A 114,578-nucleotide genomic window follows, 5' to 3' on the forward strand; every position below is an offset into this window, starting at 1 on the left:
GACGTTGCGCGGGAGAACCGTCATCGCAGAGAATCGCCAGGCTGACCGGCTGGCCGATGAGTTTTTCAGGATCGTATTCGGTGTCCTGCACCACCGCGTCGAGGGTGTAGCGAGGAACGCGCCCGATGCGCTCGACCCCATGCATGCGCAGGGCCTGAAGCTGATGCTCGCCCAGCGGCGTGGTGAGTTGCAGCAGGCGTCCGCTCTGGCTGAGGGCGGTACCGAATGTCAGATCCATGGTGTAACTCCTTTACCGCTTGAATCGGTTTGCGACGTATCTTTGGTTTAACCCGCTTCTACGGGAGGTTTGGCATCTTTATAGTTTTCATCGATCTTTATGCCCATTTTTTTCAGTTGCGCCTCTGTCTTCTGCCGCTCTTTCCCCATTCGGGTTAATTCGGCAGGCAGAAGTTCTCTCCAGCGTGCGCGATCTTCGCCTCTCACGAATTCGGCGTAGAACTCACTTTCTGATTTGAACGTCCATGTAAACAAGTAAGATCCACGGTTCTGCGGGTCGTCTTTGCTGTTCTCGCGCTGTACCATCAGATCAAGATACTCGTGACCGCTGTAGAACATCCACGTGTTGATCATAGGCAATGAGACCCATACCTGCTTCGTAAGCTTGAGATTTGGGTCCATCCAGGGACCTGTACCAACATTTTTACCTAGCACTTCATTTAAGTTGGTAAATTTGTCGGCTTCTGTACCGGGTATTCTCGCTTCATTAGGGAAAATGTAACGCTGCCATCCCGCAGCGTCTAGATTCTGTACTTGTTGATAAAAGTACGCCATTGCGTCTTCATGTTTCGCATGGGTTGATACTCCTGCTACATACACGTCTATATCTGTAATAAGCCCTAGGGGATTGGTGACGATAGTGGTTGAGCTAACGTTCTCAATCGCTAATATGGTGGATGCTGAGCGTACCTTTACAGTGATCAGTTCAGAGGATTTTGACGGCACTATAAATTGGTAGAGACACATCGTATCATCGCAGTCTTTTCGCAGTTTTACAGATGTTGAAGCCAAGACAGTATCAATTGATACTCCAAGAGAGAGTTCGATCTCACGATTTTTTGTATTCATATCCGAATCCTCACAACCGGTCAGCAGTATGAAAGCCGCTATCATATATTTAAGTAGTGCGTTCATTCCACGTCCCTATCGTCATAATTGCCTTTTCCATCTCAACATTTTTTCTTTGCATTCTCCGATGATACGTAGAGGCAATTGTTGTAATAAAAATCATTCTGTCCTCGGCGTCGTACAGCTCGCCATCGGACATGATGACATCCTGCTCCGGGTCGCCTGTATCGCATTCAACACTCAGGGACGCCAGTCGGCGCGGAACATCTCCGTACCCCTCAACCCACGTTTGCATGTACAACAGTGCCCTGAAGCTTTTATCCTCGTATATCAACGGTTGCAATATCATCAGTTGTTCATGTTTGGCAATTGCCAGGAGGGACTGAAATTTGTATTTTTCACGCAGTGTACCTGCCGGCTCCTTCTCTACAGCCGATATCAACTTGAAGCCGCTTACCAGATAATCAGTTACCTTCAGGTTGTTTATTTTGGGCAGTGCATCATCAATCCATGGCAGTTGCGCAAAGCTTTGCTTGAATCGTGGGTCATACGTACTAAAGTCCCGAGTCTTTATGCACTCATTGAACTGCTGTGGATAATTAATATAAAACCAGTGCCAGACGAAGATGTCCTGGAATAACCAGAAGTTTCCCTTGCCCAAAAATATCTTGGTAATCTCCAAGGGCGGTACGGCGGGTGGCAAATAGCGCATCTTTGTGTTACTGGAATAATCCAATGCACACATGACCTGTTTGCTTGCAAACGCCGCTAACCCTGTCCAGTAAAACCGTCCTTTTTGTTCGGGCTGGCCGTTGTGCTCTTGCTCCAGGTAAATACGTGCGTAATTGCCTGCGATACGCGCAGCCCGCGTACTGAAGTCCTTGAGCAGTTCATACCTGGCCGGTTGCTTGTATTCGGCGCGGGTCTTCACGCACAAGCGCCTGATAGCCACTTGCTGGCCAAGTGTCCACATTTCGACACAGCCCGGATTCAGATCATTGATCGAGCAGGATTTTGGATTGAAATCAAAATTTTCCTTCATGAGTCTTTGCTCTGTCCGTCGTGTTCAAGCCCGCGGTGTTCGGCTACCTCATCGCCAGCTTGCGCAGTCGTCTTGCCGGTACTCAGCAACCAGGCTTGAGTCTGAGTAGAGGCGTGTCTATCAAATATCAGCACCGATCCCTGCCTCGCCCTGCCTGCGTGAAAAGCAAGTGCGAGTGACGTTAGTTGAGTCGCGCTCCTTCCTCGCTCGCCTGCCAGTAATGCCTGCCCAGCGACATGCTCCGCTACCACCAGGTTTGGCAGTTGGGTACTTGCGTAATGAGAGAGCTGCTCTAGACGTCTGTCATGAAGATGACCGTCGATGACGAGTGCCTGGATGTCGTTCGGTTGAATACCCCTCTGCTCGCAAAGGGCCTCTGCCAGCTGTTGCAGATCGGCGCTGCTTTGCCTTGGCTGCGATGCACGCGGAGAGTGTTCGCGGGTCATGGCTGGATAGAGTTGCCAGGTATTTTCCTCGTCGGGGTTGGCGTGGTCTACACGCCGCAGGTGCACGATCGAGATGCTTTCACCGACCATGGCGTCGCTGGGCAGAGCGCCAGCCCGGTCTTTTGTTGCCCAGGTGTCTATACTGACGCACAGCAGGCAAGACGCTTCCGTATCGTTTTGAAGCGCCCAGCGCAACCATTCATCAAAGTTCAGCGAAGGAGTGTCGAAGCCCTCGCCGGGGAGGTAATCAAACGGCCAGATCGGCAAAGCATGATTCTCCCATGCTGATGGGGCGATGCCCGACGGCGCAAACAGTACTACCTTCGTGTTTTCCCAATCGACGCTGGCTGCGAAATCAGCCCATTGTGCGAGCATGGCCTCAAGCAGTTGAAGCGTACGTGGCAACGTATCGATTTCCGGTTTGTGCTGGGGCAGGCGAATGCGACGCAGGTTATAACGGTGGCCCGATGGACTGACCAATCTTGGATCGTGTTCAAAATCTCCGTTAACGGCTCCAAGCCATGTCCCTGACGCAGCTTGAGCAGGTTCGAGGTTCGGCAGCCACAGCCAGGCGTTGTCAATTTTGACGCGTGTGAGGTCATAGTCTGCTGGCTGACGTGCCGGAGTAGCCTGACGTTGTTCCTGTTCGCGTCGCTCACCAATGACATCCCATAAAGAGCGATGACCTTGGCCATAGGGCTTCAACATGCTGTCGTCCTTAAAATATGCCACAGTCACTGTTGGTGGCGATGAGACTGGAGCCACACGCAGTCTTGTCGCCATGGCGGGCAACCGGCCGGCCATCTACCAACGTTGACGTGTCACCTGTCGCGATTGCACAGACCCCATGCGGGCACATGACTTTATCGCCGACTCTGGCCACCAGTCGACCATTGACCAGAGTGGTCGGAGATCCTTCGACAACAACCCCGGCCCTGTCGGTCGGATCGTTCAGCAAAATGATCGGGCGCATGTTGATACTCCTTGTGGTTGGCTGTCAGAGCTTTTAATCGCGCTGCGGCAGAGTGCCCAGCAGATCGCGAATGCCATCGACGACGCTACCGTCCTTGATCACGTCGCTCAGCCAGCTTTCCAGCGGCATATTGCCCCATTTGATGGCGCGCTCTACCAGATAGGGCACCGGACTATGGGGTTCGGTCTGCTTGAAAAATTGTGCTACGCCTTGCAGCAGGGCAAACGCTTCGTCCCGGGTCAGTGGCACGGTGCGCATGGGCGCGCTGGCTGCCGGGTTGTCGACTCGAGTTACAGGCCGCTCGCTGACTGGTTCGACTTCAGCTTCATCTTTTGGTTGGTTAGCGGGTGCTGCCACCTCGACACCCCGGTCCTTGAGCAATCGCTCAACCAACTGCCGGGCGTGGGTAAGTACGTCATTGAGTGCGAGGAAGCTGGGTACGTCGCGCTCAAAGACGCTGTCGATGGTCGACTGCAATTGTTTGCAGGCAACCAGGCACTCACTCATCTCCGCGTATTTACGGTTCAGGTGATCGGTATCGGTAAGCACGACCGAGCGCTGGAACAATTCAGCGTTGATCTTGCCTTCTTCGAGAGCCTGGTTCATTGCCGACGAGTTCTGTCGAGCCAGGTTTTCAACTTGTCGAGATTCATCATATTTGAACAGGCTGTAGCCCTGTCCCTGGGTAATCGGTAGCGTACGGACCACTTCGGCCAAGGTTGTATTCAACCACCCCAAGCGAGCAGAACGCTCTTCGGTGCCGTCTTCCAGAGAAGGGAACAGGGTGTCCCAGAAATCTTCCAGCATGGCTTGAGCCACTGCCAGCGCGAAACGGATACCGCGGAAATGATATTTGTGCGCCAGACCTTCACCTAGCCATGCGACCAGCATCAAGTCTTTACTCTGTTCTGCAATCCCGGCGCTGGCCAGTTGCACAACCTGCTCCCAGTCGGCCTGTTTCAGATCGGTTTGCCAGTCGCCCTGAGTCAGATAGTCGACATCGGCGCGGCGTGCCTCCTTGATCTGATCGAACAGGCTGGAAAAACTCAGGTCTTCGCCCGCGCCACCCTGAATGGGAGTACGCAATGTGGCCAGCGAAAGGTCTTCGAGGATGTCAGACATGGACGGCTCTGCATTCAAAGGTGAAAAGAGAAGGCCTCCGCGCCCATACAGGCGCGGGACCCTCGGTTGAGCGGCCGAACAACGTCAGTCGCCCTAGGCCTTACTCAGGAGTAGACCTTGTTCAACGAGCGGTCCCAGCCGCCTGCAACCTTACCGCCGCCTGCGCCATCAGAACGCTTCTGCTGGGTATAGGCGATTTTGATGCGAGAGAAGTTGAACTTGATCTCTTCCAATGGCAGATCGCTCTCCGCCTTGGTTTCGCCAGCCACAGGCATGTTGCCCAGGAAGGTGACAGAAGAGATGACCACTTCTTCCAGCGTGATGGTCATGTAGGTCAGCTTGTCGCCGCCGGCACGGTTAAGGTTGAGGACAACTTCCTTGATGTGCTGGCCTTTGCAGCATGACTCGAAGGCTTTGGGAGAAGCCTTGTCGACATACTTGATAACCGTGAAGTCGCTCAGGTTAACGCGCTCGGAAGAAGCGCCTCCAGACGAACTGGCAGTCGCCGAAGTCGCCTGTGTAGCGCCGTGCGTGTAGCTCAGGATTTCGATCCAGTCCTTGAACTTGTCGTCCAGACTTTCACCCGGGATGCCGTCAATTTTGAGGAATGCGTCAAATGCCATTTTTCATTTCTCCTTAAAAGGGCTTTCATTGATCCACAAGTTGGATCGCCCTGTGTTTGACCCTGCCACCTAATGGCTGGGCCGTTCTAAAGCCATGCATGCCGAAGCAGGCACACACATGGCGATCGTTTTACCTCGGGGGCGGCTCAGTTAAGCGCACGCACCTCGATTTCGACTCGTCTGTTGGGCTCGAGGCAGTGGATGAGCTCGGCGCGCGGCATCTGCATGTCGCAATGCACCAGTGGTTTATTGCTGCCTTCACCGACCGCGTCGACCAGTTCGCTCGGCAAGCCTTTACCTACCAGGTAGGTTTTGATGGTTTGCGCGCGCTGTCTGGATACCTGCAGGTTGCTCTGCGCATCGCCAATCTGGTCTGCGTGGCCAGTGATCACGATCTTGCCCACGTTCGGTGTGTTCAGCAGTTTCCCGGCGATGGCGCTCAACTGGCGTTGCCCGGCAAGCTCAAGGCTTTGAAAGTCCGCGCGGCCAAACGCAAACAGGGTGTCGGACTCCAGCGTGATGGTTTCGATAGCGCGCAACGACTGTGAGAGCAGGCTATTTATGTAATTGCGCGAGCTGGAGATCAAGAATGCATTGTTGAGAATGCGTGGCACGTCAAGTTCACGGATCTGATCGCTATAGAATGCTATCTGACGCCCGGCAAACTGATAGTCATCGACCTCGCCAGCAGCTTGAGCTGACACGTTTGTATCGCGTTGAACCTGCTTGTAGATCGCCGGATACCAATAATCAGGAATGCGAGCCTTTAATACCGCAGGATCGGCTTGCTCACGTTGCGCCTTAGACAGCATCAAGTAGGTGTCCAGCGTGGTCTTGCCAAAGGTCGCAACTGACTGCGCGCGGTTATCCACAGGGAGCGCGCGCGGCTCGACGCTGTCGATTCCTGTCACGGTTGTAAGCGTCGGCGCGTTGCGCTGGTATATCTTGATACTGCTCAACAGGTACAACGAGCGGGTCAGGTTATCGGCAGTCGGTTTGAGCATTACGCTTTCAAGACGTGCGAAATAGCGCTGACGTACATAGGGCTCCACGTCATAACCCTTGTACAACCCCAGACGCATGCTCAGCGGTACGCCGCCACCGTGGTGACGAGTATAAAGATCTGCTGAAGTCTGCCGCAGTTGATCCAGAGTCTGCCATTGGGTGTATTGGCCGCTGGTGTGTTCGTCTTTTTGCTGTGCTACGGCCAGCCCGCCGGAAATTGCCTGGATGGCTGCTTTGTTATTGCTGTACGAAACGCCCCAGCCTACACAAAGCAGCAAGCCTGCCAATGCGGCTGTGCCGATCCATATACCTTTGCGCCGGGTTTCGCTGCGATTGCTGGTGTACAGCGCCACAAGATGTTGATCAGGGATAATGACCTTCTGAAAAAGGCTATTGATAAACATCGGCTGCGTCTGCCCGGTAACCGGCAGTTCGGCTGACGAGTCAGCCAGCGCAAAGCGCTCGGTGACATGCTGTGCATACAATCCCTGCGTAGCTTTATCAGCGTCGAGTGCACTGGTGAAATAGAAGCCGCGGAGCAGCTCGGCACTCTGATACGGGTTCGCTCTGAGCAAGTCGGTAACAAAACTCTCAAGCAATGGTTTGAGCGCTGTCAGTTCCAGAGGGAAGCGATACGCCGCCGGGTCCTGTCTGGTCAGCTGAATGTCCTGTTGCACCAATTGCTGATCGGCAATTTGCTGCCAATGGTCTACCAATTCGCCCATTGCCGCGGTGAAGCGCTTGCCCCAATCGGACTGCCTGAAACCTTCGTGAGCAAATGTCTTGCCCATTACTTCGCCACGAGTCTGGTTATCGAGCTGGCGATAGAAGTGAGTGAAGCCTGGTATCAGGTCGCATTTGGTGAACACCAGATAGATAGGCAGGCGCAGCTCAAGCAGATCATGCGCTTCCTGAATGCGTTCGCGCAGGCGCTTGGCAAGACGCTCGAGGCTGTCGGGCGTTGACTTCAGAACATCCTCTACACTCACTGCGACGATCAGGCCGTTAAGCGGGCGCCGTTGCCTGTGTTGTCGAAGCAGACTTAAAAACGCACGCCATTTGCCAGCCTCTTCCTGGTTATCCATATAGCGGCCGGCAGTGTCCAGTAACACTGCTTCAGAACTGAAAAACCAGTCACAGTTGCGGGTGCCGCCAAGTCCTGCGACGCGTGCGCCTTCTCGCTCCGCATAGGGAAAATTCAATCCGGACTGATACAGCATGGTGCTTTTGCCGGACGCGGGCTGGCCGATTACCAAGTACCAAGGCAACGCATAGAGTGCGTCTTTACTGGATGCTTTCTTCCCTGAATTGCCCTGCAGGCGCTCGATGCTTTGCAGCAGGCGCTCGCGTAGCAGGCTGACTTCCTCGCGATCCTGCGGGCTGGAATTCAACACGGCCTGATCGGCGTCATCACGTAGAAGCGCTTCAAGGTCGTGGCGCGGTGCGTGGCTTCGTCCCATGAAAAGGACATAACCAGCCGATAGCAACAGAAACACTCCTATCCCGGCCAGCAGGCTGTGAAGGGAGGAAAACCCCATCGCTACACCGAGCGACCACACCAGGAAGATGGCCAGGAAGAACGCAATCCCCAGAACATATGGCTGGTACTTGAGAAAGTAATATTTGAGCCTGTTCATCAATACTGTTCATCCCGAGCGTCTATAAAACGCTCAATAAAGTCGTTCAATGCAAGGTGATCGGCAGGCAACACGAGCGAGGCGGCAGACGCGGGCTCCGGTAAAGGATCCAGCAGGTTGTAGCGGTCCTCGGGTGCAGCGATACCGGTCAACATCCGATACATTTCACTGTTTCCACGCGACGGAAAGCACAGCAGTCCCGGTCGCATAAAGCTGTCTACCAGCACGCTGACATCCGGCATGCCCGTTTTGCCGCGCAGACGTGACAGCAATGTGCACCATAAGTCAGCCATGGGGCGCTTCAGGCCGCTTTCTGCTGGCAGAGGCAGGCTTATTGCGGGCGGCTCATTGTTCCTCATGGCCTTGCGCAATTTGTAAAGGCTGGCCAGCCCCGACTGGGTACCGAACTCCGGATAGCTGTGTCGCAGTGGCCGCGACACATCACGCAGGTTAAAGTCCATAAGAAACTTGTCATGCACACGTCGATAGAGATCCAGATCCTTGGCGGTCCACAAACGCATGGTTCTGAGTCGAGCAAAAATCTGTTCTATGTCCGTTCCCTGCGCGGCCTGCATGAGAAGCGGTTTTATCTGCCCGGCGAACAACTCGCACAACGTGTGCGGATTGATGAACGGGTCGCTGGGATCCACCTTTATGCTTTGAAATACCATAAATGGATAACGTCTGCCGCTGGCGTCCCGCGAGCTTATGAATCCACCCAGCAGCCACTGTCCATTGCGACTGCGGTATGAGAAAAAACACACGGGCAACTCATCAAACAATTCCCGCCAATCCTCACGCGTCTGCAGGCGTCCCAGACTGTTTTGTAGCCACAGATCGAACTCACATACCTCAGGCATGGCTCCGTTCAAACTGACGAAGTCGGCACTCGCGGGCACTTTGCCAAAACATCCGATCATCAGCCTGTGCCCCCTCTGTGATGGCTTGCCATAATCAGTTTTTCTGCCCAGGGTCGTTAAGCACGCTCAATGATTTGACCTGTGCCAGGTCAGTCATTTTGACGCCGCCATAGTTACGAACGACCAGGCTTACCGGCCCGGCGGCCGACTGCCAGCTGAAACGTTGCTGAACCGTGTCCAGATCGGTGACGCGAGCACTGTCGTTCATCTTCAGCAAGCCCCAACGGCCCGGGTAGTCGAAAACAGTGATGCGTTGGCCTTCCAGAGTCACTACATCCAGACGTGCCCCCGGTGCGTTGGAGGTACCCGGCCAGGAGAACCGGTTCCAACTGGTACGACCGTTTCGATAATGCTGTTCCTGTCCGTCGAGCGTGAAAATGATGTCCGTGTAACGAGCCGATGGCTCCAGCATGATTTCGAAGCCGTTTTCACGATCAGACAAACTGGCGATGACCTGTCCTACCGAGCTGGCCTTGTCGATGCTGTCAATCATGCGTGTATTGACCAGAGGCGCGGCGTTGCCGCCTGTACCCATGCCCAATCCTTCGCCGCCGGCGAGGTTGCCGATTTCGTTGCGTTTGAACGCGGGCAGCAAACCTGTTTCAGGATCGACGAAACGCTGCAAATCCTTGACTGATGCCTCGTTTTCACTGCCAGCCACAATGGGGTACCGGTAAGCCATGACCTGTTTCCAGGGGCGGGCGACATCCTGCGACCATGCTTTTGCGATCTGTTGGCCAGCCGGGTCGCGAAGTGTTTCCCAGGCAAACTGCAGTGGCGAGTTGAACAGGCGTTGCAAGGAGTTCGACAGGCCTCCTTCGCTGGTATCGACGCTGGTCTCGATGTAGTTGCGTACCTGTGTAACTTCGGACGGCTGTCCTTCCAGTGTTTCGCTGATCAATAGCTTGCTGTTCTTGCCGACATCCTGCGATCGCTGAATATTGGTCAAACGCACTTTGAGCTTGCGTAACGCTGCCAGATATCGATCCATCACCGTGCTGTCCGCGCCCTCTGCATTTTGCGTTGCGAACAGGCGTGCGACGGGTTCGAAGCGTTTTGCCAGACTTCCATCGTCAACACGTGGCAATGTCACTACCAGGCTTTCGGCTTGCTCGCTCTGGGTACTGAAGGTGCCTTTGATGCCGCTCCAGAACCCGTCGTCCGCTTTATTCGGAGACGCCGCAGAGTTGACTTTGGGCAAGTCCCACGACGTGTTCTGGTTCACGGCGTGCAACAGACTCTTGACGGGAGAGTTCTGCACGTCGCTAAGCACTGACAAACGCTCGGTGGCATTGGCCATGTCGGTGAAATGACGCACACCTACGCCTCTGAGCATCCTGAACCAGGCATCTGCGTAGTCGGCTTTGTAGCGAGCCATCAGCTCACGCACGAAGTTGGCTTTCTGAACCATGCCATTGCTGCCTTCGCTATCGAGTACCCAGTCACTGTCGTTGCGCAGGTTGCCTGACAGCAACTTGATCAGTTCGGGCTGCAGAAACTCTTCCCAACCTTGTCGGGTGTAAATGGCAGGTACTGCTTCCGCCGAAAATAACTGATCACGTCCGGCTGCGGGCACCATGTCCGATAGCGTAAGCGACGGGAACTGACGGCTCGACTCCAGCTGAAGGCGCAGATACTCACGATCAACCAGAGAACTGGCGATCATGAAGGAACGCAGGCTCTGCCGTGTGTCGTTGACCAGTTGCTCATTACGTCGCAGCGCTGGCGCGGTACCTTGTTGCAGGTAGCGCACGTACATCGCGGTATTGGCTTCAATCAGTGCTGGACTGATCTCTTGGCCCTCGGCCTGCGCCGCCAGTGCCCAGGCTTGAGGAAGTTCATCAGCAACGAATTCGGCATCGCGGTGTTCATCCGGGCGCGACAGAATCAAGTAAAGCTTAAGTGCGCTGTAAGCCTTGATCACTGAAGACACTTGTTGCTCTGTCAGCCGGCTGAGGCTGTCTTCCGACAGTGACAACCCGGCAGTCAGTGCGGTGTCTTCGGCAAGATCCGTAGTTGATTCGGACTTGGCGTTATCGCGAAGAGCATCCAGCGTTCTGCGACGCCCGGCTTCACCTGCCTCGTTGACGCCCGAGCGTAGCTGTCCGGTCAGATCTGCGCTGTTACGCGGAAGGCTGACAGTCGCTTTCAACGCACTGATGCTCGGTGTTTTTGCCGATTTTTTTAACGGGGGTTTGGCAGAGCGACGTTTATCGGTAGGCGCCAGTGGGCTCCGATCCACCGTCTGAGCAAACTGGTTAAGCTCGCGCAGTTGCACCTGCAAGTACTTGCCGATGGGCTCCAGCGCTTGGGTACGTAGCTGCTGCAGGTACGCCTCACGCAGCGGGATCAGCAGATCATCGCCGCTGTACAGGCCTGCGCCCAACGCGAAGGGTACGCCGTGATTGCCGTATCCTTCGAACTCGCTAAGGTAAACACGCAATGTTTCCATCGCCTGCCCCGAGCGCAGCCGATCTGACCGATCGGGTGCAGTCTCAAGCTGTGTCAGTTCGCTTGCGATGCCCGCCAGCATTTCACGGTTTTTGTTATAGGAAACCGCCTCCCACGCGATCAAGCCTATACCTGCCAAAGCCGCTATCGCGATCAATGCAGGGGTCAAGGATCGTGTGCGGCCCAGGCGTGAGTAGTAAAGGCTCAGGTTGCGATCCGGGAACACCACCTGACGAAATGTCTCAGTAATGAAGTAGCTCTTGTCGCCTATCTTTCTACGTATATCGCTGTGTATCGGATGCTCTTTGGGCTCAAGCGCGTAGTAATCTCCAAGAGCATCCTCATAGACAGGTGGCAACTGCTCATCTGTCTGCAGGGCGCTGGTGAAATAGACGCCTCGCACGATAGGAGGCGTATGCCCTTGCGCTGAGCGTTCAAACTGGTCAAGAAAACCAGAGATAACGGTCGACAGTTCGGCAAAGTAATTGGGAAATTGCAGCAGCTCGGCGCTGGCGGTTTTGCCCCCGATAATCAGCTGGGTATCCACGTGGTGTCGCACGCTCTCCAGCAGATGGGCAAACTTGGTTTCCATGACGGCGCGCAGGCCTTTGGCGCGCACATCCGACAAGGCGAACGTCATGCCCAGAGGCTGCTGGCGTTGTGCAGTGTCCATACCGTCGAAGGCCTGGTTGAAGCCTGGCAGCAGATCTGTCTTGCTGAGCATCAGATAAAGCGGAGGGTTAACACCAAGGCACTCGCTGTATTCATCAATACGAGAAACCAGACGGGCAGCCAGGGCTTCGCGTTCGGCCAAGGTAGCAGAGACAATCTCTGGCAGGCTCACCACCAGAATCAACCCGTTAACGGCGGGTTTGGCGCGTTGCTTGCGCAGTAGCTTTAGGAACGAGGCGAACTCGCTGGCTGACTGGTCATCGCGCAAGTAGCGGCCCGCAGTATCAATCAAGACTGCGTCAGGACTGAAATACCAGTCGCAGTGCTGAGTCCCGCTGTCCATGCCGCTCGCCTGAGCTCCGGCAATGGTCGCTGACAGACCTGAGCGTGTCAGTAGCGAGGTCTTGCCCGATGCTGACATGCCGACGACCAGATACCATGGCAGATCAGAAAGCGCAGATGCTCCGCCGCCGCCCGCAGAGCGCGATGAGCGCAGCATCGATATAGCGTGTTTGAGGCGCTCGCGCAGTACGTGTTGGTCACGAAACTCGCCCTCGGCCCCTAACGACCTGTCTACCTCCAGTTGCACCAGGCTTTCGATGTTCTGTTCTGCGCGAATTCTGCGGTACTGACGCAGCACAATAAGCAGCAGGCAGAAGGCACTGATCAGGGCCATGGCCACGTAAATGTTTTCCCGCGTGAAATTCCAGCGCGGGAGTGCCAGCCAACAAGCGAGCAAGCCGACGGTCCACAGGAGTGCCAGTGCAAACCAGAAATTTTTCAAACAACGCAATAATGCTTTCATGTCTTCCTGACCGGATCCGTAACTGAATTAAACGCCGAACAGCTGACGGACCTGTTCGGCCAGTGCTGCCACCTCTTTGCCCAGAAGCCAGTCCAGGGTCAGGTAAACGGCACCGCATATCAGTGCGATGAGTACCAGGTAGAGCCACAAGGGGACTTCATAACGGAACATCTGAGACACTTGATCGGGCAGTGCCCAATCTGGGGAAAGCGCCTTGCGCGGGGTTCGGTAACGAGCGATGTCCTGACCCAGGGTATTGGCGATGTAACGAAGTTGATCTTTCTTCTCAAGGCTGTATTTGCCTTCAAAGCCCAGTGCCAGGCACAGGTGATAAACCTCAAGGACATCAAGGTTGCGTTTCACGTCAGTGCGCAATGCTTCGAGTTTCTCGAAGAAACCCTGACCAGCCAAATGCACGCCAAAGTACTGAAATTGCAGCGGATTAACTTCAATCTGATTGCGTATTTCACTCTGCCCGGCATTCAAGACGCTTTCATCCAGAAACGCACATAGCGCGTATTGCGCATCCCTGACTTGTTCGACGCTGTAGTTGGCACGACGCGCATCCCGCTCAAGCGCGGGAAAGAATTCGTCGACGCTGGCACGCAGCCTTGAGACGTCGCGCACCTTGCTTCCGCGACGAATCATCAGCGCCATGGTCATGAAGTCCTTGACCATATCCTTGAGTGTCAGTGTTTGCGCTGGGGCAGTAACGCCGCCTTGCATCACGGCATCATTCATTTGAGCACCGCCATCAGTTCAAGCTTGAGATTTTTAAATGCGCTGGGTACATAGAACGCGATGGCGTTAGCTTTCATCATGCGTTCGTAGACCCGGCCATGGGGTTCGATCGAGAAGTATTGGTTGTCCAGACGAACGGGAATGGCATTTGGGGTTCGCACACAGTGACTGAGCGCCGCCCCCGGCATTGCCGTATTGACCACTACCTCAATGTCTTCCGGCGAGCCGACCTTGAAGGCACGTGGTACCAGTTCAAGAACCTGAGCACCTGGCATGTCTGCATGAACCGCAATGTAAAAGTCAGCCTCACTCAAGCGTGGATCGTTCAGGCGGCCCACAAAATAGGACGTACGAGTCTGTTCCAGGCTGATCGGAATATATTGGTTGGGCACAACACTGTTGAGCAGTTCGCGAACCAGCCTGTCGAGCTTTATCATCGAAGTGGCGGGATCATGATGATCGTAGGCAGGGATATCATTGAGCTGTGCGCTCAGGGAAAAAGTCAGCAGACTGCCCGCCAGCTCAGCCAGAAAGCGATACAACTGCTCTGGGTGCAGCCTCGGATGCTGAAGCAGGTGAGCAAGACCTGGATACGCGCGATTGACGGTATAAAGCAGCCAGAACAGGCTGACATCGCTAGACCCGAATTCAGCGATCTGGTCAGCTCTTTCCCGGCGGCGGCCAGACAGTGTTTCGCTCTTGCTCTGCAGAAGTGCGAGCAGGCGCTGGGCAATTTTCAGCAACGTTTCATGCGACCCGATGTGCAGGGCAGGATGAATGAACTGAGTGTCCAGGCTAAATCCGTTAATGTTGTTGCGCTGAAGCAGGGTCAGCGGGCAATAGCTGTAGCCATCGAGTGAATCACCATCGATCAGCAGCACCACATTAAGTCGCAGGCTGGTAATTTCGTTTTCCAGCTCGCCTTCATTGATATCAGGCAACATATCAAATGCTTTACGGTAGCGACGTGCGCCTTTGCGCTCTTCACCTTCGTCCAGGTAATTGGCACTGTACGGTTCAGCCAATTTCAACGCCGCATACACTTTCAGCTCCGAACCGTGCTGCACATCTTTCAAATCGCGCGCAGCAGGCAGCGGGTCGTGCTGCGGTGCGTCAAAGAGCGAGCCGTCCGGGAAAACCATCTGTAGCCGCTTGAGTTGCAGCACGCCGTTGACCAAGGCTTGCTCATCCACTTCCAGAAGCTGCACGCCCCAATGAAATGGTGACGAGCGCAGCGTCGCCTGAGCCAGCTGGTTCTGGTGGAACTCGTCCTGATACTGGAAGTGCTGTGGCAGAAGGAACATGCCCTCTGACCACATCACACGGCTCTTTTTACTCATTTAGCACCTTCCAGAGCTGAATCAAATGTATTGCTCAGCGACTTCTTAATAGAATTGTTGGCAGCGTCTTCGGCAGATTCGGCGGCCTTTGACTGCATGCGCTCCATAAGCCCAGGCTCCGTATGCTCTGGCTGGGCTGGCTGTAATGGCGCGATGATTTGTTCTTCGGGCATCTGCAGCACATCTTGCCCTCGCTCGGCACTGATGCGGTTCACGTCCAGAAGCACGCGGCCGCCCTCGGATGAAAACAGAATTCCGTCCTTGCGAAACGCGTCGGCATTGAATGCCATTTTCCAGCGGCCGCCGCTGTCATCACGAAAGAAGGCCGCTACTGCGATGTACCGTGCTTCCTTGGCGAGTGGCCAGGTCTGGACCTGACCCATCCCGGGCAAAACCACGAGTTCGCGGGTATCGAGCACGGTGTTGCCGAGCACCTGTTCGGGGTGGTCCAGCAGCGTGTTTGAGTCCGCGCTGTTGAACTTGTCCAGTGAGGTCAACTGATAAACCCTGGTCACGACGGACAAAGGCATGCCGGAGGTATTGGGGTTCAACTGGTTGCCGCCGTCCACGGTCAAAACGATCTTTTCATCGCTGCTGAACAGCATGTCGCCTGCCCATGTGTCATCGACTCGCTTGCCTACACGGTCAGTGATGCCGCAGGCGGTCAGCCCTAGCAACATAATCACAACACCCAAATACCTGCCCATTCTGCTGCTCCTGAAACACTTCCTATCGACGCCCGGCAATTCGGGCGACGCTGAATCTCATCCGAATTCCGGTTGTCGTCTACGCCACGGTGTACGAAAAGCCTCCGGCCTCATCAAGGCCGATGCTCATGCTATTGACGGGTTTGTCTTCTGCCATACGTGCCAACACGTGCTCTGCCAATTCAGGCATCAATGTGCCGGACAGGATGTTGTCGATGTTCCGGGCTCCGCTGTCGACTTCCGTGCAGCGTGCGGCAATCGTGGGCACCAGCTCCGGGCTGAACTCTAGAGAGGCCTGATGATTTCGTTCGAAACGCTCACGGATACGCGCTAGCTTCAGACCGACAATGCGCTCGAGCACGGCGTCCTGTACCGGGTAATACGGAACAATACTCAAGCGCCCAAGAAATGCAGGTTTGAAAACGTTGTTGAGCTGGTCGCGCAGGTCTTCGACGATCTGGGCGGGGGCGGGTAGCTCGCTGACTCCGAGACACGTCTGCATGATGTGCTCGGTGCCGACATTGGACGTGAGGATAATCACCGTGTTACGGAAGTTGATTTCGCGTCCTTCGCCGTCATCCAGTACGCCTTTGTCGAATACCTGGAAAAACAGTTCGAGCACGTCCGGATGGGCCTTTTCGACTTCATCCAGTAATACGACGCTGTAGGGTTTGCGACGCACAGCTTCAGTCAGTACGCCGCCTTCGCCGTATCCGACGTAGCCCGGCGGTGAGCCCTTGAGACTGGAGACAGTGTGGGCTTCCTGATACTCGGACATATTGATCGTGATGACATTGCGTTCACCGCCGTACAGCGTATCGGCCAATGCCAGCGCGGTTTCCGTTTTGCCAACACCGCTTGGGCCAAGCAATAGAAATACGCCGATTGGCTTATTGGGGTCTTCCATGCGCGCACGGGAAATCTTGATGCGTTTGCCTATTTCATGCAGAGCATGGTCCTGACCAAGAACGCGTTCGGCCAGCAGTGCAGGTAAGCGCTGGACGGTATCAATCTCGTCGCGCAGCATTTTGCCCAGTGGGATACCTGTCCAGCCGGAGATCACTTCACCAATGGTGGCCCCGTCTACCAGCGCATGCACCAATGGCTGCTCACCCTGAACTTTTGCAAGCTCGGCCCGTAGGTCGGCAAGCTCGGTGCGGTGGTCCTGCCCTGTGGTCTGTTCGCTAAGTTCGTGCAACTGTTTGACCAGTTCCAATTCGCGTTGCCACTGTGTGACCAGTTCCTGTTCGCGTTTCTCGGCGTCGGTCAGTTCTGCACTGAGTTGAGCAAGTCGGCGCTGATGGTCGCTGCCTTTGATCTGTTCCTTTTCCAGCAGAGATATTTCGGTGCGCAGGTTGTCAATCATGCGCCGGCAATCTTCGAGCATGCCGGGCTGTGATGTCTGGCCTAGCGCGACACGCGCGCAGGCGGTATCCAGTACGCTGACGGCCTTGTCCGGCAATTGCCTGCCTGTGATGTAGCGATTGGACAGGCGGACAGCCATGACGAGCGCTTCGTCCATGACCGCTACCCGATGGTGCTCCTGCATTTTTTCCAAGAGGCCACGCAACATGTAGATTGCCTGATCTTCTTCCGGCTCCTCTACTTTTACTACCTGAAAGCGGCGGGCGAGGGCAGCATCCTTCTCGAAGTATTTTTTGTACTCGGCCCACGTAGTGGCGGCAATAGTCCGCAGTTCGCCGCGCGCCAAGGCTGGTTTGAGGAGGTTGGCCGCATCGTTCTGTCCTGCCTGGCCACCTGAGCCAATCAGCGTATGGGCTTCATCGATAAAAAGAATGATTGGATGCACGCTGCGCTTTGTTTCTTCAATCACCGATTTGAGACGGTTCTCGAATTCGCCCTTGATCCCGGCTCCTGCCTGCAGCAGGCCCAGATCGAGTGTATGAATAGCGACATCCTTGAGTGGCGTTGGCACATCGCCCAGAGCAATACGCAATGCCAGGCCCTCAACTACTGCGGTTTTACCGACACCTGCTTCTCCCGTCAAAATCGGATTGTTCTGCCGCCGACGGGTGAGGATATCGACCATCTGGCGCACTTCGAATTCGCGTCCCAGTACCGGATCAATACGTCCTTCCCGCGCGCTGCGGGTAAGGTCCACAGTATATTGATCCAAGGCAGGAGTCTTGCCGTTGCCCTTGGTTGCCGGTCGTTGAGTATCGTTTCCGGCTGGCAAAGAAGCGCTTTGCTGTGACTCGCTGCTGGCTGAAATGAAGTCCTCGAGATTGGCTTTCAAATCGTCAACATTGATCTTTTCCAGTTCAGGAGCTGACGCGGCTATGACCCGACGCAGTTCTTTATCGTCGAGCAAGGCCTGTAGCAAAAAGCCGCTTCGGATAAGGCTTTGGCCATATTCGATCGAAGCCAATACCCAGGCCCGCTCGATCAGTTGGGTTATGTGCGGGGACAGAGCGGGGGTGCGAGTATTCCCTGTCTTGAAGTCACTCATGGCACTCGCCAACTGCGACTGCAGACGCTCTATCACTACGTCGTAATGACGCAAGATTGGCAGAAGATCGTTATCGTCGCCTTCAAGAAGCTGCAGCAATACATGCTCGATATCGACTTCGTAGTGACGTTCCGCGAGGCACAGCGCAGCGGCGCTTTCGGTTGCGTTGCGGCAGGTATCATTGAGCTTGGCAAAGAGTGACTTAAGGTTCACAGGGCGACCCCATCAAAAGGAATACGGAAAACAGCGCAACGTGACGGATTTACTTTTTCGCCAGGCCGTTTCAGCCAGCCAAGCCAGCCCAGCGCTGTGTTTGTGTTGCGGCCTAGACGCGCCAGAGGGATCGCCTCGGGTTTGAGCTGCGGAGCAAGTTCAAAGTCAAGGGTGGGACCAAGGTAGAAACGCACCACATCGACCAGCTTTCTGTAGTCGTCATTACCTGGTTGAAAACGCTGATATTCAGCGAGGTCCAAGGGACCAATGTCGATACGCACGCAGGATTGATAGTCCCATACGCGATTGCCAGCCACCGCGCTTTCACCGAGAGTTGCATTGGTACGTCCCAGTTGTGAGCACTGCTCCGGTTCAAGTTTCAACCAGCGTCCGGCAAAGGGCCGCAGTGAAAAGGGTTGTCCGAAGTAGAAGCTCAACATCACTTCCAGATTGTGCGGATTACGAGGCCGCTGCGTGAACAAGCCCGAGAAGTAGGTGAATAACTCCTGTCGAACAGGTGAGCCGCCCGCGCCAAATTTTCGCTTCTGGCTTTGCTTGCCAAAACCCACCAGATTGAGCATATAGCGCTCGAAATCCGATGAACCCTTGCGCTCATGTTCGATGTGAAACTTGTATTTCTGCCATGACTGATAGAAGAGAGCGATCATGCGATGGGAGAACACATCCAGAAACGCATGGGCACCATCGTCCCTCTGCTGAATATGCCGGTTCATGAGCATTTCAGTGTAAGGACGGGGCAGTACTCCTGAGGGCCCTATCAACCCCATGAATGTTACCTGAACTTCGGTCAATGCCTGTTCAGCAGCAGTCGAATCCTCGAAGCGCTCGAATTTGAGATCGCTGACTTCGCTCACGGGAAAGTTCAGCGACAGCTGCGTACGAAAGCGCAGCGGGTCCTCATGCGGGCGCGCTTCGGGATCAATACGTCCTGCTCTGCTGTAATGCAGACGCAGCAGCCTGACCAGTTGGAAAAACTCAAACCGGTAAGGCTCTGCGCGTGCCTGATCGATCAGACCAGAGGTTGATCGCCCGTTCTGGGTGGCCATTGCACAATTCTCTTTTCCCGCTGGCGGGTACGAAGGGTAAGTTGGGTAAAACTGTTGACGGTGCAGTACTGTCCGAAAAAGTGATCAAGAACCTTGCCGAACAGGAATACGCCGCTGCCGATGTATTGGCTTTCGTCTAGCTCCAGGGTGATGCCTACCCCACGCACGAAGTTGGGACGGGGGTGGCCGATACGCACGACAACAGCCTCACTCTTGATCGACAGGATTCCGCTGATCTGCTTTCTAACTGCCAGTCCGCGTCGATAGTTGTAGAGGCTCAGCATTTCCTGAAGCACCTCCTTACCCTGTGACACCAGCGACATGTGATTCAGGGACAAGTGAGAAATCAGCCGCCAGATCAAACCGTCGCCCAGAGGCACGCGCGCTGTCATTGTAGGTTTGCGCAATAGCCGGATACCGTCGACCACACCATCATTTTCAAATATGAAGTCGCTCTGGCTGCCTCCGTAACTGAGCAGCTGCGGTAAGTCCCGGTTACTGCAAGTCAGCGATATGCTCAACGAATCACTACCTGCGTCGATCAGATCGAGTTCGCGATCCACGACTCGTATAACCATTTCCGTGCCGCCCTGCTTGCCGTGTCTGGAGGGGCGCCGCCGGCCGATCCAATAGCAGGCGTCTGGCCCCAGGTCACCTCTAGGCTCGAAAAACGGGTTGCACTCGCTGACGGTGTCAGTACCGGCTATTTTTTTGACCCGCTGTACGCGGTCGATGGAGACTACTTCTGCATGCCCCTGCAGCCTGACATCGGGGGTAACGGCGTATTCGTGCCGTGTATGAGTGAGCTTGACCGGCTCGGCCTGATGTTTGAACAGGTTGATGATCGGAGTGCATCCAAGTTTGAAATTATTACGCCCTAGATTTTGTGCAAGCCGCGCAAGCCGATCGCCCATTTCGTAATGAGCAAAATAGAAGTTGATCTCGATATCCTTGAGGTCTCGATCAGCCAGGCTTCTCTTGAGTCCTCCAATATCGACGAACATGAATTTGTCCGGAAACGTAAAGTAGTCGTGCAGCAGTCTGTACCCGAGGAACGAGCGTTCCGAGTAATCCACCAGACCTTCATCGCGCTCAAAACCAACCGCTTTCAACGCACCCTGTGGCAGACCGATTTCCCGACGTTTTCCCTGCTCTGTAAAACTGACAGTGGCCTTAGCCAAATTGTTGAATAGCAGCTCGTACAATTGCAGCATCAGCGTGCTTTCGCCGTCGAGGAAAAAGCGCAGGGTCTCGATGTCTAGTTGGCCGAAGTGGAGATGGGTGGTGGCGGTCAGGCCAATTTTCAGGCAGGCCACCAGATCCGCACTGTGCCCATTAAAAGCTGAGCGCTCCAGTTCGACAAACGATGCATCGCGCACCGCGATAGGCCACAGGTCGACGGGGTAGCAGGTTCTGAACTTGCAAGCCACGCCCTCTACGGTCTTGGAACTTATCTCCGTATGCCGCTCGATGGTGTAGCAGGCAGTCAGCGTAGAGGTTGTCCCGCTACTGAATTCCGCGATGGATAATGCGGGCGTCGGGCGTAGGTAGTGTGGGTACAGTACTTCAAGAAAGGCTTCGACAATTTCGGGAAACTCGTCGTCAAGCTTCTTGTGTATGCGAGCTGCCAGAAATGAGAAGCCCTCAATCAAGCGCTCGGCATGCGGATCCTCGCAGTTGTCACCTTCGATGAGTAACCGGGACGCAATTTTTGGGTACTCACGCGCGAACTCCTGCCCGAGAAAGCGCAGGTGCGAGAGCTCCTTTTCGTAATAAGGCAGCAGATCGTCGAGAATCAATTGAGGTTCTGCACTTTGTATTCCTGGGTATTGACTTGCAACACCGCGTCGAAGGAAACCTGACGCGTTGCATCCTGAAGATGCAGCACGGCGTCAACCCGAAAAGTAAGCATGCGGTGACCAATCTGTTGGTTAAGCAGTTGTACTTTTACAGCGCGAAAACGTGGGTCGCCGACTGTGATAGCCCGCTCCAGTTGAGCCTGTATGAGGCGTCGGTCTTCAGGGTTGAGCACGCCTTTGCTGGTAAAGTCGGGCATGCCATATTCGAGAATCGTTCCCGCCAACTCTGGATAGTCATCGAGTTTCGATGCGACAAGGCACTGACGTGTATTGACCAGTGTCTCGAGATCTCGGATCAGGCTGGCCTTGTATTCGCCCAACGAGCAGAGGCGTTTGGAAACCGCCTCGCTCGCTTGATGAGGAGCATCATCAAGCAGGCGATCAAGTAGCGTAGGTACTAATTGAGGAGAACGACTCATTCAACTATGCCTCCCTGGCTGATGAAGTAGGTCAGCTGCGCGTCGACTGTGGCAGTTCTGCCACGAGGCGTAGGGATGCTGTCAGTTCATCCAGCTGATAGTGCGGGCGCAGAAACGCAACGGCTTTATAAGCGCCTGGTTTACCTGGCACTTCAACGACCTCTACGCTTGCCTCACGAAGGGGAAACTTGGCTTTGGCTTCCTGGCTCGCGGTGTCATCAAGCAGGACATAGTCGGACAGCCATTCGTTGAGGAACGACTCGACATCCTTGCGCGATGCAAAACTGCCGATCTTGTCGCGCATGATCGCTTTCATGTAGTGAGCGATACGCGAGGTCGCGAAGATGTATTGCAGTTGCGCCGACAGACGCGCGTTGGCGTTGGCAATGTCGGTGTTGTACTGCTTCTGCTTCTGGGTCGACTGGGTGCCGAAGAACGCGGCGTAGTCGGTACCTTTGCAGTGCACCAGCGGAATGAAGCCGAGGTCCGACAGCTCCTTTTCGCGACGGTCGGTGATGGCGATTTCAGTCGGGCATTTGAGCGCGATTTCACCGTCATCGGTCTTGAAGGTGTGCGTCGGCAAGCCTTCGACCAGACCACCGCCCTCCACACCACGGATCGCTACGCACCAGCCGTAGCGGGAGAATGCGTCGGTCACACGAGTGCCCAGCGCATAGGCAGCGTTCATCCACAGATATTTATTGTGGTCACGGCCATCGACGCTTTCGACGAAATTGAATTCTTCGACGGGCGTGGTATCCGGGCCATACGGCAGGCGACCCAGCACGTGCGGCAGGGTCAGGCCGACATAGCGGGAGTCTTCAGAGGCGCGGAACGACTTCCACTTGGCGTATTCGACCGTGTCGAAGATCTTCGCCAGGTCGCGAGGGCCGGCCATGTCGGTGAACGAGTCCCAACCGAACAGCTCAGGCGATGCAGCCGAGATGAACGGTGCGTGAGCGGCGGCTGCCACGTGGGAGATCTCTTCCAGCAGGTACATGTCTTCCGGGTTGCGGTTGAACTCGTAGTCACCCAGCAACATGCCGAACGGCGCACCACCGAAGGTGCCGTACTCTTCTTCGTAGATCTTCTTGAACAGTGCGCTCTGGTCGAATTCGGACGACGCCTTGAGGTCTCGCACGAGGTCTTTTTTCGACGCGTTGAGCAGGTGAATCTTCAGCGTGGTGCTGGTCTCGGTCTGGTCAACCTGATACTTCAGGCCGCGCCAGGACGCTTCCAGTTGCTGAAACTCACTGGCGTGCATGATTTCGTTCATTTGCTCGGAGAGCATCGAATCGATCTCGGCGATGCGCGCGTCGAGCACGGCAATCAGGTCCTTGCTTGGCGTCATTTCGCCTTCAAGTACCTGGGCCACCAGTTCGCCGATCAGATCGCGGGTACGGGTGCGCTCGGTTTCGGAGCGTGCAACGCGGCTTTCGGAAATGATGCTGTCGAGCAGGGAAGATTGCGGGGCGAAGTTTTCAACTTCAACCAGAGCGCTGTCCTGCTGAGTCACGGGTTGCTTATCGGTCATCGTCAGGCTCCTCCTTACTCTTTGCTGTCGGTGGCAGGAACGGCGGCTTCACGGCCGAACTCCTTGCCCAGGGTTTTCAGCTTTTCAGTGTTCTGCAACACGTCCATCAGCAGTTCTTCAAGCTTGTCGTTGCCACCCATCTTGTTACGCAGGTCAGCCAGCTTGTTGCGCACTTCCAGCAGCTTGCGCAGCGGCTCGACCTGACGCACGACGTTCTGCGGCTCGAAGTCTTCCAGCGCATTGAAGTTCAGCTCGACACCGAGTTGGGTGCCGTCTTTTGCCAGGGTGTTGTCGACGCGATACGCCAGGCGCGGCTTGATGCCTTTCAGGACGCCATTGAAATTGTCGCGGTCGATGAAGATGAACTTGCGATCCTTGAGCTTGGGCAGCGGCTCCAGCGGGTTGCCGGAGAAATCGCCCATAACGCCCACAACGAATGGCAGCTCTTTCTTTTCCTGAGCATCGCCAATCTCCACGTCGTAAGTGATGTGGACCCGAGGCGCGCGAACGCGGTCAAGTTTGTGCTGGGTACTTTCCTTCTTCGCCATCGTCATCTCCTGTGCGAGCAACTCGCTGCAAGTCGTTTGCGTACCGGGCCTGTGGCAGGCCGGGCGCGATTAGAGTCCTTCAATCGTCAGCAGCAGACGCTGACGGATTTCATCGTTCATTTCCAGAATGTTTTCGTGTCCGACCAATTCTTCGAAACTGGTATTGCCTGCGATCTGCGTGCTGTTGCGAATCACCGATTCATCCGGCAATTCTGAGCGCACCGGTGAGCTGATCACGCAGAACGGCAGGTCGCCGAAGTCTTTCAATCGCTCGAAACTGACCGGGAAGCGCAGCCCTTCGAACAGCCTGCTCATGCCCGGCGACTTGCTCAGGCAGTAGAACAGCACCAGATAATGCACAACGTAGCGATACAGCTCGGCGCTGCTGCGATTCGGGTCTTTGATGACCTTGCGAAACTGCGCCAGATCGAACGAGTTGAAGCCCACCACCCAACGCACCGGACTGGTGATGCGAATGGTCTGCCCGCTTTGTGACAACACCATGTCGTATTCGAGCGGGAACAGCTCGGGCGTCGTGCTGATCAGGTTCAGGGGCACTTCCAGTTCATTGACCAGCTTGAACGGCTCTGCCGAAGCAATGCGGTCATAGAGCTCCTTGAGCTCTTTGAAATGGTGCTGAGTCTCGCGGCCGCTGCTGCGCTGCGCACCCTGCAGGTATTCACCGAAGAATGTCTGCGGGCGTATCAACAGCGCGAGGGTCGACAGATAGTCGGACGCCTGCACCTTGAGCGCGTCGGAGATAGCGCGCGTCTGCTTGCGCAGCTTTATCAATGCTTCTATATCGAACGTCTGAGTCATCGGTACATCGTCCTTGAACCCTTCACGACCGTTTCCCGGATCAGACCGGGGACGGGGAAAAGTTGCGAATTTCTCGACTGCACACCTGCTCATGAAGTGGTTTTGCCATGTGTGTCACTGCGAGACACACCGCCACAATGAGGGAGGAGTTCGTGCTGGCATATAGATGTCGTCTAGCCAGCAGTGTGGTCTATGGCACTATTTTTAGTAGGAAAGTTCCTACAGACGGTGGATATTTTCTCGGTTTCGTTACAGTAAGCAATGATGACTATGAGCCATCATTGTATTGAATTTCACCCATAATGTAACTGTAAGTGTTGATTTCAAAGGGCTTTGGGGTGGTATTTGGATCCGATCAGGGGGGTAAATTAAGCTTAGAAGGATGAACTTATTTGCAGGTTTTCCAAGCTCTGAAGAGGGTAAATGTACGGACTCGCCTTACAGGCGTTTTTTTCTGGATGGGGAATGATGGCACTGCGAGCGCTGAGGCGCACGAATCCAGGTGGGTCGACACAGGTCAGGCGGGTAGCTTTGTTACATCATTTTGCAAATCAGGGTATAACGCCGCCAGCGCCCTCACGCTTGTACTCGAGCAACGGCAGGGCGCATGCACGCAGACGCCAAAGGCGTTTTGCCTGACGGACCTAGTGCGCGCTAAGGACAGCCAGCGGCGACGCACCTCTATGAGCCTTGCCTCATGAAAATCTACAAGCTCATTGCTGTACTCATCCTGCTCCCTCTGGGCCTGAACCTCATCGGTGTCTGGCAGTTGCAGCGCAGTGTCGAAAACACCGAGCGCCTGACCGAGATCCAGGCCGACCTTGCGCATGCCCGTCCCTATTTCGAAAGGCTTGCCAGGTCGCCCGACGCCCTCACGCGAACGATGGATATGGACGGAGAAAACATCACCCTCAAGGAGGCTCTGTCGCGTCTCCATGAGGCAGAGCAGGGCCTCGATTTCGTAGTGGTGCTGGGCAGTGTCACTATTTGGCTGGCACGCGCCGTCATCGCGCTGTGCCTGCTGGCGGCTCTGGTCGGCGGCATTGGGCTGGCAGGGCTCAACTGGGCCGGCGCACGCGCACGTCAATCCCGCGAGCGATTGCTGCACACCTTCAGCAGGGTCAGGCGGATTCTGCCGTTCGTCCTGGTGGGGCACATTGTTGCCATGGGCGCGGCGGTGTCTGCAATCCTCTGTTTCGAAGCCCTGGGCCTGTGGCATGTGGGGCGCATGTCCGCGGGCGAACTCAAGCTGATCATCGTCGTGCTGATGCTGGTCGCTGCGTGCCTGTATTCGATCTGGCGGATGGGCAAGCAGTTGGGCGTCATGCTGCACATGTTCGAGCCCACCGCGATGCAGGTTCTGGGGCAGCAGGTCACGCCTGAAGAGGCACCGGTGCTCTGGGCCTATGTTCGCGATCTGGCCGAACGGCTTGGCGCGCTGTCACCTGATCACATCGTGCTGGGCATGACCGAAGGCTTCTACGTCACCTCGAGCGATGTTTCCCTTCTGCCGTCCGACGCCGTGCTCAAGGGGCGAACTCTGCATGTGCCGATCCTGTACCTTGGGCTGATCGATGCCGCTGAAACGAGTGCAGTGATTGGTCACGAACTGGCGCATTTCGCTGGTGAAGACACCGAGTACAGCCTGCGCTTTCTGCCGATCTACGACGGCATCGGTCGCAGCCTGGGGGTGATCGCTGAAAACATGATGGTCAGCGGGTGGCTACAGCGCACCATTCTGCGTCCGGCGTTCATGCTGGGCATGTATTTCATGGAAAGCTTCGATCACGCGGTCAATCACTGGAGCCGCGTGCGTGAGCTGGCCGCCGATGCCGCGGGGGCGAGTCTGGCAGGCAATACGTCGGCTGCCTCGGCGCTGGTGCGCATTTCGGCCATCGACCCGCTTTTGCAGGAGCGGATCTACACGCATATCACGCGGGCCACCAACCCAAGGCGCGGAGAGGTGTTTACCAAGGATCTGCCGAACAGCGTGCTGCACGAGCTGGCCGGCAAGACATTCACGCTGCCTGACGAAGAAATGGCCGTCCAGCTGCTGCATCCCTCGGATACGCACCCGTCAAACGGCGAACGTATCGCCGCGCTGCAGGTTGCTGCCGACGAGGCGATCCGCAGCGGCACCCGGCCGGTAGTGGCGGCCCAGGCGCGCGCCGCGATGGACCATTACTTCGTTAATCCCCAGGCACTGCGCACCCGTCTTACCAAGGACTTCATCAAGCATCACGTGACAAATGATGCTGAGGTGGTGACCGAACTGCGTGCCCGCGCGAAAACGGTAAGCGGTGATGTCGTTCTGCATGAGGGCGCTCGCCTGCGGGGGCTGTTGCTAACACTATTCCTCGCCCCTCTGCTGGGGCTGGGTATTTATCTGATAGCCGAAGCGCTGTCATTTCCCCAGGGGCTGACCGAGAAGCGCAACTCTATGCTGATAGCGGGCGGCATCTTGGCGGCGTTCATGCTGACGCTGCTGCCATTTGCGCTGCGCATGTGTCTGCGTGCTGACAAGACCGCTCTGCTGCTCACGCCCGATCACTTTGTCTTCGCAAACCTGAAGTCCCCCGTCCCGATCCAGCACATCGCTGATTTTGAGCTGAATGTGGCCTATGGCACGTTTCTGACCCTGCATCTGCAAGACGATGCGCCTTTACCCGAGCGAGTCTCACGTTCGTTTTCTGCGCCGAATGCAAAAGTGTTCAGGAAAAAACGCCGGGTACTTCTGGCGCTGGCGCGGTTCAGCCGGGACGGCAAAAAGCTCAAGCCAGACGAGCTTGGTGAGTTGATTGCGGATTACGTCAATGCGGGTACTGCACGACACTTGCTGCAAGAGCGCTTCGAGCAGGTTAAGCGTTAAGCGGTTGGCTGTGAGCGGGGCGGCGTACGGCGCAAAGCTTTTCTGCAGGCAACAAAAAACCCGCCGAAGCGGGTTTTTCCAAGACCATCCCGACTTCCTGTCGGACGCCTCCGAGGCGATGGTCGATCATCCTTGATCCGGGTGAACTCCTGTTCACCCCTTGATGGATCCAATACTACGGAGCGCGAGCCGGGTCGGAAATAGCCAAGTTCCTCCAGCGCGTGTAAGCCTTTCGCTATACCTCATGGGTTCAGCTTCGGACGGGCCTTTGAAGACCAGGAAATCTGGCGTCAGGAAAATCTTGAGGTGGTTTGACCGCTGGAGGCAAAAATCGCAGGCAATAAAAAACCCGCCGAAGCGGGTTTGTACCAAGACCATTCCAACTCCCTGTCGGCTGCCTTCCCGGCGATGGTCGATCGTCCCTGATCCTGGCGAACTCCTTGTTCGCCAGTTGTTGGATCCAATCTTACGGCTCTGACTGCAGCTGCAAAATAGCCATTCACTTCATTGCGTGTAAGCCTTTGGCTATACATGTGTCCGTTTTTGCGGATTCTCAGAGGCTCGGCCATGCAGCGGGAAAGTAGAAAACACCGTTGAAACTGCTGTGCCAGAAGCGCGCAGCCCTGTTTTCAAGGTGAGAAATTTGTGGTCACCTCACAATAGCGCTGCTGGGCGTTTTTACTGTCCTCGTCGCGGTTTTTTGCCGCGCGTTTGGTCCACTCTTGGCACTGTTCTCTGAAGTTGACCGCTGCGGCCTTGCGACACTCGCGCCGTTCGAATGAACGAATAGCGAAGTTTTCGCAGACGCTGTCGCCATCGATCGTGTTGCCGTAAATCCGCCACTGCGCGCGGTAGCGGTTTCTGCCGTCCGCTTCGCGTATGGAGGCTGTCGCGACGCTGTAAGGCTTGGAAGAACGAGCAGAATTGCGTGAAGCATTGGCCTTGAAATCGGCCATGTAGTCGGCAGACACCATGCCTGTTGCCGATTCTGCCTGAGCGGGGCGAGGAACCTGGCCGAATCGACAGTTCGCCACCGCTTCATCGATGACGTTGCCGTTTTTCATGCAGTCATCCAAGGGCTGCACGGGGGCGGGCGGCGCCACAGTGGCCGCGATCGGCACAAGCTCTGCGGTTTTTCGAATCTGCGCGGGCGCAGGATCGGCTGCGGCTACGGATTGCGCCTCGGCCTCGACTGTCTCGGGTTCAGGTACGGACTGCACAACAGGCGGTACTGCCAGCGCTTTGGGAACTCTCGCATGTGAGGTGATCAGTCCGGCGACGCAGGCTGCAGCAATAAGGCACGCCAGCCACAGGCCATAAGGGCGTGAGCGGCGAGGCGTATCGACGCGCTTGCGGCGTGGATGCGAGCCCAGCACCACATCGACCTGACCGGGCACGAGGCGCTGAATGCGGATGATCCCGTCGTCCTCGGGTTGCTGTAGGGAATCCATTCCTGCTCCTGATCAAGCGATGTTCGGTGGTGATATTACAATGATATCGGCCGGTGGGTAGAGTTTCTGCAACGCTTTGGTGCTAGGTGCATCAGGCCTGGAGCGTTAAGGTTGAGGCCGTTTTTTGACTGATGGATGGAACGCGAATGCACCAGCGTCTCGAACAGGTATTCGGCTACACACAGTTCCGGCCGGGGCAGGAGGCTGCCATCAGTGCGGTACTGGCCGGACGCTCGGCTGCGGCGATCTTTCCGACAGGTTCGGGCAAGTCGCTATGTTACCAATTGCCTGCCCTGATGTTGCCGCATTTGACGCTGGTGGTGTCGCCGTTGCTGGCGCTGATTCAGGATCAGCTTGCCTTCCTGCACCGCCACGGTATCTCGGCGGCGAGCATTGATTCGGCGCAGAGCCGCGACGAGATCGCTGATGTGATGGCGCGCGCACGCTCCGGCGAGCTGAAGATTCTGATGATCTCGGTCGAGCGCCTCAAGAACGAGCGTTTCCGCAGTTTCATCGCTCAAGTACCGATTTCCTTGCTGGTGGTCGACGAAGCGCACTGCATCTCGGAGTGGGGGCATAACTTCCGCCCCGACTACCTGAAACTGCCGGACTACCAGCGCGAATTCAACATCCCTCAGACATTGCTGCTGACCGCCACGGCGACCCCGCAAGTCATCATCGACATGCAGGACAAATTCGCCATCGCCCCCGAGGATGTCATCACCACCGGTTTCTACCGCGCCAACCTGCACCTGTGGGTCAAGCCGGTCAGTGGCCGTGACAAAAGACGCCTGCTGGTGGAGTGGCTCAACGAGCGTCGCGGGCAGCCGACCATCGTTTACGTGACCCTGCAAAAGACAGCCGAACACATCGCCGCTCACCTGGAACAGCATGGCCTGCCCGCCAGCGCCTACCATGCCGGGCTGCCCAATGATCAGCGCGAGTCGATCCAGAAGCAGTTCATGGGCGGCCATCTGAACTGCATCGTGGCGACCATCGCGTTCGGGATGGGCATCGACAAGAGCGACATTCGCAACGTGGTGCATTTCGACCTGCCCAAATCCATCGAGAACTACAGCCAGGAAATCGGTCGGGCCGGGCGTGATGGTGCTGCTTCGGATTGTCTGGTGCTGGCCAACCGCGACAGTCTCAACGTGCTGGAGAACTTCGTGTACGGCGATACGCCGGAGCGCGAGGGGATTGCTCGTGTGCTGGAGGATCTGCTTGGGGCGCGTCATGACGGGCAGTGGGAATTTCTGCTCGGGCCGCTCGCCGACCTCAGCAACATTCGTCAATTACCGTTGAAGACCCTGCTGGTGCAACTGGAACTGCGCGGGATCATTGCGCCGCGCTACGCGTATTTTGCCGAGTACCGCTTCAAGTTTCTGCTTCAGCCGCAAGACCTGATGGCGCGTTTCGAGGGGGAGCGACGTGACTTCGTTCAAGCCCTGATCGACACTTCACACCGCGCAAGGACCTGGGCCACCGTCGATTTCGAGGCGATGTACCAGCAATACGGCGCCGAGCGCGGGCGGGTGGTCAAGGCGCTGGATTACTTTCAGGAAAAAGGCTGGATCGAGCTTGAAAGCAAACAGATGACCGAGGTTTACAGCCTGTTGCGCAGCGACTTTGATGCACAGGCCTTGAGCATCGAATTGCACGATTATTTCGCTCATCACGAAGCCACTGAAGTTGCGCGCATTCACACCATGCTGGACGTGTTCGCCAGTGACCAGTGCCTGACCCATCGGCTGGCGCGGTACTTCGGTGATCACAATGCGCCGGAGCGCTGCGGGCATTGCTCGGTCTGCCTTGGCGAAGTCGCCCACCTGCCCGAACCACCCGCGTTGGAGCCCCTGGCGAATCGGGACTTTCAGCACCTGTGCAGCGAGTTTATCCACAAGCACCAGGACTATACCGGCCAGCGGCCCAGCCCTGACTGCCTGACGCGTTTTTTGTGTGGCATCAGCGTGCCGCTGTTCACCAAGCTCAAAGCCCGCGCCACCACCGGGTTTGCGGTGCTGGAGGACTATCCGTACGCACAGGTCAGGACGTGGGTGCAGGCCATGGCTGGCAACTGACTACACGTACAAAGTGATCTGACCAAGGGGACGATGCTCTGCATCCAGTCCTGAACCTGCATTGCGACAGACAAATGAAAACCGGCCGCTAAAGAGCGGCCGGTTTTTTGTGCTTCAGCAACTGACGGTGGTATCAGTCACGATGACGGCGATGGCCGTGGTGCTTCGGGCGATGGCCATGATCACGGCCACCACGATAACGACGATCATCGCTGCGGCTTTCGTTGCCCATGTAGTTGCCAAGCGCAGCACCGCCGCCGCCACCTACCGCCGAGCCGACCAGGCTGCCGGTGTTGCCGCCGACGCTGCGACCCAGCACGTTACCGCCCGCAGCGCCCAGACCGCCGCCAATGGCTGCTTCTGTGCGGTTGCGACGGTCTGCGCCTACAGCGCCACCGGCTGCGCCGCCGACACCCGCGCCAATTGCTGAACCAGTGCTGCCGCCGATCTGCTGACCGACGACCGAACCGAGTACCCCACCCAATGCTCCGCCTACGCCTGACTCAAGGTTGCCTGCAGACGCCGCACCGCTGATCAAGGTAAGAGACAACAACAGTATCGAGGAATACTTCATGTATGGAATCTCATAGGGATGACGGCGCGATCTTGGTGTCAAGTGAAGAATGTAGCAATGCAATTCCGACGAGTAACACGATTGCCACACAAACTGCTAAGTTATTGTTTTGGCTAAGGAACTTAAGTCGGAAATGAGAGTCTGAGGTTACTTGCGAAAGGCCCGTTTCCAGAGAAACGGGCCTTTTTTGTGGGCGTCTTTCAGGGACGTTAGAGGATGCGTGCCGACTCTGCAGAGCGCTCGAGGCGGATGGCAACGAACTTCGAGGTCGGCGTGCTGCTGCCATCGCCCACGCTTTCCAGCGGCACCAGCGGGTTGACCTCTGGGTAGTAGGCGGCAGCCTGACCGGCCGGAATATCGAATGGCAGCAACGTGAAGCCTTTGACGCGGCGCTCGCGGTTATCGCTCCAGATCGAAATCAGGTCCGCCTTCTGCCCCGGCTGGAAGCCCAGACGGATGATGTCGGCTTCGTTGACGAACAGCACGTCACGCTGACCTTTGACGCCGCGATAGCGGTCGTCCAGGCCATAGATGGTGGTGTTGTACTGATCGTGCGAGCGCATCGATTGCATGATCAGGTCCGGGATCTGCCCGGTTGAACTGACGTGTTCATTGATCAGAGTCAGCGGCAGCGCATTGGACTTGAAGTTGGCGCGGGTCGACGCAGTGTTCCAGCGACGTGCGCCAGCAGCGTTACCCAGGTAGAAGCCGCCCGGGTGCTTGACGCGCTCGTTGAAATCCTTGAAGCCGGGGATGGTGTCGGCGATCAGGTCGCGAATACGGTTGTAGTCCTCGACCAGCCACAACCAGTCCACAGGCGCCTTGCCCAGCGTAGCGTTGGCGATACCGGCGATGATCGCAGGCTCGGAACGCATTTGCTTCGAGGACGGCTTCAACTGGCCGTTGGAAGCGTGAACCATGCTGAACGAATCTTCCACGGTGACGGCTTGTGGGCCGTTGGCCTGGATGTCGATGTCGGTACGGCCGAAGCACGGCAGGATCAGCGCGTCCTTGCCGTGGAACAGGTGACTGCGGTTCAGCTTGGTGCTGATCTGTACGGTCAGGTCGCAATTGCTGAGGGCTTCGGCAGTGCGATGGCTGTCCGGGGTGGCCTGAGCGAAGTTGCCGCCCAGCGCGATGAACACCTTGGCACGACCTTCGGCCATGGCGTGAATGGCTTCGACGACGTTGTGACCATTTTCGCGGGGTACTTTGAACTGGAAGCGTTTTTCCAGGGCATCGAGCAGGAACACCGGTGGGCGCTCGTTGATGCCCATGGTGCGGTCACCCTGCACGTTACTGTGACCGCGCACCGGGCACAGGCCGGCACCCGGACGGCCGATGTTGCCGCGCAGCAGCATCAGGTTGGCGATTTCCTGGATGGTCGGCACCGAGTGACGGTGCTGGGTAATCCCCATCGCCCAGCACATGATTACGTTCTTGCCCTTGGCGTACATGCGTGCCGATTGCTCGATGTCGCTCAGCGGCAGGCCGGATTGCTCGACGATCGAGTCCCAGGACGTGTCATCGATGGCAGCTAGGTATTCGAGCACGCCTTCGGTGTGTTCGTTGAGGAACGCGTGGTCGAACACCGAAGGTGCGTTGTTGGCCTGCGCCTCGCGCTCCCATTGCAGCAGGAACTTGGCCATGCCGCGCAACAGCGCCATGTCGCCACCCAGGGCAGGGCGGAAGTAAGCGGTGTTGGTCGGGCGGTCGCCGTTGGTGAGCATTTCGACCGGGTGTTGCGGATGCTGGAAACGCTCCAGGCCACGCTCTTTGAGCGGGTTGACGCACACCACCTGGGCGCCGCGCTGTACCGCTTCACGCAATGGTTCGAGCATGCGCGGGTGGTTGGTGCCGGGGTTCTGACCGAGGACGAAGATGGCATCGGCGTGTTCGAAATCCTCGAAGGTCACGGTGCCCTTGCCGACGCCGACGCTTTGCGACAGCGCTACGCCACTGGCCTCGTGGCACATGTTCGAGCAGTCAGGGAAGTTGTTGGTGCCATAAGCGCGCACGAACAGCTGATACAGGTAGGCCGCTTCGTTGCTGGCGCGGCCGGAGGTGTAGAACTCGGCCATGTTCGGGCTGGGCAGGTTCTTCAGGTGCTTGGCGATCAGCGCAAACGCGTTGTCCCAGCTGATCGGCTTGTAACGGTCGGTTTCCGCGTCATAGCTCATCGGCTCGGTCAGGCGGCCCTGATACTCGAGCCAGTAATCGCTCTGCTCCATCAACGAGCTGACGCTGTAGCGGGCGAAGAAGGCCGGGTCGACACGACGCTTGGTCGCTTCCCAGTTCACCGCCTTGGCGCCATTCTCGCAGAACTTGACCATGCCGCTTTCCGGCGAATCACCCCACGCACAGCCCGGGCAGTCGAAACCGCCGTTCTGGTTGGTCTTGAGCATCATGCGCAGGTTCTTCAGCGCGTTGTCACTGCCCAGCCAGTGTTGCGTCACGCTGATCAGTGCGCCCCAGCCGCCTGCCGCACCTTTGTACGGCTTGTAGCGGGGGGTTGGTGTCTTGTCGGCTTGATGATGAGTGCTCACGCTTGAATCTCCATCGCAGGGCTATAGACCCGCGGCGCACTTTTCTGCGGCAGGTGAATTAGATTGAGGTTGTGACGGCGGGCCCATTGCAGGGCCAGGCCGGTGGGCGAAGACAGGCTGACCAGGGTCTGGATGCCGGCGCGCAATACTTTCTGAATCAGTTCCAGGCTGCAGCGGCTGGTCACGATGGCGACGCCGCCTGCCAAGGGGATGTCCTGACGGATCAATGCGCCGATCAGCTTGTCCAGCGCGTTGTGGCGGCCGATGTCTTCACGTCCCAGCAACAGCTGGCCGTTACCGTCCATGAACACCGCCGCATGTACGGCGCCGCAATGGCGGCCGAGCGGCTGGAACTCGCCGATGCGCTGACGCAGGCCTTCCAGCCATTCGATCGGGGGCAGGGGCGCGCCGGGCAGCGCCTTCAGGTCAGGCAGAGCCTGCTCGACGGCTTCAACGCCACACAGTCCGCAACCGCTGGTGCCAGCCAGTTGCCGACGCTGCTGCTTGAGTTCCCAGAACGCGCGGCTGGCGATCTCGACCTCGGCCTGCATCGCCGAGCCGCAACCGCTGATGTTGAAGTCGTAGATTTCGTCATGCGAGGCAATGATGCCGCTGCCCAGGCTGAAGCCGACGATAAAATCTTCCAGATCAGTAGGGCTGACCAGCATGACCGCCTGGCTGATGCCGTTGTAGGCAATCGCCAGCGCCACTTCTTCAGCAAGTTCGTTACGTGCAGAGTCCGTGCCCTCGAGATTCGAGTAGCTGTAAGACTGGCTTGCTTCGGGGGCTGGCGTAGCAAAGGACGCCGAGCTGACCTTGCGCGTAACGGGCATGGGCTGAAATACCGGCAGAATGACATCTGCAAGACTAGGCCCGTTATTGGAAATCGTCTAATCGCTAGTGCTGATGTCCCGATAGATGACGTCGATCAACGCTCTAGCGCGGTATTTCTGCTACCAGTGCAAAGCAGGCTTCAGCCAGTGCCGAACGTGGCGCACTGCGGCGCATGATCAACCCCAGCCGGGCCAAAGTCCGGGAGTCGGCAATCGGATGCAGGCGCAAATGTTCGGTGAGCGTTTCCAGACCGCCATCCAGCGGCATGATCGCGCAGCAAAAACCGCCATGTACGGCTTGCAGCAACTGATGAACGGCATCGGTTTGTATCAGCGGATTGGGTTGCAGGCCGCGGCTATGGAAGTTGTGATCGATCGACTGCCGAAAATGCATGCCGCTGGTCAGCATGCCCAGTGGCAGCTCGACCAGATCGGCCCAGCTCAAGGGATCGTCGCCAAACGTGAAGTGCCGACGGTCGTACAGCAGGCCCATGCGCGTGTCGTCCAGGGTCAGCGAATCGAAACGCTCATTGTCCAGACGTTCCAGGTACGAGACGCCCAGATCGATACGATTGCTTGCCAGTTGTTCCAGCACTTGCTCGGAGCTGAGTGACGACAGCTCGAAGCGCAGATTGGGGTGCAGCTGGTGCAGCCGGTGCAGCAATGGCAGCGGATCGAAGCTCGACAGCGGCACCACGCCCAGGCGCAACGTCCCGACCAGATGACCGCGGCAGGCGGCCGCTTCAGCCTGCAGACCGTCGTAGGCAGCCAGTACCGTGCGTGCCCAGGCCAATACGCGTTCGCCTGGTGCGGTAAAGCCTTCGAAGCGTTGGCCGCGATTGACCAGTGGCAAGCCAAGCTCTTCTTCCAGATTGCGCAGGCGCATCGACAGCGTCGGCTGGGTGATGTTGCAGCGCGCAGCCGCCTGGCCGAAGTGCCTCGTCTCGTCGAGGGCGATCAGAAATTTAAGTTGCTTGATGTCCATGTTCACTCCGATGAGCCGTCCAGACAGCCGATTCTACGCGCTCAGGCTGAATGATCGAGCACGCCCTTGATCAACTCCCGATAGTCGTCCACTGCGGCGAACTCTTCGGTATCTTTCGGGCCTTTTTGGCTGTTGGGTTGGCTGACGGCCAGCAAATGGGCTACACCGAAGTGTCGAGCGCTGCGCAGGATCGGCAGGGTGTCGTCGATAAACAGACTGCGTGCCGGGTCGAAGGCTGTTTCGGCCTTCAGAGCGTCCCAGAAATGCTGGCTTTCCTTGGGAAAGCCGTAATCGTGAGAGCTGATCAGGCGTTCGAAATAAGGCGCCAGCTCGATTCGCTCCATCTTCAGCGACAACGAATCACGGTGCGCATTGGTGATCATGATCACTCGCTTGCCGGCCTTTTGCAGGGCCGCGAGAAAGGTCTCGGCGTCTGGGCGCAGCGCAATCATGTGGGCGATTTCGCGTTTCAGGTCGCGGACCGACAGGTTAAGCTCGGCGCTCCAGAAATCCAGGCAGTACCAGTTGAGCGTGCCCGCGTTGTTTTCGAACAGCGGTTTCAATTCCAGCCAGGCCATGGCGAAACTGACGCCGTGCAGTTCGGCGTAGCGCTGCGGCAGGTGCTGCATCCAGAAGTGTTCGTCGTAATGCAGGTCGAGCAACGTGCCGTCCATATCCAGCAGGACGGTATCGATTTCGCTCCAGGGCATGGAAAGCATTCTGGCCTCGTCAGGGGGTTGATAGCGGGTAAGCATATCCGACACAGACATCGGGAAAAGCTCGGTATAGTACCTCGTTCATGTAAAGGAGCCTGTCATGCGTCAGAAACCTACCGTACTTGCCCGCGCAATCGTCGCCAGTAGTCGTCTGTTCCGCGTTGAAGAGCTGCAATTGCGCTTTGCCAATGGCGTCGAGCGGACCTATGAGCGTCTGGCCAGCAAAGGCACGGGCCCCGGGGCGGTGATGATCGTGGCCATGCTCGATGCCGATCACGCTGTGCTGATCGAAGAATATTGCGGCGGCACCGATGCCTACGAGCTGTCCCTGCCCAAGGGCCTGATCGAGCCGGGCGAAGACGTGCTGGCGGCTGCCAACCGTGAACTCAAGGAGGAGGCCGGTTTCGGTGCGCGTGAGCTGGAACTGTTGACCGAGCTGTCGCTGTCCCCCGGCTACATGAGTCAGAAAATTCAGGTGGTGCTGGCCACCGACCTGTACGAAGAGCGGCTGGAGGGCGACGAGCCCGAGCCGATCCGGGTTGACCGGATCAACCTGCGCGAGCTATCGAGCCTTGCCCAGAATGCCCAGTTCAGCGAAGGCCGGGCGCTGGCCGCGCTGTACCTCACACGTGACCTGCTGACCCAGCGTGGATTATTTCAGCCATGACCGATTCGTTGCACAACCTGCCACATCCGCTGCTCGCGCCGGTGATCGAACTGACGCGACTGGCGGGCGAAGTGATCCTGCCGTTCTGGCGCGCCAACGTCACCGTGACCACCAAGACCGACGATTCGCCGGTGACCGCCGCTGACCTGGCCGCCCATCAGGTGTTGGTCGAGGGTCTGCAGGCGCTTGATCCGGATATTCACGTGCTCTCCGAAGAGGACGCAGACATCCCCCTCAGCGAGCGGGCAAGCTGGGAGCGCTGGTGGCTGGTCGATCCGCTGGACGGCACCAAGGAGTTCATCTCCGGCAGTGAAGAGTTCACCGTCAATGTCGCGCTGATCGAGCGTGGCCGCGTGGTATTCGGCGTGGTCTCGATGCCCACCAATAACCGCTGCTACTTCGGCGGTGCCGGGCTGGGTGCCTGGCGCAGCGATGGCGTCGGTCACATCCAGCCGATCGCAGTGCGCACACAGCCTGGCGAAGGGCAGACCTTTACCGTGGTCGCCAGCCGCCGCCACTCCAGCCCGGAGCAGGAGCATTTGCTCGCCGGCCTGTCGAACGGGCTGGGCCATTTGCAACTGACCAACATCGGCAGCTCATTGAAATTCTGCCTGCTGGCCGAAGGCGCCGCCGACTGCTACCCACGCCTGGCTCCGACCTCGCAATGGGACACCGCTGCGGCGCAGGGCGTGCTTGAAGGTGCAGGAGGCGAAGTGTTGCAACTGGACGGCCAGCCATTCAGCTACCCGGCGCGTGAATCGCTGCTCAACCCATTCTTCCTGGCCCTGCCCGCCAACGCCGAATGGCGCGACAAACTGCTGGTGCTGGCCCAGTCCTGAGGCCAGCTTCAAGGCCTCTGCCCGGCGGGCGTGGGAGCGAGCCGGGCGACGCTTCGCTTGCTCGCGAAGGCGATTGTTCAGACGATGAATTTTCATAGATTGCACTGGCCTCTTCGCGAGCAAGCTCGCTCCCACAGGTCTGCATATGGGGCTGAGACAGTTTCACCAGTGCATCAACTGCGCGCAGCCTCACTCACCGGTGCAACACAAACTGCCCGACAAAGCACACGGCCTGTTCTTCGCTTGATACAGGTATGCAGGGGCGAGCGCGCTCTTGTGGGAGCGAGCCGGGCGACGCTTCGCGTGCTCGCGAAGGCGATTGTTCAGGCGATGAATTTTCGCAGATTGCACTGGCCTCTTCGCGAGCAAGCTCGCTCCCACAGGTCTGCGTACAGTGCATCCAATGCGTGCAGCTTCACTGGCGCAACACGAACTGCCCGACAAAGCGCACGGCCTTTTCTTCGCTTGATACAGGTATGCAGGGTCAAGCGCGTTTTTGTGGGAGCGAGCCGGGCGACGCTTCGCTTGCTCGCGAAGGCGATTGTTCAAGCGATGAGTTTTTGCGGATTGCACCGGCCTCTTCGCGAGCAAGCTCGCTCCCACAGGTCTGCGTACAGTGCATCCAATGCGTGCAGCCTCACCGGTGCAACACAAACTGCCCGACAAAACGAACAGCCTGTTCTTCGCTTGATACAGGTATGCAGGGGCGAGCGCGCTCTTGTGGGAGCGAGCCGGGCGACGCTTCGCTTGCTCGCGAAGGTGATGGTTCAGACGATGAGTTTTCGCAGATTGCACCGGCCTCTTCGCGAGCAAGCTCGCTCCCACAGGTCTGCATATGGGGCTGAGACAGTTTCACCAGTGCATCAACTGCGCGCAGCCTCACTCACCGGTGCAACACAAACTGCCCGACAAAACGAACAGCCTGTTCTTTGCTGTTCTGCTCGCTGATGCCGGTGTGCAGGGTCAGGCGGGCGCGGCCTCGGCGTTGGTAGGTGGCGATGAATTTGTCCCACTGCGCCAGCTCTGGCGCGTCGCAGCGTACGATGGCGTCGCTGCGTACCGGCAGTGGATAACTGATCTGCCCGTCCTGAATCACGATATGCCCATCGGTGATCCCGGCCTCGCGCAGTCGCAGGTGCAGCCAGCCCCAGCCCGCCAGTACTGCGCCGCAATACAGACTGCCGCCGAACAGCGTGCTCTTGTGATTGACGTTGGGTGCCAGCGGCAGGTGCAGGCGCAGTGTCTGGTTGTGCCAGTCGATCACGCGCATGCCCATCTCGCGGGTCAGCGGAATATCGTGGTGCAGCACCTGCTCCAGTGCGTGGGCTGCGTCATGTTCAGGCTCAATCGGTGTCATCGGAAGCTCCGCTGCTGTCGCCAAACGTCAGGCCATGCTTGCGCAGTTTGTCGTGCAGGGTCTTGCGCGGCACACCCAGCGCCTCCGCCAGGCTGCGCACCGAGCTGTGCGGGCGCGCCAGTTCGGCGGCGATCAACGCGCGCTCGAAGCTTTCCACCTGATCACTCAAACCCCCGCCCGGTGGCGGTGCCTGTTCTGTATCAGCGCCTTCCAGTTCCAGTTCCAGACCCAGCGCAAAGCGCTCGGCGGCGTTCTGCAGTTCCCGGACGTTGCCCGGCCAGTTATGCCGCAACAGCAGCGCGCGCTGGCCCGGTTTGAGTTCGTGCTTGGGGATGCCGTGGCGCATGCTCGCGGCATCGGCATAATGCTCGAACAGCATCAGCGCATCCTCACCCCGTTCGCGCAACGGCGGGATGCGCAGCGAGGCCACGTTCAGGCGGTAATACAAGTCCGCCCGGAAGCGGCCCTGATCGGCCGCGTGACGCAAGTCTTCCTTGGTCGCGGCGATGATGCGGATGTCCAGCGGGATCTGCTGATTGCTGCCCATTCGCTCGACCACGCGCTCCTGCAGCAGGCGCAGCAGCTTGACCTGCACGTCCAGGCTCATGCTTTCGATTTCATCGAGGAACAGCGTGCCGCCGTTGGCAAACTCGAACTTGCCGATACGCCGCTTCTGCGCGCCGGTGAAGGCCCCGGGCTCGTGACCGAACAGCTCGCTTTCCACCACCGATTCAGCCAGCGCCCCGGCGTTGATCGCCACGAACGGGCCGCTGCGGCGGCTGGACAGGTCGTGCAGCGCGCGGGCGACCACTTCTTTGCCTGCGCCGGTTTCACCGAGGATCAGCACGTCGGCTCGCGTCCCGGCCAGTGCGCCGATTTGTTCGCGCAGACGCAGGATCGGCGGCGACTGACCGATCAGGCGTGTGCTCAGTTGTTGGCGATCACTCAGGGCCAGGCGCAGGCTGCGGTTATCCAGCACCAGACGGCGCAGCGCCAGGGCACGGCGCACGCTGTCGAGCATGGCGTCGCTGGCGAAGGGCTTTTCCAGAAAGTCGTAGGCCCCGGCGCGCATGGCTTTCACCGCCAACGGTACATCGCCATGCCCGGTGATCAGCAGCACCGGCAGGTCGGGGTCCTGCGCGTGAAGCTGGTCCAGCAGCTCCAGGCCATCCATGCCCTGCATGCGAATATCGCTGACCACCACGCCCGGCCAGTCGCGGCCAATGCGTTCGGCCAGCCCGGTTGCCTCGGGCAGCGACAGAACGTTCAGGCCAGCCAGGTCCAGCGTCTGACGCAGTGCCTGACGCAGGTGCGAATCGTCGTCGATCAGCACCACCTGAATCTGGCTGTCGATGGCTGTGTCCGAACTCATGCAGAAAGGTCCTCTGGCGGTTGAAGATTGGCTCCGGAAGCACCGGCCCGCAGGCGCAGGGTCAGCAGCGCACCGCCGCTGGGATGGTTGGCGAACAGCAATTCGCCGCCCAGCGCGCGCATCAGCGTATCGCAGATGGCCAGACCAAGGCCAAGCCCCTGGGTACGGGTCTTGGTCGTGAAGAAGGGCTCGCGAGCCCGTGCCAACGCTTCCTGGGAAAACCCGGGGCCGTTGTCACGAATGTACAGGTTAACGCCCTCGGCGGTTTGCTCGACACTTATCCACAGCCTGCGCGGCGGGCCTTTCTCGGTGAGGGCGTCCAGCGCGTTGGCGAGCAGATTGCCGAGCACCTGACGCAGGCGGGTTTCACCGGCCTGCACCCAGATTGTGGCGTCCGGCAGGTCACGGATCAGTTCGACTTCCATGGCGCGCCGCCGCTTGGCCAACAGCGCCAGCGCATCTTCCAGCGCCGGTTGCAGTGCCACGCTTTCAGGGGCGTGGCGGTCGCGACGGGCGAAGGCGCGCAAGTGCGCGATGATTGAGGCCATGCGCCCGGTCAGTTCGCTGATCAGCTTGAGGTTGCCGCGTGCGTCCTCGGTGCGCTGATGATCAAGCAGCACTTCGGCGTTTTCGGCGTAACTGCGGATGGCGGCCAACGGCTGATTCAGCTCATGGCTGATACTCGCCGACATGGTGCCCAGCGCCGTCAGTTTGCTGGTCTGCACCAGTTCGTCCTGAGCCTGCACCAATTCCTGCTGCGCCTGCTCGCGTTCCAGCACTTCCTGGCGCAGACGGCTGTTGAGCCCCTCCAGATCGCTGGTCCGTTCTATAACCCGCATCTCCAGCTCGCGGCGCGCCTTGGCCTCGAAAGCGATGCGATCCAGATAATGACGGCGACGCTGCATCATCAGGCCCAGCAACAACATCAGCACCAGCAGCGCTGCGCCGCCAATCGCCACCACCGTGCGCACCTGACGGTCGACAAGGGCGCGAGGCGCGAGAATGTTGACGTTCCAGCCGGTTTCTTCGATGGCCTGGGTCTGGGTCAGCCAGGCGTGTTCATCGATCCTTAACGGGCGCGGATCACGGGTCGGGTAGGACTGGATCGCGACGATGGCTTTTTTCTCGTCATCGGTCAGGTCGCGGGTTGCCCGGAAGCGCCATTCGGGGTTGGACGTCAGAATCACCACACCGTTCTGGTCGGTCAGCAGCAGTTGCTCGGGCGTCTTGCCCCACAGGGTTTCGGTGTGGTCCAGATCAACCTTGACCACCAGTACGCCGATGATCCGCTCACCATCACGCACCGGGCCGGCGAAAAAGTAACCACGTTTGGCAGAGGTCGTGCCGAGGCCGAAGAACCGCCCGGTTCTGCCCGCCCGTGCATCAATGAAGTAGGGCCTGAACGAGAAGTTTCGGCCAATGAAGCTGTCCTTCTGCTCCGAGTTCGAGGCCGCCAGGGTCAGGCCGTTTGCGTCCATCAGGTACATGACATCGGCACCGGTCTGACGCGTGATTTCGCTGAGCAGACGGTTGGCGTTCGCCAGGGTGGGTGTGTCGCCCGGCGCCGCGAGTGCGGCGCGCAAGGCAGGCAGGTCGCCGAGGATCTGCGGCAGGGTTTCGTAACGGTGCAGGGTGCCGAGCAGGTTGGCGACGTACAGGTCCAGGGTCTGGCGATTCTGATTGGCCAGCACGTTGCGGTAATAACGTTCGGCCAGATGTTCCAGCGGCCACAGCAACGGCGCCAGGCAGAGTGCCAGAAGGGCGAGGCTGCGCCAGCGAGGGCGGCGCGGCAGTGCGGGAGTCATGGTCATCGATTGGCCGTCGCCGAAGGGTTGACGATGCCTGCTGGCGGTCACGCCGTGGCAGGCAACAGATACACCCGGTCGATCCTGACGTGGGCATCAGGCGCGTATTATGCCCGCCGCTGGCTTGTCAGGCATCCGGACATTACGCCGGGCTGCCTTGGGGCGCGGGCTCAGGCAAACAGATCGGCTTCTTTCAGACGCTTGCCTTGCTGATCCTTGGCCGACAGGCTGGGTTGGCCGTCGAACTGCCAGTCGATGGCCAGATCCGCATCGTTCCAGGCGATGCAGCGTTCGGCCGAAGGTGTGTAGTAGTCGGTAGTCTTGTACAGGAACTCGGCGTGTTCGCTGAGTACCACGAAGCCATGTGCAAAGCCTTCCGGAACCCACAACTGACGGGCATTCTCAGCAGACAGCTCGACGCCGACCCACTGGCCGAAGTTCGGCGAACTGCGACGAATGTCCACGGCGACATCCAGCACCTTGCCGACGGTGACGCGCACCAGTTTGCCCTGGGCATTTTCGATCTGATAGTGCAGCCCGCGCAGGACGCCGCGCTGCGAGCGGGAGTGGTTGTCCTGCACGAATTCGCGGGTAAGGCCGGTGGCAGCCTGAAAAGCCTTGGCGTTGAAACTTTCATAGAAAAAGCCTCGTTCATCACCGAATACCTTGGGTTCGAGAATCAGGACGTCCGGCAATTTTGTCGCGACTACGTTCACGTGGCTTCCCCTGCAATCTTCATTAAGTGGTGGCGACTCGACAGTCTGCCCTGAGGCGCGCCTGCCGAGAAGGGTGCTGATCAGGCAATCAGGTCTTTAGGCTCGCTAAAACCCAGTCGTTCGCCCTGATAACTGCCGTCCTGAACCCTGCGGCACCAGTCCAGGTTATTCAGGTACCACTGCACGGTCTTGCGCAGCCCGGACTCGAAGGTTTCTTCGGGCGTCCAGTCCAGCTCCTTGTCGATCTTGCTGGCGTCGATGGCATAACGCTGATCGTGGCCCGGACGGTCGACCACGTAGGTGATCAGGTCGCTGTACTGCGCGACGCCTGCCGGGTGCTGCGGCGCGAGCTCATCGAGCAGCGCGCAGATACCGCGCACGACGTCGATGTTTTTCTGCTCGTTGTGGCCACCGATGTTGTAGGTCTCGCCGACTTCACCTTCGGTCACGACCTTGAGCAGTGCCCGTGCGTGATCCTCGACGTACAGCCAGTCGCGCACCTGCAGGCCATTGCCGTACACCGGCAGGGGCTTGCCCGCCAGGGCGTTGAGAATCACCAGCGGGATGAGCTTTTCCGGGAAGTGGAACGGCCCGTAGTTGTTGGAGCAGTTGGTCACCACCACCGGCAGGCCATAGGTGCGGTGCCAGGCGCGCACCAGGTGGTCGGACGCAGCCTTGCTCGCCGAGTAAGGTGAGCTGGGCGCATACGGCGTGGTTTCGGTGAACAGATCATCGACACCGTGCAGGTCGCCATACACCTCATCAGTGGAAATATGGTGGAAGCGGAACGCCTGGCGCTGCGCTTCCGGCAATTTCAGCCACCAGGCGCGCGTGGCTTCCAGCAAGCTATAGGTGCCGACGATGTTGGTCTGGATGAACTCGGCCGGGCCATCGATGGAGCGGTCGACGTGGGACTCAGCCGCCAGGTGCATGATCGCCTGCGGCGCAAAGCGCTCGAGCACCGCACTGACGCGGGCCTGATCGCAGATATCCGCCTGCACGAACTCATAGCGCGTGTCGGTCGCAATGGACTGCAACGATTCAAGGTTGCCCGCGTAGGTCAATTTGTCGAAGTTCAGCACTTCGTGTTCGGTGTTGTTTATCAGGTGGCGGATCAGTGCAGAGCCGATGAAACCTGCGCCCCCGGTAACGAGTATTCGCATGAACTGACCTTCTTGTGTGTTCTGGAGTAATGCAGCATAGCGCTTGAGCGCGTATGACAGGATCGGATCATTAAACCCGAGCAGCAGGTCGAATAAAACTCCGGCTGTTTCCCGACCTGGGGTGCAGGTGCGGATTGGTCGCGCAGCGCAATCCCCTTATAGTCAATCCCCTGTAGTTGTGCGACTGCCCATCACGCCTGGCTCAACGAGTCTGGCCTGACAACAATAACGAGGTTTTCCATGCCGCTTGCCACGCTCATCCGCCGATCCAGTCTGCCTTGCCCCGAGGTCAGCGTGGACCAGGCGCTGCAATTGCTCTCCGAGCACTACGGGCTGAGCGGCACCCTGAAAGCGTTGGGCAGCCAGCAGGATCGCAACTTTTTACTGGATACCGGCACGCGGCGTTATGTGCTGAAGATCTGCCACGGGGCTTATTCGACCACCGAGCTGAACGCCCAGCACGCGGCGCTGCATCATCTGGCCGGCCACAGTGCATTCAATGTGCCGGGTGTGATCCGCGCCAACGACACCGAGCGGTTACTGTCGGTCGACATCGACGGCCAGGCAGTGCATGTGCGCCTGCTCGAATTCATCGACGGGCAATCGCTGGGGCATGTCGAGCATCTGGGCCGTGACATCGTGGTTGAGCTGGGCGAGCTGTGTGCCCATGTGGATATCGCGCTGGCCGATTTCGACCACCCCGGTCTGCAGCGCATCCTGCAGTGGGACCCGCGCCACGCCCATGCGTTGATCAAGCACCTGCTGCCGGTGATCAAGGATGCCGACGCCCGCGCCTGTCTGATCGAAGCCGCCGAGCAGGCTCATCGCCGTCTGTTGCCATTGATTGCGGCACTGCCGATCCAGGCGGTGCATCTGGACATCTCCGAGCACAACGCGGTCTGGCGGCGCGAGGCGGGGCATCCGTGGCAATTGCAGGGGCTGATTGATTTCGGCGATCTGCTCAGTACCTGGCGAGTGGCTGATCTGTCGGTGACCTGTGCGGCGCTGCTGCACCATGCCGAGGGCGATCCGCTGTACATCCTCCCGGCCATTGCCGCCTATCACGCCCTCAATCCGCTGAAGATCGAGGAATTGCAGGCGCTCTGGCCGCTGATCGTCGCTCGATCCGCAGTGCTTGTGCTCAGCAGCGAACAGCAGGCCAGCGTCGAGCCCGGCAATGCGTATATCCAGGCCAACCTTGCCGGGGAATGGAACATTTTCGAGGTCGCCACTTCGGTGCCGATGGCGCTGATGGAAGCTGCCATTCTGCGCGCGGTGGGTCTGGACCTGCTGCCTGTCGAACAGCCTGCCTATTCGCCGTTGCTGCCCAGCCTGGCGGGGCTTCAGCCGGTGCTGGTGGATCTGGGCGTGCTCAGTGAACACTTCGTGGCAGGCAACTGGGAACAGAGCGGCATCGATGAATATCTGCTGTCGCAAGCGGCCGGGGACGGTGGTCTGGCAGCCAGTCGGTTCGGTGAATACCGTCTGTCACGCACCTTGCCTGACTGCGCCCGCGAGCCGGAGACCTTTGCGCTGCACGTCGAGTTGCACGTGCCCGCCGCAACGCCGCTGCATGCGCCGTTCGGTGGCACCTTAAAACTGACGGCCGATGCTGCGGTGCTGTTGGTCGGCGAGCGCATCAGTTTGAAGTTGTGGGGTGTGTTGCCGGAGGCTTCGCTAGCGGGTCAGGTGGCGGCGGGCTCGCTGATCGGGCAGGGCGGTGGCTCGCTGTTGCTGCAATTGTGCACGGCGCCAGACCTCAGCCCGCCGCTGTTCACTACACCGGCCTGGGCAGATGCCTGGCGCGCAATCTGTCCGTCGCCGTCAGCCCTGCTGGGTTTTGATTGTGACGCGCCAGCCTTGCAGGATGCCGCGCAATTGCTGGCGCGCCGCGATGCCAGCTTTGCCCGCTCGCAAAAGCACTACTACCAGGCCCCGCCGCAGATCGAGCGGGGCTGGCGCAATCACCTGATCGACATGCAGGGCCGCTCCTATCTGGACATGCTCAATAACGTCGCGGTTCTCGGCCACGGCCACCCGCGCATGGCCCACGAGGCGGCGCGGCAGTGGTCGCTGCTCAACACCAACTCGCGCTTTCACTATGCAGCGATCGCCGAGTTTTCCGAGCGCCTGCTCAAGCTGGCACCCGAGGGCATGGACCGCGTGTTTCTGGTCAACAGCGGCACTGAGGCCAACGACCTCGCGATCAGGCTGGCGTGGGCTTACAGCGGTGGCCGCGAGATGCTCAGTGTGCTGGAGGCGTATCACGGCTGGTCGGTGGCGACCGATGCCATTTCAACCTCGATCGCCGATAACCCTCAGGCACTCAGCACCCGCCCCGACTGGGTGCATCCGGTCACCGCGCCCAATACCTATCGCGGGCCATTCAGGGGCGCGGACAGTGCGCCGGAGTACGTGCGCAGTGTCGATCAGGCCCTTGCCACGCTGGCTGAGCAGCAACGGCAGGTGGCGGGCTTCATCTGCGAGCCGGTGTATGGCAATGCCGGCGGGATTTCCCTGCCGCCGGGCTATTTACAACAGGTGTATCAGAAGGTCCGCGCTGTGGGTGGCGTGTGCATTGCCGATGAGGTGCAGGTGGGTTATGGCCGGCTGGGTCATCACTTCTGGGGTTTCGAAGAGCAGGGCGTGGTGCCGGACATCATCAGCATGGCCAAAGGCATGGGCAACGGCCATCCGCTGGGCGCGGTGATCACCCGCCGTGAGATCGCCGAGGCGCTGGAGGCCGAGGGCTATTTCTTCTCGTCATCCGGTGGCAGTCCGGTCAGTTGCCGAATCGGCATGGCGGTGCTGGATGTCATGGAGGAGGAGAAACTCTGGGACAACGCGCGAATCGTGGGCGACCACTTCAAGGCGCGGCTGCAGGCCCTGGCCGACAAACATCCGCTGGTGGGCGCGGTGCATGGCATGGGGTTTTATCTGGGCATGGAACTGGTCCGCGACCGTTACACCCTGGAACCCGCCACAGAAGAAACCGCCCGCCTGTGCGAGCGCCTGCGTGAACTGGGCATCTTCATGCAGCCGACCGGCGACTACCTGAACATCCTGAAAATCAAACCCCCGATGTGCACCACCCGCCAAAGCGTGGACTTTTTTGTCGACAACGTATCGAAGGTGCTCCACGAACTGGAATAGAGGACGCAGAGCGTCCAGAACGGCATACCCACGCGGAGCATGGGCACGATAGGTGGTGCCTGACACCCATCGTTCCTCACGCTCCAGCGTGGGAATGCCGTTCGTGACGCTCCGCGCTGATATGCAGGATAGGACGCAGAGCGTCCAGAGCGGCATACCCACGCGGAGCATGGGTACGATAGGTGGCGCCTGACACCCATCGTTCCTCACGCTCCAGCGTGGGAGTGCCGTTCGTGACGCTCCGCGCTGATATGCAGGATAGGACGCAGAGCGTCCAGAACGGCATACCCACGCGGAGCATGGGTACGGTAGGTAGTGCCCGACACCCATCGTTCCTCACGCTCCAGCGTGGGAATGCCGTTCGTGACGCTCCGCGTCACACCCAGCTCGTAGAAATGAGCGCCGTCATGAGCCTTAAGCAGATTAATATCGGCAAAATTCAAAAATTAATAAGAAAAAGACATTTATTTAGCTTTTAATACCGATTTATATCCGTTATAAAGGCGTTCATAATCGTCATCGCCCGTCTGCTATGGTGATAAGTCCTTTGCAACCGCCCCTGGAGATATTTTCATGAGCCGTATCGTTTCTGTCGCTGCTACCCAGATGGCCTGCTCCTGGGATCTGGAGGCCAACATCGAGACCGCTGAAAAGCTGGTACGTGAAGCTGCCGCCAAGGGCGCCCAGATCATCCTGATTCAGGAACTGTTCGAAACCCCGTACTTCTGCCAGAAGCCGAACCCGGACTATTTGCAGTTGGCGACTACCCTCGAATCCAACGTCGCGATCAAGCACTTCCAGAAAATCGCCAAAGAACTGCGGGTCGTATTGCCGATCAGCTTCTTCGAGCTGGCAGGGCGCGCACGTTTCAACAGCATCGCGATCATCGACGCAGACGGCAGCAACCTGGGCATCTACCGCAAGAGCCACATCCCGGACGGCCCCGGCTACCACGAAAAGTACTACTTCAACCCGGGCGACACCGGCTTCAAGGTCTGGCAGACCCGTTACGCGAAAATCGGCGTCGGTATCTGCTGGGATCAGTGGTTCCCGGAGTGCGCGCGCAGCATGGCGTTGCAGGGCGCGGAAATTCTGTTCTACCCGACTGCCATCGGCAGCGAGCCGCATGACAAGACCATCAGCTCGCGCGACCATTGGCAGCGCGTGCAGCAAGGTCACGCCGGCGCGAACCTGATGCCGCTGATCGCCAGCAACCGCATCGGCAACGAAGAGCAGGACGGTTACGACATCACCTTCTACGGCTCGTCGTTCATCGCCAACCAGTTCGGTGAAAAAGTCGAGGAGCTCAACGAAACCGAGGAAGGCGTGCTGGTCCACAGCTTCGACCTGGACGAGCTGGAGCATATCCGCAGTGCCTGGGGCACGTTCCGTGATCGCCGCCCTAACCTGTACGGCGCGGTGAAGACCCTCGACGGTTCGCTGGAGTCCTGATCGCCATGACCACGCTCAATAGCACGCCACGCGCCGACGGTTTCCACATGCCGGCCGAATGGGCACCGCAAACCCAGGTCTGGATGGTCTGGCCCGAGCGCCCGGACAACTGGCGCCTGGGTGGCAAGCCCGCCCAGGCTGCCCATGTCGCCATCGCCAAGGCCATCGCCCGCTTTGAGCCGGTCACGGTGGCGGTGTCCGCTGCACAATACGACAACGCCCGTGCGCGGCTGGACATGCCCAACATCCGCGTTGTGGAAATGAGCAGCAACGACGCCTGGGTGCGCGACAGCGGGCCGACGTTCGTCATCAACGACCGTGGCGAAGTACGTGGCGTGAACTGGGAATTCAATGCCTGGGGCGGTTTCGATGGCGGCCTGTATGCGCCGTGGAACCTCGATTCGCAGCTGGGCAGCAAGGTACTCGAAATCGAGCGCTGCCCGCGTTACGTCACCGAAGGCTTCGTGCTAGAAGGCGGCTCGATCCACGTGGATGGCGAAGGCACGCTGATCACCACCGAAGAGTGCCTGCTCAATCGCAACCGCAACCCGCACCTGACCCGTGAACAGATCGAAACGATCCTCGGCGATTACCTGGCTGTGGATAAAGTCATCTGGCTGCCGGATGGCCTGTTCAACGATGAAACCGACGGGCATGTGGATAACTTCTGCTGCTACATCCGTCCGGGCGAGGTGTTACTGGCCTGGACCGATGATCCCGAAGACCCCAACTACTCACGCTGCCACGCAGCATTGAGTATTTTGGAAAACACCCTTGATGCCAAAGGTCGTGCGTTTATCGTGCATAAAATGCCGATTCCAGGCCCATTGTTCGCAACAGAAGAAGAATGCGCAGGCGTCGATCAGGTGCATGGCAGCCAGGAACGCAACCCTTCGGTGCGTCTGGCAGGGTCTTATGTGAATTTTCTGATCGTCAACGGCGGCATCATTGCGCCCAGCTTCGACGATCCGATGGACGGAAAGGCCCGCGAGATCCTGCAAAAGCTGTTTCCAGAGCATGAGGTGGTGATGGCGCCAGGCCGCGAGTTACTGCTGGGCGGGGGCAATATCCACTGCCTGACACAGCAACAGCCAGCCCCCCACAAGAACTAGCGCTTAGTAACTAGTTGTATCTAACAGCAACTAGTTGGTCTCGTTTTTGCTGTATTAAGCCCGTCATCTGATGGGCTTTTTTATGCGTTACCTTATAACTAAATTGGGTTCGTTTATCCGAATAACCCTAAATCAGACTGGCGAAAACCCGTTTTCTTAGCTTGACTGTCACATGGCATCAGTAGATTTAGCCCCTCATGAATCAAGAGGTTTTCGTTATGAATGCAGGTATGAGCCAACAGCGAGTCCGTGGTTTTTCTGCTTCGCTCAGTAACGAGGCACGCCAGCGAGTGGCGGATTGGTTAAGGACAACCAGGCCCGTGAACGCCAGGCCGGACGTACGTGCCATGCTGCTGCAGCGCTATCCGGCAGGCCTGTTCAACGATGCCGAATTCGAAGCGTTGGCGCGCGTGCTGACAGATTAAGTAATACACCACGCCCCAACCCGTCCATCTACACGTTTGACACCCCCAGGCACCCGAACTAGGATTCGCGCCCCCACTGCCTGTGGCTCCACCCCTGTACGTGCTTCGTAGTCCACTGCGATGACCTCGTGCGGCGCTCCACCGCCTGATCAGAGGCTGGAAGCCAGACGGCCATTGGCCGCCGCCACAGCGCATGTCATTTGCAGAACAAGGAAGACAAGATGCTTAACACACGTATGGGCATGCTCGCTTTGGGCATCATCAGCGCCAGTCAGGCCATGGCGCAGGGCCAGGCGGATTCGAAGGGCTTCGTTGAAGACAGCAGCCTGAACATCAACCTGCGTAACGCCTACATCAATCGCGACTACAAAAACGACCGTGAAGACAAATCCGAATGGGGCCAGGCCTTCATGGGCACCTTCGCGTCCGGTTTCACTCAGGGCACGGTTGGCGTGGGCGTCGACGCCTTTGCGCTGTACGGTATTCGCCTCGATGGCGGAAAGGGCCGCAGTGGCAATGGCGGCATCGACTTCTTCAAGCAGGGCGACAGCGGCGCGGCTGCCGATGACCTGTCCCGTGCAGGTGCTGCGGTAAAAGCGCGCTTCTCGAATACCGTCATCAAGTACGGCGATCAGATGCCGCAATTGCCGGTGCTGAGCTACGACAACTCCCGCCTGCTGCCGGAAAGCTACACCGGCACGCTGATCACCTCCAAAGAGATCGATGGGCTGGAAGTGGTCGCCGGGCGTTTCACCCAGGAAGCGCGCAAGAGCGCTGAAGGTCGCGACAGTGGTGACCTGAAAAGCATCAACGTCTACGGCGCCAGCTACAAGTTCACCGATGAGTTCAGCGCCGCTTTCTATGCTTCGGACAACGAAGACGTGTTCAAGAAGCAGTACCTGAACCTGAACTACGTCTTCGCCCTGCCGCAAGACCAGTCGCTGACCTTCGACTTCAATGGCTACAAGACCCGACTGGACAAAGACTTCACGGCCAGCGACGCACGTGACAACAAGATCTGGAGCCTGGCCGCGACCTGGGCCGTGGGCATCCACTCCTTCACCCTGGCGCATCAGCGCAGCACCGGTGACATGGGTTACGCCTACGGCGGCTATCGCAACGACGGCGGTTACGGTGATGGCGGTAACACCATCTACCTCGCCAACTCCTACTGGTCCGACTTCAACGGCAAGGACGAACGCTCGTGGCAGGCGGCGTATGGCATCGACCTGTCCGGACTGGTGCTGCCCGGCCTGAGCTACAAGGCTGCCTACGTACGCGGCGATAATATCGACGATGGCACCGCAGGCAGCGGCGACGGCACTGAACGCGAAATCTTCAGCCAGCTGACCTACGTGGTTCAGAGCGGCCCGGCCAAAGACCTCTCGATCCGCCTGCGCAACTCGTTCCTGCGGGTCTCAGACGATGCACAGGCCTACAACAGCGAAGGCAACGAGACACGCATCTTCGTTGACTACCCGATCAACGTTTTCTGATCCGAGGGCGGCGGCCTGGCAAAGGCCGTCGCCTGTCTCAGTCCGCGACCAACTGAACAAACACTGCGAAACTGCCGAGGAATATCCAGAAAAAGCTGAACAGCCAAGGACTGCGCTTGGAGAACAGCAAGGACTTTTTCGGCCCGGTTTCGCTGGACTCCCAATCGCTGAACAACGGCGAATCGTCATAGGTCAGCCCGATTACCGGTTCGCTGAGCAACAGTTGCGCCTGCTTGTGATGCCAGTGCTGGATGATGTCGCACGCCGCCCGAATACCCGGCCAGGCGAACAGCGTACTGAGCAGCCCCAACAGTGCCAGCATCGGCGGCACCACCAGCGTGAACATCGCGCCCCAGGCCGTGTTCATGTTGGCCATCGACGATGCGTAAGCAATCACCAGAAATGACTGCGCCGACAAATAGGCGTTGGTGCGGTTGGAGAGGTTGGTGGTTTCGTAATGAATTTCGCGTCGATAAAAATCCAGCCGTTCCTTGGGCGAGCCAAACAATTTGACCTGCTGCTCATCCACCACTTTCGCGGGTGTTTCATCCGTTATGATTCTGGGCACTGGTGTTACCGATGTATAAAAGGTGCTGGATAGACCCCCACCTGCAGCCAGCAGTTCGACTTAAATCCCCGGCATACGGGACCGTTCATCCAGTGAGCACGTTTCGACGAACAGAGACATCGTCATGACCATCACCCCCACGCTACACACCGACCGCCTGCTGCTGACGCCACTGCAGCTTGAGGATGCGCCTGCGGTTCAGCAACGCTTTCCGCTCTGGGACATCGTGCGCTACCTGAACAACCGCGTCCCCTGGCCTTATCCACAGGACGGTGCGCTGCGCTACATCCAGGACGTCGCACTGCCCGCCATAGCAAACGGCACCGAATGGCACTGGATGATCCGCCTGCAGAGCGCGCCCCGCGACATCATCGGCAGCATCACCCTGATGACCCATCCCGGCAACAACCGAGGCTTCTGGCTGCACCCGGACTGGCAAGGCCACGGCTACATGAAAGAGGCCTGCCGCGCGATCGATCGACAGTGGTTCGACGTGATGGGCATGCCCCTGATGCAAGTGCCCAAAGCCGCCCCCAATGAAGCCTCGCGGCGCATCTCGATCAGCGAAGGCATGCGCAAAGTGAGCACCCAGGACGGGGAGTTTGTTGGCGGACGGTTCGAGGTAGAAGTCTGGGAGATGACGCGGGAGGAGTGGTTGGCGCGAGCGCTGCAAGCAGGCACTTCGAACGTCTGACGTAGAGGCCGACCCGGCATTAACCTGTTGCCCATCACCACCAGCCCAAGTGATATTGCTCAATAAACAGGGAGCGACCCGAATGCCGTTGACCCGCAAGATCGAACCCGATATCACCCTGGTAACGGTCCAGCCCGAAGACTTCGAAACATTGGTGGCCATCCGTATCGAAGCCATGCGCGAAAGCCTCGAGCGCGTTGGCCGGTTCGATCCGGTGCGCGCCCGAGAGCGTTTTCGTGAAGGATTTTCTGCGTCATGCACGCACTACATCCAGGTCGCCGGCAGCAAGGTCGGCTTTGTAGTCGTCAAACCGAGCAGCGACGGCCTGCTGCTGGATCACCTGTACGTCAAGCCGGCTGTTCAAGGGCAGGGCATTGGTGCTGCCGTGCTTCGGCAAGTGTTCGCGCAAGCGGACGCAACCGCATCCACAGTACGAGTGGGCGCCCTGAAAGAAAGCGACTCCAACCGCTTCTACGTCCGCCATGGGTTTCAGCTTGTTGAGAGCGGCGAGTTCGACAACTACTACCTCCGCCCGCCACGTTTGCCGATGTGCTGACGGGTTGGGATCAGCCCGCCGAGGCAGCTTTCTCCGCCGCACGTGCAGCGAGCATGGCCGCCTCCGATTCGTGGGTGTGCAGCTCACCTTTGTACGCCAGTTGATTGAAGAACATGCCGTCGATCTGATCTTTCGATGGCGTCGACGTCTTGGGAATAAACAACGCGCCCAGATCCAGAGAGTTGGCGAAGTTCTCTTTGTTCAGGTTGTAGCGACCCAGATAACTGCCGCTCCAGGGCGAATCGGCGTCGACCAGATCAATGGCCGTCTCCCGATAGGTAGCCGCAGCGGCTTTCAGCCCGCTGGACGCATTCAACAATGTATTGAGTTGCTTGGTATCCGCCTCGCTCAACTCACCAGAACTGTTGATCGCCTTCAGATTACCGTCCGCCTCGATCGTGAAGCCGAACTTCTTGCTGGCCAGATCCGGATACACCGACGCCAGCGTCGACGTGAACGCTTCATATGACGTTTTCAGCGCTTCCGTCGAGTTACTGTGCTGCGCCGCCATCTCTGGGAAATCAGGCGACTGCGAGCGACCTATCCAGGTATCAACCGCTTCCATCGGCTCGGTAGTCGCAGGTACTTCGGTACTCGGGTGATAAACGACAGCGGGTGTACTGGCAGCAGCGTTCTTAAACGCTTCTTTCTGCGCATCGGTGAGCGGCTTTGGAGTGAGCGTGATGCCGGAATTGGGCAGGGTGATGGTGGGAGACGTGTTGTTGCCGGGGGTTAGTGAGATAACCATTTCATCGATCCATGATTGCGGGGTTGTATGGAGGGTATCGACGAAGGAGGGGGGAGCTTGAGGGAGGTCGGGGGCCGGGAAATATTACGGCGTACTTGCAAGGCGCGCATTGCCACGCGCGCGCTTGACGTTATTAATACTTCTTCAGGACTCTGCGTAGCTCAATACGGTGTCCTTGAGAGCATCGGCAAAACCGTAAATATCATCCAGAGAAGCGATCGGGTGGCGGGTCTCGCCCTTGTCCTTTTCAAAAATACCGATGTATTTCTGAGCACGATTGAAATGCAGGCGAGTGATGGGTTTACGGTTGTTGTCATCCAGAAGAATGCCGAAATAGCTTTGTGTATCACGATGAGCAATACGTTTTGCTTCAACCACAGTGCGGATGATCGACTTGACGATATGGAAGCCTTCCATTTCCTCCACAGTCGTCACGATCCGGTCGTCTAACGGCTCTTCCTTTTCAGGCTGAGTGTTATTTTCGATGATGGTTTCGGCCACCGTGGGCGCCTGAACTCCGCTCATTGCCAGCTTCAACCGGTCGTTGACCTGATCGTTCAGAAATTGCGAGGTGGCCTTTTTGGTCAGAATCGTGAACTGCTCACGTACCTTCTGAGTGATCGCGCCCTCATAAATGCGTGACGCGAAGTAACGGACGAAATCGTCGTCCGGCTGACTGAACTGGGTCGCAATCACACGCTTGATCTGACCTACGTACTTCAACTCGCCAGCGGCATTGAGAATTGACTCAACGTCGAAGGACGACTTGGTCAGCTTCTGTAATTCCGGAATGGCATGGTCATCAATCGCCAACAGGTCCAGTTCAAGAAATGGTTTTTCATCCATCTTGTTAGGCGCGTCCAGGTCTGTAAAAAACTTGTAGACCCGGCCATTGGTGAGGATCGAAATCCTTGCAGTGGTCACATGGAAATAACGGAACAGCTGGCTGGCATGATTGATGTTCAGCGGCTCGCCGATTTTCTTGGTCTCGATGAGGATCTGAATATTGCCCTCTTTAACGATGGCATAGTCGATCTTCTCACCTTTCTTGGTGCCTACATCGCACGTGTATTCCGGCACAACCTCAGAAGGATCGAATACATCGTAGCCCAGCACAGTATGGATAAACGGCATGACCAGAGCCGTTTTGGTAGCCTCTTCGGTGCGGATGGACGCAGCTTGCTGGCGGACTTTTGCTGAAAGGGAATTGAGTGCTTCAAGAAAATCCATTTTTATTGCTCCGTGCCGGGCTCATGAGCCCTCAGTCCTATCGATAGTCGGTAGAGGCGCAACGCTACTACGATGGGCTGCGAAATAGCTATAGGATTTTGAGGCGTGAGCGGAGATATCTGAGGAAATCGGAAACGTCTTACGCGTGGCGAGGCATAGCGGGGAGGGCTGTCTGTTTTGTTTGTGCGTAATGAAGATCTACATGTGCGTTGCTAAATCTGATGCGAAAAAAGGGCCTGTATTGCTGAAAGTACTTATTTTGTATGGTGCCAGCCTCATTAGTCGAGCTTCTCGAATTGGTCCAGTTGTTGGTGCTGCTATTGGTCGACACCTGCTTTCATACCCAATGCCGCAGCTGCCTTATGAGCTCTGCCTCGGGAGCTTGGTAGGTCGCGGCCTGCTCAAGGCCACGCGCACAGGAAACCTCCGTCACGCTGAAAGGGGGTTTGAATTACGTGGATTGCTGCGACCTGACGTCATCACCGAGCGCATTCACTTTTCGTAAGGCGCTTGGGGTATAACATGCATACCAAGCGGATCACGTAGGCAAGATCAACGGCTCTTTATCTTGTAGCCATCAATCGGAATATCTTCTGTGCGCTCATACAGTGGAGCATCGCTGAATGTGGCTTGTTCAAATGCGTGCGTATCCCAACGTCTTGCTTTCAAGGCTGAATACAACATGCCCACCCTCAATGGAATGTTTCCGCGTCTGTCTTTGGCGCGCCTGAAGGAAAAGAAGTTGAAACCTTCTTCCAAAAAGTACCGATAAGGGTCGTAATCGTTAAGATCGATAGAGAACCTTTCGAAAAACTCGACCATAAGATCATTTGCATCGTCGCCATCGATGCCCAGGTCCCTTGCGACATCGGTCGCCAAGCTGAAGCTTTCAAACGCCCTTCTTCCAAAGCCTACGGTATCCTGGATGCAGACGACAATGCTATCCACTATTTTGTAATCAAGGGGTTCGTTCATGACTAGAAAACCTGATCTTCGGTGCTCACAATGGAGTTATAAGTTACAACTGTTTTGTAGCCTATCAGTCCTAGCTCCGCCGCAGTATAAGCCCAGCCTGCGACGGGAATCGCGCGTGCTATGAAAGCACCAACGCTCGGTGTTCTGCGAATGTGCGGGGGACGCCAACCTACTATTGATGGCGCCCTATAGCCTCCAGGGAATCGCCGTTTCTTAAGTGCACGTCTTAATAGTAAAGACAGAATAGACGTGTTTTTGGTTGCCCCCCCGGGTTTTGCGCGCGTGGGAATTATGTTAGCCCCGGTCACGATGCCGAAGGCAGCCGCAACATCATCGAGTCCGAGTTCATCCATCGCAGTTTCAGATGCAATTATCCATAGCAACTGATTTGCAGTAAGTCCACAATCTCCGTCATAACAATATATTCTAGCCACTTATACTATCCTTATGCGTAAGTGTTATTACGTATCTGATCCCATCCTGCAGAAACTTTTCCGATCAACAGTCCTGATTCCCTGCTTTGCTGCGAATAGGTCATTTTTACTTTGGCATAGTCAAAGCGAATAACCTCTTCAGGGAATGGAGAGGGCGTTCTATCGAAAAGGTTTCCTGACTCAACGCCGCTGATGATGACTTCTTCAAATATGACTTCCATGTATTTTTGTTTTTCACCGCCTGCACGGTACAGGCTCAAAATTACCTTCTTCAGATGTTGGCCAGCGCAGCAGGCTTGGAAGATTTTTGGTGTCGATGAGTCAACCAGCTTCACGACACTGAAATCACTGAGGTAGACCCGGCCGACGGTTGCGCCGCCCGAAGAGCTGGCAGTTCTAGAGACATCTTGCGTCGCCGCTAGATTGAAGGCAGTGGCCTCAATCCAGTCCTGGTGGGCCGAGTCCTTAGATTCTCCGGCGATGCCGTCAATCCAGATAAATGCGTCAAATGCCATTCCTGCTCCTTGGAAATGAATTTTACAGTTGGGGCGGAGGAGCCTCCTTCATCAAGGTTAACGTAACGAACTTCTATTTGCACCCCCTTCAGGCGTGTCATGTGTCACATCTTTGTCTGCGTCTATGGATGTACTCAGGTTTACGGTACTACATAGTCTGTTTAGAACCCAAGGCCGCAAAGTGAAACTTTCCTACATGGCTAGGAGGGGGTTACAAATACCTAACTCATACGAAGCGTGGTATTTGATGGATTTATTGGCTATGACCTGTCGTATGAGTTCTGCGGCCATAAAGATTTATGACGAGGAAATCTTGGTCAGAGTTTTAGCCGACGTCCGTAGGACCGCTTCAACTTTTTAGGTTGTCTGAGTTAATAAGATTGGACAACAATCCTTGTGATGCATCTCCGATTGTCACCTCAATTGGACTCACTGAGCGCTCACTGTACATCGACGAGGGATACCCATGCAGTTGACCAATGAAACCATGGCCAAACACACCTTCCCGAAAGGCATTTATCAGGACGAGTATTTCCCTGATGCCGTTGTGAAAATGTGCGAAGACGTGCTGGTCAACCTGTGTCGCGAAATCGAGCAGCAAAAGCCTTCTGACCTCGACGCGCTGTATGCCCTGACTCACAAAGCGACAGAGCAAATCAACGAGCTGGAGGAGGTGTTCGAAGAGAACGGCAGTGAGATCGAAACCGTCGCCCGCGAAACCATTGCTGAGGATTTCGTACGGATAGCAGACGCTTATGGTTTCACTGACGCGGACATTGAGGAGCTGATTGCGCCGCGTGAGTGGTAATCAACCGCCTGTATGCCCCCTGATGCTGACGGGTTTTGCCAGAAGGGGGCGTATGCTTGAATGCGCTCAGCCTCTGCCTCTTACGCGAGTCTCTGATTAATGAAGCAGGTCAGACTAATTCGTCACGGACAAAGCGCCGCCAACGCAGGCGAAGCCAGCGTGGATCACGCGACTATCCCTCTCACGTTGAAGGGGGTAGAGCAAGCGCAGTCAGTGGCCCGATCATTCACTCATGCGCCGGATTTGATTGTCGCCTCGCCGTTTTCTCGAGCGCAAGCAACCGCGATGGCGACCGTAGCGACCTATCCTGACACCCCGTTTGAAACCTGGCCTATTCAGGAATTCACCTACCTCGAACCCGCGCGGTGTGCCAACACGACCGTTGCCCAGAGAAAGGATTGGGTCGACGCCTATTGGGTCAGGTCAGACCCGGCGTTTACGGATGGCGCAGGCGCTGAGTCTTTTTCAGAATTTATAACCAGAGCAAAGACTTTCCTGGCCCGACTCGCAGAGCACCCCGCCCAGAACATCGCAGTGTTTTCGCATGGGCAATTCATCAATGCCGTCGCCTGGTTGATTGAGTGCTGGCCGCAGGACATTTGTGGGTGGACTATGGCTGATTGGCGTGAGTATGAAATCGCGAACCATGTGCTTAATGGTTGTGGATATGTGCTCTCCAGGCGCGCAGGCGATGCTGGATGGGGGTTAGGCTGATATCGCTGACACAGTCCTCGAGGCTTTTCAGAAGCAAAGTGTTATGACCTCGATGTTCGCATCGGATGAAGCACTTCATTGGTAATCTTGCGATGAGCTCCTCAGGAATCATAGCAAGGGCGCGCGGATGTGCTTTCACAAAACCGGTGCCGTTTGCAGCCCGTAGGGATAGGCAGCAATCGGCTCTCATCCCCAATAAATGCCTTCATCGGCATACTCCGCGCGTTCCGATTCAACCTTGAGGGTCTACGATCCTGAGCCATGGCCAGCGAGCTTGATAACTTTTCGCCTTCTGATAGAACAGATCTGGCTTGGGATTCTTTGGATTGATACGAAGTAGCCCTTGCTCGGTGTCGGCCAAGCCATTGGGAGCATAGACTTCGCCAGTTTCAACATCCCAACCTATGCAGGTACCGGCAATCAGGTAGCGATCAATCCCTTCTTTGGCCGACTGAAGCTGGGGGTAACTCCCGCCAAACCGCTGGCTGTACCACAGATGAACGCGAGCCTGATTTTTGATCTCAATGTTAACTTCTAGATCCTGAAAGAGACGTTGAACAGAGCCGATGACCTCATTCTCTGCCTCCCAAGACAGATCATTGTCGAAGTAAAAAACGTCGTAATCCTTTACCCCCCAGGCTGACGGCAAGTGAGACTGATGATTCCAGACGGCTTGGAACAGGCAGCCAGCAGTGAGCATGCATTGATTTAAGCCTAGTGAAGGTAAGCGTGAGATGAGTTCAGCGTTTAATGGATTGGCCATTGCTATCCTGGCCAGCCCTCCGACATTCAACGTCATTTTCGTCCCTCTGGAATCGATCTAGCCCTAGCGACCGACAATACACCATAGCCTTGTAAAGCTCTGCCAGTCGGGCCTAGCGGTCAGGGTGTCAAAGGTGACTTCAGAGGATCTACTGACTTAGAGATCTACCCTGTTTTCTAGCCGCCAGTATGAAGGATAGGGCTGTCGGGGTTTGCTGCCCATACCCGATACTTTTCCCAGCTCATGCCGAGGACTCGTGCAGTTCGATGCCCCCATCGTCGCGGCCTTCGTGCCAGTCTTCCACGAACCGGTGGATATCTTCTTCCACCGCATCGCCCTTTAGGTAGAGCTCAAGAAATCTCATTTCAGCCTCTTGGCTCGACGTCGCAGACAGTGTCTCAATCTGGATTTTCCAGACCAAAACGAAAAAACCCGCCAAAAGGCGGGTTTTTCGGAGATTTCAAAGGCTGTGAAAGCCACCTTTGAAACCTTGTATGGTGCGGCACCAGACGAACGGTAGCTAGGGGCGGAGCTAGGTTTTCTGCAGGACTGGAATTCGATGGAAAATTTGGCATACCCCAATCCGTAACCATAAATGAATCAGCTAGTTATGGACTTAAGCGGAATCGAACTCGGGAGATCCTTTTTGTGATTGGAGTCCTTGACTCCTATCTCGAACGAAGATTCACAAGCTCAGGGTATGCGCATGTTGTTGGGCCGGGTTGAACCCTTACGGTAGACAGGTGTAATGGCATAATGATAACTTTCAGCGCTACCGGTGAGCTAATCAGTAGGCGGTGCTTTGTGGCTGGAGCCGAAGAAGGTGCAGCTCATCTAGTAAAAGTTTCAGCTACTGGTCAGTATTATTGTTCGCATATCGGAGTCAACAAAAGATATGTAACTGGCCGATGGAATGTGCTAGCTAAAATTGAGAAAGATATTTCAGCTGAGAAGGGACTCGTAGATACTTCATGAATAGTACTGAAGATTTTTACTCAACAAAGCCCCGCGAACAAGTAGGTAGAGATACCTTCTTAAGGTATAGGGCTCAGATACGAGCTGCCGCGCTAGCCGCCTTAGAGATTTTGGAAGGCGGCGAAGTTGATAGAGTTTTTTGCGATTACCATGACGATTTCGTGATTGGAAAGAAGGTCTCTGGTAAGCAGCAATACGAGTTTTTTCAAGTTAAAACTCGCGCTAAAACCAGTAAGAATTGGACGCTTAACGAGGTATTTGGACTTAAAACCCAAAAAAATGCGAGCCACTCCGCAGAAAATGTGAAGGTTAGCTTCGCCGGAAAGTTATTGCAGCATACGGTAACTTTTCCGGACGTGTGTGCAAAAATTGTATTTATGACTAATGCTCACCTGGATGAAACTGTCGAGGCAATGTCTGTAAGCCTAGAGCGTAATGATGTTGCCAATAAATATTTGAGATTTATTGTCGATAATTTTAACGACTGCTTCGTGTTGACCGAGCCCAAACTTTCAGAGACCCAAATACTTGAAAAACTTTCTAAGCTTAGATTTGAGTCTGACGTTTCGTTTATAAAAGATAAAAACAATAGCTTCGAGTCCGATGCTCGGACTAAGATATACCAATTTAGTGAAATCGATCTGGAGTTTAATGAGGCAAGGCAGATACTAGTGAATCTGTTGGAGTTGATGTCGAAAAAAACTTCAGGGGTGATTTCTGTCTTTGATGAGGCTACTATTAATATTAAGGCAAGTGTTGATATAAATGACTTGCTTGATTTGTTAAGTATATCTAGAGAGGCGTATCATTCTCTGATTCAAGGAGGTGATGCTAGAGCAATTAAATCGGCGTCAGTAATCCAGCGTACGATGTTTGCTTCTGGAGCTAGCAACGAGGAGATTGAATATTCGTCGAGATGTAAAACTGAGTGGGATGTTTGGCTTCGAGATAATAGAAATAAGCTTTCCGATTTTGATCTCCTTTCTATAGCTTCGAAGGTTGACACGTTACTTGCCGATACACTTGATGGCACCAAATCTTTTAGGTTAGGTGCGCTGCATCCAAAACTGAAGCAATTGATGGTGGATCTGGATTGTCTGGGGTTGGCATACGACTTAACACCACCACTTTTGTTCGGTGGATTTATTTCTGCCCTGGTTAGGTGTAAATCATGAACTATGACGAATTCTTTGAGAGTGTAACCAGGCGCGAAATTTCAATTGTGGTTTTAGAAAAAGATGTTCAAAAAAACTACCAGTTAAGTAATGAGGCATTATTTCAGTTGCCTCTCATCTCAATGATCGTACTTCTATTGGCTAAGGACCGGCGTAAGCCAATTGTGACTGAAATTGGGCAGATGGTGGGAGAGTCCATCGAAGCCTCATTAGTCGGGTTCAAAGGGTCTTCCAATCATTTAGGTTGGTCTGCAATCTTAAGGATACGGACGGTAAAAGCCATTAGCTTTCTAGAACGATCCGGCATGATTGAAATCCGAAAAAGCGATAATAGAATGCTCGCTACAACCCTAGGACAAAAGGTCATTGATAGAGCTTTGTCTAATGATGATGATTTATCCTATAACCTTTCGTTGATTCAACGATCTTATAGAAATATCTGTGTGAATAAGCAGATGGACCTGGAGCTTGTATGAGGCTTATCAGACTTCAAATTTTCCCGAAGGGCGATAATGGATGGAGTTCAGAGTCGTTGGTATTTGGCCAAGATATCACTCAACTCTTCGGTCCTAATGGCTGTGGTAAATCACCGCTAATCAAGTCTATAGTTTTTTGTCTCGGCTATCCAAGTAAATTTCGAGATGACATTCTCGAGAACTGCCTGTGTGCTGAGTTGGAATTTGAAGTCAATAATGTTAATTATGTTGCTCGTCGTTATTTTAAACCGGGACTAGATGTTGTTCTAACCGATTTTGCAGGAGTTAAGCACGAGTTTTTAAATGAGCTCGACTACTCGAGATATCTTTTTGAGTTGTTAGGGTTTGATATACCTACATTGGTCTCTAGCGATGAAAAAAAGGCGGCGCAGGCGTACTTTTCTGCTTTGCTCCCTATCTATTATTTAGATCAAGAGGAAGGGTATCGTAAGTATTATAGCCCTAGCACTTCCTTTATAAAGGATCAGCTTTCGGAGTCGATTCGGATTGTTTTGGGCGTGGCGCCGAAGAACGCATTTGATGCGAAAAAGAAACTGATTGACGCTAAACGTGAACTCGAACAGCGCGATAAGCAAGTATATGCACTAAAAAAAGAATATGAATCAGCCAAAGATGTCTACGGATCTATAGATTCAGTAGGAATAGATGTGGAACTAAAGTCTTTGTACCAGAGACTTGAAGAGCTGAAAAGTGGTACGGCAGATAAAACTGCCTCCACAGACGCTATTGATGAACTCATTGGATCGAATAACGAAACTATCCGATCTTTAGATCGGGAGCTAGGGGATATCTCAAAGCGCGACCGTAGCTTTCAAAGAATTCATGCAGAGATTCAAACCGAAATCAATACATTGAGCCTGAATGAAGAAGCGAAAAGAGTTTTTTCTTCTTTTGAGGAAATATGCAACTCTCCAGGCTGTCAATTGTTTTCATTCAGCTCTGACTCCTATGGTAAGAATTTACTTTATTTAAAGGACCAGTTAAAGGATCTGGAGCGCAATGTTGAGATTGGGCGTGGGAGGGGTGAACAATTAAGTCTTCGTCGGGGTGAGTTGGTAGCTCAAACTCAAAGCCTTACTGAACGACGAAATTCCTTGGTTAATACTTCAGATATTAAAGCTCTGGTTGAAGCGATTACCCAAATTACATCAAGGATATTTGGTCTAGAGCAGGATAAAAAGTCTTTAGATTCGATCGAAGATATTTCGGATCGCTATGTTAAAGCTTTGTCCGCTCAAGATGAAGCTATTAATCGAAGGGAAGAACTAGAAAAAACTGGGCAAGGTAATCCTCTCATCATTAGATTTAGAAGTGTGCTGAGAGAGAATATGCTTAAGTGGATGGATATACTCGATACAAATAATGTTTCTAGCGATATAAAGTTTGAGGGGGATTTCGTGCCAATTTTAGGCAGCGAGAGATTAGCTCAGTTAGGTGGGAGTACTAGGCTCCGTGTGATTCTTGCTTATCATGCAGCGCTTCTTGAGTGTTTTGAGTTTTTTAAAAGAAAGAAAGTGTCGTTTATTATTTTTGATACTCCAAAACAACATGAGATGCATGGGGTCGATCTGGGGCGCTATGTTGATGCGCTTAAAGTATTTTCACGTGCGACAGGTGTTCAGATTATTATATCGGGAACTGAATATCATTATATTGGAGATGTTAGGGATAAAGATTGGGAGCCTAAATTTCCTGGGTCTAAGCAAAAGATGTTCTTGAAGCGAGGTCGATTGTAAGAGTATGGTTTTATGCGCTACGGGAGCGTGGGCTTTTGTGGATTTATGGCGTGTAATAGTCGCCTCAATAAATTTTATTGGTGATCGATGATAAGTTTAAAGTCTCCCGCTAGTTATAATGATCTTCTAGAGCAGTTGAATAAGATAACATTCTGCAGTAGTTTTATTTTTTTCGTGTTTATGAGTTTGTTTGGATATTTACCAGTTATAAAAATAAGCCCTGACTTGCTTCCTGCAACGGAAGACCAAGGTGTTTTATTGAAGTGGGTGGTTTCTTTTGGCCTGGTCCCAATCACATTGGCATCAATTGCTTTCCTGGCAAGTTTTTCCTTGGAAGCCCATAATATTTTAGCAAAAGTTCTGGGTCTAAGATTATATTGGGATCGCGCTATTACAAAAAAGGCATTGCGCTACTCTCAGGTAGAAAGAAAAGCCACGCGTGATTTAGTGAAAAGCTTCATGCGCGATATATATTACAAGGAGGTGGCTCTAATAAATCAGCACTATGTTCATTTGTTTTGGCGCTATACGTTGTCTTTTTGGGCAATATTCGAACATTTCTTTGTCGTATTGCTGACTATAGTGTACTTATTGATTTTTAATGATGACAAAGTTGATAGGGAGCTTTTTTTCTATCTGTTAGGCTTACTGCTACTTCTGTTTTTTCATCTGTTTTTTATTACGCTTAAAAAATCATATTCTCAGGTTGATCAAATAGATAAATTGAAGTTGTCTCAGTATTTTCGCGGGGTTAAATAGTGTATGAGATATTTGATTGAAGGTGAGATAATTAGATCGGAAAACGCTGCTAAATCGTACAAGCAGAAATCCAAATTCGTTAGCAACTACCTGAGAGCACGACCTAGCAGTCATAGAGTAATGGATTTTGGTTGTGGGAAACTTCGATATTCAGATGAAATTTTTTCGTTAAGTAAACAAGTCGTTTTCTTGGATTCTGATTTACAGCTTTCACGTAATCAGATGGTGAGAGGGGTATCTACTAGCGTAGCTGAATACGTATCAACGCACTACGCCCATGCGCAGGTTTTATCCTTTGAGAGTGCAGTGGCTCAAGGCGTTAATAGTTGTTTTGACTTTATAAATTGTTCAAATGTGCTATCCGCAATCCCTTGTGTTGACTATTTGCAGAGCGCATTATGTATTATTTACTCTGCTTTGCAGGGAGGAGGCGAAGCTCTTTTTGTTAATCAATTTAGGTGTTCGTCGTTTTCTAAATTTGAATCCGGGCGTCGTCATATGTATGGCTATATTTATAAAGGGCGCCTGGGTTACACTTATTATGGCGTCATGACGAACGATGTGGTTGTGGATCTTCTCGTGCCATTAGGTTTCGAAATTGTAAACGTTTGGTCGGAAGAGGACGTAGGCTTTGTGCTCGTGCGGCGGCCACATACAGTGATTGCATGATGGCTAGAGTTTTATTCGTTTTGTTTTATGATTTGGCCACGATGAACGAACCAAGACTTCCCGAGTCTTTTCGCTATTAACTGTGTGGTTAGCAAATAGTAATAATTAGTTTCTTCCGAACGTTCTTCTCTTGTAGCAGTTAGGAACCAAACTAGATGCTTTTTCTGCCAGCACCATGGGTTATCTTGCTGCCAGCGCTTAGTGATTGCGTCCTGAATTACCTTTGCTTGGCGAAGGTGACGCTGGCGCGTGGTATTTGAACCGGTCAACACGCCTATTAAGAACAGCTCGATGTCGAATGGCTTGCTCATGCTCGACCACCGATGTAAGCCGATACCACGTCAACACGGCCGTGCCCTAGCTCATAGCTGATTTGCATTCGGGCATCCTGATTTAGGTGTCGGTCGAGCTGATCATAATGGCCACCGTTAATGGGCGCGGGATGATGGGTGATTTGTTCATAGCGTTCGCATGCATAGGCTGTCCGCAACTCGTGGAAGCCTTTGAGGCTGTACTGATGGAGGATGTCCCGTGCAGGACGGACGATTCCTCGTTGGAAATCGAGGTAGCTTTCGTTCGGTGCAAGTAGGTTGCGGCTACCGTCGGGTGAGACATGGTGGGCGAATGCCAGTGCACCGCGGATATGATCGTTCACCGCGATCCAGCGAGGTGCTGACGTACCTGATCGGCCGCCTTTGGTGCCATCCTGGATGTTGATCTTGCCGTAGTGTTCGGCCTCACGTTTTAAACGCAGTAGGTCCGCCAAAATGGCCTCGCGTAAGCGCATGCCGGTGGCTCGCGCCAACTGTGCGATGGCCGCCGCGCGCGGCATTTGGTGTTCGCAGAGTGCGTCGACTATCCGCATTACCTGTTCGCGGTCCTGGCCTTGCGGGGCTGTTGTGCGGATGGAAGTGCACTGCATTCCTAAAGCCTTACTCGGACTCGGCACCTTCACAGACTGATCACCGCGAAGCGCGGCCATGGTTCGGTTTACGCTGGACAGCCGGTTTTGTGCAGTCGCGATGGCCAGGGAACCTTGTTCAACTTGGTTTCGGAGATAGCCGGCGTAATCCAGTAACGCCTGCCGATCAATTAGCCGCGCATCGTTAAACCCCGGCCCTTCCTCCGATCGACACCAGCGTACAAACGCTTGCCAGCGATCACTGTGTGCTTTGACCGTGCCGTAGTGTCCGCCGCCGAACAGATCTTTCAATGCTTGCGGTCCGGCATAACTCAGTTGCCGGCCATAGCCAAAATTTCGCCCGTCTCGTCTACCGACCAATTTCATGATCAAACTCCTCTCGAAGCCAACTCTTAAAACCTTCCCCACGTCATCCCGCCAAGAATGTTGAGTGTTATCAGGGATCAAGGCCCCTGCGACCTGTGAGGGTTGTCCACTAACGCGGGACTGACGGCTCCTTACGACCGGGCGCCTGGGCATCTCATGATCTGGCCTCCTGAACACTTCCGAAGAAGTGGGCGGGTGGAGGCTGCACCAGCTGACGAGACCGGTGACATGAGATCCTGAGTCGGGTGACGGCAGTGAAGCGATGACCGGGGCATGCCTGACTGTCAGTCAGGTGCAGTCCATTCCTTGGGCTGCGGCACCATCATCTGCATCGCTGTTGCTGGTGGCTTCGGTGTTTGTCACGCCGATTGTCACGAGAGGGAATGCCGCAAAGCCCCATGCGATCAGGGCTGCAGCAGCGGTAGGAGCGCCCGTCTCTTTCCAGAGAAAGAGACGGGCGCAGGTTGGCGCAGTGGAATGGCCAAGCGGATGAGTTGCTGCAGCGCAGCTAGGAAGGGGTATGAGTTGCCGCAGTGGGCACTCCGTAGAAGTAGGCATCCATCACATGACTGTGACTGTGCGAGCCGCCGGACGCTAATCGCACTTTGGGTGAACCACCACGCTGTGGCGTAGCCTTAAGGGTTCTGGCTACCTGGGGTGCTGTCAACGACAGCGCTTTTCCCGATCTTTTCTACGCCTGTGGATAATTTGGGGCAAGGCTCGATTTTTCGGGAATTCTTCGGCTGTGGATGAAATTATCCACCGGTGGAAATCTATGGTTTTCCACAGACAATTCGCGTGGGCTTTAGATTTTTCAAGTGAGGTCCATCCAAGCAGGGCGGCTTTGCAGCCCTGCTTGGATGGACCCGCGTGGAAGGGCGGACTGCGGTGATCTCACAGGCTTACCCACGTTTGGATGCGCCACGGCTATTTTGTAGGGCCGTGATGTTGTCGCCGACTGGGTGAGCGAATTCGTGTGGCGTCACATGCCCATGGCGGTTGGCATCAATGTAGTTGCTCCACCACGCCATGATCAGCCGGTGCTGCTCCAGAAATTCAGCTTTGTGGATATACGCGGCGCGCACACGGTTACGTTCCTTGTGGCTCATTTGTCTTTCGATGGCTGCGTCGGTCCATAACCCGGACTCAAGCAGGGCGCTACAGGCCATGGTCCTGAAGCCGTGGCCGCACACGTCCTTGCTGGTGTCATAGCCGACGTTGCGGAGCATGGTGTTCACCGTGTTCTCGGACATGGGCTTCCAGTACTTGTGGTCGCCCGGTAGCACCAACTCTGAAAAGCGACTGAGGCTGCGCAGGCGCTCCAGTATTTCGATGACCTGCGGCGATAGCGGAACCATTTGTATGTCGCCGTTCATCTTGGTCCCGCGTGTGGAGTTGCGTACCCCTTCAATCGGTGCGCGCGTATCTGGGATTTCCCACATGGCGCGTTGAAGGTCGAACTCACTCCATTGAGCGAAGCGTAGTTCGCTGGAGCGGACGAATACATGCAACGTCAACAGGACGGCAAGGCGCGTCAGCTCGCGACCGTTGTAGTTGTCGATGCGTTGTAGCAGTTCGGGTAGGCGGTTGAGGGATAGGGCGGGGCGATGGACTGTGCGCGGCGCGTGAATCGAGCCTGCCAGATCCAGTGCAGGATTCATGGTGATCTGCCGAGCCCTTTTGGCCCCGCGCATGATGGTGGATAAGTAGTTCTGTACCCGTAACGCCACATCCATGGTGCCGCGTTCCTTGATGCGCTGGGTGATCTCTAGCAGGTCATGGGTATCGAGTTCAGCGATGGGGCGTTGGCCGATCAGCGGGAAGACGTGGGTACGCAGTCGGCTCATCACGGTTTTTGCGTGTCCTTCGGTCCAGCGACGAGACATGTCGGCGTGCCACTCCAGAGCAACGGTTTCGAAAAGCAGTGCCGCCCGCTGGGCTACGATCTTGGCCTTCTTCTTTTCTTCCATTGGGTCGAGGTTGTCGAGCAGCAACGCCTTGGCTTCGTCTCGCTTACGTCGTGCGACGGAAAGGGTAACTATGGGGTAGTTGCCGATGATGAGCGTACCTTCCTTGCCTTTGGGCTTGGTGTACTTCAAGCGCCAGGTCTTCACGCCATTGGGTTTGACGAAAAGGTACATGCCACCACCGTCGAACAGTTTGTAGGCGCGCTCGCGGGTTTTGGCCGTGCGGCATTGCAGGTCGCTGAGAGGGATCGCTAGACGTGGCATAGGGGTACGCGCTCCTGACCGGAAAATCGCAGTACCCCTAACATACCCTCGGGGAAGGGGGATTTTGTTGGATCCCGACAGAGGGTCCTTGAACGAAAAAACCCGCCAAAGGGCGGGTTTTCGGGGCTTCCAGAGCATTCAGTAGAATGCAATGGAGCCTAATGTGGTGCCGGCACCAGGAGTCGAACCCGGGACCTACTGATTACAAGTCAGTTGCTCTACCAACTGAGCTATACCGGCGTAATGGGCTGCGAGTATATAGAGTCTGATGCGCTTGTAAAGCCTAGCTGTCTGATTCAGTTGAAAAAAATCGACCATTGGCGCTTCAGGTCGGATGTGGGCAGGTGGTGGTGCAGGACGTTTCTGTTGGTTTGGACGGATTGGTCTGTGTGGCAGGGCGGATGGCGTTGAATTCGGGCGTTGATTTTGCCGCTGGCGCACACGGCTTGTGCATCACGGAACGCTGGATTTTTCACCTGGCCTTGCAAACCGATATGTCTAGCCTTGATGGCTATCTGGCGCTCAAGAAGGCACTCATCCGACCCCGCCATTTTTGAGCAGTTGCGGGGCAGGAGGGCTTTGCATAGGCTTGTTCTCAACGGCCCAGGCTACTGAGTCAGCAGCACGGGTCGTTGGCTTTTCAGCCAGGCAGATAAAGGACTATCTGATGAGTGATGCAATGGATCGTAACCAGGTTTGGGGTGTTGTTTGCCGCAGGCTGGTCATTCGCTGAGGAGTTGTTGAAGGATATTTGTAGTTGCGTATGGCCTGTTGGGTCTTGCGCAAGGTGGGGCTGAGGATGGCTGTCTGAATCGCATGAATGTGCGTCTGGACGCTCACGAAGGCTTCATCGATGTTTCAAGAAATGCCCGGATCCTCTGGATTCGGGCATTTTCCTGTGCGCTGGTTGCTGTTGCGTCGGATTTGCACTGGAGCTACCGGCTTTTTGGCCGATACAGCTGTATCGAAAATGGCAGTCGGCCATGGACAGCAAGTGCAATGCAGAGAACGCCTACGCATTACGAGCTGCTGAGTGTCGCTCGCGATGCCTCTCCTGAGCAGATCAAGAAGGCTTATCGCAAGCTGGCGCAGAAGCTGCACCCTGACAGGAATCCAGATCCTTACGCCTCGGAGATGATGGGCGTCGTCAACGCGTCTCACGATGTGCTGGCTGACCCTTCGCGGCGTGCGGCTTATGATGCGCAGCTCGCTGCCAATGAGCACAAGGCGCGTATGGACGCTGCGCGCCGCAAGCAGGCGCATGCTGCGCGTGGGCAGGCGGTTCATGTGTATGCGGCCACTTCTGCAGCCACTGCTGCTGCGCCGTCTCAGGCGGCTCGCTCGGGGCCGGCGCCCAAGTCTTCTGCCTATGCTTCTGCATCCCCTTCCCGTGACAAGCGTCGTCGCAGTGCGTGGCGTTGGGCGCTGTTGTTTGTGGTGTTCTGCGCGGGTGGCGCGTGGATGGGCTACGACCCGGGTGCAGGCAAGTCGTTTGTGCCGTCCGAGCCTGCGCCGGTTGCGCAGACGTGGGTCAAGCCCGCGCCTGTCACGCCGGTCGAGGAACCTGTAGCGAGTCCGGCTAAGCCGGTGGATGCGGCGGCATCCGAATGTGGCGTGCCGGCGCTTGATCCGATGGGCGCGCCGTGGCCGGACAAGGCGGGCTATGTGAAGGACATGCCGGTGCTCAAGGACAACGGCTGGTCGCAGATCACTGTGGATAACTCGGCGGGCGAGTCGGCGGTGTATGCCAAGGTCACGGATGCGGTGGGGCGCAGGGCGTTTCGGCATGCGTTTGTGCCGGCCGGGGCGGTGTTTGTGTTCGCCAAGATGGACCCGGGGCTGTACCTGCTCAAGTACAAGATGATGAGCACGGGCTGTGCTTTTGCGTCGGGCAGGATTTTGCTGGAGGAGACGCCGATGGGCAGTCAGATCAAGTCCAGTGCCTACAAGCTGACGTTGCGCAAGCTGCAGAACCGCAGTGTGCCGTTTGCGCGGCTGAAGGATGATCAGTTTTAGTAGTGAGTCATGACAGGAATGCGGCGCTGCGTATTCAGTCTTCGCGAGCAAGCTCGCTCCCACGGGTTCTGCGCACGTGGGTTGAGATCATGTTTTGCAACGCTTTCAGGCCGGTTTTTGCAGGCACCGTCTCTTTCTTTTGAAGGACATTTCCGAGAGAATCCCCGACCGCTTGCGCCCCACCGTCTGGGCTTCTAATCTCCGCCCCGTCGCTGCCCATCAGCGATCGGGTTTAGTCGCCCGGATTTGAGTTAAGGCGTATCGCGTCGCTGTTTTGTTCAGGTCTTCTTCCTGCACTCTATGGCGGCTGTGCGTGAGGGCACCTTCGGGTGCGCCGGTCTTAGCTCCCGGTCGACTAACCTTCGCACAGCTGCCACCTCACTCGTTTAGTCGCGACCCAGTGGCAGTTCCATTGAGGAGAGAGCTAAGCATGGTCAAAGTAACCCCCGATCCGCCCAACAAACCGTCCAGCGCCGCACCGGTCTTCGACAAGGCTGTGGTCAAGCGCGCCATGGAGTGTTACCTGCCAATCTCCCGACCGGCCAAGGAACCCCACGACAGCAAGTTCGACTTCATCAGCCTGGAAGCCACCCTGGTGCACGCGCTGGATTTTCTGCGCTGCGCATCGGCCACCGCTCACGAACTCGGCGATGAACTGACCGGTTCGCAACGCGATCTGGCGTTCGCTTCCATGCACATGCTGGAAATGGCCAAGGTGATGGTCGAGCGCTCGCTGGAGTGTGTCGAAGAGGTCTGAAATCTTACGCCGGACAGCTCGTGCACAGGCGTCTGCGTGTGCACGATTGGGCCGCGCAAAACGCTTGCGCCAGAGCCTTTACCAAATCTTTATGCACAATTTGCTGATAAAGATTTGCGCAGTCGGGTAATTGTGTGCAGTCGGGTGCATTGAGCCGCAAGGCATTGTTTTTGCGGGTTACGGGAAGGATTGCGGAAAAAAATAAGGGGCTTCAGTAACTGGCGCGCCAAGCTTTAACGCACTCATCCACATTTTCATCAACAGACTTATCCACAGGCTGCTCAATCGATTTACGTCACGATTTTCGAGCCAGAATCAGCAGGTTGCGCGGTGTAATCCGGCTGTCACAGAAAGTGCCAACGCTCACGCTGTAACCCTGCTCACGCACATACATCGCTCTGTCCAGCACCAGCCACATCTCCAGCGGACGCCGAAACAGATCGCGGACCAGTTCCAGGTTGCGCACTTCGGCCAGTCTTTTCCAGCCAGCGGCCTCCAGCGCAGCCCAGTCCTGTTGACCCGGTGCAGGCAGATGCTTGAGTTTTGCCAGATGGTTGCAGTAGTCCGCGTAGGACGCATCCAGCCAGGACGTTGGCAGCGACGGTGTGGGCAAGTAGTCATCGATGCCGCGCAGGCGGCGCTGCAGCAGGTCGAAGCCCAGGCGACGGGCCATCGAGATGTCGCGTTGACGGCGTACGCGCGCGCCGGCTGTCACGGTTTCACTGAGTGGCAGACCCAGCTCGTCTCGCGACAGCTTCAGGCCGGACGCCTTGCCCTCGCTGGACAGCGCCTGATAAAGGTCGTGCCGGGTGCGGTTATAGCAGCACGGCGCAATCGCCATGTGCCGACAGCCCGTCTGGCTGGCCAGCTCCATCAACTGAATGTGCAGGTCGCCGCAGGCATGCAGCGCCACAGGCGTGTGTTCGGGTTGCAGGTAGCGCCACGTGTCGTCGGCCATGACATCCTGCTGCACATGCCTGGCGTCGATGCCTTGCCGCGTACTCAGGGCCAGGCCTGTTTCGATCAGCGCCGGGTCGTGCTCCAGACAGGTCAGACGCTGGCCGTGCCCGGTCAGGCGGCGCCCCAGATGGCCTTTGCCAGCGCACCAGTCCAGCCAGTGAGTTGTGCTGTCACGCATGTCCAGATGGCTGGCGAAGGCTTCGATCTGCTGCCACTTGCGCCCCGGCACATCGACGCTCATGCGCGGCTCGACCGGCTGCAGCGCATGCACGGGCAGTTCGGCGACGTGGCTCAGTGCGACGGCTTCGGCGGCCAGTTGCTTGAACGGGAAGGGCGCGTCGAGGTGTTCCGGGTGATTGTGCGCGGCCTCGGCCTGTTCCAGCGTGCGTTGCCGCAGCCAGTGCGCGAGGTCAGGGTATTTGTCTTCCCATGGCAGGGTCAGGTGCGTGAACGGCTTGGGTCGCCACAAGGCCTGATGCGCGAACAGGAAGCTGTCCAGCGCACCAAAGTGGCTGCTGAGGTGTTCATCCTGCAAGCGAGGTTCAGAGGGCATGGTGGCGGCCTCGTGTGGCAAGGTGCTGACTGGATCGACGCCAGCACCTTTCATATCAGCGACCCTGGCTTGCGTCTACACGCAATAGTTTTTCCAGCAGCCGGAAGCCCTGCACCAGCACGAAGGTCATGACCAGGTAGAACATGCCGGCGGCGAAGAAGATTTCCACCGGCAGGTAGGTGCGGGCGATGATCGTGCGCGCCATGCCGGTCAGTTCCAGCAGGGTGACGGTGCTGGCCAGCGCACTGGCCTTGAGCATCAGGATCACTTCGTTGCTGTAGGCCGGCAGGCCGATGCGTGCTGCGCGTGGCAGGACGATGTAGAACAGCGCCTTCCATTTCGACATGCCCAGCGCCCGTGCCGCTTCTATTTCACCTGGCGGCACCGCCTGCATGGCGCCACGCAGGATTTCGGCGATGTAGGCGGCGGTGTGCAGGGTCATGGTCACCACGGCACACCAGAACGGGTCGCGCAGGTACGGCCACAACGCACTCTGGCGCACCGACTCGAACTGCGCCAGCCCGTAATAGACCAGAAACAGTTGCACCAGCAGCGGCGTGCCGCGGAAGAAAAAGATGTAGGCGTAGGGCAGGGCGCGCACCGGCCAGTGACGCGATGCACGGGCAATGCCCATCGGGATGGCGAGGATCAGCCCGGCGATGACGGCAATCGCCACCAGCTCCAGGGTCAAGGTTGCGCCCTGTGCCAGGCGGGGCAGCCACTTGATGATGACTTCCCAGTTCATGACGCGCTCCTCAGAAAGCCGCGACTGGCGCGCTTCTCAAGGAAGTACATGCCGGCCATGGCCAGCACGGTCAGGCCCAGGTACATGAAGGCTGCGACCATATAGAAGGTGAACGCTTGCTTGGTGAAGCCCACGGCGATCTGCGCGTGGCGCATGATTTCTTCCAGGCCGATCACCGAGACCAGCGCGGTGTCTTTCATCAGAATCATGAACAGGTTGCCCAGGCCGGGCAGGGCGATGCGCCACATCTGCGGCAGGACCAGTTTGAAGAGGATGCGCGAGCGTGACATGCCCAGCGCCAGCCCGGCTTCACGATGGCCTTTGGGGATGGCCAGAATCGCGCCGCGAAACACTTCGGTCGCGTAGGCACCGAAGCAAATGCCCAGGGCGATGACCCCGGCAGCAAAGGCGCTCAGGGCCAGGTCAGGAATGTCGAACAGGTTGCCCAGAGCGCGCATGCCGTTGACGGTGCCGAAGTAAATCAGCAACACCCAAAGCAGTTCGGGAATGCCGCGTACCAGGGTCGAGTAGGTACTGCCCAGCCATTGCAGCGGCTTGTAGGGCGAGGTCTTGGCCAAGGCGCCGAGCAGTCCGAGTATCAGCCCCAGGCACAGGGCCGAGAGTGCAAGCTGGACCGTCATCAGCGCGCCAGCCGCAAGGGCCGGGCCGAATCCGTGGAGATCAATGTTCATGGGCAGGCTTTGTCAGGGCCGGTCGCCGCGCTTCGACAGGAAGCGACGGCGACGCGGTCAGGTGAATCAGAGGATGCTGAAAGGGAAATACTTGTCGTTGATCTTCTTGTAGGTGCCGTCAGCGATGATTTCTTTCAGGGCCGCGTTCAAGCGCTCGCGCAGGGCGTCGTCACCCTTGCGCACGGCGATGCCGATCTTGTCGTCTTCAACGACAGGCTCGCCCTTGAACTCGAAGTTCTGACCCGCTTCGCTTTTCAGCCACTCGAAGCTGACGTATTTGTCGGCCAGCATGGCGTCGACGCGACCGGAGGACAGGTCGAGGAAGGCGTTTTCCTGAGTGTCATAGAGCTTGGCGTCCATGATCCCGAGCTTGTCTTCCAGCCAAGTGGCGGCCAGTGTCGAGCGCTGTGCACCCACTGACTTGCCGGCAAGGCTTTCTTTGGCTTTTTCAGTGCTCGATACGTCGATCGAGGAGGTTTTCGGCGCGATGAACTGCAGCTTGTTCGAGTAATACGGGTTGGTGAAATCGACCACCTGCTTGCGTTCTTCGGTGATCGACAGCGACGAGATCAGGAAGTCGAACTTGTTGGCCATCAACGCCGGGATGATGCCGTCCCAGTCTGACGTCACCGCTTCGCACTCGACCTTCATCCTGGCGCACAGGGCCTGGCCGATTTCATAGTCGAAGCCCACCACCTGGCCACTCGCGTCCTTGTTGTTGAACGGCGGGTAGGCACCTTCGATGCCCATTTTCATTGTTTCAGCAAAGGCACTGCCGCTGAAGGCAAGGGTGGCCGCTGCGATCAGCAAGATCTTTTTGTACGACTGCATGGGTGTTGCTCCGTTAGCGGTGACTCGACATGAATTGTTTGCACCTTGCCGACAGCGGGTTTTCGAACACTTGCTGCGGTGTGCCCTGTTCTTCGACCATTCCCTGATGCAAAAACACCACTTCACTTGATACCTGACGTGCAAAATTCATTTCGTGGGTCACCAGCAGCATGGTCCGGCCTTCTTCAGCCAGTGCGCGGATGACGCCGAGTACTTCCTGAACCATCTCCGGGTCGAGGGCCGAGGTCGGCTCGTCGAACAGGATAACCTTTGGTTGCATGGCCAGCGTACGCGCAATGGCGGCGCGTTGCTGCTGTCCGCCGGAAAGTTGCGCGGGGTAGGCATGGCGCTTGTCGGCGATACCGACCTTGGCCAGCAACTCTTCAGCCACCGCAATGGCCTCGGCCTTGCTCTGACCGAGCACGCGACGCGGGGCTTCGATGATGTTATCGAGCACGCTCATGTGCGGCCACAGGTTGAAATTCTGGAACACGAAGCCGATCTGGCTGCGCAAGCGATTGATCTGCCGGTTATCGGCGGCAATCAGGTCGCCGTTGCGCGCGGCCTTGAGCTTCAATTCTTCGCCGGCCACCAGAATCTGGCCCTGATGCGGGTTTTCCAGCAGGTTGATGCAGCGCAGCAACGTGGACTTGCCGGAACCGGAGGAGCCGAGGATCGATATGACGTCGCCGTCGCGAGCCGTCAGCGAGATGCCTTTGAGCACCTCAAGCTGATCGTAGCGCTTGTGCAGGTTGCGGATTTCCAGGGCGGGCGTGGCCTCGGCCATGTGGGGTCCTCATTGAAGTGTGCGCGCTGGCTGCCAGCGAACGCCAAGCTAGCACAGCGTTTAAAGGACAACCATCGACGTCTGGCGTCCAGCGTGGAGGCGCTCGACGGGTTGTCTCATCCGGGCAGCGGACGGTCGCAAGAAGGCAAGCATGATGCCCTGTAAAACAGGGGCGTGCGCGAAAAAGGCGCGATGTTGCCAGCTTTGGCCTGGTGTTGGAAGTAGCATTTGCTGAGCGGCGGTCTGATTTCTGCACCATGTTTGCGCTTGGAAGAAGGTTTGGGGCATTTTTGGTGCGTGCATATAGACGAATCTGAGGCGTTTGGTAACAAATCCTACAGACAGCTAAGAAAAGCCATCGTCTTGCATGCTTCAAGGGTCAAGCCACAGGCCTCGTATTCTCTAAGCGACGTCGTTTTCGAAATATTTTGGCGCAATTCTTGCGTCAAATATAAAGAACGGCACCGTAGGTTTCTTTTTACGTAACGCTCCGGTGTGCCTCGCTCGTCTTGCACAGGTGGTTTTATGAGCAGTACCGCTAACTCTTCCGAGCTCGAACAAGGGCTGAAACCTCGACACATTACGATGCTGTCGATTGCTGGCGTGATTGGCGCCGGTTTGTTCGTCGGCTCCGGCCACGCGATTGCCGAAGCCGGCCCTGCCGTGCTGCTGGCGTATGCCGCTGCGGGTACGCTGGTGGTGCTGGTGATGCGCATGCTGGCCGAAATGGCCGTTGCCTCGCCTGACACCGGTTCGTTTTCAACCTATGCCGACCGCGCTATCGGTCACTGGGCCGGTTTCACTATCGGCTGGTTGTACTGGTGGTTCTGGGTGCTGGTGATTCCACTGGAGGCCAACGCTGCTGCAACCATCCTGCACGCCTGGTTCCCCAACATCGCGATCTGGATGTTCACGCTGGTCATCACGCTGGTGTTGACGGCGACCAACCTGTTCAGCGTGAAGAACTACGGTGAATTCGAGTTCTGGTTCGCGCTGATCAAGGTCGTGGCGATCATCGCGTTCGTGGTGCTGGGTGTTGCGGCGATCTTCGGCCTCCTGCCCACCAGCAACGTCAGCGGTGTCAGCCACCTGTTCGACACCGGCGGCTTCCTGCCCAACGGTATGGGCGCAGTGCTGGCAGCGATGCTGACCACCATGTTCTCGTTCATGGGCACCGAGATCGTGACCATCGCAGCAGCCGAGTCCAAGAATCCTGGCAAGCAGATCACCAAGGCCACCAACTCGGTGATCTGGCGGATCTTCCTGTTCTATCTGGTTTCGATCTTCATCGTGGTGTCGCTGGTGCCGTGGAACGACCCGCGCCTGGCCGAGGTGGGTTCGTATCAGACCGTGCTCGATGCAATGGGCATTCCGAACGCCAAGCTGATTGTTGACCTGGTGGTATTGGTTGCTGTGACCAGCTGCCTGAACTCGGCCCTGTACACCGCTTCGCGCATGCTGTTCTCGCTGGGCAAGCGCGGCGATGCGCCTGCCGTGTCGAAGCGCACCAGCAAGGGCGGTACGCCTCACTGGGCGGTGCTCATGTCGACTGCGGCGGCTTTCCTGACCGTGTTCGCCAACTACATCGCGCCTGCGGCCGTATTCGATTTCCTGCTCGCCAGCTCCGGTGCCATCGCATTGCTGGTGTATCTGGTGATCGCGGTGTCGCAGCTGCGTATGCGCCAGAAGCGCATTGCTGCAGGCGAGGCCATCGACTTCAAGATGTGGCTGTTCCCATGGCTGACCTGGGCTGTGATCGCGTTCATCGTCGCGGTGCTGACCATCATGCTGCTGCAGGAAGAGCATCGCCTCGAAATCATCGCCACCGGCGTACTCAGCCTGTTGGTGATCGGCGCTGGCCTGATCGTATCGCGTCGCCGCAAGGCCGGTCGCGTGGGCGCTGCTGCGCTGGGTTGATCGCGCCCCTTAGCGGATGATGCTCGTGCCAATGTCATGCATTGGTACGAGCTTGCATTAGCGTGCGGCTCTGGTGTCTCTCTTCATCAGCAGGTCGGACGCCAGCGTGTAATCCTTCTGGAAGGCAGGGCTTTCGATCCACTCGATTGCACTGTCTTCGTCCTCATCGTGGTACATCGCGCGGTACACGATAAGCAGGCCCATCATAAAGTCCGTGGCCGGGTCCTCGTCCTCTTCGGAAATCACCAGTGCCAGCACCGGGTATTGCAGGAAGACGACGCACAGCGCGAGCTGGCTGATGGCCTCCGCTTGCTTCATGGCCGTGAACAGGTCGTCGTAGTCAGCCGGGTCAAAACCGTTCTCGACAATGTCGCTGAAGTCGAAGGTATTGAGGTCGAGTTCGACGTCATCGAACGGCTGGTTGACCAGTGCCGAGGCAAACACCGGATGAACCAGGCTGGTTGCAGCCTTGCCCGAGCGGTTCTGCTTGGCCTTGATCTTTGCGCGCTTGGCACGTTTTTGCTGCTTGTCTGGCGAGGCCATGAGCGGTCCTTTGGCTGGCGTGAGGTGCAATGGCCGCTATTGAAGCGCAGACGAGCCCGATAACCAAGGTTTGTGCAGTAATTGGTGGGCGATAAAAAACCCGCAGCGCGCGGGTTTTTGATTTGCGGGGTGTTACCGACGCGTCACCGTTTGCCCGGCTTTGCGAACGCTTCGGCTTCATCCATGCGGTTGGCGAACATGCTGACGGCTTCGACCGCATCGCTTGCGCCATCGCGGATCTGCACGATGACCTGCCCGGCCTGGTCTGCCAGTATCACACCGCGAATGGCTCCTTCCTGAGTCGCGCCCATGCTTGCCACGGCTTCGCGTGTTTCGGCGAGGATCTTGCCAATCATTTCGGCAATCTCGGTGGTCGAGCCGCTGGTACGTCCCGCCAGTTGCCTGACTTCGTCGGCCACCACGGCAAACCCGCGGCCCTGGTCACCCGCCCGAGCCGCCTCGATGGCTGCGTTGAGCGCCAACAGGTTGGTCTGATCGGCAATGCCGCGAATGGTGTTGACGATGGCGGTGATCTGCTCGGAGCGATCACCCAGCTGACTCACCAGCTTCGCTGATGCACCGATGTTTTCGGAGATCTGGCGCATCTCCCGCGCCGTGTCCTGAATGACCAGGGTTCCCTGTTCGGCCACTTTCTCGGTTTCTGCCGAGATATGGTAAGCGCGCGATGCACCGTGTGCGTCCGCTTCCTGTTTTTCAACGCGGTGGGTGATGTCGCTGGCGAACTTGACGATTTTGTAGAGCTTGCCGTCGACATCAAAAACCGGGTTGTACGTCGCTTCCAGCCAGACAACCCGACCCTGTTTGCCGATGCGTTTGAACTGGTCGCCGATGAACTCGCCGTGGTTCAGCTTGCGCCAGAACTCGGCGTACTCCGGGCTGTTGACCAGTGCCGGCTCGCAGAAGGTTCGGTGGTGTTTACCCTTGATCTCGTTCAGCGCATAGCCCATGACGTTCAGGAAGTTGTTGTTGGCCGTAATCACATTGCCGTTGGGCTCGAATTCGCAGATAGCCATCGCGCGGTCTACCGCTGCCAGCTTGCTGTTGGTTTCGTTCTCCAGCATCACGCGTGCGGTGACATCCAAGGCGTACTTGACCACCTTGACGACGTTGCCCTGCGCATCAACGACCGGGTTGTAGCTGGCTTCAAGCCAGACGCTGTGACCGTTCTTGCCAACGCGTTTGAAGGTGCCGGAGATAAATTTCCCGGCCTTCAGGGATGCCCAGAGGTCAGCATACTCGCGGCTGCGGAGCATCTCCGGTTCGCAGAAGTCGCGATGCGTCTTGCTTGCCAGCTCTTCGGCGCGATAGCCCATCGCCGCAAGGAAGTTATCGTTGGCCCGGAGGATCTTGCCATCGAGGCTCAGCTCGACCACCGCCATCGACTTTTCCAGCGCGCTTGTCAGTCCGTTGAGTCCATCTACCTGGGCCTTCATGGCCGTCAGCTCAGCTTTGTTCTTATTTCCGAACATAACGTGCCCCTCGGTGTGTTTGCGGACCTACTGTGATGAGGCTATCGACTCGAAAGGCTGCAGCATGAATGCGCATTGCAACAATTGAAAAAATAAATCAAGTATTTTTTGGCGCCAGAGAAACGCGCGGAGCTGATTTGTCGACAAAAGCATGCGGCAATGAGTGCGGGGCTGGCGCGCAGAGGGTCTGCTCGCCAAATTCCGGACAAAGAAAAGCCCGCGATGGGGGAGCGGGCTTAAGGATTCACACTTGGGAGCAGCTCTACAATGACGCGGCCGCTGTGAAAACTTTGTGAAGAGTTTTCACTGTTTTACTTTTTTTCAGGCTGAATGGTGTTGGTCACTTCGGAGGTCGGCACGAAGGTCTTCGACTCTTCGGCAGCCGCTTCCTTGGACTCGGCTTTATCCTTGGCCGCTTCGGTGTTCTCTTTGGCCGCTTCGTTCACTTTGTCCTGAGCAGACTCCATCTTCTCCTGGGATTTCTCCTGATGCGCCTGAGCGTCCTGTGCCTTCTGTTCGGATTTGCTGTCGCAGGCAGCCAGACCCAGAGTGGCGGCGAGGATGAGGGCGGAGGCAGTTAACTTGAGCACGGAATTTTCCTTGTGGAAGCAAATGTATGGCTTCGAGGGTGGGCGGGGAAAATTAGTTCAATGGGATGGGGTGGCAGGGCTCTGGATGGCTGGTATGAGTAGCAGAAGGCTGTTGTGATCTTCTGAAGTGTTACCTTGAACGGCACCTTTACATGCCGCCAGACTAATCACCCTGTGAGTCAAGCGACTTTCAGCTCGGACTCTTTCCACTGTGTTCCGTCCAATTCGAACGCGGCTCCTTCGTGGGGTTGTGCATTTCGTTCGAAGATGATCGGACCAAAATTGGCGTGGATATAGGCCGCGTAAAAAGCCCTCATGGCAACGTCAGCTGGTCCCGGTATTTCTTGAGATTCGCGCTTTTCCCAGTTGGCAATGGTCTGCACATCGACCCGGAAAATGGCTGCAGCCTCCTCCTGAATGAGATCCTGCTCCTTTCTCAAAAAGCGAAACTGACGCCCGGTCATTGGCGTTTTCTGGCCAATGATATCCACAGCTATCGCTCGATGAAGTCCGTCGATATCTTCGATCTTCACACCCTCGCCGTATGGCGTTTCGAGGATCGTATAACCATTTTTCAAGAAGATGCCGTCCAGTCCACTGCCTTTATATTTGTACATTTTCATACCTCCCACACCGTAATTGCGAAAAGCTCGTCAGGCTCAGGACTTGGATTGACGGCTACTACCATGCAGACAACATCTCTCGGCGCGAGCTCGCTCATCCGGAACTCGAAGTTGCCATGCTTCTCGCTGTACGTAGGCCCTCGGATGATTGCTCCTCGACGCAGGCATCTCAGGGCCTCCGTGGCGGTTATGCCGCGCTCATAGAGGCGCTCCAGGCAATGCTCGCGAAAAACGACTTTGGAGGAGTCTCTTGCCAGGACATGAACAAGATCCTCAAGTTGCTGCTTGCTCCACAAGGGCTGCCTGTTTTTCATGCTGCCTATAATCCTTATAGGTGACACCATAGTAGGGTGTCGTCCTTGCGTCGTAAATAATGATTATTTTCCGCTTGAGGCGTCGCGCTTGGAGCCTTTGGAATTAGCGGGTTTTGGTTTGCCGAGGCTTGGCTACCTTGTCACGCGCCGCGAAATGCGGGCAAGCGAATAAGCCGGATGGCGGCCGACGTGCGGCGCAGGAAGAGGCGACACGTGCAGTAGTCTGATTCTACTGGTCTCTTCTGCGCGCGCAGGGTGCAGACACGTCTGTCATTCAAAAAAACCAGACAACAAAAAGCCCGCACGAGGCGGGCTTCTTGTGTGCTTTCAGGTGTGCTTGGCATCACCTGAAAACGGAAGGTGGTGCCCAGAGACGGAATCGAACCGCCGACACGGGGATTTTCAATCCCCTGCTCTACCGACTGAGCTATCTGGGCAACGGGGCGCATTAGACGTGTTTTTCAGGAGGTCGTCAAGCGTGTTTTTTAAAAAATTTGAATTATTACCGACGCTTACGACCTTCACTGCGTGAAACGCTTTATTTTTCGGGGGGAACGTAGCCTTCGGCCTGGGCGTATTCTTCGCCGGAGAGAAACTTGTCCATCTCGGTCTGGAGGAATTTACGGTCTTCGGCGTTCATCATGTTCAGGCGACGCTCGTTGATCAGCAGGGTCTGGTGTTTCTGCCAGTCGGCCCAGGCTTTCTGCGAGACGTGGTTGAAGATGTCCTCGCCCTTGGCGCCCGGATACGGGGCGCGTTCCAGGCCGGGCAGTTCTTCTTTGTATTTGCGGCACATTACGGTGCGGGTCATGACGACTCTCCTGCGTTCAATACGTCGGCTGCGCGTTTGAGCAGCTTTTTCACCGGGGCGGCAAGGCCCAGGCGTGGCGGGGTGGCGAGGTTATACCAGAGCCAGTCGGCCTCGGCCACGTGATCGGTGGACTCCTGGACCTTGACCAGCCAGGGTTCGATGCTCAACTGGAAGTGGCTGAAAGTGTGGATCAGCCCCGGCAGTTCATGGTGCTCGCCCAGTTGCAGCGCGTGTTGGGTGGCCAGGTGCTGAAGGTCATCGAAGTCATCCAGTTCCGGCAGGCTCCACAGGCCGCCCCACAAGCCGCTGGAAGGGCGACGATAAAGCAGGATCGCGCCGTCTTCGTTGGCGAGCATCGGCATGAGCGTGCGTTTCTGCGGCACGGTCTTGCGCGGCTTGGGGATCGGGTAGCGCGTTTCCAGGCCTAGCATGTGCGCCTCACAACTGCGCTCCAGCGGGCAGAGCAGGCAGCTCGGTTTGCTGCGGGTGCAGAGTGTAGCCCCCAGGTCCATCATCGCCTGGGTGTAGTTGTTGACCCGGCGGTGCGGCGTGAAGCGTTCAGCGGTGGCCCACAGCTGCTTGGCCACCTTGGGTTCGCCAGGGTAGCCCTCTTGCGCGGTGAAGCGCGCCAGCACGCGTTTGACGTTGCCATCGAGGATCGGCGCGCGAATGCCCATGCTCAGGCTGGCAATCGCGCCTGCGGTGGACAGGCCGATGCCGGGCAGCAGAATGAGTTTTTCTACATCGCGGGGAAACTCGCCGCCATGGTCGGCGACCACGATTTTTGCCGTTTTCTGCAGGTTGCGGGCGCGGGTGTAGTAACCCAGCCCGGTCCACAGGTGCAGCACTTCGTCCTCGGGCGCGTCGGCCAGCGCCTGCACGGTCGGCAGGGCCTCCATGAAGCGGTCGAAGTAATTCAGAACGGTGCTGACCTGGGTCTGCTGCAGCATGATTTCCGACACCCAGACCCGGTAAGGCGTAATGTCTTGTTGCCAGGGCAGGTCATGTCGGCCATGACGGTCGTACCAGTCCAGCACGGCGCTGGAGAATTGTTCGGGTTGCATGGCCTGGAGGGCTCTCGTCTGGATATGGGTGGTGATATGAACGGTCGTGCCAGCGGAGCGCCGCGAGGGCGCTCCTGAGCAGTTCACGTTGCCCTAGCGCTTGAACAGTCCCTTGAGGGCGTCCTTGAGCTCGGGGCTGACCTTGTCACCGAGTTTGTCGTTCAGCTTGTCCTCGAGCTTCTCGCTGATCCGGTCGCCCGCCAGTTTCGCAGCGATCTGGCCGACACCTTCCTTGTCCAGACGGCAAGCCTTGGCGCCCAGTTCCAGAGGGCCGCGGCACTGCACCGGCCACTCGATGCCGACAAAGCGCGGATTGATCTCGCAGGCCGGGTCCGGCATATCGCTCTTGTCGCCTTCGACGATGATGCCGACGCGGTAATTCATGCCCAGTACGCGCAGGTCGACGTCGCCGTTACCGTTGACGGCCATTCCCGGCGTACGAACCTTGAGGTCCGGATTGCTGGCCACGCCGTTGCGTATCACCAGATTGCCGTTGAGCTGCTGGAAAGGGGTGTCCTTGGCGCGCGGTTCGCCGCTAAGCGTCTTGCGGTTGAGGATCGAAATACCCTTGCACAGCTGCTGCTCCAGGTTGGCATTGACCAGTACGCCGTTATTGAGCGCAAAACTGGCGGTGCCGTTCAGGCTGTCGATCAGGGCTTTTTCGCTGTTGCCTGTGCCGGTCAGGTTGCTGTCGAGGTTCAGCAGGCCACGCACTGGCGGCGTCTGGCCCTGGCTTTCCAGAATGCGTTCGACCGGTACTTTGGCAATGCGCGTCTGCACCGTGGCCACAGGCGTGTCCGGACGCGCATCCAGATTGCCCTTGACCTCGAAGTTGCCGTTGTACAGGTCGCCACTCAACGTATCGACCTTGATAAGGCCACCGTTGGCCTGGGTCTTGAACGCTGCGTTGTCGATGGGCAGTTTGTTCAGGGTCAGTTTGCCGAAGCTCAGGTCAGCCTCGACATCCAGCGTACGCAAGCGCTCCAGCGGCAGCAGCCTGGCAGTGCTCCAGGCGGCCTTGGTCGGTTGTTCGGGCAGCGGTGAATCACCCGCAGCAGCGGCGGCTTCACCGGACTGAACCTCGGATTTGCGCGCGGCCTTGGCACCTTTGCTTTCTTCGCTCTCAGCCGGACGATAGCGGTCGGCGTCGAAGGTATCGCCCTTGAGCTGGACACGCAGCGCCTGTTTGGCGAAGTCGTCCACGGCGATGCGACCCGTGAAGGTGCTGTCGTCGACTTTCAGGTTGAGGTTGTCCAGCGCAAGGCTGGTAGGCGTACCCGCCAGGCGCGTGACCATTTCAACCTTGCTCAGCGCGCCCTCGGACATGGCTGGCAACGGCTGACCGATGTTCTCGAAGAACGCGCGCAGATCGAGCTGGGCAATGGACAGGCCGCCGCTGATCTGTGGCGTTTTGTCCAGATCGCGGGCGCGCAGTTCGCCGAGTGCACGCAACTGGTTGGCCGAGACTTTGAGGCTGTTCCATTCAGCGATATTGGCAGCCAGGTCAACGAGCAACTGGCCCTGCGCCGAGAAGGTCACGGTCTTGCCTTGCAGCGGCTCGCCGGCGACTTCACCGGACAGGCGCATGTCTTCGAATTGATAACGCTTGAGCACGCGGTCCATGCGCAGCTCGCCGACCAGCTCGGTCTTGGCGCGCACGACGGGCTGGTTGGTGCTTAGAAAGGCCGTCAGTTTGATCGGGATATCGGACGCCTCACGAATCGGCCCGGTACTCAGCTGAATGCTCTCGGCCATGAAGGTCCTGCCTTTTCGGGCATCGCTGTAATCCACGCGGGCGTTGTTGACGGTCAGGCTGTCGATATCCAGGCGGATCGGCTGGGAAGGGCGATCCGTTTTGGGCGCGTCCGGAGCCGGGGCAGGTGTTGTCTCGCCAGATGTTTCAGTGCTTGCCACGGCAGGCTTGCCGATGTCTTCCCAGTTGCCATGACCGTTTTCATCGCGATGCAGGGTCAGGTTCAGGCCTTCGACGCGAATGTCGCTCATCTGTACCTGGCGACGAAGCAATGGCAGGACGCGTACGGACATGCCGAGCATCTGCACATCGGCGAACGGCTGATCGGGAGCGGTCAGGGTGGCGACATGGGCGTCGTGCAATTCCAGGCCGAGCCAGGGAAACAGGCTCCAGCCGATATCGCCGTTGAGCGTCAGCTCGACGTTGGCCTTGTCGCGTGCCAGCTGGCGAATCTCGTCTTTGTAGTCGTTGGGATCAAACAGGTGGGTCAGGGCGAAGCCGAGAGCCACGATGATCAGCAACAACCCGAGAATAAACAGCCCCAGGATTTTGCCGAACGCTTTCATGGGCGAGTCCTTGTGTCGATGTTCAAAAATAGCCCACGAGTATACCGCTCTGACGAGCCTGTCGGGCTGCGGATACCGTTATTGCTGTCCGGTCTACGGTTCAAGACGCTGGCACCGTGCGCCACTACGCCTGAGAGCAGATGAAAAATGTGCGTCGCCTCGTCTCGATATATCTTCCGAATCTTCGGGCACCGGCCGAACAGCCACACAGGTGCGCCCAACTAAGTCCAAAGCAGCTTTTCGATAATGCTTAATTGGTTGCATCTATGGCTCGATAGAGCACGTGGATTAACGTGTGAAAATAGATAATAAAAAGCATGTAGCGAGATGCTTATTTGCCATCAGACAGTGATAGTCTCCGTTTTTGCTGGCTAGGGTGCGTCTTTTTGTCACGTATCCGGATAACCTGCCGATAAAACAGACATGGCCGCTCGGCACTGAGTCTGTGGCGGACCAGCGGACCATCTGCGAGCTTCACACATTGGGGTAATTATAATGAGCACAAGCACAGCCTTGGGCGGCGCAGCCGTTCAACCTGCGTTCTTGTCCAAAGAGCGCATTATCGCCAAGCCAGGTTTCAACCGTTGGCTTGTTCCACCTGCAGCACTGGCCATCCATCTTTGTATCGGTATGGCTTACGGCTTCTCGGTATTCTGGTTGCCGCTGTCGAAGGCTATCGGTGTTACGGCACCTGTCGCTTGCACACCGGACATGGGTTTTTTCGCGCAGATGTTCGCGTCGACCTGTGACTGGCAGATCTCCATGCTGGGCTGGATCTACACGGTGTTTTTCATCTTCCTGGGTTGCTCGGCTGCCATTTGGGGTGGCTGGCTGGAGCACGCAGGTCCACGCAAGGCGGGTGTGGTTTCGGCACTTTGCTGGTGTGGTGGCTTGCTGATTTCCGCACTGGGCATTTATACGCACCAGATCTGGCTGATGTGGCTGGGCTCGGGCGTGATCGGCGGTATCGGTCTGGGGTTGGGCTATATCTCCCCGGTGTCGACCCTGATCAAGTGGTTCCCGGATAAGCGCGGCATGGCGACCGGCATGGCGATCATGGGCTTTGGCGGCGGCGCGATGGTGGGTGCACCGCTGGCTACGGCTCTGATGGGTCACTTCGCTTCGGCTGAAAGCGTGGGCGTATGGCAGAGCTTCGTGGTGATGGCGGTGATTTACTTCATCTTCATGATCGGCGGTGCACTGGGCTACCGCGTTCCGCCAACCGGCTGGAAGCCTGAGGGCTGGACCGCTCCGGCTGCCAAGGCCAAGAACTCGATGATCACCAACCGTCACGTGCACGTCAGCGTGGCCTGGAAGACACCGCAGTTCCGTCTGGTCTGGCTGGTGCTGTGCCTGAACGTATCGGCCGGTATCGGCATCCTGGGCATGGCTTCGCCGCTGCTGCAGGAAGTCTTCGCTGGCAAACTGCTGGGCGTCGACCTGACCTTCAGCCAGCTCAATGCCGACCAGCTGAAAGCCATTGCTGCGATCGCAGCCGGCTTCACGGGTCTGTTGAGTCTGTTCAACATCGGCGGTCGTTTCTTCTGGGCTTCGTGCTCGGACTTCATCGGTCGCAAGGCAACCTACTTCGTATTCTTCGCACTGGGCTTCCTACTTTATGCGTCGGTTCCGACCCTGAGCCATATGGGTAGCATCGCGCTGTTCGTGGCCGCGTTCTGCATCGTGCTGTCGATGTACGGTGGCGGTTTTGCGACAGTTCCGGCTTATCTGGCTGACCTGTTCGGTACGCAGATGGTCGGCGCGATCCACGGTCGTCTGCTGACTGCCTGGGCTGCGGCCGGTGTGCTCGGCCCGGTATTGGTCAACTACCTGCGTGAGTACCAACTCGCCCACGGTGTTGCACGTGCCGATGCCTATGACATCACCTTGTACATCCTCTCGGGTCTGCTGGTGCTGGGCTTTATCTGCAACCTGCTGATTCGTCCGGTTGCCGACAAGTATTTCATGACCGACGCCGAGCTGGCGGCTGAACAAGCCATCGGTCACGACAAGGGTGCCAACGCCACGACTTCGCTGGAGTGGAAAGCATCCGCAGGCAGCAAGCCGCTGGTCATCGCCGCCTGGCTGGCCGTAGGCATCCCGCTGGCGTGGGGCGTCTGGATTACCCTGCAAAAAACCGCAGTGCTGTTCCACTAAAAGCCTGCCGGTAACAGAAAAGCGCTTGCACCTCGGTGCAGGCGCTTTTTTTTGCCTGGGTTTTTGGTGCGCTGCGCTTTTGATCATCGCGTCCGGATTTTATTCGTCGCGATAGTCATATTCAGTTGACCCTATGTACTCGATGCACTGCCCGTTCCGGTGCATACGCTGCTACATTAGTCAGCCCTGATTTTATTGCCTGAAGGAGTTGTTTGCATGCTAGCCCACGTGGAGTCATACGCCGGTGATCCGATCCTTTCGCTGATGGAGACCTTTGGCAAGGACTCGCGTGCGGACAAGGTCAATCTGAGCATCGGTCTGTATTACGACGCACAGGGCCGCATTCCGCAATTGGCCTGTGTAGCAACGGCGCAACAGCAACTGGCCGAAGGCGAGCAGGCAGCGTCCGTGTACCTGCCGATGGAAGGCCTGGCGGCGTATCGGCAGGCGGTGCAAACCCTGTTGTTCGGTGCCGATCACCCGCTGGTTCAGGCAGGCCGTGTGGCCACCATTCAAACCGTGGGCGGCTCGGGGGCACTCAAGATAGGTGCCGATTTCCTCAAGTATGCGTTTCCGGACTCGCAGGTCTGGGTCAGCGACCCGACCTGGGAAAACCATAACGCGCTGTTCGGCGGGGCGGGCTTCAAGGTCAACGCGTACCCGTACTTCGATGCCCAGACGGGTGGCGTGAGGTTCGAGGCCATGCTCGACACGGTGCAGGGGCTGCCGGCGCAGAGCATCCTCCTGCTGCACCCGTGCTGCCATAACCCGACCGGTGCCGATCTGACGGTGGCGCAATGGGACCGCCTGATCGAAGTGATCAAGGATCGTCAGCTCATTGCGTTCCTGGATATCGCCTATCAGGGTTTCGGCAAAGGCATGGACGAAGACGCCTATGCCATCCGGGCGATGGCCAACGCAGGTATCACAACGCTGGTCAGTAACTCGTTCTCGAAAATCTTCTCGCTGTATGGCGAGCGGGTAGGCGGGCTGTCGGTGGTCTGTGAAGACGCGGCCTCCGCTGCCAACGTATTCGGCCAGCTCAAGGCGACCGTGCGCCGCAACTACTCCAGCCCGCCTGCACATGGCGCGTTTCTGGTGTCGAAAGTGCTCAACACACCGCACTTGCGCGAGCAGTGGCTGGGCGAAGTCGAGGCCATGCGTCTGCGTATCATCGACATGCGCACGCGTCTGGTCGAGGTGCTGGCGCAGAAGGTCTCCGGCCACGATTTCAGCTTTATCCTCAGGCAGAACGGGATGTTCAGCTACACCGGTCTGACCCCGCAGCAAGTCGATGAACTGAAAGATGTTCACGGCATTTACATGCTGCGCAGTGGTCGGGTATGCATGGCCGGTTTGAATGAAGGGAATATCGACAAGGTATGTAACGCAATCGCGAGCCTCTTCGCCCGTTAAATACCCTGCTGGTCGTCTGTTTGCTTCATGGCGGGCGCTTCTGGGCCTATAATGCTCGCCTTTTTTTCGCCCAATGATTTTGCGGAGCTGGTGATGGCCGAACGTAAGGCGTACGTCGAGCGCAATACTCTGGAAACCCAGATCAAAGCCTCGATCAACCTGGATGGTACCGGAAAGGCCCGATTCGATATCGGCGTGCCTTTTCTTGAGCACATGCTCGACCAGATCGCCCGGCACGGGCTGATCGATCTGGACATCGAATGCAAGGGTGACCTGGCAATCGACGACCACCACACGGTGGAAGACGTCGGCATCACCGTGGGCCAGGCGTTCAGCCAGGCGATCGGCGACAAGAAGGGCATTCGTCGTTACGGCCACGCCTACGTGCCGCTCGACGAAGCGCTGTCGCGCGTGGTCATCGATTTCTCCGGGCGTCCGGGCCTGCAGATGCATGTGCCGTACACCCGCGCCACTGTAGGCGGCTTCGACGTGGACCTGTTTCAGGAGTTCTTCCAGGGCTTCGTTAACCACGCGAACGTGACGCTGCACATCGACAACCTGCGTGGCACCAACACTCACCACCAGATCGAGACCGTGTTCAAGGCTTTCGGTCGTGCGCTGCGCATGGCGGTCGAGCTGGATGAGCGTATGGCCGGACAGATGCCATCGACCAAGGGTGTGCTCTGATGCAGACAGTTGCGGTCATCGATTACGGTATGGGCAACCTGCACTCTGTCGCCAAGGCGCTGGAGCATGTGGGCGCAGGCCGTGTGCTGATTACCAGTGACGCCAAGGTGATTCGCGAAGCCGACCGCATCGTTTTTCCGGGTGTGGGCGCGATTCGCGACTGCATGGCCGAGATTCGCCGTCTGGGCTTTGATTCGCTGGTCAGGGAAGTCAGCCAGGACCGTCCGTTTCTGGGGATCTGCGTCGGTATGCAGGCGTTGCTCGACAGCAGCGAGGAGAACGGCGGTGTGGACTGCATCGGCATGTTTCCTGGCCAGGTAAAGTTTTTCGGCAAGGACCTGCACGAAGAGGGCGAGCACCTGAAAGTGCCGCACATGGGCTGGAACCAGGTCGCTCAGGCGGTGGATCACCCGCTGTGGCATGACATTCCTGATCAGGCGCGTTTCTACTTCGTGCACAGTTTCTATATCGATGCCGCCAATCAGCGTCAGGTGGTCGGACGTGGTCACTACGGCCTCGATTTCGCCGCTGCGCTGGCCGACGGTTCGCGTTTTGCGGTGCAATTCCACCCTGAAAAGAGCCACACCCACGGCCTGCAGTTGCTGCAGAACTTCGCCGCCTGGGATGGTCGCTGGTAAGCGCATGAGCAAAGCCAAGGGCAAGCCACCGATTCTGACCCTCTCGCCCGAGCACGAGCAACAGGCGATCGACAAGCTCAAGCGCCTGTTCGCAGAGCGCTTCGAGCTGGACCTGGGCTCGTTCGAAGTGGCTGAAGTCCTCGAGCTGTTCACGCGCGAGATTGCCCCGCACTACTACAATCGCGCCATTTTCGATGTTCAGCAGCAGCTCAAGGAGCGCTTCGAGAGCATCGAAAGTGACTTGTGGGCACTCGAAAAAAATTAGCTAGAAAGCAGCTGCACGCATCAAGCAGCGAGAATGGGTGAGTGCGCATCGTTGCAGCTTGCCGCTCTTTTTGACCAAGGAAAAAGCATGCTGATTATCCCCGCTATCGATCTCAAGGACGGCGCCTGCGTCCGTCTGCGTCAGGGCCGGATGGAAGATTCCACGGTGTTCTCCGATGACCCGGTGGCCATGGCCGCCAAATGGGTCGAGGGTGGTTGCCGCCGTCTGCATCTGGTCGATCTGAACGGTGCGTTCGAAGGTCAGCCGGTCAATGGTGATGTGGTCACGGCCATCGCCCGACGCTACCCGAACCTGCCGATCCAGATCGGTGGTGGCATCCGTTCGCTGGAAACCATCGAGCATTACGTCAAGGCGGGCGTGAGCTACGTCATCATCGGCACCAAGGCCGTCAAAGAGCCCGAGTTCGTGGCCGAAGCCTGCCGTGCGTTCCCCGGCAAGGTGATTGTCGGTCTGGATGCCAAGGACGGTTTCGTCGCCACCGACGGCTGGGCTGAAGTCAGCTCGGTGCAGGTCATTGATCTGGCCAAGCGTTTCGAAGCCGATGGCGTGTCGGCCATTGTCTACACCGACATCGCCAAAGACGGCATGATGCAGGGCTGTAACATCCCGTTCACCGCGGCATTGGCGGCTGCCACGCGGATCCCGGTGATCGCCTCGGGTGGTATCCATAACCTGGGCGACATCCAGGCGCTGCTGAATGCGAAGGCTCCGGGCATCATCGGCGCGATCACCGGCCGTGCGATTTACGAAGGCACGCTGGATGTGGCCGAAGCTCAGGCGCTCTGCGACCGCGAACAACGCTGAACAGCTGGAGATTGACCCTGTGGCCCTAGCCAAACGCATCATCCCTTGCCTGGACGTCGACAACGGTCGAGTGGTCAAGGGCGTCAAGTTCGAGAACATCCGGGACGCAGGCGATCCGGTGGAAATCGCTCGTCGTTACGATGAGCAGGGCGCCGACGAAATCACCTTCCTCGACATCACCGCCAGCGTCGATGGCCGCGACACTACGCTGCATACCGTCGAGCGCATGGCCAGTCAGGTGTTCATCCCGCTGACCGTTGGTGGCGGCGTGCGCACCGTGCAGGACATCCGCAACCTGCTCAACGCCGGTGCCGACAAGGTCTCGATCAACACGGCCGCGGTGTTCAACCCCGAGTTCGTCGGTGAGGCCGCCGCGCGTTTCGGGTCGCAGTGCATCGTGGTCGCTATCGACGCCAAGAAGGTCTCCGGTCCGGGCGAAACCCCGCGCTGGGAAATCTTCACCCACGGCGGGCGCAAACCCACCGGGCTGGACGCGGTGCTCTGGGCGAAAAAGATGGAAGACCTGGGCGCTGGCGAGATCCTGCTGACCAGCATGGACCAGGACGGCATGAAAAACGGCTTCGACTTGGGCGTCACCCGCGCCATCAGCGATGCGCTGGGTATTCCGGTGATTGCTTCGGGTGGCGTCGGCAACCTCGAGCACTTGGCTGCCGGTGTCATCGAGGGCCACGCCAGCGCTGTGCTGGCGGCGAGTATCTTCCACTTTGGCGAATACACGGTCCCTGAAGCCAAGGCCTACATGGCCAGCCGCGGGATTGTCGTGCGCTGAGTCACGGCGCATGAAAGCGGGCGCCGCTTGTTTCAGGCCAAGGGTTTGAAACAGCCGGCGCTCGCTTTGTTTCAGCCCTGTGGCATTCGAATATTGCCTGTAAGCGACATCGCCGGACAGCGCGCTAGACAGTGCGCCGGGTTCACGGCACTCTGCATGCGTCGTTCACGATCGAGTGCCGGAACATGTTCAAACGCCTATTGCTTGCACTGATCGGGATCGGTGTCTTGTCGAGTGAAGGTGTCCGGGCCAGCGAGTCGACGCCTTATTCCATGGTGTTGCTGACCGAGAACTTTCCGCCGTTCAACATGGCGGTCGACGGCAAGAATTTCGCCCAGGAAAACAACATTGACGGTATCGCCGCCGAAGTGGTGCGCGAGATGTTCAAGCGCGCCAATATCGGCTACAGCATGACGCTGCGCTTTCCGTGGGACCGAGTCTACAAACTGGCCCTGGAAAAGCCCGGTTACGGCGTGTTTTCCACCACCCGCCTGCCCGAACGTGAAAACCTCTTCAAATGGGTCGGCCCGGTAGGTTCCTACGACTGGATCATGTTGGCGCGCGGCGACAGCCCGATCACCTTGACGTCGCTGGAGCAGGCCAGGGATTACCGCATCGGGGCCTACAAAGGCGATGCCATTGGCGAGCGCCTTAGAACCATGGGCTTGAACCCGATCCTGATGTTGCGTGACCGCGACAACGTGAAAAAACTCGCCAACGGCCAGATCGACCTGTGGGCGGTAGGCGATCCGGTTGGCCGCTATCTGGCGAAGCTGGAAGGCGTCACCGGCTTCAAGACAGCGCTGCGGTTCAACAGCGCCGAACTTTACCTGGCGGTCAACAAGAGCACGCCTGACGAGGTCGTCAGACGCCTGCAAAAGGCCCTCGATCAGATGCGCGCTGAAGGCTGGGTCGATGCCGCCAAGGCGCGCTATCAGTAACCGCTCAGCCCGCTGCGGGCGCGTCAGGCGGGCTGTCGACGCTTCGGCTATCGATCAGCGTCGCCGTGCAGTTTGACCCTGACCGGGTGTTGATACGGCCGACGCCGTTCCAGTGGTCGTGCGAGCCGTCGGCGTTGAGCAGGGCTATCGAAGGTGTGAGAGCCATTAGCCCTTCGCCCGGGTCTGCAGCAGGTGTGGCGTGGATGGAAAAAGGCGCCAGTGCTGCAACGCAGCACGCCCCCGTCATCATGGTCGGTTTCATCATCAATCCCTGATAAATGTGTCTTGGCCTCCGTCATTGAGGCACCTTCCTTTAAGTCGGAATTGACACGTTCATCAAGGCTGAGACGCTGATGGACACGGAAAGCAGATTTGCCGGACCTGGCGTATGGAAAGTGCTGACGTGGAAGAGGTGCGATCAGCGATAAATCCCATTCTTGCCATGCGCCGCACTCGCCTGATTGCCGCGTTCGCCGATCATGCTGCGCAGGTCGATCCATTCGACGCCCTGAGCCTTGAGGTTGGGCAGTTCGCGCTCCAGTACATCCAGCGTGACAGGGTAGGGGTGGCCGATAACCACGGCCGAGCCATATTTGCGGGCAATTTTTATCGCGGTCTGCAATTGGCGGGTGATGGCTTCTGCGGTGCGTTCGTCGTCCAGGAATACGTCACGCGAGACGCTGGCCAGCCCGATACGCTGCGCTTCGGCGGCGGCCACGGTTTTCGCGCTGGTGCGGCTGTCGACGAAAAACAGGTGACGACGCTGTAGCTCGGCCATCAGCCAGGTCATGGCGACCGGCTCGGCGGTCATCCGGCTGCCCATGTGGTTGTTGATACCGGCTGCATACGGCACCTTCAGCAGGGCAGCATTGAGACGGCTTTCCAGCTCAGGCAGTGGCAGTTCGGGGTGCCAGGCGTAAGGGCCGGTCGCGGGGTCCATGGGCATGTGCAGCATGACCGTTTTGCCTGCGCGATGGGCCTGGCGGGCAAACTCGGTGGCGTGCGGGGTGTCGGGCATGATCGCCAGAGTAACCGGGCCGGGAAGCGCCAGTGTGCGGCTGTCGCGCTGCGGATTCTGGCCCAGGTCGTCGATGATCAGGCTAAGGTAGGCCTTGGGCGGTTTGCCGCTGCTCTCTGCCGGCGCTGCATGGGCAGCGCCAGTGATCGAGAGGGTCAGCAGCAACAGAGCGAGAAAGCGCATCCGTCAATTGCCGCGGGTGATACTCAGCCCCTTCAGCAGGCTGAGCGCCTGGCTGAGCTGGAAGTCGTCATCCTGCGGACGCGCCTTGGCGGCTGCGCCACCCTTGACGGTCGGTTTGTCCGCGCCGCCGTTGCCATTGCCTAGGTGACCCAGCAGGTCGGCTTCCTTGTAGTTCTCGCCGTCTGCTTCGCTGGTGACCTTGGCCCGACGTACCACGATGTCCGGGTTGATGCCCTGGGCCTGGATCGAGCGGCCGTTCGGCGTGTAGTACAACGCGGTGGTGATCTTCAGGGCGCGATCGTTGTTCAGCGGCAGAACGGTCTGCACCGAGCCTTTGCCGAAGGTGTCAGTGCCCATCAGGATGCCGCGTTTCTGGTCTTGCAGGGCGCCGGCAACGATTTCCGATGCCGAGGCGCTGCCGCCGTTGATCAGTACTACCAGAGGCACGCCTTCACTGGCGTCTGCCGGGTCTGCCGAGAAGCGCAATTCGGAGTTGGCGATGCGGCCTTTGGTGTAGACGATCAGGCCCTTTGTGAGGAAGTGATCCGCCACCTGCACCGCCGATTGCAGCACGCCGCCCGGGTTGTTGCGCAGGTCGAGAATCAGGCCGCTCATCTTCTTGCCGTTGTCCTTGCGGAATTTGGCCAGTGCCTTGCCGACTTCGTCACCAGTCTTGACCTGGAACTGGGTGATGCGGATATAGCCGTAGCCATTTTCCAGCATCTGCGCCTTGACGCTCTTGACCTGAATGGTCGCCCGCGCCAGGGTCACGTCAAACGGCGTACCGCCATCGCGGACCAGCGTCAGGGTGATCTTTTCACCGATCTTGCCGCGCATCTTGTCGACCGCTTCCTGCATATTCTGGCCCTGGGTCGGCGTACCGTTGATCTTCACGATCAGGTCGCCTGCCTCGATGCCAGCCTTGGAAGCCGGTGTGTCGTCGATTGGCGAAACCACCTTGACGAAACCGTCTTCGACGCCGACTTCGATGCCCAGCCCACCGAACTCGCCGCTGGTGCTTTCCTGCAGCTCCTGGAAATCTTCCGGGCCAAGATAGGCGGAGTGCGGATCAAGATTGCTGAGCATGCCCTTGATGGCGTTCTCCAGCAGGGTCTTGTCGTCGACCGGCTCCACGTAGGCCGCCTTGACCCGGTCCATGACCTCGGCAAAGGTGCGCAACTCGTCGAGCGGCAGCGGTGGCTTTGCGGTGGTATTGGTTTTGGCGGGCGAGACTGCTGCAGGCGTGGCTGGCGCGGTCTTTTCGGCAGCTTGCGCCAGCGGCGCGCCGATAACGATGGCAATTGCCAGGGCCAGCGAGGTGAGGCGGGACAAATGCAGCATGTCTAACGAACTCCTACAGATATTGACGCCGACTTATCCTTGAGTGCGGCACCATTGGGCCGGATCGCTGGGGCGACCCTGCTGACGAATAGCAAAGTACAACGCTGCCGTGTCCTGACCGCCACTATTGCCGACCGTGGAAATCGCTTCACCGGCTTTTACAATGTCACCTGCCGACTTGAGCAGGCTCTGGTTGTGCCCGTAAAGGGTCAGATAACCGTTGCCATGGTCGAGAATGACCAGAAGCCCGGCACCGCGCAACCAGTCGGCGAACACCACTCGTCCGCCATGCACGGCACGCACCTGGCTTCCGGCTGCGGCGCTGATCATGACGCCGTCCCATTTGGTCCGTTCGTCATCACCGCGGGCTTCACCGAAACGCGCAAGCAGTCGACCATCGATAGGCCATGGAAGTTTTCCCCTGGCCTCTGCAAAAGATCCGCCGTAGGAAACTCCGGCACTGGAAACGACTGCGCCGGGGGCTTTGACCGGGCGACGCGGTGCCGGTTCATCATCGCTTTTACTGCTGCTGTTGCTGCTGTTATTGCGGGCGACGGCTTCAGCTTCGCGCTGACGCTTTTCTTCCGCCTCGCGGGCTGCAACCAGCGCCTTCTGGCGAGCTTCTTCGGCTTCACGTGCCTGGCGGGCCAGGGTTTCTTCGATGGTCTTGAGGACCTTGGCCAGGTCGGCCTGATCCTGCTGACGGGCCTGCAGTTTCTGATCGCGGGCCTTGTAGTCCTGATTCAACTTGGCCAGCGCCTGTTGACGTTCCTGGCGAACCTTGGCCAGCTCTTCGCTCTGGCTGTCCAGGTTGCTTTTCTGCACCAGCAGTTGGGCCTGTTGCAGGTCGATGTCTTTTTCGACATTGGCCAGCTGGCGCAGGGTTTCATTGAAATTGCGTAGCTGCTCCAGGCGCGCCTGGCTCAGGTAATCGTAATACGTGAGGGTTCGGGCGAACTTCTCGGGGTGTTGCTGGTTGAGCAGCAGCTTGAGGTACTCCTGGCGGCCACTCTGGTAGGCGGCGCGGGCCTGGATGGCAATCAGGCGTTGCTGTTCAACACGGGCGCTGTTCAGTTTCTTTTTTTCACTGTCGAGCTTTTGCAGCTCGGTTTCCGTCTTTTTTAGTTCCTTTTGCAGGACCTCGACCTGCTTTTCCAACTTGCCCATTTCGGTTTCAGTGGTGCGCAGGTCCTTCTGGACGCCTGCACGTTCTTCCTGAAGCTTGCCCAGGACTTTTTGCAGCTCCGCCACATCCTGACGCGCAGCATCTATCTGTTTTTGGGTTTGCACACGCTCGTCTTCGGCAAACGCCGGATTGAGCAGGCAGATCAGAGCAAGGGCAATCAAGGCGCGAAGCATGTGGGTGGGCGATACCGAGGAATTGTGAGAAAAAATGTCAGGCCTAGTATGCCCGCCATGCGCTGCAAAAAAAACGCCTCGCAACCACTGCTTTGAGGCCTGAAACATAAAAAACCGGCCTTGCCTGATGGCTAAAGGCCGGTTTTGACCGGGTTACTCGTTCACAAGAATCGAGTGACCGGTCATTTCCTGCGGTTTCTCCATGCCCAGCAGATGCAGCATGGTCGGCGCGACATCGGCCAGAACGCCGCCTTGGCGGACTTTCAGCTGACGTTTGCCCACATAAACGAACGGTACCGGCTCGGAGGTGTGCGCGGTGTGCGCCTGGCCGGTGTGGTCGTCAGTCATTTGCTCGACGTTGCCGTGGTCAGCGGTGATAAGCGCTTCACCACCGACTTTTTCCAGCGCCTCGGTGATGCGCCCGACACACACGTCCAGGCATTCCACAGCCTTGATCGCGGCTTCCATGATCCCGCTGTGGCCAACCATGTCGCCGTTGGCGTAGTTGACGACGATCACGTCATAACGCTGATGTTCGATGGCATCGACAATTTTGTCGGTCACTTCCGGTGCGCTCATCTCAGGCTGCAAGTCGTAGGTGGCGACTTTCGGCGACGGGATCAGAATGCGCTCTTCACCCGGGAACGGTTCTTCACGGCCGCCGGAGAAGAAGAACGTGACGTGGGCGTATTTCTCGGTTTCGGCGATACGCAGCTGGGTCTTGCCGTTGGCCGCCAGGTACTCGCCCAGCACGTTTTTCAGGCTGCCTGCAGCAAAAGCGGACGGCGCAGGAATGCTGGCCGCGTATTGGGTCAGCATCACATAGTTGACCTTCGGCTGGCGGGCGCGCTCGAAGTCCTTGAAATCGTCTTCGACGAACACACGAGTCAGTTCACGGGCGCGGTCGGCGCGGAAGTTCATGAACACCACCGCATCGCCATCTTCCACGCGGGCGGCTCCGCCAATACGCGTGGCTTTGACGAACTCGTCGTTCTCGTCGCGTGCGTAGGCGGCTTCGAGCCCGGCAACGGCGCTGTCTGCGTGGAATTCGGCGGCACTGTCGACGATCAGGTTATAGGCAGACGAAACCCGGTCCCAGCGGTTGTCACGGTCCATGGCGAAGTAGCGGCCGACGATCGTGGCGGTACGGCCCTTACCCAGGCGGGCGAAGGTTGCGTCCATTAGCTCGAGGGATTTCTTCGCGCTGCGCGGTGGCGTGTCGCGACCGTCGAGGAAGGCGTGCAGGTAGATTTTTTCTGCACCGCGTTTGACCGCCAGTTCAGCCATCGCAACCAGATGATCCTGGTGGCTGTGCACGCCACCATCGGACAGCAGGCCCATGATGTGCACGGCCTTGCCGGCGCTGACGGCTTTATCCACGGCGGCGCAAATGGTCGGGTTTTCGAAGAACTCGCCATCGCGAATCGCTTTGGTCACCCGAGTGAAGTCCTGATACACCACACGCCCGGCCCCCAGGTTCATGTGCCCGACCTCGGAGTTGCCCATCTGCCCGTCCGGCAGACCGACATCCATGCCCGACCCGGAAATCAGGCCATTGGGCATGGTTTGGTAGAGACGATCCATGACCGGCATCTTCGCGGCCAGAATGGCATTGCCCTTGTGGCTTTCGCTGTGTCCGAAGCCATCCAGGATGATAAGAACCAGAGGTTTTGGCGTGGCAGTCATAGAACCCACTCGATGCTGATTGGATAAAGAGATGAACAAAGTACAAGGGAACGGCATTTTAAGGACAAGTTCAAACGGCGTCACTGCCGTACGGACTTTGGCCGACCTTGGCTGCTGTGTATACTGGCCGACATTTTAACGCCCTGGAACCTACTGATGGTTGCTCACCTGCTTGAATTCGCCACTAACCACTATTTGATCACCGGTGCCTTCGTCATTCTGCTGGGACTGCTGATTGCTTACGAAATGAGCAAGGGCGGCGCCAGCCTGAGCACTCGCGAGCTGACCGCACTGGTCAACAGCGATCAGGGCGTGGTCATCGACGTGCGCTCGAAAAAGGATTACACCGCAGGGCATATCGTCGGCTCCCTGAATTTCCCACAGGACAAGGTACTGACCCGTACCGCCGAACTGGAGAAATACAAGGACAAGACGTTGATCATAGTCGATGCAATGGGGCAGCATGCTGGCACCACCGCCCGCGAGCTGCTCAAGTCCGGCTTCAAGGCGGCCAAGCTGTCCGGCGGCATTTCCAGCTGGCGCGGCGATAACCTTCCTCTGGTGAAGTGAACATGGCTCAAGTCATCGTCTATTCCAGCGACTACTGCCCGTATTGCATACGTGCCAAACAGCTTCTGCAGAGCAAGAGCGTGGCCTTCGAGGAAATCCGCGTCGACGGCAAGCCGCAGCTGCGTGCCGAAATGACCAAGAAGGCCGGTCGTACTTCCGTACCGCAAATCTGGATCGGCTCGACCCACGTGGGCGGCTGCGATGACCTGTTTGCTCTGGAGCGTGCCGGCAAGCTCGATGCGCTGCTGGCCTGATATCCCTTAATCTTTCAGCCTAATCTGACAAGGATCCGAGATGACCGATCAACCGAACAACGACGCCGTTGCCAACGAAGAAAACGGCCCACAATTCTCCCTGCAGCGTATCTACGTTCGCGACCTGTCGTTCGAAGCGCCAAAAAGCCCGGCGATCTTCCGCCAGGAGTGGACGCCGACCGTCAGCCTGGACCTCAACACCCGTCAGAAGCAGCTGGAAGGCGATTTCTACGAAGTCGTGCTGACCCTGTCCGTGACCGTCAACAACGGCGACGAAGTTGCCTTCATCGTTGAAGTGCAACAGGCCGGTATCTTCCTGATCAAGGGCCTGGACGACGGCGCAATGAGCCACACCCTCGGCGCATTCTGCCCGAACATCCTGTTCCCTTACGCTCGCGAAGCCATCGACAACCTGGTCGTACGTGGCTCGTTCCCTGCGCTGATGCTGGCTCCGGTGAACTTCGACGCCCTGTACGCGCAAGAACTGCAACGCATGCAGGAAGCTGGCGAAACGCCGACTGTTCAGTAAGCGTTACCGCTGCAAAAAAAAAGCGCCTTTCAGGGCGCTTTTTTGTGTCTGTTCAAGAATGGCGGCTGGGCCAAATGGATGCTTTTTATCGAGAAGGAACCCGACGAAGTCGGGCCGGAAACAGGAGCGAAGGACTTTGCTCACTTTGGTCCCTCAAAGTGAGTCGCCGAGGGGCGAAAAGGTGACCTGAGTCGAGCCTGAATCTCACTGAATCGCAGAACCGCTGTGTGATGCGGAGCATCAGTCTGATTAAGCAAATGCCACACTTAGGCCTAAGCAAATCCGTGCTGACGCCATGCCTCATAGACGGCCACGGCCACTGTATTGGACAGGTTCAGGCTGCGGCAGCCCTCACGCATGGGCAGTCGCAGACGGTGTTCGCTGCTCAGCGAGTCAAGAATATCGGCAGGCAGGCCACGGCTTTCCGGACCGAACAGAAAGGCATCGCCTGGCTCGAAGCTCGCATCATGAAAAGGCCGCGAGCCTTTGGTGGTGAACGCAAACAACCTCGGGTTGCCGATCTTCTCCAGGCAGCTTGCGAGGTCAGCATGTGTCTGCAGCGTGGCATACTCGTGATAATCGAGCCCGGCACGGCGCAGGCGCTTGTCGTCCAGCTCGAAACCCAAGGGTTCGATCAAATGCAGGGTGCAGCCACTGTTGGCGCATAGCCTGATGACATTGCCGGTATTCGGCGGAATTTCTGGTTGAAAAAGGATGACGTGAAACATGCACGGCTCCGAACGAAAGGACGGGATGCATTCTACCCTTGAAGAGGACCCGAGACCGAAGCTATGGCCGCGTGTTCTTGGTTCCATGGCGATTGTCGGGTTTACCGTGGGCACGATTATCGGCCGTCTGCAGCAGCCTGACCCGGTTGAACTGGAGCAGATCGAAGAATTGCCTGCCGGTCTGGCGCTCTGGTTCAACGAAGAACCGAAGTATCGCGGCGCGACGGTGGATGGTGCCGTAGTACTCAACGTCGATGCGTCAGGACAGCCGTGGACGGGCCAACTGAGGTTCGACAATAGGGTTGCGCGCTGGAAGGTGGAACGGGGAGAGAAGGGGTTGGTGCTGACGCTCTTGGCAGCCCGTCCACTTCATGGCGACTGGCGCACTGAGAAGGTGGACGGGCGCTGGAGACTGGAGGTCAGTCTCCGGGAGGAATAAAAGAGGGGAATCCCCGGCCTGCCTGTACCAAGGTCCCCAAAACTGGTGATGTAATACCTATTGCAGGGGGCGTGCCAGTTTTCAAATCGTTTCAGAAAAAACGCATCCGCGTGTGAGACGGGTCCTCTCTGTGTGATGCCATGCTTTATTTGTGCGGCGCATAACTCTTTGAATTATAAATATTTATACATGTTCTTCGAGTGCCGAAGGTGATTTGGCTATAGAACGGAGCCGTAGTGCAGCGTCGCTCATCCCTCGTAACGTAGTACATGTTCCAGCCTTCCGGTTTTCAGGAGTGCACTCAATTTGCGCACCACGAGGGTGCAAAAAACCATACTGATGCACTCATTCATTCGAACTCGATGATGGACCGTCCCAGTCTCATGCATAAATGAGCCGTTTGCGCATTGGCCAATCGGCTGGCTGTTACAGCGCCCGACACCAGAATTGCCTTTTTGTTCACGTGGGCTACAGTGAAGGGCAGCTCGGAAGGCCGAAAAACGCTTGAAAATGGCCCCAAAAAGCAAAGTGAAAAAAAATTTTTGTGCTTGAACGAGGTGCGCCGTCAAAGTGATGACAACTGTCACATTAACTGACTAATCTCCCCGAAGTTCCCGTAATACAAGGCTTTCGCCAGTTTTGCATCTGTACTCTACTGGCGGAGATCGAGACCGGTGAAGGTGCATTTTTCCGGTCGAGCGCACGAAAATGATAGATCTGACGAACGGTACCAAAATAAATTTTGGGAATTGCGCAATTAGGTCGATACACTCCGTGACGTCTTGGCTGACACGAGTTGTGACATATGCCTGAATGTTCTTAGGATCTGCAAAACGGTTCCTTTGGAGCATGAAGAATTCTCACTAATTCGTGCGGCCACCGACATACGCGGTCTAGTCAAAAGTCGGGGTAGACAGAATCCATTGACCTCCAGGTCGGGACTGTCGCCTATCGCAATATCTCTGGGTCAGGGCAGCGCCCGGCACCAGAGACATAAAAAATTAGATTCACGAGGAGCGTAGTAATGAAGAAGTCCACCCTGGCCTTGGCCGTAACCGTCGGTGTATTGGCCCAGCAGGCCGGTGCAGCTGGTTTCCTTGAAGACAGCAAAGCGTCCGTTAGTTCTCGTACTCTGTATTTCAACAACGACCTGCGTGAAGGCGTTCGTGCTTCCGACCAGCGCGAAACCGCTACCGGTCTGAAATTCGACTACCTCTCTGGCTTTACTCAGGGCACCGTCGGTTTTGGCCTCGATGCACAAGCTGTAGTAGGTCTGCATTTGGGTGGCGGCATTGAGCACCATAATGCCAACACGACCAACACTGTAGTTCCAACCGACACTGACGGCTCTTCGGTCAGCGATTGGTCCCGTGTAGGCGCCAACGCCAAGATGCGCTTCTCCAAAACTGAATTGAAGGTCGGTAATGCTCTGGCGCCGAACTTGCCGATTCTGGTCAGCAACGATGGTCGTCTTTTGCCTCAGGCTTTTGAAGGCGGCATCCTGACTTCCAAGGATCTGGATAACGTTACCTTCACCGCTGGTCAACTGAACAAGTCTATCGGCCGTGCTTCGAGCAACTGGACTGACCTGTCCGTTGCTGGTGCTTCCCAGACCGCCGACCAGTTCCGTTTCGCTGGTGCAGACTGGAAAGTCACCAAAGACCTGACCCTGCAGTACTACTACGCCAACCTGGAAGATTTCTACAAGCAACACTTCCTGGGTCTGGTTCATGTTTACCAGATCGACAACGACCAGTCCTTCAAGACTGACCTGCGTTATTTCAACAGTAGCGCTGACGGCAAAAACAGCCAAGCCGAAGCAGGCTATCGTTTCAACAACAACGGTGGTTACGCCTCTCACACCGGTGAAGTCGACAACCAGACCTGGTCTGCCATGTTCACTTACTCCCTGGGCGGTCACGCGCTTATGGTCGGTCACCAGCAAGTGGGGGACAGCGGCGGCATGGTCTATCTTGGCCAGGGCAACGTAGTTGACGGTCGCGGCCGTCCTGAAGGTAACGGCGGTTCGAGCTTCTACCTGTTCACTGACTCGATGATCAACGGGTTCAACCGTGCTGGTGAAAACACCACCTTCGGTCAGTACTCGTATGACTTCGCCAAGGTTGGTGTTCCTGGTCTGAAGGCGGCGATTGCTTACTTGAGCGGTGATGACATCCGTGACGTCAATCGCAATCTGGGTAGTCACTCCGAGTGGGAGCGTGATATGCGCGTTGACTACGTAATTCAGAGTGGTCCGCTCAAAGGCTTCGGTACAACTGTGCGTCACGGCAGTTTCCGAGGCGACTCCGCTACTACTGCTGATACAGATCAAACCCGCATCCTCTTCAACTACACCTACAGCTTCATGTAAGTGTATTGATGCTCAAAGAGACCCCGCCCCGTGCGGGGTTTCTTTTGCCTGTTTTTTGATATTCCTGACAGATCTATAAAGCGCATTATTTATTCTTTTTAACTTTCCTCGACAGGGCGCACAGTAGTGCTATACCAAGGCCTACCTGATAAAGACAAGGAGCAACACCATGACACTGCGACTTGGCGACATCGCCCCTGACTTCGAGCAGGAATCCAGCGAGGGTCGTATCCGATTTCATGAATGCTCGGCAACAGCTGGGGTGTGTTGTTTTCTCATCCGGCTGACTTCACGCCGGTGTGCACCACAGAACTGGGTTTCACCGCCAAATTGAAAGACGAGTTCGCCAAGCGCAGCGTAAAAGCCATTGCGCTGTCGGTGGACCCGGTCGATTCGCACATCAAGTGGATCGACGATATCAACACCACGCAAAACACCTTGGTCAACTTCCCGATTCTGGCCGATGCCGACCGCAAGGTCTCCGACCTGTACGACCTGATTCATCCCAATGCCAACGACACACTGACTGTGCGCTCGCTATTCGTGATCGATCCGAGCAAGAAGGTGCGTCTGACGATCACCTATCCGGCCAGCACCGGGCGTAACCTCCACGAGATTCTGCGCGTTATCGACTCTCTGCAATTGACCGACAACTACAAGGTCGCCACGCCCGCCAACTGGGTGGACGGTGATGACGTAGTGATCGTGCCGTCGATCAAGGATGAAGCCGAGATCAAGCAACGCTTTCCCAAGGGCTATAAGGCAGTCACGCCCTATCTGCGCCTGACACCACAGCCAAACCGCTGATTTTCGATCTACCAAGCGTGGGGTTATTCGGGCCGATTTATCGGCCCTTTTTTATTGTTCCCTGCCGCTGGCTGCGTCGCTGGATCAACCGCGGACGCAGAGCATGGGCGCGATAGCTGAGATTATCGTTCCTCACGCTCCAGCCTGGGAATGCAGGTCGTGACGCTCTGCGTCACAGGTCCGCAACGCGCAGGCAACGGCACCTCCCTTATATTCATTTATGGAATAACTAAATGAATAAATAAGATTTATAGATATAAAAAAGGGCTGTTAATGTCGTGCCTATTCCCACCTTGCTCGTCCCTCACCGGTCGAGCAGGGGATCACCCCAAATAGGTAAAGGAGCGCATATGCGCACTGTCATTTTGCGTCGAAGCCTTGTCGCGCTGTTTGCTGCTGCGGTCGCTCTTGGTGCGGTCACTCAGGCCCAGGCGGAAGATCTGCGCATCGGTTACCAGAAGTACGGCACGCTTGTGCTGCTCAAGGCCAAGGGCTCGCTGGAAAAGCGTCTGGCCGAGCTGGGCGTTAAAGTCCAGTGGACCGAGTTTCCCGGTGGCCCTCAACTGCTTGAAGGCCTGAATGTCGGTTCCATCGACTTCGGCGTCACCGGCGAAACGCCGCCAGTCTTCGCTCAGGCCGCAGGCGCGGATCTGCTGTATGTCGCCTATGAGCCGCCAGCGCCGACCAGTGAAGCCATCCTGGTCCCCAAAGACTCCCCGATCACCTCGGTCAAAGACCTGAAGGGCAAGAAAGTCGTCCTCAATAAAGGCTCGAACGTCCATTACCTGCTGGTCAAGGCACTGGAAGATGCCGGTCTGAAATACACCGATATCCAGACCGTCTTCCTGCCTCCGGCCGATGCGCGTGCCGCTTTCGAGCGCGGCAGCGTGGATGCCTGGGTCATCTGGGACCCTTACCAAGCCGCAGCTGAAAAGCAATTGCAGGCGCGGACCTTGAAAGACGGCACCGGCATTGTCGACAACCATCAGTTCTATCTCGCCACCAAGCCATACGCGCAGAAAAACCCAAAGGTCATTCAGGCCCTGATCGAGGAGGTCCGTGCGGTGGGCGAATGGTCCAAGGCCAATCCCGATGAAGTGACCCAACAGGTCGCACCGTTGCTGGGGTTGCCGGCCGACATCACCCTGACCTCGGTAAAGCGTCAGGGCTACGGCGCGCAGTTCCTTACCCCGCCGGTGGTGGCGGCACAGCAGAAAATCGCTGACACCTTCTACCAGCTCAAGCTGATTCCAAAGCCGCTCAGCATTGCTGATGTGGTCTGGACACCCCCTGCTGCTGTTGCTCAAGCACAGTGATCGTCAGGCCCTTCGAGGAGACAACTCCATGAGCCTCAGTGCTTCGCAACGCATCGTTCACCGACTGGCGCCCTGGGCTCTTCCTGTCCTGTTGTTGGCAGTCTGGCAGCTATCGGTCAGCGCCGGCTGGTTATCCACACGCATTCTGCCCGCACCCAGCGCGGTCATCGAAGCGGGCATAAACCTGGTCGCCAGCGGCGAAATCTGGACGCATCTGGCGATCAGCGGCTGGCGCGCCGGGATCGGATTCGCCATTGGCGGCGGCATCGGTCTGGCGCTGGGCTTCATTACCGGCCTGAGCAAATGGGGCGAGCGTCTGCTGGACAGCTCGGTGCAGATGATCCGTAACGTGCCGCACCTGGCGCTGATTCCGCTGGTCATTCTGTGGTTCGGCATTGATGAGACCGCCAAGATATTCCTGGTCGCGCTGGGCACCCTGTTCCCGATTTACCTGAACACCTACCACGGCATCCGCAACATCGATCCGGCACTGGTAGAAATGTCCCGCAGCTATGGCCTGTCAGGTTTCAGCCTGTTCCGTCATGTGATCCTGCCGGGCGCCATGCCTTCGATTCTGGTCGGCGTGCGCTTTGCGCTGGGCTTCATGTGGCTGACGCTGATCGTGGCGGAAACCATTTCTGCCAGCTCCGGCATTGGCTACCTGGCGATGAATGCGCGGGAGTTTCTGCAAACCGACGTCGTGGTGCTGGCCATCGTGTTGTACGCCGTACTCGGCAAGCTGGCCGATCTGGCGGCGCGAGGCCTGGAACGTGTCTGCCTGCGCTGGCACCCGGCCTATCAAGTGAGCAAAGGCGGTGCCGCATGACCAGTCTGAAACAGCAACCTCCACACTTGCTGCGTGGCATCCCGCTGGCAGTACGCAAGCTGAAAAAAGCGTTCGGTGCCCGTGAAGTGCTCAAGGACATCGACCTGCACATCCCTGCCGGTCAGTTCGTCGCCATCGTCGGCCGCAGCGGTTGTGGCAAAAGCACACTGTTGCGTCTGCTCGCCGGCCTCGACAAACCAACGCAAGGCCAACTGCTCGCCGGCTCTGCACCATTGGACGATGCCCGCGAAGACACACGATTGATGTTTCAGGAAGCGCGCTTGCTGCCCTGGAAAAAGATCATCGACAACGTCGGCCTCGGGTTGAGCGGCGACTGGCGGGCGCAGGCCCTTGAAGCGCTTGAGGCCGTCGGCCTCGCCGAGCGCGCCAATGAATGGCCTGCCGCATTGTCCGGCGGTCAGAAGCAGCGCGTTGCCTTGGCTCGTGCACTGATTCACAAGCCGCGTCTGCTGTTGCTCGACGAGCCGTTGGGCGCGCTGGATGCCCTGACCCGGATCGAAATGCAGCAACTGATCGAAAAGCTGTGGGGCCAGTATGGTTTCACGGTGCTGCTGGTAACCCACGACGTCAGCGAGGCCGTGGCCATTGCCGACCGGGTGATCCTGATCGAAGAGGGGCAGATCGGTCTCGATCTGCTGGTCGACCTGCCACGTCCGCGTGTTCGTGGTTCGCATCGCCTTGCGGCGCTGGAGGCTGAAGTGCTCAACCGTGTGCTGGCCCTGCCGGGTTCGCCACCTGACCCGGAACCGTTTTCGCCACTGCCTACGCAATTGCGCTGGGCAAATTAACCCTGATACCCAAAGGAAGACATGCCATGACTATTAAAGCCATCAACGTTCGCAATCAGTTCAAAGGCACCATCAAGGAAATCGTCCACGGCGACGTACTGTCGGAAATCGACGTACAGACCGCGTCGGGTGTCGTGACCTCGGTCATCACCACCCGCTCGGTCAAGGAGCTGGAGCTGGTCGTCGGCAGCGAAGTCATCGCCTTCGTGAAGTCCACTGAAGTCTCCATCGCCAAGCTATAAACGATGGGCAAAAAACACCCTGGACGGTCCTGACCCTCCGGGGTTTTTGCTTTTTACCTAGCAGTTATGCGAGGTAGCGACGTATCGGTTTTGCCGGATGCTGACAGCTGGCTCTATTCGAAGAAACTGCCATGACCTCATCAACCCAGTAAAGCAGCTCCATCGAGGCCGAGTAAAAGACGAGGAGGGCATCAAATAGGCTTTGCCAGAAGAGATCCTGTCGTGAGGAGTGCACGCCAAAAATATTATGCTGCACTTAAAGCTGCCGGTATTAAAAAGCCTAAGCCTGACAGTCCTATTTATATTAATGGCACGCTAGAAACTGAAGCTTTCGCTGCAAGAATTAAGTATTTTCAAGAGAAGATAAATTATAGGTCCAGAATTGAAGCGAGAAAAAAGAGACCAGGCTAAGTATCTACAGAACCCGAGAGAACAAATAAATCCACTCGGTCGTAATTCTCAATCTGCCCTCTTCACCAAAAACACCGGCAAATACAACCCCAGATAAGCATCAAATACCCGCATCCCTTCCTCAGCCATGCGCGGTGTGATCTCGTCATGCAACTGCACCGACCGCGCATACACGCGATCCCCCAGTTCCATGGCCAGCGCAAACACGTCTACATCGTCCGGCAGTGCGGGCAACTGGAAATGGCGGTCAAACACTTCAAGCATCAAGTGCCCCAGCTCAATATCGTGCTGGCGGTCGGCCTGGTTGATTTCGGTCAGGCCGTGCTGGGCAAGGATCAATTGGCGGGCGGCGGCGTCGGCGTTGTAGATGGCCAGCATGCGCAGTTCGACGATGCGTGACAGGTCGCGCCAGGTAGTGAGCTGGTCGTGATCGATGGGGGCCTGCAGCGACGCGCGAAAGGCGGCGTGGATGTCGGCGGTCAGTGCTTCAAGCAGTGCAGGGACGCTGGCGAAGAAGTGGTACACCGACGAGGGCGGAATGCCGGCGCGCTCGGCAACGCTGTAAATCGACAGGCTGGCCACTCCTTGTTCGGCAAGCAGCGTGCGCGCGGCGTCGAGAATCGAATCGATTCTGGCCTGGCTGCGTGCTTGAGGTTTGCGAGGCGTGGCGGCGCGTGTCATGGGCGTGGCTCTTGGTTGGGCTGCGGGCATTGTAAGGGATTCTGACGGGATGAATCGCTGTCGTCGCCAAACGATCATCGCTCCCACGCTGGAAGGGGAGCGCACCAAACAAAAACGCCGCAAGGCTCAAAGCCTGCGGCGTTTTGTGTTACTCGGCCTCAATCAGACCGTATGCAGATACCAGTTGTACTCGAGGTCGGAGATGGAGTGTTCGAACTCTTCCAGCTCGCTCTCCTTACAGGCCACGAAGATGTCGATGTATTTCGGGTCGATGTACTTGGCCATCACCGGGTTATCGTCCAGCTCGCGCAGTGCATCACGCAGGTTGTTCGGCAGGCTTTGTTCATGCTGCTCGTAGGAGTTGCCTTCTACCGGGGCGCCAGGCTCGACCTTGTTGACCAGGCCGTGGTGCACGCCCGCCAGGACCGAAGCCATCACCAGATACGGGTTGGCATCGGCACCGGCAACGCGGTGTTCGATACGTACCGCGTCGGCGGTGCCGGTCGGTACGCGAACGGCGACCGTACGGTTGTCCAGACCCCAGGTCGGCGAGTTGGGCACATAGAACTGCGCACCGAACCGGCGATACGAGTTGACGTTCGGGCACAGGAAAGCCATTTGTGCCGGCAGGGTCTCGAGCACACCGCCGATTGCATGACGCAATGCGGCGTTCTGCTCGGGATCCTCGCTGGTGAAAATGTTCTTGCCATCGCGATCCAGGATCGAGATGTGAACGTGCAGACCATTACCCGCCTGACCCGGATAGGGCTTGGCCATGAAGGTCGTGTCCATCTCGTGATCGTAGGCGATGTTCTTGATCAGGCGCTTGAGCAGTACGGCGTAATCGCACGCCTTGATCGCGTCGGCGACGTGGTGCAGGTTGACTTCGAACTGGGCCGGGGCGCTTTCCTTGACAATGGCGTCGGCAGGAATGCCTTGTTCCTTCGCACCTTCGAGGATGTCCTGAAGGCAGTCGACGTATTCGTCGAGGTCGTCGATCAGGTAGACCTGTGTCGAGTGCGGGCGTTTGCCGGAGATCGGCGAGCGGGGCGGTTGTGGGCGACCGTTCACGTTCTCCTGATCGATCAGGTAGAACTCCAGCTCGAACGCTGCGCAGATGGTCAGGCCCATTTCGTCGAATTTGGCGACGACCTGGCGCAATACCTCACGCGGGTCGGCGAAAAACGGGTCGCCTTCGAGTTCGTGCATGGTCATCAGCAACTGCGCGGTAGGGCGCTTTTGCCATGGCTCGTTGCACAGGGTGTCAGGGATGGGATAACAGATTCGGTCAGCATCACCGATGTCCAGGCCCAGGCCGGTGCTTTCCACCGTGGAGCCATTGATATCCAGAGCAAATAAAGAGGCAGGCAGGTTGATGCCCTTCTCGTAAACCTTATGGAGGCTGGTGCGTTCGATGCGTTTGCCACGCACCACACCATTCATATCTGCAATCAGAAGGTCAACGTACAGAACCTCAGGATGTTCCTTAAGGAACGCGTTCGCTTCGTTAAGCTGAACGGCACGCGGGGGTACCGACATGATGCAACACCTTTGTTGTTAAAAATATCAATCATCAATGATTGCGGATCTCAGTCAATCCGAAAGCCATGATGAAGTCAATAGAGCCTTTTTTTGCCCTAAAACTGCGCCATATGGCCTTTTTTGCCGCTATTTAGGGCGTTTTATTCCGTTTCTGACCGCTGTTAAATACGAGCTAGAGCGGCCTGTCTTCTATTTTTAACGGGTTGTTGTATAAAAAAATGAACGAGGCTAAGCTCGATCGCAACCCAGTAGAGCAACAATAGCGGGGGTCCTATGCTTCACCTTTCCCTGGTCGACACGCGACTATCAAGTCCGTACAGCGCTCATCATGCCTGTGATATCGGTGCTCGTGGTGGGTTGCCACACTTTGCGACACCCCTGAACGGCTATCGAAGCCAGTCTGCTCTACTCTCAGCGCTGGACATTACCACTATAACGGCGTCGTCAGTGTGACCGCTGCCGTCTGGAAATCCGGCCCCGCAGCTGTCACCTTACCCCTAATCGGCGTCTGCCGAAACGAGTTGTACATCATGACGCCGATGCGTCTGGAACGCCTGATCACGATCAGGACAATAAAACCCTGAGGTATTTATGAGTACCAACCTCGACCAGCTCACCGATTGGTTGAAAGAACACAAGATTACCGAAGTCGAATGCATGATGTCCGACCTCACCGGGATTACGCGCGGCAAGATCTCGCCGACCAACAAGTTCATCGCTGAAAAAGGCATGCGCCTGCCTGAAAGCGTGCTGTTGCAGACGGTGACCGGCGACTACGTAGAAGACGATATCTACTACGAGCTGCTGGACCCGGCAGACATCGACATGATCTGCCGTCCCGACCAGAACGCGGTGTATCTGGTGCCCTGGGCGGTCGAACCCACTGCGCAGGTGATTCACGACACCTACGACAAGCAGGGCAACCCCATCGAGCTGTCGCCGCGCAATGTGTTGAAGAAGGTCCTCAAGCTTTACGCCGATCAGGGCTGGCAGCCAATCGTGGCGCCGGAGATGGAGTTCTACCTGACCAAGCGTAGCGACGACCCGGACTATCCGCTACAGCCACCGATCGGGCGCTCCGGGCGACCGGAAACCGGTCGTCAGTCGTTCTCGATCGAAGCCGCCAACGAATTCGATCCGCTGTTCGAAGACGTCTATGACTGGTGCGAACTGCAGAATCTGGACCTGGACACGCTGATCCACGAAGACGGCACGGCGCAGATGGAAATCAACTTCCGTCACGGTGATGCCTTGTCGCTGGCCGACCAGATTCTGGTGTTCAAACGCACCATGCGCGAAGCCGCCCTCAAGCACGACGTCGCGGCAACCTTCATGGCCAAGCCGATGACCGGCGAGCCAGGCAGTGCGATGCACTTGCACCAGAGCATCATCGACATCGAGACCGGCAAGAATATCTTCTCCAATGAAGACGGGACCATGAGCGAGCTGTTTCTGAACCACGTCGGTGGTCTGCAGAAGTTCATCCCCGAGCTGTTGCCGCTGTTCGCACCCAACGTCAACTCGTTCCGGCGCTTTCTGCCCGACACTTCGGCGCCAGTGAACGTCGAGTGGGGCGAAGAGAATCGCACCGTCGGTCTGCGTGTGCCGGACGCCGTACCGCAGAACCGTCGCGTGGAAAACCGTTTGCCGGGTGCCGATGCCAACCCTTATCTGGCCATCGCCGCCAGTCTGCTGTGCGGCTTCATCGGCATGGTCGAAGGCATCAACCCGAGCGCACCGGTGGTCGGGCGGGGTTACGAGCGGCGTAATCTGCGTCTGCCGTTGACCATCGAAGACGCGCTGGAGCGTATGGAAAACAGCAAGACCATCGAAAAATACCTGGGCAAGAAATTCATCATCGGTTACGTCGCGGTCAAGCGCGCCGAGCATGAAAACTTCAAGCGCGTGATCAGTTCGTGGGAGCGGGAATTCCTGCTTTTCGCCGTCTGATCACGCAGAGCGCCGCTGCGATTGATGCGCGGCGCTCTGCCAACTGACCTGATCAAAGGAAGTGCTGCATGAGTGCCAACAACCCGCAAACCCTCGAATGGCAGGCCCTGAGCAGCGAGCATCACCTGGCACCGTTCAGCGACTACAAACAATTGAAAGAGAAAGGCCCGCGCATCATCACCCGTGCCGAAGGCGTTTATCTGTGGGACAGCGAGGGCCACAAGATCCTCGATGGCATGTCCGGCCTGTGGTGTGTGGCCATCGGTTATGGCCGCGAAGAACTGGCCGACGCAGCCAGCAAACAAATGCGCGAGCTGCCGTACTACAACCTGTTTTTCCAGACCGCCCACCCGCCCGTGCTGGAGTTGGCCAAGGCCATTTCCGAGATTGCACCGCAGGGCATGAACCATGTGTTCTTCACCGGTTCTGGCTCTGAAGGCAATGACACGATGCTGCGCATGGTTCGTCATTACTGGGCGCTGAAAGGCCAGCCGAACAAGAAAACCATCATCAGCCGCGTCAATGGCTACCACGGCTCCACCGTCGCCGGTGCCAGCCTGGGAGGCATGACGTACATGCACGAGCAGGGCGACCTGCCGATTCCGGGGGTGGTGCACATTCCCCAGCCATACTGGTTCGGCGAAGGCGGCGACATGACGCCGGACGAGTTCGGTATCTGGGCTGCCGAGCAACTGGAAAAGAAAATTCTCGAACTGGGCGTCGAGAACGTCGGTGCGTTCATTGCCGAGCCGATCCAGGGCGCGGGCGGTGTGATCGTCCCGCCCGATTCCTACTGGCCGAAGATCAAGGAAATCCTTTCCCGCTACGACATCCTGTTCGCCGCCGATGAGGTGATTTGTGGTTTCGGGCGTACCAGTGAGTGGTTCGGTAGCGATTTCTACGGCCTCAAGCCGGACATGATGACCATCGCCAAAGGCCTGACCTCCGGTTATGTACCGATGGGCGGCCTGATCGTGCGCGATGAAATCGTCGCGGTGCTCAATGAGGGCGGCGATTTCAATCATGGCTTTACCTACTCCGGGCACCCGGTGGCTGCGGCGGTGGCGCTGGAGAACATCCGTATCCTGCGCGAAGAAAAGATCGTCGAACGGGTCAGGTCGGAAACGGCACCGTATTTGCAAAAGCGTTTGCGTGAGTTGAGCGATCATCCGCTGGTGGGCGAAGTCCGGGGTGTCGGTTTGCTGGGGGCCATCGAGCTGGTGAAGAACAAGACCACCCGCGAGCGCTATACCGACAAGGGCGCGGGAATGATCTGTCGAACCTTCTGCTTCGACAATGGCCTGATCATGCGGGCTGTGGGCGATACCATGATCATTGC

102 protein-coding genes, 2 tRNA genes and 3 pseudogenes (1 of these 107 running past the window's edge) are annotated in these 114,578 nt (G+C 57.2%); 41 read left to right on the forward strand and 66 right to left on the reverse strand.

Annotated elements, in window-relative coordinates; translation table 11 throughout:
* The 20 genes from BT119_RS24715 to BT119_RS24810 all read right to left on the reverse strand — a co-directional run.
* Positions 1–238, reverse strand: a 238-nt coding sequence (locus BT119_RS24715) for a hypothetical protein (protein WP_139271378.1), incomplete at its 3' end; no start/stop codon positions are given.
* A gap of 47 nt (positions 239–285) precedes the next feature.
* Positions 286–1,152 (reverse strand): hypothetical protein, encoded by an 867-nt coding sequence (locus tag BT119_RS24720; RefSeq protein ID WP_003372352.1) that lies wholly within the window; start codon positions 1,150–1,152, stop codon positions 286–288.
* Entirely contained in the window at positions 1,136–2,128 is a 993-nt protein-coding gene (locus BT119_RS24725; protein WP_003372350.1) for a DUF2515 family protein, read from the reverse strand. The genes BT119_RS24720 and BT119_RS24725 overlap by 17 nt, the downstream gene beginning before the upstream one ends.
* A complete protein-coding gene (locus BT119_RS24730; protein ID WP_072367080.1) occupies positions 2,125–3,282 on the reverse strand; it encodes a hypothetical protein in 1,158 nt (385 codons plus the stop codon). The genes BT119_RS24725 and BT119_RS24730 overlap by 4 nt, the downstream gene beginning before the upstream one ends.
* 10 nt (positions 3,283–3,292) lie before the next feature.
* The gene (locus BT119_RS24735) at positions 3,293–3,547 is read right to left on the reverse strand and encodes a PAAR domain-containing protein (protein WP_005730232.1); all 255 of its coding nucleotides are present in this window, start codon (positions 3,545–3,547) and stop codon (positions 3,293–3,295) included.
* A gap of 33 nt (positions 3,548–3,580) precedes the next feature.
* Entirely contained in the window at positions 3,581–4,669 is a 1,089-nt protein-coding gene (tssA, locus tag BT119_RS24740; protein WP_010439132.1) for a type VI secretion system protein TssA, read from the reverse strand.
* A 104-nt stretch (positions 4,670–4,773) separates the two neighbouring features.
* Positions 4,774–5,292, reverse strand: coding sequence for an Hcp family type VI secretion system effector (locus tag BT119_RS24745; RefSeq protein ID WP_005730234.1), 519 nt, complete (start codon positions 5,290–5,292; stop codon positions 4,774–4,776).
* 146 nt (positions 5,293–5,438) lie between these two features.
* The gene (gene tssM / locus BT119_RS24750; RefSeq protein WP_072367081.1) at positions 5,439–7,934 is read right to left on the reverse strand and encodes a type VI secretion system membrane subunit TssM; all 2,496 of its coding nucleotides are present in this window, start codon (positions 7,932–7,934) and stop codon (positions 5,439–5,441) included.
* Positions 7,934–8,854: a type VI secretion system-associated protein TagF gene (gene tagF, locus BT119_RS24755; protein ID WP_003372340.1), complete on the reverse strand. Its 921-nt coding sequence runs from the start codon at positions 8,852–8,854 to the stop codon at positions 7,934–7,936. Before tagF ends, tssM begins: the two co-directional genes overlap by 1 nt.
* A gap of 34 nt (positions 8,855–8,888) precedes the next feature.
* Complete coding sequence (locus tag BT119_RS24760; protein ID WP_072367082.1) at positions 8,889–12,782, reverse strand: type VI secretion protein IcmF/TssM N-terminal domain-containing protein; 3,894 nt, start codon at positions 12,780–12,782, stop codon at positions 8,889–8,891.
* A gap of 27 nt (positions 12,783–12,809) precedes the next feature.
* A complete protein-coding gene (gene icmH / locus BT119_RS24765) occupies positions 12,810–13,523 on the reverse strand; it encodes a type IVB secretion system protein IcmH/DotU (protein ID WP_010406254.1) in 714 nt (237 codons plus the stop codon).
* The gene (gene tssK / locus BT119_RS24770) at positions 13,520–14,863 is read right to left on the reverse strand and encodes a type VI secretion system baseplate subunit TssK (RefSeq protein ID WP_003372334.1); all 1,344 of its coding nucleotides are present in this window, start codon (positions 14,861–14,863) and stop codon (positions 13,520–13,522) included. The genes icmH and tssK overlap by 4 nt, the downstream gene beginning before the upstream one ends.
* A complete protein-coding gene (gene tssJ, locus BT119_RS24775) occupies positions 14,860–15,570 on the reverse strand; it encodes a type VI secretion system lipoprotein TssJ (protein ID WP_072367083.1) in 711 nt (236 codons plus the stop codon). Before tssJ ends, tssK begins: the two co-directional genes overlap by 4 nt.
* Positions 15,571–15,649: 79 nt before the next feature.
* Positions 15,650–18,253 carry a type VI secretion system ATPase TssH gene (gene tssH / locus BT119_RS24780; RefSeq protein ID WP_072367084.1) on the reverse strand — a complete coding sequence of 868 codons (2,604 nt, stop codon included), beginning with the start codon at positions 18,251–18,253 and terminating at the stop codon, positions 15,650–15,652.
* A complete protein-coding gene (gene tssG / locus BT119_RS24785) occupies positions 18,250–19,320 on the reverse strand; it encodes a type VI secretion system baseplate subunit TssG (RefSeq protein WP_072367085.1) in 1,071 nt (356 codons plus the stop codon). The genes tssH and tssG overlap by 4 nt, the downstream gene beginning before the upstream one ends.
* Positions 19,284–21,116 (reverse strand): type VI secretion system baseplate subunit TssF, encoded by a 1,833-nt coding sequence (tssF, locus tag BT119_RS24790; protein ID WP_072367110.1) that lies wholly within the window; start codon positions 21,114–21,116, stop codon positions 19,284–19,286. Before tssF ends, tssG begins: the two co-directional genes overlap by 37 nt.
* Positions 21,116–21,598, reverse strand: coding sequence for a type VI secretion system baseplate subunit TssE (gene tssE / locus BT119_RS24795; protein WP_003372320.1), 483 nt, complete (start codon positions 21,596–21,598; stop codon positions 21,116–21,118). The genes tssF and tssE overlap by 1 nt, the downstream gene beginning before the upstream one ends.
* Positions 21,599–21,629: 31 nt before the next feature.
* A complete protein-coding gene (gene tssC, locus BT119_RS24800) occupies positions 21,630–23,132 on the reverse strand; it encodes a type VI secretion system contractile sheath large subunit (protein ID WP_024662929.1) in 1,503 nt (500 codons plus the stop codon).
* Between the two features lie 14 nt (positions 23,133–23,146).
* Positions 23,147–23,680, reverse strand: coding sequence for a type VI secretion system contractile sheath small subunit (tssB, locus tag BT119_RS24805; protein WP_005734097.1), 534 nt, complete (start codon positions 23,678–23,680; stop codon positions 23,147–23,149).
* Positions 23,681–23,749: 69 nt separating this feature from the next.
* Entirely contained in the window at positions 23,750–24,499 is a 750-nt protein-coding gene (locus tag BT119_RS24810) for a hypothetical protein (RefSeq protein WP_002551426.1), read from the reverse strand.
* A gap of 697 nt (positions 24,500–25,196) precedes the next feature.
* Here BT119_RS24810 and BT119_RS24820 point away from each other — a divergent pair.
* A complete protein-coding gene (locus BT119_RS24820) occupies positions 25,197–27,368 on the forward strand; it encodes a M48 family metallopeptidase (protein ID WP_072367086.1) in 2,172 nt (723 codons plus the stop codon).
* A gap of 629 nt (positions 27,369–27,997) precedes the next feature.
* Here the strand turns inward: BT119_RS24820 and BT119_RS24830 are convergent.
* Complete coding sequence (locus BT119_RS24830) at positions 27,998–28,819, reverse strand: hypothetical protein (protein WP_072367088.1); 822 nt, start codon at positions 28,817–28,819, stop codon at positions 27,998–28,000.
* 146 nt (positions 28,820–28,965) lie between these two features.
* Here BT119_RS24830 and BT119_RS24835 point away from each other — a divergent pair, with 146 nt between their 5' ends.
* Positions 28,966–30,900 (forward strand): RecQ family ATP-dependent DNA helicase, encoded by a 1,935-nt coding sequence (locus tag BT119_RS24835; protein WP_046720164.1) that lies wholly within the window; start codon positions 28,966–28,968, stop codon positions 30,898–30,900.
* 133 nt (positions 30,901–31,033) lie between these two features.
* Here the strand turns inward: BT119_RS24835 and BT119_RS24840 are convergent, their stop codons facing one another.
* From BT119_RS24840 to yrfG, 5 genes are all read right to left on the reverse strand, one after another.
* Positions 31,034–31,474: a glycine zipper domain-containing protein gene (locus tag BT119_RS24840; protein ID WP_003372307.1), complete on the reverse strand. Its 441-nt coding sequence runs from the start codon at positions 31,472–31,474 to the stop codon at positions 31,034–31,036.
* 209 nt (positions 31,475–31,683) lie between these two features.
* Positions 31,684–34,020 carry an FdhF/YdeP family oxidoreductase gene (locus BT119_RS24845; protein ID WP_003434810.1) on the reverse strand — a complete coding sequence of 779 codons (2,337 nt, stop codon included), beginning with the start codon at positions 34,018–34,020 and terminating at the stop codon, positions 31,684–31,686.
* Positions 34,017–34,853, reverse strand: coding sequence for a formate dehydrogenase accessory sulfurtransferase FdhD (gene fdhD / locus BT119_RS24850; RefSeq protein ID WP_046720163.1), 837 nt, complete (start codon positions 34,851–34,853; stop codon positions 34,017–34,019). The genes BT119_RS24845 and fdhD overlap by 4 nt, the downstream gene beginning before the upstream one ends.
* 103 nt (positions 34,854–34,956) lie before the next feature.
* Complete coding sequence (locus tag BT119_RS24855) at positions 34,957–35,838, reverse strand: LysR family transcriptional regulator (protein WP_003372300.1); 882 nt, start codon at positions 35,836–35,838, stop codon at positions 34,957–34,959.
* Positions 35,839–35,879: 41 nt separating this feature from the next.
* Complete coding sequence (yrfG, locus tag BT119_RS24860; protein WP_003434805.1) at positions 35,880–36,557, reverse strand: GMP/IMP nucleotidase; 678 nt, start codon at positions 36,555–36,557, stop codon at positions 35,880–35,882.
* A 97-nt stretch (positions 36,558–36,654) separates the two neighbouring features.
* Here yrfG and nudE point away from each other — a divergent pair, with 97 nt between their 5' ends.
* A complete protein-coding gene (gene nudE, locus BT119_RS24865; protein ID WP_003372295.1) occupies positions 36,655–37,221 on the forward strand; it encodes an ADP compounds hydrolase NudE in 567 nt (188 codons plus the stop codon).
* Positions 37,218–38,060, forward strand: a complete 843-nt coding sequence (cysQ, locus tag BT119_RS24870) for a 3'(2'),5'-bisphosphate nucleotidase CysQ (RefSeq protein ID WP_003434802.1) — start codon at positions 37,218–37,220, stop codon at positions 38,058–38,060. Before nudE ends, cysQ begins: the two co-directional genes overlap by 4 nt.
* A gap of 883 nt (positions 38,061–38,943) precedes the next feature.
* On the opposite strand, the gene BT119_RS24875 is transcribed toward cysQ, so the two are convergent.
* From BT119_RS24875 to rfbB, 5 genes are all read right to left on the reverse strand, one after another.
* Complete coding sequence (locus tag BT119_RS24875; RefSeq protein WP_072367090.1) at positions 38,944–39,417, reverse strand: YiiD C-terminal domain-containing protein; 474 nt, start codon at positions 39,415–39,417, stop codon at positions 38,944–38,946.
* Entirely contained in the window at positions 39,404–40,789 is a 1,386-nt protein-coding gene (locus BT119_RS24880) for a sigma-54-dependent transcriptional regulator (RefSeq protein WP_046720162.1), read from the reverse strand. Before BT119_RS24880 ends, BT119_RS24875 begins: the two co-directional genes overlap by 14 nt.
* Entirely contained in the window at positions 40,786–42,594 is a 1,809-nt protein-coding gene (locus tag BT119_RS24885) for a sensor histidine kinase (RefSeq protein WP_032609702.1), read from the reverse strand. The genes BT119_RS24880 and BT119_RS24885 overlap by 4 nt, the downstream gene beginning before the upstream one ends.
* Positions 42,595–42,764: 170 nt before the next feature.
* Positions 42,765–43,310 carry a dTDP-4-dehydrorhamnose 3,5-epimerase gene (rfbC, locus tag BT119_RS24890; protein ID WP_003434792.1) on the reverse strand — a complete coding sequence of 182 codons (546 nt, stop codon included), beginning with the start codon at positions 43,308–43,310 and terminating at the stop codon, positions 42,765–42,767.
* A gap of 80 nt (positions 43,311–43,390) precedes the next feature.
* A complete protein-coding gene (gene rfbB / locus BT119_RS24895; RefSeq protein ID WP_003372283.1) occupies positions 43,391–44,473 on the reverse strand; it encodes a dTDP-glucose 4,6-dehydratase in 1,083 nt (360 codons plus the stop codon).
* Positions 44,474–44,713: 240 nt separating this feature from the next.
* Here rfbB and BT119_RS24900 point away from each other — a divergent pair, with 240 nt between their 5' ends.
* The 4 genes from BT119_RS24900 (at position 44,714) to BT119_RS24920 (ending at position 52,111) form a co-directional block, all read left to right on the forward strand.
* Positions 44,714–47,626 (forward strand): aminotransferase, encoded by a 2,913-nt coding sequence (locus BT119_RS24900; RefSeq protein WP_072367091.1) that lies wholly within the window; start codon positions 44,714–44,716, stop codon positions 47,624–47,626.
* A 573-nt stretch (positions 47,627–48,199) separates the two neighbouring features.
* On the forward strand, positions 48,200–49,078 hold the full coding sequence (gene aguB, locus BT119_RS24905; protein ID WP_072367092.1) for an N-carbamoylputrescine amidase: 879 nt from the start codon (positions 48,200–48,202) through the stop codon (positions 49,076–49,078).
* A 5-nt stretch (positions 49,079–49,083) separates the two neighbouring features.
* Positions 49,084–50,190, forward strand: coding sequence for an agmatine deiminase (gene aguA, locus BT119_RS24910; RefSeq protein WP_054081364.1), 1,107 nt, complete (start codon positions 49,084–49,086; stop codon positions 50,188–50,190).
* Between the two features lie 646 nt (positions 50,191–50,836).
* Entirely contained in the window at positions 50,837–52,111 is a 1,275-nt protein-coding gene (locus tag BT119_RS24920) for an OprD family porin (RefSeq protein ID WP_003434784.1), read from the forward strand.
* Between the two features lie 37 nt (positions 52,112–52,148).
* Here BT119_RS24920 and BT119_RS24925 read toward each other — a convergent pair whose 3' ends face one another.
* The gene (locus BT119_RS24925; RefSeq protein ID WP_003372272.1) at positions 52,149–52,643 is read right to left on the reverse strand and encodes a hypothetical protein; all 495 of its coding nucleotides are present in this window, start codon (positions 52,641–52,643) and stop codon (positions 52,149–52,151) included.
* Positions 52,644–52,803: 160 nt separating this feature from the next.
* Here BT119_RS24925 and BT119_RS24930 point away from each other — a divergent pair, with 160 nt between their 5' ends.
* Positions 52,804–53,373 carry a GNAT family N-acetyltransferase gene (locus BT119_RS24930; RefSeq protein WP_046720158.1) on the forward strand — a complete coding sequence of 190 codons (570 nt, stop codon included), beginning with the start codon at positions 52,804–52,806 and terminating at the stop codon, positions 53,371–53,373.
* Positions 53,374–53,455: 82 nt separating this feature from the next.
* Positions 53,456–53,929 (forward strand): GNAT family N-acetyltransferase, encoded by a 474-nt coding sequence (locus BT119_RS24935; RefSeq protein ID WP_046720157.1) that lies wholly within the window; start codon positions 53,456–53,458, stop codon positions 53,927–53,929.
* A gap of 10 nt (positions 53,930–53,939) precedes the next feature.
* On the opposite strand, the gene BT119_RS24940 is transcribed toward BT119_RS24935, so the two are convergent.
* From BT119_RS24940 to BT119_RS24960, 5 genes are all read right to left on the reverse strand, one after another.
* Positions 53,940–54,677 (reverse strand): hypothetical protein, encoded by a 738-nt coding sequence (locus tag BT119_RS24940; RefSeq protein WP_046720156.1) that lies wholly within the window; start codon positions 54,675–54,677, stop codon positions 53,940–53,942.
* A 144-nt stretch (positions 54,678–54,821) separates the two neighbouring features.
* Positions 54,822–55,907 (reverse strand): type I restriction endonuclease, encoded by a 1,086-nt coding sequence (locus tag BT119_RS24945; protein ID WP_046720155.1) that lies wholly within the window; start codon positions 55,905–55,907, stop codon positions 54,822–54,824.
* A 552-nt stretch (positions 55,908–56,459) separates the two neighbouring features.
* Positions 56,460–56,882: a DUF1493 family protein gene (locus BT119_RS24950; RefSeq protein ID WP_046720154.1), complete on the reverse strand. Its 423-nt coding sequence runs from the start codon at positions 56,880–56,882 to the stop codon at positions 56,460–56,462.
* Between the two features lie 2 nt (positions 56,883–56,884).
* Entirely contained in the window at positions 56,885–57,316 is a 432-nt protein-coding gene (locus tag BT119_RS27935) for an STM2901 family protein (protein WP_072367095.1), read from the reverse strand.
* An 11-nt stretch (positions 57,317–57,327) separates the two neighbouring features.
* Positions 57,328–57,831: an Hcp family type VI secretion system effector gene (locus tag BT119_RS24960; RefSeq protein ID WP_072367096.1), complete on the reverse strand. Its 504-nt coding sequence runs from the start codon at positions 57,829–57,831 to the stop codon at positions 57,328–57,330.
* Positions 57,832–58,297: 466 nt separating this feature from the next.
* On the opposite strand from BT119_RS24960, the gene BT119_RS24965 reads away from it, so the two are divergent.
* Complete coding sequence (locus BT119_RS24965) at positions 58,298–58,639, forward strand: DUF5713 family protein (RefSeq protein WP_046720152.1); 342 nt, start codon at positions 58,298–58,300, stop codon at positions 58,637–58,639.
* Positions 58,640–58,738: 99 nt separating this feature from the next.
* A complete protein-coding gene (locus tag BT119_RS24970; protein ID WP_046720151.1) occupies positions 58,739–59,353 on the forward strand; it encodes a histidine phosphatase family protein in 615 nt (204 codons plus the stop codon).
* A 232-nt stretch (positions 59,354–59,585) separates the two neighbouring features.
* On the opposite strand, the gene BT119_RS24975 is transcribed toward BT119_RS24970, so the two are convergent.
* A complete protein-coding gene (locus BT119_RS24975) occupies positions 59,586–60,152 on the reverse strand; it encodes a nucleotidyltransferase family protein (protein WP_046720150.1) in 567 nt (188 codons plus the stop codon).
* Between the two features lie 205 nt (positions 60,153–60,357).
* Positions 60,358–60,480, reverse strand: a complete 123-nt coding sequence (locus BT119_RS24980) for a hypothetical protein (protein WP_256573029.1) — start codon at positions 60,478–60,480, stop codon at positions 60,358–60,360.
* Positions 60,481–61,087: 607 nt separating this feature from the next.
* Between BT119_RS24980 and BT119_RS24985 the strand changes: the two genes are divergently transcribed.
* The 5 genes from BT119_RS24985 to BT119_RS27085 all read left to right on the forward strand — a co-directional run bounded on the left by BT119_RS24985 (position 61,088) and on the right by BT119_RS27085 (position 65,927).
* Positions 61,088–62,266 (forward strand): dsDNA nuclease domain-containing protein, encoded by a 1,179-nt coding sequence (locus BT119_RS24985; RefSeq protein ID WP_046720149.1) that lies wholly within the window; start codon positions 61,088–61,090, stop codon positions 62,264–62,266.
* On the forward strand, positions 62,263–62,742 hold the full coding sequence (locus BT119_RS24990; RefSeq protein WP_046720148.1) for a hypothetical protein: 480 nt from the start codon (positions 62,263–62,265) through the stop codon (positions 62,740–62,742). Before BT119_RS24985 ends, BT119_RS24990 begins: the two co-directional genes overlap by 4 nt.
* On the forward strand, positions 62,739–64,499 hold the full coding sequence (locus tag BT119_RS24995; RefSeq protein WP_046720147.1) for an AAA family ATPase: 1,761 nt from the start codon (positions 62,739–62,741) through the stop codon (positions 64,497–64,499). Before BT119_RS24990 ends, BT119_RS24995 begins: the two co-directional genes overlap by 4 nt.
* Before the next feature lie 180 nt (positions 64,500–64,679).
* On the forward strand, positions 64,680–65,258 hold the full coding sequence (locus BT119_RS25000) for a hypothetical protein (RefSeq protein WP_139271379.1): 579 nt from the start codon (positions 64,680–64,682) through the stop codon (positions 65,256–65,258).
* Between the two features lie 120 nt (positions 65,259–65,378).
* Positions 65,379–65,927, forward strand: a complete 549-nt coding sequence (locus BT119_RS27085; protein ID WP_139271380.1) for a hypothetical protein — start codon at positions 65,379–65,381, stop codon at positions 65,925–65,927.
* Positions 65,928–65,938: 11 nt separating this feature from the next.
* Here BT119_RS27085 and BT119_RS25010 read toward each other — a convergent pair whose 3' ends face one another.
* From BT119_RS25010 to BT119_RS25030, 4 genes are all read right to left on the reverse strand, one after another.
* Positions 65,939–66,238 (reverse strand): hypothetical protein, encoded by a 300-nt coding sequence (locus BT119_RS25010; RefSeq protein WP_046720145.1) that lies wholly within the window; start codon positions 66,236–66,238, stop codon positions 65,939–65,941.
* Positions 66,235–67,215, reverse strand: a complete 981-nt coding sequence (locus tag BT119_RS25015; RefSeq protein WP_046720144.1) for an integrase domain-containing protein — start codon at positions 67,213–67,215, stop codon at positions 66,235–66,237. Before BT119_RS25015 ends, BT119_RS25010 begins: the two co-directional genes overlap by 4 nt.
* 902 nt (positions 67,216–68,117) lie before the next feature.
* Complete coding sequence (locus BT119_RS25025; protein ID WP_046720143.1) at positions 68,118–69,446, reverse strand: tyrosine-type recombinase/integrase; 1,329 nt, start codon at positions 69,444–69,446, stop codon at positions 68,118–68,120.
* A 164-nt stretch (positions 69,447–69,610) separates the two neighbouring features.
* Positions 69,611–69,686, reverse strand: a tRNA-Thr gene (locus tag BT119_RS25030).
* Between the two features lie 77 nt (positions 69,687–69,763).
* On the opposite strand from BT119_RS25030, the gene BT119_RS26420 reads away from it, so the two are divergent.
* The 3 genes from BT119_RS26420 to BT119_RS25045 all read left to right on the forward strand — a co-directional run bounded on the left by BT119_RS26420 (position 69,764) and on the right by BT119_RS25045 (position 72,219).
* Positions 69,764–70,003: a hypothetical protein gene (locus BT119_RS26420; RefSeq protein ID WP_371857189.1), complete on the forward strand. Its 240-nt coding sequence runs from the start codon at positions 69,764–69,766 to the stop codon at positions 70,001–70,003.
* A gap of 442 nt (positions 70,004–70,445) precedes the next feature.
* Positions 70,446–71,462, forward strand: a complete 1,017-nt coding sequence (locus tag BT119_RS25040; protein ID WP_003434746.1) for a J domain-containing protein — start codon at positions 70,446–70,448, stop codon at positions 71,460–71,462.
* 430 nt (positions 71,463–71,892) lie between these two features.
* A complete protein-coding gene (locus BT119_RS25045) occupies positions 71,893–72,219 on the forward strand; it encodes a DUF6124 family protein (RefSeq protein WP_003434742.1) in 327 nt (108 codons plus the stop codon).
* A 295-nt stretch (positions 72,220–72,514) separates the two neighbouring features.
* Here BT119_RS25045 and BT119_RS25050 read toward each other — a convergent pair whose 3' ends face one another.
* From BT119_RS25050 to BT119_RS25070, 5 genes are all read right to left on the reverse strand, one after another.
* Entirely contained in the window at positions 72,515–73,786 is a 1,272-nt protein-coding gene (locus BT119_RS25050) for a methyltransferase (protein WP_046720142.1), read from the reverse strand.
* Position 73,787: 1 nt separating this feature from the next.
* On the reverse strand, positions 73,788–74,477 hold the full coding sequence (locus tag BT119_RS25055) for an ABC transporter permease (RefSeq protein ID WP_003372237.1): 690 nt from the start codon (positions 74,475–74,477) through the stop codon (positions 73,788–73,790).
* A complete protein-coding gene (locus BT119_RS25060) occupies positions 74,474–75,169 on the reverse strand; it encodes an ABC transporter permease (protein ID WP_003434735.1) in 696 nt (231 codons plus the stop codon). Before BT119_RS25060 ends, BT119_RS25055 begins: the two co-directional genes overlap by 4 nt.
* A gap of 66 nt (positions 75,170–75,235) precedes the next feature.
* Positions 75,236–76,000, reverse strand: coding sequence for an ABC transporter substrate-binding protein (locus BT119_RS25065; protein WP_002555783.1), 765 nt, complete (start codon positions 75,998–76,000; stop codon positions 75,236–75,238).
* Positions 76,001–76,013: 13 nt separating this feature from the next.
* The gene (locus BT119_RS25070) at positions 76,014–76,787 is read right to left on the reverse strand and encodes an ABC transporter ATP-binding protein (protein WP_003318317.1); all 774 of its coding nucleotides are present in this window, start codon (positions 76,785–76,787) and stop codon (positions 76,014–76,016) included.
* 525 nt (positions 76,788–77,312) lie between these two features.
* On the opposite strand from BT119_RS25070, the gene gabP reads away from it, so the two are divergent.
* Complete coding sequence (gabP, locus tag BT119_RS25080; protein WP_042931086.1) at positions 77,313–78,704, forward strand: GABA permease; 1,392 nt, start codon at positions 77,313–77,315, stop codon at positions 78,702–78,704.
* A gap of 57 nt (positions 78,705–78,761) precedes the next feature.
* On the opposite strand, the gene BT119_RS25085 is transcribed toward gabP, so the two are convergent.
* The 10 genes and pseudogenes from BT119_RS25085 to BT119_RS25125 all read right to left on the reverse strand — a co-directional run bounded on the left by BT119_RS25085 (position 78,762) and on the right by BT119_RS25125 (position 86,458).
* The gene (locus tag BT119_RS25085; protein WP_003342242.1) at positions 78,762–79,247 is read right to left on the reverse strand and encodes a hypothetical protein; all 486 of its coding nucleotides are present in this window, start codon (positions 79,245–79,247) and stop codon (positions 78,762–78,764) included.
* 143 nt (positions 79,248–79,390) lie between these two features.
* Positions 79,391–79,897, reverse strand: coding sequence for a methyl-accepting chemotaxis protein (locus tag BT119_RS27940; protein ID WP_230081986.1), 507 nt, complete (start codon positions 79,895–79,897; stop codon positions 79,391–79,393).
* A gap of 63 nt (positions 79,898–79,960) precedes the next feature.
* Positions 79,961–80,737, reverse strand: a pseudogene (locus tag BT119_RS27945) (PAS domain-containing protein); the annotation flags it as partial.
* A 311-nt stretch (positions 80,738–81,048) separates the two neighbouring features.
* Entirely contained in the window at positions 81,049–81,327 is a 279-nt protein-coding gene (locus BT119_RS25095; RefSeq protein ID WP_003318312.1) for a lipoprotein, read from the reverse strand.
* A 179-nt stretch (positions 81,328–81,506) separates the two neighbouring features.
* Positions 81,507–81,950 (reverse strand): helix-turn-helix domain-containing protein, encoded by a 444-nt coding sequence (locus BT119_RS25100; protein ID WP_003372222.1) that lies wholly within the window; start codon positions 81,948–81,950, stop codon positions 81,507–81,509.
* Complete coding sequence (locus BT119_RS27390) at positions 81,947–82,264, reverse strand: DUF4258 domain-containing protein (protein WP_058400059.1); 318 nt, start codon at positions 82,262–82,264, stop codon at positions 81,947–81,949. Before BT119_RS27390 ends, BT119_RS25100 begins: the two co-directional genes overlap by 4 nt.
* Positions 82,265–82,625: 361 nt before the next feature.
* Positions 82,626–82,701: transfer RNA gene (locus BT119_RS25110), tRNA-Phe, on the reverse strand.
* A gap of 101 nt (positions 82,702–82,802) precedes the next feature.
* A complete protein-coding gene (locus tag BT119_RS25115) occupies positions 82,803–83,075 on the reverse strand; it encodes an oxidative damage protection protein (protein ID WP_002555777.1) in 273 nt (90 codons plus the stop codon).
* A complete protein-coding gene (gene mutY, locus BT119_RS25120) occupies positions 83,072–84,139 on the reverse strand; it encodes an A/G-specific adenine glycosylase (RefSeq protein WP_003372219.1) in 1,068 nt (355 codons plus the stop codon). The genes BT119_RS25115 and mutY overlap by 4 nt, the downstream gene beginning before the upstream one ends.
* A gap of 93 nt (positions 84,140–84,232) precedes the next feature.
* Positions 84,233–86,458 carry an AsmA family protein gene (locus BT119_RS25125; RefSeq protein ID WP_072367099.1) on the reverse strand — a complete coding sequence of 742 codons (2,226 nt, stop codon included), beginning with the start codon at positions 86,456–86,458 and terminating at the stop codon, positions 84,233–84,235.
* A 495-nt stretch (positions 86,459–86,953) separates the two neighbouring features.
* Here BT119_RS25125 and BT119_RS25135 point away from each other — a divergent pair, with 495 nt between their 5' ends.
* The 8 genes from BT119_RS25135 (at position 86,954) to BT119_RS25170 (ending at position 94,177) form a co-directional block, all read left to right on the forward strand.
* Complete coding sequence (locus BT119_RS25135) at positions 86,954–88,615, forward strand: OFA family MFS transporter (RefSeq protein WP_072367100.1); 1,662 nt, start codon at positions 86,954–86,956, stop codon at positions 88,613–88,615.
* A 216-nt stretch (positions 88,616–88,831) separates the two neighbouring features.
* Entirely contained in the window at positions 88,832–90,031 is a 1,200-nt protein-coding gene (locus BT119_RS25140; RefSeq protein WP_003434710.1) for an amino acid aminotransferase, read from the forward strand.
* 93 nt (positions 90,032–90,124) lie between these two features.
* Positions 90,125–90,718 (forward strand): imidazoleglycerol-phosphate dehydratase HisB, encoded by a 594-nt coding sequence (hisB, locus tag BT119_RS25145; protein WP_002551454.1) that lies wholly within the window; start codon positions 90,125–90,127, stop codon positions 90,716–90,718.
* Entirely contained in the window at positions 90,718–91,356 is a 639-nt protein-coding gene (gene hisH / locus BT119_RS25150; RefSeq protein ID WP_003434704.1) for an imidazole glycerol phosphate synthase subunit HisH, read from the forward strand. Before hisB ends, hisH begins: the two co-directional genes overlap by 1 nt.
* 4 nt (positions 91,357–91,360) lie before the next feature.
* The gene (locus BT119_RS25155) at positions 91,361–91,621 is read left to right on the forward strand and encodes a DUF2164 domain-containing protein (protein ID WP_003342219.1); all 261 of its coding nucleotides are present in this window, start codon (positions 91,361–91,363) and stop codon (positions 91,619–91,621) included.
* 87 nt (positions 91,622–91,708) lie between these two features.
* Positions 91,709–92,446, forward strand: a complete 738-nt coding sequence (gene hisA, locus BT119_RS25160) for a 1-(5-phosphoribosyl)-5-[(5-phosphoribosylamino)methylideneamino]imidazole-4-carboxamide isomerase (protein WP_003372206.1) — start codon at positions 91,709–91,711, stop codon at positions 92,444–92,446.
* 19 nt (positions 92,447–92,465) lie between these two features.
* On the forward strand, positions 92,466–93,236 hold the full coding sequence (hisF, locus tag BT119_RS25165; protein WP_002551458.1) for an imidazole glycerol phosphate synthase subunit HisF: 771 nt from the start codon (positions 92,466–92,468) through the stop codon (positions 93,234–93,236).
* 185 nt (positions 93,237–93,421) lie between these two features.
* On the forward strand, positions 93,422–94,177 hold the full coding sequence (locus BT119_RS25170; RefSeq protein ID WP_044310206.1) for a substrate-binding periplasmic protein: 756 nt from the start codon (positions 93,422–93,424) through the stop codon (positions 94,175–94,177).
* A 13-nt stretch (positions 94,178–94,190) separates the two neighbouring features.
* Here the strand turns inward: BT119_RS25170 and BT119_RS25175 are convergent.
* The 5 genes and pseudogenes from BT119_RS25175 to gpmI all read right to left on the reverse strand — a co-directional run.
* A pseudogene (locus BT119_RS25175) lies at positions 94,191–94,439 on the reverse strand (serine protease); the annotation flags it as partial.
* A 156-nt stretch (positions 94,440–94,595) separates the two neighbouring features.
* Complete coding sequence (locus BT119_RS25180) at positions 94,596–95,378, reverse strand: divergent polysaccharide deacetylase family protein (protein WP_003434694.1); 783 nt, start codon at positions 95,376–95,378, stop codon at positions 94,596–94,598.
* A gap of 3 nt (positions 95,379–95,381) precedes the next feature.
* Positions 95,382–96,719 (reverse strand): S41 family peptidase, encoded by a 1,338-nt coding sequence (locus BT119_RS25185; protein WP_003372196.1) that lies wholly within the window; start codon positions 96,717–96,719, stop codon positions 95,382–95,384.
* Between the two features lie 33 nt (positions 96,720–96,752).
* Positions 96,753–98,078: a murein hydrolase activator EnvC family protein gene (locus BT119_RS25190; protein ID WP_072367102.1), complete on the reverse strand. Its 1,326-nt coding sequence runs from the start codon at positions 98,076–98,078 to the stop codon at positions 96,753–96,755.
* 153 nt (positions 98,079–98,231) lie between these two features.
* Positions 98,232–99,764 (reverse strand): 2,3-bisphosphoglycerate-independent phosphoglycerate mutase, encoded by a 1,533-nt coding sequence (gene gpmI / locus BT119_RS25195; protein ID WP_044310202.1) that lies wholly within the window; start codon positions 99,762–99,764, stop codon positions 98,232–98,234.
* A gap of 156 nt (positions 99,765–99,920) precedes the next feature.
* Here gpmI and BT119_RS25200 point away from each other — a divergent pair, with 156 nt between their 5' ends.
* Genes BT119_RS25200 through secB form a run of 3 tightly spaced genes read left to right on the forward strand, consistent with a single transcriptional unit; the run spans position 99,921 to position 101,117 of the window.
* A complete protein-coding gene (locus tag BT119_RS25200; protein WP_003318290.1) occupies positions 99,921–100,334 on the forward strand; it encodes a rhodanese-like domain-containing protein in 414 nt (137 codons plus the stop codon).
* Between the two features lie 2 nt (positions 100,335–100,336).
* Complete coding sequence (grxC, locus tag BT119_RS25205) at positions 100,337–100,588, forward strand: glutaredoxin 3 (RefSeq protein ID WP_002551467.1); 252 nt, start codon at positions 100,337–100,339, stop codon at positions 100,586–100,588.
* Between the two features lie 40 nt (positions 100,589–100,628).
* Positions 100,629–101,117, forward strand: a complete 489-nt coding sequence (gene secB, locus BT119_RS25210) for a protein-export chaperone SecB (RefSeq protein WP_003372189.1) — start codon at positions 100,629–100,631, stop codon at positions 101,115–101,117.
* Positions 101,118–101,389: 272 nt separating this feature from the next.
* Here secB and trmL read toward each other — a convergent pair whose 3' ends face one another.
* The gene (gene trmL / locus BT119_RS25215; RefSeq protein WP_002551469.1) at positions 101,390–101,845 is read right to left on the reverse strand and encodes a tRNA (uridine(34)/cytosine(34)/5-carboxymethylaminomethyluridine(34)-2'-O)-methyltransferase TrmL; all 456 of its coding nucleotides are present in this window, start codon (positions 101,843–101,845) and stop codon (positions 101,390–101,392) included.
* Between trmL and BT119_RS25220 the strand changes: the two genes are divergently transcribed.
* The 7 genes and pseudogenes from BT119_RS25220 to BT119_RS25260 all read left to right on the forward strand — a co-directional run bounded on the left by BT119_RS25220 (position 101,844) and on the right by BT119_RS25260 (position 108,655).
* A complete protein-coding gene (locus BT119_RS25220) occupies positions 101,844–102,284 on the forward strand; it encodes a hypothetical protein (protein ID WP_003372188.1) in 441 nt (146 codons plus the stop codon). The two genes, trmL and BT119_RS25220, sit on opposite strands and share 2 nt — an antisense overlap.
* A gap of 1,024 nt (positions 102,285–103,308) precedes the next feature.
* Positions 103,309–104,655 (forward strand): OprD family outer membrane porin, encoded by a 1,347-nt coding sequence (locus BT119_RS25235; RefSeq protein ID WP_003434682.1) that lies wholly within the window; start codon positions 103,309–103,311, stop codon positions 104,653–104,655.
* A gap of 169 nt (positions 104,656–104,824) precedes the next feature.
* Positions 104,825–105,462 (forward strand): annotated as a pseudogene (locus tag BT119_RS25240) (peroxiredoxin).
* A 350-nt stretch (positions 105,463–105,812) separates the two neighbouring features.
* Positions 105,813–106,778: a sulfonate ABC transporter substrate-binding protein gene (locus BT119_RS25245; protein ID WP_060708402.1), complete on the forward strand. Its 966-nt coding sequence runs from the start codon at positions 105,813–105,815 to the stop codon at positions 106,776–106,778.
* A gap of 28 nt (positions 106,779–106,806) precedes the next feature.
* A complete protein-coding gene (ssuC, locus tag BT119_RS25250; RefSeq protein ID WP_003413534.1) occupies positions 106,807–107,604 on the forward strand; it encodes an aliphatic sulfonate ABC transporter permease SsuC in 798 nt (265 codons plus the stop codon).
* Complete coding sequence (gene ssuB, locus BT119_RS25255; protein WP_003427335.1) at positions 107,601–108,413, forward strand: aliphatic sulfonates ABC transporter ATP-binding protein; 813 nt, start codon at positions 107,601–107,603, stop codon at positions 108,411–108,413. Before ssuC ends, ssuB begins: the two co-directional genes overlap by 4 nt.
* A gap of 26 nt (positions 108,414–108,439) precedes the next feature.
* Positions 108,440–108,655 carry a TOBE domain-containing protein gene (locus BT119_RS25260; RefSeq protein WP_002555770.1) on the forward strand — a complete coding sequence of 72 codons (216 nt, stop codon included), beginning with the start codon at positions 108,440–108,442 and terminating at the stop codon, positions 108,653–108,655.
* 459 nt (positions 108,656–109,114) lie between these two features.
* Here BT119_RS25260 and BT119_RS25265 read toward each other — a convergent pair whose 3' ends face one another.
* Entirely contained in the window at positions 109,115–109,747 is a 633-nt protein-coding gene (locus tag BT119_RS25265) for a TetR/AcrR family transcriptional regulator (RefSeq protein WP_044310199.1), read from the reverse strand.
* A 162-nt stretch (positions 109,748–109,909) separates the two neighbouring features.
* Complete coding sequence (locus BT119_RS25270) at positions 109,910–111,286, reverse strand: glutamine synthetase family protein (protein ID WP_003413528.1); 1,377 nt, start codon at positions 111,284–111,286, stop codon at positions 109,910–109,912.
* Positions 111,287–111,880: 594 nt separating this feature from the next.
* On the opposite strand from BT119_RS25270, the gene BT119_RS25275 reads away from it, so the two are divergent.
* Together BT119_RS25275 and BT119_RS25280 are read left to right on the forward strand one after the other, a co-directional pair.
* On the forward strand, positions 111,881–113,239 hold the full coding sequence (locus BT119_RS25275; protein ID WP_002555767.1) for a glutamine synthetase family protein: 1,359 nt from the start codon (positions 111,881–111,883) through the stop codon (positions 113,237–113,239).
* A 68-nt stretch (positions 113,240–113,307) separates the two neighbouring features.
* A protein-coding gene (locus tag BT119_RS25280; RefSeq protein WP_046720136.1) for an aspartate aminotransferase family protein crosses the window boundary here: on the forward strand, positions 113,308–114,578 show its 5' portion. It continues 94 nt past the right edge of the window; the window shows 1,271 of its 1,365 coding nt (coding positions 1–1,271); the start codon lies at positions 113,308–113,310; its stop codon lies off the right edge, out of view.

Origin of the sequence: Pseudomonas sp. NFACC10-1 (assembly GCF_900119195.1) — a bacterium.
Taxonomy (GTDB): Bacteria; Pseudomonadota; Gammaproteobacteria; order Pseudomonadales; family Pseudomonadaceae; genus Aquipseudomonas; species Aquipseudomonas cerasi.

Bases quoted from the DNA above. Each gene is read 5' to 3' on its own strand.
- aguB (WP_072367092.1), top strand. From the start codon at position 48,200: ATGAGCCGTATCGTTTCTGTCGCTGCTACCCAGATGGCCTGCTCCTGG.
- BT119_RS25100 (WP_003372222.1), bottom strand. From the start codon at position 81,950: ATGAAAATGTACAAATATAAAGGCAGTGGACTGGACGGCATCTTCTTG.
- tssC (WP_024662929.1), bottom strand. From the start codon at position 23,132: ATGACCGATAAGCAACCCGTGACTCAGCAGGACAGCGCTCTGGTTGAA.
- BT119_RS25050 (WP_046720142.1), bottom strand. From the start codon at position 73,786: ATGAAAGGTGCTGGCGTCGATCCAGTCAGCACCTTGCCACACGAGGCC.
- BT119_RS24990 (WP_046720148.1), top strand. From the start codon at position 62,263: ATGAACTATGACGAATTCTTTGAGAGTGTAACCAGGCGCGAAATTTCA.
- BT119_RS25085 (WP_003342242.1), bottom strand. From the start codon at position 79,247: ATGGCCTCGCCAGACAAGCAGCAAAAACGTGCCAAGCGCGCAAAGATC.
- BT119_RS24935 (WP_046720157.1), top strand. From the start codon at position 53,456: ATGCCGTTGACCCGCAAGATCGAACCCGATATCACCCTGGTAACGGTC.
- fdhD (WP_046720163.1), bottom strand. From the start codon at position 34,853: ATGCCCGTTACGCGCAAGGTCAGCTCGGCGTCCTTTGCTACGCCAGCC.
- BT119_RS27390 (WP_058400059.1), bottom strand. From the start codon at position 82,264: ATGAAAAACAGGCAGCCCTTGTGGAGCAAGCAGCAACTTGAGGATCTT.
- BT119_RS25200 (WP_003318290.1), top strand. From the start codon at position 99,921: ATGGTTGCTCACCTGCTTGAATTCGCCACTAACCACTATTTGATCACC.
- BT119_RS24940 (WP_046720156.1), bottom strand. From the start codon at position 54,677: ATGGTTATCTCACTAACCCCCGGCAACAACACGTCTCCCACCATCACC.
- tagF (WP_003372340.1), bottom strand. From the start codon at position 8,854: ATGATCGGATGTTTTGGCAAAGTGCCCGCGAGTGCCGACTTCGTCAGT.
- tssG (WP_072367085.1), bottom strand. From the start codon at position 19,320: ATGGCCACCCAGAACGGGCGATCAACCTCTGGTCTGATCGATCAGGCA.
- BT119_RS24730 (WP_072367080.1), bottom strand. From the start codon at position 3,282: ATGTTGAAGCCCTATGGCCAAGGTCATCGCTCTTTATGGGATGTCATT.
- BT119_RS24855 (WP_003372300.1), bottom strand. From the start codon at position 35,838: ATGGACATCAAGCAACTTAAATTTCTGATCGCCCTCGACGAGACGAGG.
- BT119_RS24840 (WP_003372307.1), bottom strand. From the start codon at position 31,474: ATGAAGTATTCCTCGATACTGTTGTTGTCTCTTACCTTGATCAGCGGT.
- BT119_RS24725 (WP_003372350.1), bottom strand. From the start codon at position 2,128: ATGAAGGAAAATTTTGATTTCAATCCAAAATCCTGCTCGATCAATGAT.
- tssB (WP_005734097.1), bottom strand. From the start codon at position 23,680: ATGGCGAAGAAGGAAAGTACCCAGCACAAACTTGACCGCGTTCGCGCG.
- BT119_RS25245 (WP_060708402.1), top strand. From the start codon at position 105,813: ATGCGCACTGTCATTTTGCGTCGAAGCCTTGTCGCGCTGTTTGCTGCT.
- BT119_RS24745 (WP_005730234.1), bottom strand. From the start codon at position 5,292: ATGGCATTTGACGCATTCCTCAAAATTGACGGCATCCCGGGTGAAAGT.
- BT119_RS24810 (WP_002551426.1), bottom strand. From the start codon at position 24,499: ATGACTCAGACGTTCGATATAGAAGCATTGATAAAGCTGCGCAAGCAG.
- BT119_RS24960 (WP_072367096.1), bottom strand. From the start codon at position 57,831: ATGGCATTTGACGCATTTATCTGGATTGACGGCATCGCCGGAGAATCT.
- BT119_RS25010 (WP_046720145.1), bottom strand. From the start codon at position 66,238: ATGAGCAAGCCATTCGACATCGAGCTGTTCTTAATAGGCGTGTTGACC.
- hisB (WP_002551454.1), top strand. From the start codon at position 90,125: ATGGCCGAACGTAAGGCGTACGTCGAGCGCAATACTCTGGAAACCCAG.
- BT119_RS25045 (WP_003434742.1), top strand. From the start codon at position 71,893: ATGGTCAAAGTAACCCCCGATCCGCCCAACAAACCGTCCAGCGCCGCA.
- BT119_RS25185 (WP_003372196.1), bottom strand. From the start codon at position 96,719: ATGCTGCATTTGTCCCGCCTCACCTCGCTGGCCCTGGCAATTGCCATC.
- BT119_RS24980 (WP_256573029.1), bottom strand. From the start codon at position 60,480: ATGAGATTTCTTGAGCTCTACCTAAAGGGCGATGCGGTGGAAGAAGAT.
- hisH (WP_003434704.1), top strand. From the start codon at position 90,718: ATGCAGACAGTTGCGGTCATCGATTACGGTATGGGCAACCTGCACTCT.
- BT119_RS25140 (WP_003434710.1), top strand. From the start codon at position 88,832: ATGCTAGCCCACGTGGAGTCATACGCCGGTGATCCGATCCTTTCGCTG.
- BT119_RS25000 (WP_139271379.1), top strand. From the start codon at position 64,680: ATGAGTTTGTTTGGATATTTACCAGTTATAAAAATAAGCCCTGACTTG.
- BT119_RS25115 (WP_002555777.1), bottom strand. From the start codon at position 83,075: ATGACCCGCACCGTAATGTGCCGCAAATACAAAGAAGAACTGCCCGGC.
- BT119_RS25125 (WP_072367099.1), bottom strand. From the start codon at position 86,458: ATGAAAGCGTTCGGCAAAATCCTGGGGCTGTTTATTCTCGGGTTGTTG.
- BT119_RS24995 (WP_046720147.1), top strand. From the start codon at position 62,739: ATGAGGCTTATCAGACTTCAAATTTTCCCGAAGGGCGATAATGGATGG.
- mutY (WP_003372219.1), bottom strand. From the start codon at position 84,139: ATGCAACCCGAACAATTCTCCAGCGCCGTGCTGGACTGGTACGACCGT.
- icmH (WP_010406254.1), bottom strand. From the start codon at position 13,523: ATGAATGATGCCGTGATGCAAGGCGGCGTTACTGCCCCAGCGCAAACA.
- BT119_RS24950 (WP_046720154.1), bottom strand. From the start codon at position 56,882: ATGAACGAACCCCTTGATTACAAAATAGTGGATAGCATTGTCGTCTGC.
- BT119_RS25135 (WP_072367100.1), top strand. From the start codon at position 86,954: ATGAGCACAAGCACAGCCTTGGGCGGCGCAGCCGTTCAACCTGCGTTC.
- BT119_RS24885 (WP_032609702.1), bottom strand. From the start codon at position 42,594: ATGACTCCCGCACTGCCGCGCCGCCCTCGCTGGCGCAGCCTCGCCCTT.
- BT119_RS24930 (WP_046720158.1), top strand. From the start codon at position 52,804: ATGACCATCACCCCCACGCTACACACCGACCGCCTGCTGCTGACGCCA.
- BT119_RS24875 (WP_072367090.1), bottom strand. From the start codon at position 39,417: ATGACACCGATTGAGCCTGAACATGACGCAGCCCACGCACTGGAGCAG.
- BT119_RS24945 (WP_046720155.1), bottom strand. From the start codon at position 55,907: ATGGATTTTCTTGAAGCACTCAATTCCCTTTCAGCAAAAGTCCGCCAG.
- tssK (WP_003372334.1), bottom strand. From the start codon at position 14,863: ATGAGTAAAAAGAGCCGTGTGATGTGGTCAGAGGGCATGTTCCTTCTG.
- BT119_RS27085 (WP_139271380.1), top strand. From the start codon at position 65,379: ATGGATTTTGGTTGTGGGAAACTTCGATATTCAGATGAAATTTTTTCG.
- BT119_RS25180 (WP_003434694.1), bottom strand. From the start codon at position 95,378: ATGCGCTTTCTCGCTCTGTTGCTGCTGACCCTCTCGATCACTGGCGCT.
- tssJ (WP_072367083.1), bottom strand. From the start codon at position 15,570: ATGGGCAGGTATTTGGGTGTTGTGATTATGTTGCTAGGGCTGACCGCC.
- BT119_RS25065 (WP_002555783.1), bottom strand. From the start codon at position 76,000: ATGCAGTCGTACAAAAAGATCTTGCTGATCGCAGCGGCCACCCTTGCC.
- BT119_RS24880 (WP_046720162.1), bottom strand. From the start codon at position 40,789: ATGAGTTCGGACACAGCCATCGACAGCCAGATTCAGGTGGTGCTGATC.
- BT119_RS24985 (WP_046720149.1), top strand. From the start codon at position 61,088: ATGAATAGTACTGAAGATTTTTACTCAACAAAGCCCCGCGAACAAGTA.
- BT119_RS24975 (WP_046720150.1), bottom strand. From the start codon at position 60,152: ATGACGTTGAATGTCGGAGGGCTGGCCAGGATAGCAATGGCCAATCCA.
- tssM (WP_072367081.1), bottom strand. From the start codon at position 7,934: ATGAACAGGCTCAAATATTACTTTCTCAAGTACCAGCCATATGTTCTG.
- BT119_RS25170 (WP_044310206.1), top strand. From the start codon at position 93,422: ATGTTCAAACGCCTATTGCTTGCACTGATCGGGATCGGTGTCTTGTCG.
- BT119_RS25155 (WP_003342219.1), top strand. From the start codon at position 91,361: ATGAGCAAAGCCAAGGGCAAGCCACCGATTCTGACCCTCTCGCCCGAG.
- aguA (WP_054081364.1), top strand. From the start codon at position 49,084: ATGACCACGCTCAATAGCACGCCACGCGCCGACGGTTTCCACATGCCG.
- secB (WP_003372189.1), top strand. From the start codon at position 100,629: ATGACCGATCAACCGAACAACGACGCCGTTGCCAACGAAGAAAACGGC.
- BT119_RS25235 (WP_003434682.1), top strand. From the start codon at position 103,309: ATGAAGAAGTCCACCCTGGCCTTGGCCGTAACCGTCGGTGTATTGGCC.
- BT119_RS24835 (WP_046720164.1), top strand. From the start codon at position 28,966: ATGCACCAGCGTCTCGAACAGGTATTCGGCTACACACAGTTCCGGCCG.
- gpmI (WP_044310202.1), bottom strand. From the start codon at position 99,764: ATGACTGCCACGCCAAAACCTCTGGTTCTTATCATCCTGGATGGCTTC.
- BT119_RS24760 (WP_072367082.1), bottom strand. From the start codon at position 12,782: ATGAAAGCATTATTGCGTTGTTTGAAAAATTTCTGGTTTGCACTGGCA.
- yrfG (WP_003434805.1), bottom strand. From the start codon at position 36,557: ATGCTTTCCATGCCCTGGAGCGAAATCGATACCGTCCTGCTGGATATG.
- BT119_RS24735 (WP_005730232.1), bottom strand. From the start codon at position 3,547: ATGCGCCCGATCATTTTGCTGAACGATCCGACCGACAGGGCCGGGGTT.
- BT119_RS25040 (WP_003434746.1), top strand. From the start codon at position 70,446: ATGCAGAGAACGCCTACGCATTACGAGCTGCTGAGTGTCGCTCGCGAT.
- BT119_RS25220 (WP_003372188.1), top strand. From the start codon at position 101,844: ATGCACGGCTCCGAACGAAAGGACGGGATGCATTCTACCCTTGAAGAG.
- BT119_RS24720 (WP_003372352.1), bottom strand. From the start codon at position 1,152: ATGAACGCACTACTTAAATATATGATAGCGGCTTTCATACTGCTGACC.
- BT119_RS24920 (WP_003434784.1), top strand. From the start codon at position 50,837: ATGCTTAACACACGTATGGGCATGCTCGCTTTGGGCATCATCAGCGCC.
- grxC (WP_002551467.1), top strand. From the start codon at position 100,337: ATGGCTCAAGTCATCGTCTATTCCAGCGACTACTGCCCGTATTGCATA.
- BT119_RS25015 (WP_046720144.1), bottom strand. From the start codon at position 67,215: ATGAAATTGGTCGGTAGACGAGACGGGCGAAATTTTGGCTATGGCCGG.
- rfbB (WP_003372283.1), bottom strand. From the start codon at position 44,473: ATGCGAATACTCGTTACCGGGGGCGCAGGTTTCATCGGCTCTGCACTG.
- BT119_RS24900 (WP_072367091.1), top strand. From the start codon at position 44,714: ATGCCGCTTGCCACGCTCATCCGCCGATCCAGTCTGCCTTGCCCCGAG.
- BT119_RS25070 (WP_003318317.1), bottom strand. From the start codon at position 76,787: ATGGCCGAGGCCACGCCCGCCCTGGAAATCCGCAACCTGCACAAGCGC.
- trmL (WP_002551469.1), bottom strand. From the start codon at position 101,845: ATGTTTCACGTCATCCTTTTTCAACCAGAAATTCCGCCGAATACCGGC.
- ssuC (WP_003413534.1), top strand. From the start codon at position 106,807: ATGAGCCTCAGTGCTTCGCAACGCATCGTTCACCGACTGGCGCCCTGG.
- nudE (WP_003372295.1), top strand. From the start codon at position 36,655: ATGCGTCAGAAACCTACCGTACTTGCCCGCGCAATCGTCGCCAGTAGT.
- BT119_RS25270 (WP_003413528.1), bottom strand. From the start codon at position 111,286: ATGTCGGTACCCCCGCGTGCCGTTCAGCTTAACGAAGCGAACGCGTTC.
- BT119_RS25025 (WP_046720143.1), bottom strand. From the start codon at position 69,446: ATGCCACGTCTAGCGATCCCTCTCAGCGACCTGCAATGCCGCACGGCC.
- cysQ (WP_003434802.1), top strand. From the start codon at position 37,218: ATGACCGATTCGTTGCACAACCTGCCACATCCGCTGCTCGCGCCGGTG.
- BT119_RS24965 (WP_046720152.1), top strand. From the start codon at position 58,298: ATGCAGTTGACCAATGAAACCATGGCCAAACACACCTTCCCGAAAGGC.
- ssuB (WP_003427335.1), top strand. From the start codon at position 107,601: ATGACCAGTCTGAAACAGCAACCTCCACACTTGCTGCGTGGCATCCCG.
- tssA (WP_010439132.1), bottom strand. From the start codon at position 4,669: ATGTCTGACATCCTCGAAGACCTTTCGCTGGCCACATTGCGTACTCCC.
- BT119_RS24970 (WP_046720151.1), top strand. From the start codon at position 58,739: ATGAAGCAGGTCAGACTAATTCGTCACGGACAAAGCGCCGCCAACGCA.
- BT119_RS25060 (WP_003434735.1), bottom strand. From the start codon at position 75,169: ATGAACATTGATCTCCACGGATTCGGCCCGGCCCTTGCGGCTGGCGCG.
- hisA (WP_003372206.1), top strand. From the start codon at position 91,709: ATGCTGATTATCCCCGCTATCGATCTCAAGGACGGCGCCTGCGTCCGT.
- tssE (WP_003372320.1), bottom strand. From the start codon at position 21,598: ATGAGTCGTTCTCCTCAATTAGTACCTACGCTACTTGATCGCCTGCTT.
- BT119_RS24830 (WP_072367088.1), bottom strand. From the start codon at position 28,819: ATGGATTCCCTACAGCAACCCGAGGACGACGGGATCATCCGCATTCAG.
- BT119_RS25260 (WP_002555770.1), top strand. From the start codon at position 108,440: ATGACTATTAAAGCCATCAACGTTCGCAATCAGTTCAAAGGCACCATC.
- BT119_RS25265 (WP_044310199.1), bottom strand. From the start codon at position 109,747: ATGACACGCGCCGCCACGCCTCGCAAACCTCAAGCACGCAGCCAGGCC.
- BT119_RS24820 (WP_072367086.1), top strand. From the start codon at position 25,197: ATGAAAATCTACAAGCTCATTGCTGTACTCATCCTGCTCCCTCTGGGC.
- BT119_RS25055 (WP_003372237.1), bottom strand. From the start codon at position 74,477: ATGAACTGGGAAGTCATCATCAAGTGGCTGCCCCGCCTGGCACAGGGC.
- gabP (WP_042931086.1), top strand. From the start codon at position 77,313: ATGAGCAGTACCGCTAACTCTTCCGAGCTCGAACAAGGGCTGAAACCT.
- BT119_RS25275 (WP_002555767.1), top strand. From the start codon at position 111,881: ATGAGTACCAACCTCGACCAGCTCACCGATTGGTTGAAAGAACACAAG.
- BT119_RS25190 (WP_072367102.1), bottom strand. From the start codon at position 98,078: ATGCTTCGCGCCTTGATTGCCCTTGCTCTGATCTGCCTGCTCAATCCG.